Origin of the sequence: uncultured Sphingomonas sp. (assembly GCF_964237335.1) — a bacterium.
Lineage (GTDB): Bacteria > Pseudomonadota > Alphaproteobacteria > Sphingomonadales > Sphingomonadaceae > Sphingomonas.
The window spans coordinates 1-85,102 of the sequence record NZ_CAXSHM010000014.1 but is presented as its reverse complement, the minus strand read 5'-3'; the positions used below and the strand labels follow the sequence as shown (position 1 = coordinate 85,102).

Genomic DNA, 85,102 nt, shown 5'->3' with positions numbered 1-85,102 from the left:
GCTACCCTCGCCGTCTGACGTCCCGCCCACAACCGGGGGGGGTGAGTAATTACTCAGCGGACGCCGACCCGAAGACGTCGTCGGCAAGAACTTCTTCAACGACATCGCGCCGTGCGCGAAGGGGCAGGTGTTCTACAACCACTTCTTCAAGGCGGTCGGCGATGGTGAGGTCAACACCATGTTCGATTATCATTTCGACTATAAACTCACTCCCATGAACGTCCGCATCCATATGAAATCGGCCAAGGCGTCGCAGGGCATTTGGATTTTCATCAAGCGCGTCTGATCGCGAGCCATTGTTGCGGAGACGAGATATGAAGGACACGAAGATAGAAGGCGACATGGCCGACACCGACCTTTTCTCGCCCGAGGAGCTGGCGATGATGTCGATGGCGGACGGGATCATCGACGACGTGGTTGTCGTTCACGACCGTGACGAACTCCAGCAACAGTATAATGCGGTCTCCCGACTGATCGCGGAAGGCGGCGAGCGCGAACGCCAATTGCGCGCGATCGTTCACGATCTCACCTTTCTGGCCAACGCGAACCAACTGCAGCAGTCCTCGCTTCACGAGCAGACCCGGTCGCTTGCGCGTCTCGTGGTGTCCGCCAGTGAGCGGGAGCTCCAGCTCAAGCAGAGCCTGGACGATTTCCGCGCCTTGATCGGTCGTCGCGCCCGCAACGTGATGTGACCGGCCGTCCGACCACCTGCCCAGCACCCTGGAGATCCCCATGCCGAGCGTGATGCTGTACCAAGTTCCGGAACCGGTCGAGGCACCCGTTCCGCCGCCAGTTGCGCCTCCGCCTCCCGTCCAGGTCGAGCGCCTGCGCGAACTGGAAGAGCGGATCGCGCCCATGCACGTGCTGAAACGCACCGGCCAGCGCTCTTTCGCATTCAACGGTCAGATCCTGGGCACGGTCTGCGGTATCGACCAGGTGCTGCCCTATTGGTACGAGATCAACGTCTACCGCACCGTGCTTGGCACCTACATCTCCGATATCCGCCTGTTCGGAAAGGGTGCGGAGGCGACCGATCTTTTCCGCGTCACCGAGCATGACGCGATGGACGCGGTTCAGAACTATCTCGAACATTACGATCCGTCGTGCGACCTGCCGCCGGTCCGATATGATGCGACGTCCCAGTCGGCGGCGGCGCTGACGTTGCGCGCGATCGAGGTTCGGGCCGAGCTCCAGCGCATCGCCGATCATTATCATGTCACCGTCGGCGCGCTGCTCACCGCGCTTCCGGACTGACGGCGCTAGACGGGCCAGTCCGCCAGCTTGCCCATCGGGTCGCGTGGCAGCTCGTGCCCCAGCGTGAAGCGGCGCGGGCGTTCGACGTCGCGTAGCCGTTGTCCACACCAGCCGTCCACCTGGCCGAGCAGCGTATCGCCGCTGACGTCCGGCTTCGGGATGATGAACGCCTTGAGCCGGCCGCTCACCGGCTCTATCCTGACGGCGGCGTCGGCGACCCCAGCGTGCGCCAGCAGCGTCTCGCGGACCAGCGACGGGAAGACGTTGGTCCCGCCCACCTGCACCGCGCCGTCGAGCCGACCGTTCAGGTGGAAGCGCCGTGCGTCGATCCAGGCGCTTCGATCCATCAGCTCCTGCCGGACGGGTCCGTCCGCGCCATCGCGCACGACCGCATCGTCGCTCAGCCGCCGCCAGCGATCGAGCAGGACGAACGGATCGCCGGGGGCGGTGCGGAAGCCAATGCCTCCGATCTCGCTCGCGCCATAGATCTCGACCAGCCTGTCGAGCCCCTGCGCCGCCAACTGGCCGGCGAGCGCGGGCGGCATCGGCGCGGTGGAGCTTATCCCTGTCATGCCGGTGGGAAATGTAGGGCATGTCCGTGCGACGTGGCTCCACATCGTCGGCGTGGCGACGACCAGCGTGCCCGGCCCGGCGCGTCTCAGCAGCGCGACATTGTCGTGCGCCCGGAGCAGCTCGACGCCCAAATGGTCGGGCAACATCGCGGTGAACAGCGTCCCATAGATGTGATGGGAGGGCACGAGCGAAACGATCCGCCGGATCGGGCCCAGGATGTCGACCCAGCCTTCCATCTCGGCCGCGAGATCAGCGATCGGATGGGTGCATCGCTTGGCTGCCCCCGTCGATCCCGACGTCCGGAACGTCAGGTGGGTGCCACCCTTAGACAGCGACTCGGCCACCAGATCGCACCAGTCGCCCAGCCGCGGCAGGGTGAGCAGATGATCCTCCGCGCCATATTCGTGCAGGTGGAAGAACTCATTCAGCGCGGCGCTCGCGTCCAAGCGTTCGAGGCTGTCGAGATCAAGCCCCGCCTCGTCCAGGCTGGTCGACGCGTCCCAGCCCGACCTGCCCAGCATCGCCGACGAGCGCCCGCGCGACCGGCCCAGTTCGGCTGCCAGCAGATCGCTCACCAGCCGCACGATCGCGGCGCGAGAGAATGGCAGGCGCGAAGTGCGGTCGGTGAAGGTGCTCATGCCTCCGTTTTAACTCGGGAGGGTTAACGGCTTGTTGAATCGGACAACGCCGCCAACGGCCCGATCAGCTAGGGCCGCACGAACGCGCCGATGTGATCGTTCAGGAACTTGGCGTCGGCGGGATTGCTCGCGGCGCCTGCGGTATGGCCCCATAGCGAGGGGATCGGCAGCAACGTGACATGCGGGATGAACCCCGCTTCGAACCGCGCATCGTCGACGGGGAAGTACAGATCGGTCGCCGACGGCATGTAGAGGACCGGCACCTTGATCGACGCGAGCGCCTTCTTGACGTCGCCGCCGAAGCCGGGTGTGGTGCCGATGTCATGTCCTTCCCAGGTGCGCATCTGCAGGATCAGGTCGTTGGCGTCCGCGCCGGGGATGAAATCCTTGTACAGCCCGTCGAAGACGGTGCGGAACGTCGAGCCCGGCGGCGAGCCGGGCCGCCAGAGCTCCTCGCGCCACCAGCCTTGCGAGAACAACCAGCCCGCCCAGATCGCGCCGAACGTCTGCAGCCCTTTGCGCGGCGGCTCCTTGTAATCGCCGCCGTTGAAGACCGGGTCGCTCTGGATCGCGATGATCTGGCTTTCGAGCCGCACGATCCCGTGCGGCCATGTCTTGGCGGTGGCGGAGGTGACGACGATCCGGTCCATGAACGCGGGGTAGGTGACCGCCCATTGGAACGCCTGCTCCCCGCCCATCGAAAAGCCGATGATCGCGCGCAGGTGATGGACGCCCAGCGCCTCGCCCAGCAGGCGATGCACCGCGTCGACGTTGTCCCGGATGCTGGTCACGGGGAATCGCGGACCGTCGAACGGCGCGGGCGTGTTGCTCGGCGACGAGGATTTGCCGTTCCCGAACAACTCGGTCGCGACGAGGAAATACTTCGCGGGATCCAGCGCCTTGCCGGGCCCGATCAGCCATTCATAGCCGTGCGAATCGGCCATGTAATGCGACGGCAGGAGGATGGCGTTGTCCCGCGCGGCGTTCAGCGTGCCGTAGGTCGCGTACATGACCCTGGCCTCGGGCAGGACCGTTCCGTTCTCCAGCTTGAACTGCTTGATGAAGAAGGCGCGTCGATCGCCGTCCGCGGCAAACGCAGGCGTCGCGAGGGTGGATACTATCATGAACATCGCCATCAGAAATCGAAACATCGGCCCGCCCTCCCGTGTACGATCCGGCCATAGCCGGTAGCAAGCGCGTGCGCACCCGTCGAACGATGCCGGCAGTCCGTGGTAGAACCATGGCCCGAGTGTCGGTCGTCAGCCTGGTCACCCACCGCCCGCATCCCGGGCCTGACTTTGGAGCCGTGCTCCGCTATCGTGCGTCAGCAGGACGGAGCCCCGATGTCGCACCCAGGTCACACCATCCACGCGCACCAGCATCATATCGGCTGGAACAATGCGATCCCGCCGGTGATGACGGTCGCACCCGGCAGCCGCATCGCGATCGACTGTCCGGACTCGTCGGATGGACAACTCACCGCCGCCAGCTCCGTGACGGACGTCGAACGGCTGGATTTCGGCCGCATCAACCCGGTCGTCGGGCCGGTATTCGTCGACGGCGCCGAGCCGGGTGACGCCATCAAGGTCACGATCGGCGAGTTCCAGCCGTCCGGGTTCGGCTGGACCGCAAACATCCCGGGCTTCGGTCTGCTCGCCGACCAGTTCGCCGAGCCCGCGCTGAAGCTGTGGTCGTACGATCGCGCCGGCATGACGCCGGCCGCCTTCTCCACGATCGCGCGCGTCCCGCTCAAGCCGTTCGCCGGGACGATCGGCCTCGCGCCGGCCGAGCCGGGCCTCCACTCCGTCGTCCCGCCGCGCCGCGTGGGCGGCAACCTCGATATCCGCGATCTGACGACGGGCACGATCCTCTACCTACCGGTGGAGGTCGCAGGCGGGCTGTTCTCGATCGGCGACACGCACGCGGCGCAGGGTGACGGGGAGGTCTGCGGCACCGCCATCGAAAGCCCGATGGCGCTGGAGGTGACGCTCGACCTCGTGAAGGGTGCCGGGTTCGCGACGCCGCGCTTCACCACGCCGGGCCCGGTGACGCGCCACCTCGACGGCGCGGGGTACGAGGCGACCACCGGCATCGGCCCGGACCTTATGACGGCCGCCCGCGACGCGGTCGCGCGCATGATCGACCTGCTGGTCCGCGATCATGGGATGAGCGCGGTCGACGCCTACATGCTATGCTCGGTGTGCGGGGACCTGAGGATCAGCGAGATCGTCGACCTGCCCAATTGGGTCGTGTCCTTCTACCTTCCGCGGCTCGTGTTCGCCTGACCGCGGCTCTCCGATGAGCCATTGCGCACTGCGGCACGATCGCTAGCCTGCAGTGATGCCGATGGGGATGCGCAGCCGATGACGAGCGATGGATCGGCTGGCTTGACGCGGGCGCTTGGCCCGGTCGGCATCATGTTCCTGTCCTTCTCCGCGCTGTCTCCGGTCGTGTCCGTTTATCTGTTCGGCGCCGGGATCATCCGCCTGGCCGGCACGGGCGCGGTGCCGGCGCTGCTGATCGGCGGCGCGCTCGCGGCGATCGTCGGGCTCCTGTATGCCGAAGTCGGCGCGGCGTTCCCGGATGCGGGCGGCGTCTATCCCAGCTTCACCGCGATATTGGGCCCGCGTCTGTCCTACCCCTATGTCGTGATGATGCTGGTGTCGGCCCCGACGACGCTGGCGTTCAGCCTGCTGGGGTTCGCCGACTATGTCCGCGTGCTCGCCCCGGCGCTGCCGGAGGTGCCCGTCGCGCTTGCGTGCGTCGCCGCCGCCGCAGGGCTCGCGGTGCTCAGCATCCGGACGGGCGCGGCGATCACCGGGCTTTTCCTGGCCGTTGAGCTTGCGGCGTTAGCGGCGCTGACCGGGGTGGCGCTGTTTCATCCGGCGCGGTCGCTCGGTACGGCGGTCGCGCATCCGCTGATGCTGGCGGGCGGGACGCTCGCCCCCACGCCGCTGTCGATGATCGCACTCGCGACCGTCGCGTCGGTGTTCACCTGCGCGGGCGCGAATTGGGCGCTGTATTTCGCCGAGGAGATGACGGACGCCGAACGCCGGATCGGGCGGGTCATCACGATCATCAGCCCGCTCGCCGCGCTGCTGATCGCCGGGCCGCTGATCGTGGCGCTGCTCGCGGCGCCGGACCTGCGCGCGGTGCTGGCCGACGAGGCGCCAGTGGCCGCGGTGCTGCGCGAGACGGGCGGTCCGGTGGTGGCGGCGGTCGTCAGCGCGGGCGTGCTGCTGGCCGTCTTCAACGCGATTGTCGCGACGATCATGGGCTATGGCCGATTGTTCTACGCAACCGCGCGGGACGGACTGTGGCCGGCACCGGTCGCCCGCCGGCTGGCGCGGCTCGACCCGCGGTTCGGCTCGCCGGTGATCGCGACGCTGGCGCTGTGCGCCGCCGCCGCCGTGCTGATGGCGTTGGGCGAGCGGGTGCTGCTGGTGCTGTGTTCCAACCAGCTGATCCTGGAGTTCCTGCTTCTGGGGCTGGCGGTGCTCGTCGGGCGGCGGCGGGGCCGTACGGGCCTGCACCACCGCACATGGCTGCACCCGGCGATCCCGATCCTCGCGATCGTCGTCACGATCGGGCTGAGCGTGGCCGACTGGCTCGATCCCGACGCCGGACGGCCGAGCCTGCTTGTGCTGGGCGCGCTGATCCTGGTCAGCTTCGGATGGAAGGAGTTGCGGGCCCGAAGGCGCGTGCCGGCCTCAACTGGTCGACGCGACCTTGACGCCACGAACGAGGCGCCGGCACCTCACCAGACGTGAACCCGCCGGTCTGGCGCGAGGTATAGCGACTGGCCCGGCTTCACGCCGAACGCCGCATACCAGCCGTCGAGGTTCCGCACCGTCTGCACCCGCCACATCGCGGGCGCGTGGACGTCGGTCGCGATCTGCGCGCGCAGGCTCTTGTCGCGCATCTTCTCCCGCCAGCTCTGCGCGAAGGCGAGGAAGAAGCGCTGGTCGCCCGTCAGCCCGTCGATCACCGGCGCCGGACGGCCGCCGAGCGAGGCGTGGTAGGCCTCGTACGCCGCCGTCAGCCCGGCGGTATCGGCAATGTTCTCGCCTAACTCCTGGAGGCCCTTCAGGTGCAGGCCAGGCAGCGCCTCGTACGCGTCATATTGCGCGACGAGGGCGCGGCCGGCGGCATCGAAGTGCCGATGGTCGGCCGGCGTCCACCAATTGTGCAGCCGGCCAGTGGAGTCGAAGTCCGCGCCAAGATTGTCGAAGCTGTGACTGATCTCGTGGCCGATGATGGCGCCGATCGCGCCATAATCGGCGGCGGCGTCGAACCGCGGATTAAAATACGGCGTCTCCAGGATCGCGGCCGGGAAGTTGAGCGCGTTCTGGAGCGGCAGGTTGACCGCGTTGACCGTCTGCGGCGTCATCCACCATTCGTCGCGATCGACCGGCTGCCCGATCTTGGCGATCTGATGCCGGTATTCGAACAGCCGCGCGCGCTCGACGTTGCCGAGCGCATCGTCCGCCCGCACCCCGAGGCCGGCATAGTCGCGCCACCGGTCCGGATAGCCGACGCCGACGTGCAGCACGGCGAGCTTGCGCCGAGCTTCGGCGCGGGTCGCGGGGGCGAGCCAGTCGAGCCTGGCCAGCCGAGTATCGAACGCGGTGACGAGACCACGCACGATCGTCTGGATCTCGGCGCGCGACGAGGCGGGGAAGTAGCGGGCGGCGTAGATCCGCCCCACCGCGTCACCGAGGCCGTCGTTCACGGCGGAGATGGCGCGCCTGTCCCGGTCCTGCTGCTGCGGCACGCCACCCAGCGTCCGGCCGTAGAAGTCGAAATGCGCATCGTCGATCGCGCGGGGCAGCACGCCGGCAAGCTGGTTGATCCGGTGGAACGCCAGCCAGTCGCGCCAGGCCTGTAATGGCTCGCTGGCGGCAAGCGCCGACAGGCCGGTGATCGCGCCCGGCTGCCAGATCATGAAATCCTGCTGTCGAGGCAGGCCGGCGGCGGCCCAATAGGCGTCCCAGTCGAGGCCCGGTGCCTTTGCAGCGAAGTCCCCGCGCTTCCACGTGTTGTCGGCCTTGTGCGCGTCCTGGCTGTCCTCGATCGACGCGTGGGCGGCGGCGATCTTCATTTCCAGCGCCACGATCCGGTCCGCCCGCGCCTCGGCATCGCTCATGCCGGCGAGCGTGAGCAGCCGGGCGACATAGGTCCGGTAACTTGCCCGCAACTGCGCCATCTCGGGCTTGGCGGAGAGGTAATAGTCGCGATCCGGCAGGCCCAGGCCGCCCTGTATCAGATAGGGCACCGTCACCGTGGGTCGGTTGAGGCCCTGCGTGACGAACAGGCCGAACAGGTTCTCGGTATGGTAGTTCGAATCGTTGAGCGGATCGGTGTCCGCCCGCATCGTCGCGCCCAGCGCCGCCGACAGCGCGCGGCGGTCGGCGATCGCCGCGATCACCGCGAGCTCAGGCTGGAGCGGCGACAGGCCACGCGCCTCGATGCCGGCGACGTCGCGATAGGCGGCGTAATAGGCCGCGAGCTTGGGCCCGTCACCGCCTGCCTGCGCCGCGCCCTTGATGATCGCTGCGTTGCGCGCTTCCGCGACCTTGAAGACATCGTAGCCGACACCCGTCGAAGAGCGATCGGCGGGGATCACCGCCGTCGAGCGCCATGTCCCGTTGGCATGGCGATCGAAGTCGTCGCCCGGCGCGACGCTCGCGTCGATCGCGCTCTTGTCGACGCCCGACGATGGGCCGGCGTCCTGAGCGAGCGCGGTCGCCGCCACGCTGGCGAGCAGGGCGAGGAGGACAGGCTTCGGGGCAACACGCATCGGGATACCTTCACTGGGCTGTCAGCGGGTTCCTAGCCATCCTCCGGACGCCACGCCAGCAGGCGCCATGACCGGTCGCGTTGTGCCTTGGGCTGACCGGCCCGATCGCAACCCGATCGGCATCAACGATGACCGGCGTGTCCAGCCTGCCCGGCGCCTCCTCGCCCGCCGCTGAAATGAGGCATCCGCATCCCGCGGCCCGGCGTCATCGTGCCGCGCATCGGATGAAAATTGGTGCCGGGAGCGCCCGATCGGCTGAAATGCGCCGGGTCGCCGCGACGAAAGCGTCGATCGTGTTCGCCGTTCCGGTAATAGAAGCCGCCGTCATCGCCCCAATAACCGTCGTAGATCGGGCCGTAGCTGTCGTCGTAAAAACCCTCGTACGCATAGGGACCGGCACCGTAGCCGACACCATTGACGCCATAGTCGCCTGCGCAGGCGGACAGCGAAAAGGCGGCGAGCGTGGCGCACAGCGGGAACGAAAAGCGGTTCATGGAGCTGTTCCTGTCAGTTTAGGCTTCTTCATCCGGAAGCCGCGCCGTTCGTTTGAAGGGCTGGGGCAATCGTTATAACGCCGGTTCGATCGACCGATTGACAGCGCAGCCTCGGTGCCGCGGAGATTTCTTGAGCCAGAGCCATAAAATCACTTGGCGGGCTTCTTGAAACAGGCGGCGCCGTCATCCGCCGGCCTTACCGCTCCCCTAGCCAGCCGATTGAACGTTAGGAGCCTTGGGATCGCGCGGATTGATCCGTGTCTATGCAGGCCAAACTTACCGGGCGGTTCGTCGCGTAGCGACTTGTCAGCATATTCGTGTTTGTACGCTATGGGCGCTCGCCGCCATCTTCTTCGACCGGAGCCTCCGACATGCATTTTCGTCGTCATGCGCGCTTGATCCGCGTGCTGTTCGTGGGGGCACTGGTCTTGGCGCTCGTCATGGCGCTGGTGCCGCACCCGCCGGGCATGGCGGGGCTCAACGACAAGGTGCAACACTCGCTCGCCTTCGTCGTGCTGAGCGTGCTGGCGGCCGGCGGCTGGCCCGACGCTCGGCTGCCGCGGATCGGCGAGCGATTGTCGTTCGTCGGCGCGCTGATCGAGGTGCTCCAGTCAATCCCGGCGCTCCACCGCGATTGCGACATAATGGACTGGATCACCGATACGGCCGCGATCGCGGTCGCTTTGGGGATCGTGTGGCTGGCACGAGGGCGAGGGCCGCTTGGCCGCACGTCACCAGCTGTCGTTTCGCCGGCTTCCTTCGCGGTCGAGCGACATCAGGATGCCGATGCATAGCAGAACCGTCATCTGCGCCGACCCGCCGAAGCTGATGAGCGGCAGCGGCACGCCGACGACGGGCGCCAGCCCCATCACCATCGCCATGTTGATCGCGAAGTAGAAGAAGATTGTCGTCGCCAGCCCCGCCGCCGCCAGTCGCGCGAACCGCGTCTGCGCGCGTTGCCCGACGCGGATGCCCCAGCGGACGATCAGCATGAACCCGAGGATCAGCAGGCAGCCGCCGACGAACCCCCATTCCTCCATCATCGTCGCCAGCGCAAAGTCGGTATGCCTCTCCGGCAGATAGTCGAGATGGCTCTGCGAGCCGTTGAGGAACCCCTTGCCCCAGAAGCCGCCCGATCCGATCGCGATCTTCGACTGGGTAATGTGATAGCCCGCATGCCGCGGGTCGCTCTCGGGATTGAGGAAGATCAGGATGCGGTTGCGCTGATAATCGTGCAGCGCGAACTTGAACGCGAGCGTGCCGACGATCGGCATCGCGATCGCCGCCGCGCCGAACAGCCGCAGCGGCACGCCCGCTAGGAACATGATCGTCACCCCGCCCGCCGACACCATCAACGCCGTGCCCAGATCAGGCTGCAGCATGATGAGCGCCGCAGGGACGCCGATCAGCAGCCCGGCGGGCAGCAGCGACGCGAGGACGCGCGTGCGGCTGGGCGGCAGCATGTCGTAGAAGCGCGCAATCGCCAGTACGATCGCAGGCTTCATCAACTCCGACGGCTGGAGGTTGAAGAACCCCAGGCTGATCCACCGCTGGCTGCCGCCGCTGACCCTGCCGAGCGCCTCGACGACGACGAGCAGCACCACCAGCACGCCATAGGCCGGCAGCGCCCCGCTACGCCACGTCCGCTCGGGCACCCGCGACACGAAGGTGGCGGCGATCAGGAAGACGACGAAGCGGATGCCCTGCGACAAGGCCCAGGGATGCATCCGCCCACCCGCGGCCGAGTAGAGCACCACCAGCCCGAAACTGCCGATCGCCAGCGTCAGGCCCAGCACGCCCCAGGGCAGGCGGGCGATGCCGGCAGGCACGACGGAGGCACGTGCCATCTAGTGATCGTCCTCGGGCGAGCCGGTGGTGGAGGCCGGCCCTTGGCCGTTGGCGACCGCCGCGTCGGTCGCGGCCTGGCTTGCATTGGCGGCGGCGGTCGCGGCCTCCACCGCCGGCGCGTCGGTGGGCGCGGGCACGTTGGCTTCGGTCACCACCGCCTGCGCGGGCGGCGGTGCGGTCGCGGCGGCGCGATAGGCGTCTGCTTCCTTGGTCATGCGGGTCGCGATGTCACCGCCCCAGGTCGGCTCGATGGCGGCCAGCGTCTTCATCGCGCGATCGCGGTCGAACATATAGGTCATGATGTCGCGGCCGATCCCCGGCGTGTCGAGGTTGCGGATGAGATGCGCGCCATGCTCCAGCACGATCCCGGCGGCGTAGCGCGGGTTGTCCGCGGGCGCGAAGCAGACGAACAGCGCATGGTCCCGCAGCTTGAATGGCAGGGAGGCGTTCTTGAGCACGCCGTGACTGCGCTCCGCCATCGTGATGCGGCGCACCTGAGCGGAGCCAGTCTTGGCCGCCATGGTCACGCCAGGCACCTGCATCGCCGCCCAGCCCGCGGTGCCCGCGCCGCTCACAACCATCTGCATGCCTTGATGTACCACCGCGAGATGCTCGGCAGGATAGGGGAGCGGCGATGGGTCGTGATGAACGTGTGAGGCCAGCAGGCTGGGCTCCACCGCAAGGCCCGATGCGATCCGCGATGCCATGACCGCGAGCTGCAGCGGGTTGGCGAGCACATAGCCCTGGCCGATCGACGCGTTGAGCGAGTCCGCGACCGTCCAGCCGTCCTTGTATTTGCGCCGCTTCCAAGCGCTGTCGGGCACCGTGCCGTAACGCTGGGTGGACAAGGGCAGCGCGAACCTCTGCCCGAGCCCGACACTGCGTGCGACGGGCGCGATCCGATCGTAGCCGATGCGGCGCGCCATCTCGTAGAAATAGATGTCGCAGCTCTGCGCGATCGCGCGGCGCATGTTGACCGAGCCATGACCGCCCTTCTTGTAGCAATGGAAGGTGCCCGTTCCGACCTTCAGCGCGCCGGAACAATGGATGCTGGCCTCCGGATCGACGCCCGCGAGTTGCAGCGCGAGCGCGTTCATCGGCTTGACGGTCGAGCCGGGCGGATAAAGCCCCTGCGTCACCTTGTTCATCAGCGGAACATGGTCGTCATCCGACAGCATCTTCCACTCGAGGTGGCTGATCCCGTCGGAAAAGCTGTTGGGATCGTAGGCGGGCATCGATACCATCGCCAGGATCTCGCCGGTCCGGCAGTCCATCACCACCGCCGACCCGGAGTTGGTGCCGAGCCTGCGCGCCGTATAATCCTGCAGCCCCGCATCGATGGTCAGGCGTTGCGTCTCACCCGGCGTGCCCGAACGGGTGGCGAGCGTGCGCACGAGGCGGCCGTGCGCGGTCACCTCCACCCGCCGCGCGCCCGCGGTGCCGCGCAGTTCCGGCTCCAGCATCTTCTCCAGCCCGTCCTTGCCGAGCTTGAACCCGGGGGTGACGAGCAACTGGTCGTGCGTCTTGCGGAACTGTTCGGCATTGGCGGTGCCGACATAGCCCGTCAGGTGCGCGACCGCGGCACCGCCCGGATAGTTGCGCGCGAAGCCACGCGTCGGCGCGACGCCGGGCAGCTCCGGCAGCCGGACGTTGACCGCGGCGAACCGCTCCCAATCCAGCTTGTCCTTGACGGCGACCGGCTGGAACCCGGCCGCGCGCTTCAGGTCGGCGGCGATCCGCACCATGTCGTCATCGGTCAGCGCCAGCAGCCGGCGCAGCAGGTCGAGCACCCGGTCCGGCTCCTCGAGCAGGTCCGGGATCAGGTCGACGCGGAAATCGGTCCGGTTGTTGGCGATCGGCTGGCCATAACGATCGACGATCCAGCCGCGGCGCGGGGGCACCAGCGCGTTGTTGACCCGGTTGCTCTCGGACAATTTGTCGTAATGCTGGTTCTCGGCGATCGCGAGCCAGCCCATGCGCGTCGCGAGCCCTATCGCGACGGCGCCCTGTACGCCGCCCAGCACCAGCGCGCGGCGGCTGAAGGTGAAGCTTTGTTGCGCCTCTGTAACCAGCCGCGGCGGCCCGCCAGCGAAGGGCAGCTTCATGCCGGATGCCGCCGATGGTCGATCCAGCCGCACAGTCGTGCGGCAGCGGGGAAGAGGAGGACGGCGGCCACGATCTGCGCCGATAGCATGAGATCGACGCGCGCGCCGAGCGGCACCGCGATCAGCCGGCCCGCGACGATCACCGCCGCCGTCGCGAGCGCCGCGACGATCCAGTCCTGCCGGAACGAGCGGAAGATCGCCCGCGCGCCCACCGCCTCCGTCGCCAGCGCCGCCAGTGTCCACAGCATCACCGCGCTGCCCAATGGCTGGCCGCTGACCAGATCGTCGACGAAGCCGAGGACGGCCGGCGCCCAGATGCGCAGGCTGCCCGGCGCCAACAGCCTCCAGGCCAGCAGCATCAGCAGGCCGGCGGGCGGCAGCAGCGGGCCATAGCTGATCGTCGGCCAGACGGTGACGAGCGACCCCGCCACGACCGTTACCGGCGGCACCAGCCGGGCGCGCCCGGGCGCCAGGCCGGCAGAGAAAGGCTTGCGGGGCGCGAGCGTCATGGCTTGCCACGCCGCAGGACGGGAGGGACCGCGTTGCGTGCCGGAGGGGGTGGCGGCAGGAAGGCATGGCGGACGATCGCGACGTCCAGCGTATCGGGCTCGGCGAGCGGACGGCCGAGGCCACCGTCGCCGGAGCGACGAACGACCCGTGTCACCGGGACGCCGGGCGCATAGATGCCCCCGATGCCGGACGTGACGAACAGGTCGCCGGGCCGCACCTCGCCCGCCGCGGGGTTGACCGCGCGGATATCCACCAGCGCGTCGCCGCGTCCCGCGACGATGCCGGGCAGCCCGTCGCCCGCGCGCTGCACGGGGATCAGGCTCTCGGCGTCGATCAGCAGCAGCACCCGCGCGCTGTCCGGCCCCACCTCCACCACCCGGCCGACCAGCCCGTCCGGACCTTCGACCGGCTGTCCTTCGCGCACGCCCTGGAGGAAGCCCGCGTTGAGGAGGCCGAACCGACGCGTGCTGCCGGCGGTGGAACTGACCAGGCGCGCCGTCACCACCGCATCGGTCGCGCCGTCACGCAGCGCGAGCAGCCGCCGCAGCCGCGCGTTCTCGTGGCCGAGGACACGCGCACGGGTCAGCAGCCGTCCGGTCGTGACGAGCTCGGCCCGCATCCGCTCGTTCTCGCCGTGCAGCCGGAACCAGCCGCCGATCGCGTCGGGCACCGCCGCCAGCGCGCCGTTGGCGCTGCCCAGCGCGGTCGAGATCGGGACGGTCAGCTCCGCCGCGCCCGATCGCAGCGCCCGGAACGTGGGCGGATCGTATCGCGACATGACGAGCAGCGCCGCGCCGACGATCGCACCCGCGATCGCGACGACATAGCCGATGAATTGGGAAGTCTGCGCCCGCCGCGAGAAGCCCGGACGCCGGTCCGGCGACCGGGCCATTGCCTAATCCTTTCGGATCAACCGCTCATCAACACGCCGCGATACATCGGGTCCTCGAGCGCTCGCCCAGTGCCGAGCGCCACGCAGGTCAACGGATCCTCCGCAACCGACACGGGCAGGCCGGTCTCGTCGCGCAGCACCTCGTCCAGCCCTTCCAGAAGCGCGCCGCCGCCCGTCAGGACGATGCCTTGGTCGACGATGTCGGCGGCAAGCTCCGGCGCGGTGTTCTCCAAGGCCACGCGGACGCCCTCGACGATCGTCGCGACCGGTTCGGACAATGCCTCGGCGATCTGGCCCTGGTTGATCTGGATTTCCTTGGGCACGCCGTTCACGAGATCACGTCCCTTGACGTGGATGATGACGCCGATGCCGTCATGGGGCGGGCGCGCGATGCCGACCTCCTGCTTGATCCGCTCGGCGGTCGCCTCGCCGATCAGCAGATTGTGGTTGCGGCGGACATAGGAGACGATCGCCTCGTCCATCTTGTCGCCGCCCACGCGTACCGAGGTGGTGTAGGCGAGCCCGCGCAGCGACAGCACCGCGACCTCCGTCGTGCCGCCGCCGATGTCGACCACCATGCTGCCGATCGGCTCCGTCACCGGCATGTCCGCGCCAATCGCGGCCGCCATCGGCTCCTCGATCAGCCAGACCTGGCTCGCGCCCGCGTTGGAGGCGGCGTCCCGGATCGCGCGGCGCTCGACCTTCGTCGAGCCCGACGGCACGCAGATCACGATCTCCGGGAAGCGCCACGGCCGCGCCTTGCCGCCATGCACCTTGTGGATGAAGTGCTTGATCATCTGCTCAGCGACGTCGATGTCGGCGATCACACCGTCACGCAGCGGCCGGATCGCCTCGATGCTCCCGGGCGTCTTGCCCATCATCAGCTTGGCGTCCTCACCCACCGCCTTGACGCGCTTGACGCCATTGATCGTCTCCACCGCCACCACCGACGGCTCGTTGAGCACGATGCCGCGACCACGGACGTACACCACCGTGTTCGCGGTGCCGAGGTCGATCGCCATGTCGTGCGACATGAACTTGAACAAACGCGAGAAGATCATCGGGCCCCGTCCGTTGCGCCCCGGCCGGAAGAGGGGGGGCGTTGTTCTGCTTCACCCGCTGCCGTCGCCCGCCAGCCTAGCCGGTGTCGATGGTAGCGCTGGCGAGGGGTCGCGGGATGCCTTCGCTTGGGCTAGGGCAACCGACGTGTCAATACGCCGCCTCCCGGAGCATCTGGTCAACCGCATCGCCGCCGGTGAAGTGGTGGAAAGACCCGCCAGCGCGTTGAAGGAGCTGGTCGAGAACGCGATCGACGCGGGCGCCGGCCGGATCGGCGTCGTGCTCGCCGACGGCGGGCTCGCGCGCATCGAGGTCGCGGACGACGGCTGCGGGATGACGCCGGCCGACATGGCGTTGGCGCTGGAACGCCACGCTACGTCCAAGCTTCCGGATGAGGCGATCGAGGAAGTCGCCACCCTGGGCTTCCGCGGCGAGGCGCTGCCGTCGATCGCGTCGGTCGCCCGGCTGACGCTGGAGAGCCGCACGCCGGGCGCCGACGGCTGGCGGCGGGTGGTCGACAACGGCACGCTCGCCCAAGAGGGCCCGGCGGCGCTCCCGCCGGGCACGCGCGTCCTGGTGGAGGCGCTATTCGCCCGGGTGCCCGCGCGCCGCAAGTTCCTGCGCAGCCCGCGCGCCGAGTACGCCGCCTGCCTCGACGTCGTCCGGCGTCTGGCGATGGCGCGGCCGGACGTCGCGTTCGCGGTCGAGCATGACGGACGCCGCGTGCTGGGCGTGCCGGGTAACGAGGATCGGCCCGGACGGGTAGCGGCGCTGGTCGATCGCGCGCTCGCGGCTAATTCGGTGGTGGTGGAGGTCGTGCGCGAGGGGTGGTCGCTCGGCGGCGTCGCCGGGCTGCCGACCTTCCATCGCGGTGTTCCCGATCATCAATATCTATTCGTCAACGGCCGGCCGGTGAAGGACCGGCTGCTGCTGGGCGCGATCCGCGGCGCCTATGCCGAGATGATGCCGCAAGGCCGGCATGCGGTCGTCGCGCTGTTCCTCGACGTGCCGCCCGGCGAGGTGGACGTCAACGTCCATCCCGCCAAGACGGAGGTGCGGTTCCGCGAACCGGCGCTGGTGCGCGGGCTGGTCGTCTCGGGGCTGAGGCGCGCGATCGACGAGGCGGGACACCGCGTCGCCGATCGCGCGCCGGCGACGGCTGGGTGGACTTCCGAGCATGTCCGTCATCCCCGCGAAAGCGGGGACCCATCTCCCACAAACGGCGTGCTCGATCCGTCCGACGGGAGCTGGGCCCCCGCCTATGCGGGGGTGACAGGGAGCGTGCTGAGGGAGCGGCGCGCAACCTTCTTCGCTCCCCCACCGCAGGCCCGCGCCGAACCCGCCGACGCCGCCCCGCCTGCGACCGTCGACTTCCCGCTCGGCGTCGCGCGCGGGCAGGTGGCCCAGACCTATATCGTCGCCGAAAATACCGAAGGGCTGATCCTGGTCGATCAGCATGCCGCGCACGAGCGGCTGGTGCTCGAACGGCTACGCGCGGCGGCGGCCGGCGGCCGGGTCGCGGCACAGGCGCTGCTGCTGCCCGAGGTGGTCGAGCTGGACGAGCCGGCGTGCGACCGGCTGGAGGAGCGCGCGACCGAGCTTGCCGCCATGGGGCTGGAGATCGAGCGGTTCGGCGCGCGTGCGATGCTGGTCCGCGCGACGCCCGCGCCGCTCGGCACCGCGGAGGTCGCCCCGCTGCTTCAGGACCTGGCGGATGAGCTGGCCGCGTTCGACACCGCACTGACGCTGCCCGACAAGCTCGACCGGATCGCGGGCACCATCGCCTGCCACGGCTCCGTCCGCGCCGGCCGCGTATTGTCGGTCGCGGAGATGAACGCGCTGCTGCGCGAGATGGAGCGGACGCCGCACTCGGGCCAGTGCAACCACGGCCGCCCGACCTGGGTGAAGCTGGCGCTGGGCGACGTGGAGAAGCTGTTCGGGCGATGACCCGTCATCGCGTTGTTGCGAGCGTAGCGAAGCAATCCAGAGCGGCACGCGCGAACCCCGGGTTGCCGCGTCGCTGCGCTCCTCGCAACGACCGGCCCTACGCCGCAACCCCTACCTCCTCCGCCGCGCTAGTCCAACCCAGCGACGGGATCGCCACCGATCGCCGGCCGCGCAGGTCAGTCCGCATCGCGATGACGTGGCGCCCTTCCAGATACTCCATTAGCCGGCGCGCCCGCCGGGGCGACTGGGTGCCGTACACGCGCGCGATCTCCGCGTCGGACGGACAGGGCGCCTCCTCGCGCGCAGCGTGGGCGAGGAGCAGGAACACGCCGAGCATGTCTCCGGGCACATCGGCGGCGACACGAAGCGCCGCCTGCCAGCCCGGCTCGTCCATGTCGGTGGGGTAGAGCCCGGCACGGGCCGCGGCCAGCGCCCTGCCGAACGCCTCGGGGCCGAGCGGCGATTGGGTCAGGCCGCGCATCCGGCAGCGGGCGGCGAAGTCCTGCTGCAGTGCGCCGGGCGCGCGGTGGCCAAGCTCCTCGTCCTCGACGATGTCGCGCAGCACCGCGGTAATGATCGGGGCGGGATCGAGCGCGGCGGCCTCGAACAGGTCGGCGGCCGCCGTCGGTGGTGGCTCGGCCGTCTCCTCGTCCAGTCGGGCGAGCAACTGCTCGACAGGTTGACGCGTCGCGACTGGGCCCGACACCGCGACGGTCGTGTCGGACACCGCATCCGACAGGAACCGGTCACGGTCGCCCTGGCTGAACGCGGGCAGCGGACGGAGCGCGGGGCCGGCGCCACGGCTGCCGGTCTCCACCGCGCCGATCGTGACCAGCAGCGGCCGCCTAGCCAGCGCCGGGCCGAGCGCCAGGAACTGGCCGCGCGCGAGGTCGCGGATCTGCTCCGCCTGCCGCCGCTCCATGCCTAGCAGGTCGGCTGCGCGCGCCATGTCGATGTCGAGGAAGGTGCGTCCCATCAGGAAGTTGGACGCCTCCGCCGCCACGTTCTTGGCGAGCTTGGCCAGCCGCTGCGTCGCGATCACGCCGGCTAGGCCGCGCTTGCGCCCGCGGCACATCAGGTTGGTCATCGCGCCCAGCGACACCCGCCGCGCCTCCTCGCCCACGTCGCCGGCGGCGGCGGGCGCGAAGAGCTGCGCCTCGTCCACCACCACCAGCACCGGGTGCCAATGCTCGCGCGGCGCGTCGAACAGCCGGTTCAGGAACACGCCCGCACAGCGAAGCTGCGCGTAGACCTCAAGCTGTTCGAGGTTGAGGACGACCGACGCGCGCTGCGCCCGGACGCGCGCGGCGATGCTCGCGGCCTCGGCCTCGCTATAGTCGGCGGCGTCGATGACGAGGTGGCCGAAGCGCTCGGCAAGCGTGACGAAGTCGCCCTCGGGATCGATGACGACCTGCTGCACGCTACCTGCGCTCTGTTCGAGCAGCCGGCGCAGCAGATGCGATTTGCCCGATCCCGAATTGCCCTGCACCAGCAGCCGGCTGGCCAGCAGTTCCTCCAGGTCCATCGTCGCGGCCTTGCCGGATGTCGCGGTTCCCATGTCGATCGCGGTGGTCATGGAGCAGCCTTTGCCGAACGGGAGCGGGCAGGGGCAAGCGGGAAGTCTGCCGTCATCCCAGCGCAAGCTGGGATCGCTTCGAGTGAGAGTACCTCCTGACGCAGCGACCCCAGCGTTCGCTGGGGTGACGGCTTTGTGTGTCCGCCTGGACAAACGAAAAGGCCGCCCGGATCGCTCCGGACGGCCTTTACACAATTGGAAAACCCGGCTCAGCCCTGCGCCGGACCTGCATCCGCTTCGGCGGTCGCACCAGGCTCCGCGTTGGGATCATACGCCTCGACGAAACCCGCCTCGTCGCGCTCGTACATCGACGCCATGACGTCGACGCCCGATGCCTGCATCTCGGCCTCTTCGGGCGAGCGGGCGACGTTGACCTTGACGGTCACCGCCACCTCGGGGTGCAGCGACACTTTCACCTCGTACAGCCCGATCGCCTTGATCGGCTTGTCGAGCACGATCGCCGCCTTGGGCACCTTGTGGCCGTCGGCGACCAGCGCGTCGACCAGGTCGCGCACCGCGACCGAGCCGTAGAGCTGGCCGGTGTTCGACGCCTGGCGGATCAGCGTCACCGACGCGTCCTTGAAGGTCTTTGCCTCCGTCTCGGCCTCGCCGCGGCGGTTGGCATTGTCGCTTTCGATGCGGGCGCGGTTGGCCTCGAAGACCTTCCGGTTCGCCTCGTTGGCGCGCATCGCCTTCTTGTTGGGGAGGAGGAAGTTGCGGGCGAACCCGTCCTTCACCTTCACCACGTCGCCGATGGCGCCGAGCTTTTCGACGCGCTCAAGCAGAATGACGTCCATGTCTGCGGACTCCTTACTTAACGACGTAGGGCAGCAGGCCCAGATGGCGGGCGCGCTTGATCGCCTGCGCCAGCTCGCGCTGCTTCTTCGCGCTCACGCTGGTGATGCGCGAGGGAACGATCTTGCCGCGTTCGGACACGAAGCCCTGGAGCAACCGGACGTCCTTGTAATCGATCCGGGGCGCATCCTTGGCGCTGAACGGGCACGACTTGCGACGACGGAAAAACGGACGAGCCATTATGCGGCCTCCTCTTCGCGATCACGGCGGGGGGGGCGGTCGCCCCGGTCACCGCGCTCGCCACCACGATCACCCCGGTCGCCACGATCCCGATCGCCGCCACCGCGACCATCACGGTCGCGCTCGCCGCGACGTTCGCGGTCACGCTCCTGCTTGCGCATCATCACCGTCGGGCCGGCTTCCAGCTCGTCGACCTTGACGGTCATGAAGCGGATGATGTCCTCGTTGATCTGCGTTTGGCGCTCCAGCTCGGCGACCACGCCCGCGGGCGCGTCGATCTCGAGCATCACGTAATGCGCCTTGCGGTTCTTCGCGATGCGATACGCAAGCGAACGCAGGCCCCAGGTCTCGGTCTTCACGACCCTGCCCTTGTTGTCCTGGATGATCTTGGTGGCGGTTTCCGCCAGTGCGTCCACTTGCGCCTGTGCCAGATCCTGGCGCGCAAGGAACACGTGCTCGTACAGAGCCATGCCTTCTGTTCTCCTGCCGATCGCTGACGCCGCACCATGCGACGCCCCTCCGACTGTCGTTCGAATGAAACGGGCAGGCGACCATGCCGGCCGTCCGCCCGATGAGGCGGCTATGGCCGATCGACACCCGAAACGCAACCGTGGCGCGGGCACGCCGTTTCGCCTACCCCGCCGCCGACAGGCGATGAGGCCGGGCAAGAGGATGATCGATGCGCGCGTTCGTGTTTCCGGGGCAGGGTAGCCAGGCGGTCGGCATGGGCGTCGCCATCGCCGATGCGAGCGCCGCCGCGCGTGAGGTGTTTCAGGAGGTCGACGAGGCGCTCGGCCAGAACCTGTCGCGACTGATGGCGGATGGTCCGGCGGACGAGCTGACGCTGACGCAGAATGCGCAACCCGCGATCATGGCCAATGCGATCGCCACGCTCCGGATGCTTGAGAAGGACGGCGGCGTGCGGCTCGCGGCCAAGGCGGACTATGTCGCCGGCCACAGCCTGGGCGAATATACGGCATTGTGCGCGGCGGGCACGTTCGACCTGCCCACCACCGCGCGCCTCCTGCGGCTGCGGGGCCAAGCGATGCAGGCAGCGGTGCCGGTCGGCGAGGGGGCGATGGCGGCGCTGCTGGGCGTCGACCGCGACAGGGCGGAGACGATCGCGGGCGCAGCCGTCGATTCGATCCTGGCGGAGCGCGGACCCCCGCTCGTCTGCACCGTCGCGAACGACAATGATCCCGGCCAGGTCGTGATCTCCGGGCATCGCGCGGCGATCGAGCGCGCGGTGGCGCTGGCGAAGGAGATGGGCGCCAAGCGCGCGCTGCTGCTGCCCGTGTCCGCGCCGTTCCATTGCCCGCTGATGATCGACGCCGCCACCGCGATGGAGGCGGCGCTGCTCGACACCGATCTGTCCGCGCCGCTGGTGCCGCTGTTCTGCAACGTCGATGCGGTGGCGATCGCCGATCCCGGCGCGATCCGCGTCGCGCTGGTCGCGCAGGTGACCGGCATCGTCCGCTGGCGCGAGAGCGTGCTGGCGATGCAGGCGGCGGGCGTGACCCAAGTGGTGGAGTTCGGCGGCAAGGTGCTCGCCCCGATGGTGAAGCGGACGGCGCCCGATCTGGCGGCGATCAGCATCGTCTCGCCGGCGGAGGTCGAGGCGTTTGCCAAGACGCTGTGACGGGAGGATTGGTCCATGAATCGCGCAGCTCTTGCCATCGTTGCCGCACTGCCGGCTGGGGGAGCGGCACCGCCAACTACGGACCGGGTCGAGTTGCCGGTGCGTCTCGTCATGCTGTCCGACGGAACCCCGCGCTTCGGCGTGCCGATGCGGATCGCGGGGCGCGAGGTAGAGGCGGGGCTGGATACCGGATCGACCGGGCTGCGGGTGATGGCGCGCGCCTTGCCCGTGGACGCGCGGGCCGGGGGAGCCGCCGTCCACTACAGCTATGGGTCGGGCACGGTGTTGAACGGCCCGGAAGTCGAGGTGCCGGTCGCGTTCGGCGACGGAGCGCCGACCGCGGTTCGCATCCAGCGTGTCGAGCATCTGTCGTGCATCGCGAGCCGGTCCCACTGTCCAGCGTCCCGCAACGATGATCCGGCGACGTTCGGGATCCAGGGCAACGGCCTGCCCAACGAGGGGTTTGCCGCGATCCTGGGCGTCAACCTGCGCCCATCGCACCAGCCCAACGCGTTCGAGGCGACCGGCGTGGGGCGCTGGATCGTCGAACTGCCGGTACCGGGCCACACTGGAGCGGGCCGCATCATCCTCAACCCGACCGCAGCAGAGACCGTCGGCTATCGTGCCATGCGCTTCGACAGCGACGACAACTCGCTGCCCGGCTGCATCGGCGGCGAACGACCGGTCGGCACGATCTGCGGCCCGGCCACCATCGACTCAGGCGCGCCGGGCCTGCGTGTCGTTCAGGGGACGGGTCACGCGCCCGTGCCACCCGGAACCACCGCCACGATCCAGATCGGATCGGGCAAGTCGGCGGTGGCGTGGCAGGTCGCGACGGAACGGCGCGATCAGGGAAGCCACTTGAGCTTCGAGCAGCGTCCCGATGCCGCCTCTCCCCGCCTGTTCCTGGGGACCGCGCCTTACTACCGTTTCTCCATCCTCTTCGACGCCGACGCGCACACGATCGGCTTCAAGCCCCATTAGGACTTCAAGATGTTTGACCTTTCAGACATGACAGCGCTCGTAACCGGTGCGAGCGGGGGCATCGGTTCCGCGATATCGCGCGCGCTGGTGGGGCAGGGCGCGCGGCTCGCGATGTCCGGGTCCAATCCTGACAAGCTGGAGGCGTTCCGTGCGGAGATCCAAGCGGAGATGGGCGGCGATATGCAGGCGCTCGTCTGCGACCTATCCGATGCTTCGGCGGTGGACGCGCTGGTGCCTCGAGCCGTGGCGGCGCTGGGAGGGCGGCTCGACATCCTCGTCAACAACGCCGGCGTCACGCGCGACAATCTCGCAATGCGGATGAAGGACGAGGAGTGGGACACGGTCATCCGCGTGAACCTCGAAGCCGCCTTCCGCCTGATCCGCGCCGCCGCGCGCCCGATGATGAAGCAGCGGTTCGGGCGGATCGTGTCGATCACGTCGGTGGTGGGACAGACCGGCAATCCGGGCCAGGCCAACTACGCCGCCTCCAAGGCCGGACTCGTCGGCATGAGCAAGGCGCTGGCGCAGGAGCTCGCCAGCCGCGGGATCACCGTCAACTGCGTCGCTCCCGGCTTCATCCGCTCGGCGATGACCGACGGGCTGCCCGAGGCGCAGAAGGCGGCGCTCACGACGCGCATCCCGATCGGGGACCTCGGCACCGGGGAGGACATCGGCGCCGCCGTCGCTTATCTCGCCAGCCGCGAGGCCGGCTACGTCACCGGCCAGACGATCCACGTCAACGGCGGCATGGCGATGATTTGAGCGCGGGCGATGATCCCCAAGTGACGCTTGCCAGCCTTCGGAGGCCGTCCTAGGGGCCGTTTCAACCTCCATTCATCATAGGGAAAAGTCCATGAGCGAGACCGCCGACCGCGTGAAGAAGATCGTCGTCGAGCACCTCGGCGTCGAGGCCGACAAGGTGACGGAGGACGCGAGCTTCATCGACGATCTGGGCGCGGACAGCCTTGACATTGTCGAGCTGGTCATGGCGTTCGAGGAGGAGTTCGGCGTCGAGATCCCCGATGACGCCGCCGAGAAGATCACGACCGTCAAGGACGCGATCACCTATATCGACGAGCACAAGTCGTAAGGATGCCGCTGACCCGTGAGGGTCATCTGGTTCGACGGCTCTTCGTCCCGATCGGGTGGGCGGAGAGCCGTTTGCGTTATATCCGTCACCCCAGCGCACGCTGGGGTCTCGTCATGCCGGCGAGATGCCAGCCTGCGCTGGCATGACGGGATCGGAAGGGGAACACCATGCGTCGTGTCGTCATCACCGGGCTGGGGCTCGTCACGCCGCTGGGCGCGGATGTCGAGACGGCCTGGGCGAATCTGATCGCGTCCCGCTCAGGCGCAGGGCGGATCACGCATTTCGATGCCGCCGACCAGAAGTGCCAGATCGCGTGCGAGGTGAAACCCGCCGATCACCCCTGGGGTTTCGACCCCGACAAGCGCGTCGATCACAAGATCCAACGTCAGGTCGACCCCTTCATCATTTTCGGCATCGACGCCGCCGGCCAGGCGCTGGAGGACGCGGGCCTGACGCAAATGACCGAGGCGGAGCGGTTCCGCGCCGGCTGCTCGATCGGCTCGGGCATCGGTGGTCTGCCGGGGATCGAGAGCGAGTCGCTGGTCCTCGCCGAAAAGGGTCCTCGCCGGGTCTCGCCGCATTTCGTGCATGGGCGGCTCATCAACCTGACCTCGGGCCAGGTCTCGATCAAATACGGCCTGATGGGGCCGAACCACGCGGTCGTCACCGCCTGTTCGACCGGCGCGCACTCGATCGGCGACGCGGCGCGGATGATCGCGATGGACGATGCCGACGTGATGCTGGCCGGCGGCTCGGAAGGCACGATCTGCCCGATCGGCATCGCCGGCTTCGCCGCGGCGCGCGCGCTCAACACGAGCTTCAACGATCGGCCGGAACAGGCCAGCCGCCCCTATGACCGCGACCGCGACGGATTCGTCATGGGGGAGGGTGCCGGCGTCGTGGTCCTCGAGGAATATGAACGCGCCAAGGCGCGCGGCGCGACGATCTATTGCGAGGTGGTCGGCTATGGCCTGTCCGGTGACGCCTACCACGTCACGGCGCCGGAGCCCGAGGGATCGGGCGCCTATCGGTCGATGGAGATGGCATTGCGCAAATCGGGCCTGGCGCTGTCCGACATCGATTACATCAACGCGCACGGCACCTCTACCATGGCCGACATGATCGAGCTGGGCGCGGCCAAGCGGCTGTTCGGCGATGCGATCGGCGGCGTGTCGATCAGTTCGACCAAGTCGGCGACTGGCCATCTGCTGGGCGGTGCGGGCGCGGTGGAGAGCATCTTCTGCATCCTCGCGATGCGCGACGGGATCGTGCCACCGACGCTCAACCTCGACAATCCATCGGAGGGCGCGGAGGGCCTCGATCTGGTGCCTCACGTCGCCAAGCAGCGTCCGGTGAAGGCGGTGCTCAACAACAGCTTCGGCTTCGGCGGCACCAACGCGTCGTTGGTGATGCGGGCGCTGTAGCGATGGCGGGCGCAAGCGGTTCGATGCGGCGTGGGGCGCGGCTGGGCCTAGTCGTCGCGCTGGCGCTGGTCCTGCTCGTCTTCTGGGTGGTCCATGGCTGGGGCGGCCCCGGCCCGGCGCCGCGCAACCTGACGGTCGACATCCCGCAGGGTGCGACGCTGGCGGGCGCGGCGACCGAACTGGAAAAGGCGGGCGCGATCCGATCCGCCCGTCGCTTCCGCCTCTATGCCCGGGTGTTCGGCAGCAGCGAGCCGATCCGCGCGGGCGAATACCGGATTCCCGCGCACCTCAGCCAGTCGGATATCCTGAAGCTGCTGCAGGGCGGCCGCACGCTGCAGCGGTTCGTGACGATCCCTGAGGGCCTGCCCTCCGTGCTCGCGCAGCAGGTGCTGATGGCCTCGCCCGAACTGACCGGCAAGGTGGCGGTGCCGCCCGAGGGGAGCCTGCTGCCCGACAGCTACAGCTATTCGCGCGGCGAGCCGCGCGCGCAGATCGTGTCACGGATGCAGGCCGCGATGAGGCGCTACCTCGCCGCCGCCTGGGCGAAGCGCAAGCCGGGGATCGCGGTCACCACGCCGCGCCAGGCGCTGATCCTCGCCGCGATCGTCGAGAAGGAAACGGGCAAGCCCGCCGAGCGGCGGATGGTCGCGGCGGTCTATGGCAACCGGCTGAAGCAGGGCATGCCGCTCCAGGCGGACCCGACGTTCATCTATCCGATCACGCAAGGGAAGCCGCTCGGGCGACGGCCGCTGCTGTCGGAGGTCCATGCCAAGAACGCGTACAACACCTATGAGATGGTGGGCCTGCCCGCGGGGCCGATCTGCAACCCGGGCCGCGCCTCGATCGACGCGGTGCTCGATCCCGCGCCATCGACCGCGCTCTACTTCGTGGCCGACGGCACGGGCGGCCATGTCTTCGCCGACACGCTGGACCAGCACAACGCGAACGTGAAACGCTGGTACGCGATCCGCCACGCACGCGGCGAGATGTGAGCTAAGCGTAGCGCTGCGCGAACGCCGCGGCCGCGCCGAACAGCCCCGGCTCGGGATGGGTGATGAGCTTCACCGGCAGCGCCGCCATCATCTGCCGGAACCGGCCCTTGGCCGCGAAGCGTTCGGCGAAGCCCGACTGCGGCAGCCTGTCCTTCAGCCGGTAGCCGAGCCCGCCCGCGATCACGACCGCCTTCGCCCCGTGCGCGAGCGCCAGATCGCCAGCCACCGAGCCGAGCGCCAGGCAGAGCCGGTCGACCGCGGCGAGCGCCACGCCGTCGCCGTCGTCGAGCGCGGCCGACCAGATCTGCTTGTCCGTCAGTTCCGGCCCGGACCGGTTCTCCAGCGCCGCGAGCGTCGCATGGATCGCGACGATCGCCGGCCCCGCGCAGACCCGCTCGGCGGACACGCGGCCGAACACGTCGCGCAGCCGCGCGACCAGCGCATCCTCGATCGGGTCATGCGGCGCGAAATCGATGTGGCCGCCTTCGGTTTCCAGGACATGATAGCCGTCGCTCGCCCGGAACAGCTGCGCGACCCCAAGCCCCGTTCCGGGCCCGCAGATCGAGACGACGCCGCGATCGGGCAGCCGCGTGTCGGGGCCGCACAGATGCGTGAACTCGTCCGGTCCAGCCTGCGCCACGGCGTGGCCCACCGCGCCAAAGTCGTTGACGAGGACGTACTCGTCGACCAGCAGTTCCTCGCGGAGCAGCGCCGGGCGGATCACCCAGGGGCTGTTGGTCAGCTTGATGACCTCGCCGCCGACCGGCGACGCGACCGCGATCGCCGCTGATCGCGGCAACGTCCGGCCGAGCATCCGGCCGTACGCCTGCCAGGCCACTTCGAGGCTGGGGTAGTCCGCGGTGTTCAGGATGCGCTGCTCGTCCAGGGACGCCACGCGCCCACCCTCGACCTGCGCGATCGCCAAGCGGGCGTGCGTTCCCCCGATGTCGGCGGCGACGACCTCCATGTCCTTCTCCTGCCGGTCGCGTGAGCCGATGCACGATTACTGCGTCAGGGTGCCCAGTGCACGTCGACCGGCAGTTCGGTGTCGGCCAGCACCCGGCCGATCGGATAGCTCGACGATGGCCCCTGGTCGATCGCGCGTTCCAGCACCTCGCGCTTGTCCTGGCCGGTGATCGCGATCGTGACCGCGCGGGCGGAGACGATGGCGGCGCGGCTGAGCGTCACGCGCGGCACCGGTGCCTCGGCGGGCAGCGGGTCGGGCATCACGCCCAGCGCGCGCCGCTCGCGCGGGCCCGACAGCGCCTCGTCATAGTCCGGCCCGGGGAAGATCGAGGCGGTATGCCCGTCGCCACCCACGCCCAACAGGACGAGATCGAGCGGCCAGTGCAGATCCTTCAGCCGCGCATCGGCGGCGCGGCCGGCGGCGCGATAGTCCGCCGCCTTCTCGCTGATGAGCGGGATGACGCGTGCGCCCGTCGGGATGAACGCCTTGCCGAGCATCGTCACATTGGACAGCGGATCGCCGAGCGCGACGATCCGGTCGTCGCCGGGGATGATCGTCACCTTCTTCCAGTCGAGCTTCGCCTTGGCGAGCTTGTCATAGGCGGCGCGCGGCGTGTTGCCGCCGGCGAGCGCCAGCACCGCCGAGCCGCGCGCGTCGAGTGCGCTCTCGATCACGAACTGGATGTCGCCCGCGACCGCCTCGGCCATCTCGGCTGCGTCGTCATATTCCCACCATTCGATCTCGGTCATGTCTGCTCCATCAAAGGGTTGAGCGAGGCCGGATCTCGCCTCAAAAGGCCGTTCATGCTGAGCCTATCGAAGCACTGTACTTCCTGTCGGGAAAGGCAGCCCCCTTCGACTGCCTGCCTGCGGCAGTCGCTCAGGACAGGCTTCGACAAGCTCAGGGTGAACGGAAGAAGGATAGGCTCAATCGTCCTGCCAGGTCACACCATCGCGGTCCGTCAGCGCGACCGAGCCCGACGGTCCCCAGCTTCCCGACGGATAGCTCTTGGGATGTGTGCCGTTCGCCGCCCAGCCGGCGCGGATCGCGTCGATGAAGCGCCACTGTGCTTCCACCTCGTCGCGGCGGACGAACAGCGTCTGATCGCCCTCGATCAGGTCGAGCAGCAGCCGTTCGTAGGCGATCCGACGGCGCTCCTTGAACTGCTTGTCGAGGCTCAGGTCCAGCGGCACCTCGCGCAGGCGGACGCCATCGCGGTCGAGCCCGGGCTCCTTCGCCATCACCAGCAACTGGACATATTCCTCCGGTTGGAGGCGGATCACCATCACGTTGTTCTGGAGCTGCCCCCCGCGCGAGGCGAACATCGAATGCGGCACCGGCTTGAACTGGATCGCGATCTCCGACCGGCGCGTCGCCATCCGCTTGCCGGTCCGCAGGTAGAAGGGCACGCCCTGCCAGCGCCAGTTGTCGATATGCGCCTTCACCGCGACGAACGTCTCGGTGCCCGACGGCTTGCCGAGCTCGTCGAGGTAGCTCTTGACGAACTCCCCGCCCGTCGCGCCCGCGCCATACTGGCCGGTGACGGTACACTCCTGGACCGCCTCGGGCGTGATGAACCGCAGCGAGCGGAGCACCTTCACCTTCTCGTCGCGGATCGCGGTGCCGTCGTAATGCGTCGGCGGCTCCATCGCCACCAGCGCCAGGAGCTGGAGGATGTGGTTCTGCACCATGTCGCGCAGCGCGCCGGTGTCGTCGTAATAGCCCGCGCGGCTTTCCAGGCCGACCGTCTCGGCGATGGTGATCTGGACGTTGTCTATCCCTGCGGCGTTCCAGACCGGTTCGAACAGCACGTTGCCGAACCGCAGCGCCATGATGTTCTGGACCGTCTCCTTGCCGAGATAATGGTCGAACCGGAAAGTGCGCTCCTCAGGGAAGGCAGCGGCGACCGCGTCGTTGATCTCCTGGCTCGACGGCAGGTCATGGCCGAGCGGTTTCTCCAGCCCGACGCGCACCGTGTCGCCGGCGAGGCCTGCGGACTGGAGCCCGGTCACCACCGCCTCGAACAGCGACGGCGCGGTCGACAGGAACACCGCGAGCCCGCCCGACACGTCCCCGATCTTGTCGGCCAGCGCCTGGAAGCTGGTGTGGTCGCCCACGTCCAGCGGCACGTAGTTGATCCGGGCGAGGAAGGCGTCGAAGCTGCCCGCGTCCTTGCGATCGTCGGGCAGGAACTTGTCCAGCGAGCCGCGCGCGAAATCGCGGAAGCTCCCGTCGTCGTAATCGCTGCGCGACGTGCCGGTGATCGTCAGGCCCTGGGGAAGGAGCCCATCAACGTGCAGATTATATAGCGACGGCAGCAGCATCCGCTGCGACAGGTCGCCGCTGGCGCCGAACAACAGCATCTTGCCGACAGGCTGGCGTTGGGACTCGGCGGCCATGTGGTTCTCCAGAAGGCAGGTGATACGAAACGGGGCAGGGTCGTCCGGCCGGCGCTCAGCGCACCAGCCCGGCCATCGGGTCCAGGCCGGCCATGATATTGAGGTTCTGCGCGGCCGCACCCGCGGCGCCCTTGCCGAGATTGTCGAGCGTGGCGATCAGGCGGACCTGCCCGTCGATCGGGTCGGCGAAGGCGTGGAGCGTCATCCGATCGGTGCTCGCATCGTCCTCGATCCGGACATAGCTGACGTCGTCGGCGGACACGCGGATCAGCGAGGAACCGCCGAATGTCGCGTCCAACACGTCGCGGACATCCCCGGGCGACACGCCGGGGTTCAACCGCGACCAGGGCAGCGGCACCTCGATCACCATGCCGCGATAGATGTTGGCGACGGAGGGCAGGAAGATCGGCGCGACCGACAGCCCGGCACGCGCGGTCATCTCCGCGACGTGCTTGTGCCGCAGGCCAAGCGCATAGGCGCGATGCGCGGACGCGGCGCCGCCCTCGAACTCCGCGATCATCGCCTTGCCGCCGCCCGAATAACCCGACGTGCCGTGGACGACGAGCGGCCAGTCGGCGGGGATCAGCCTCGCGCGCACCAGCGGCGCGATTAGCGCGAGGAATCCGGTGGGATAGCAGCCGGGATTGGAGACCCGCATCGCGGCCGCGACGTCGAAGCCCAGTTCGGGGAAGCCGTACGTCCATCCCTCGGCCACGCGATGCGCGCTCGAGGCATCGATGATCCTGGTGCGCGGATTGTCGACCAGCGCCACCGCCTCGCGCGCCGCTTCGTCGGGCAGGCACAGGATGACGATGTCCGCATCGTTCAACGCCTCGCGACGGGCGGCAGCGTCCTTTCGGCGCGCTTCGGACAGGGCGATCAGGTGCAACTCGGCCCGCCCCGCCAGCCGCTCGCGGATCTCAAGCCCCGTGGTACCGGCGGCGCCGTCGATGAACACCCCGACGCTCACGCCTGCGGCTCCAGCGCATCCCGATCGACATAGCCGACCAGGCCCGCCGCGGTGGCGATCCCCCAAACGTGATCGGCCGAGAGTTCCAGCATGTCGAATTGATCGCCGGGTTCGAGGCGAGCCACCACGTCGCCGGGTCGCGATACCGTCACCGCGACCGCTCGGGTCGCCCGGCACGGGATCGCCGCCGCGAAATGCGATGCCAAGACCTTTCCGGCGAGGCGGATGTCCGCGAGGTCCGGGCGGATCGCGTTGGTGGCAGGGTCGAGGATGACGGCGGGGCCGGTAAGCGCGAACCCATCACGCGCCCGCACGCTCGAGATCGGCGTCCTGGGCATCGGGCTCGTCGGTTCCTGGCCGGTCGTCGGCGTCGTCATGCTCGGCGTCGCCGATGAATTGCCCGAACTCCTCAAGAAACACAGCCCCCTCGGACGTTCGAGCGACGAAGATGTTGCGCTTGTCGCTGTCGTCACGTTGGCGGCGCAGATAGCCGAGCGTGCCCAGCCTGTTCAAGGCGCGCGTCACTACCGGTTTCGAGACGTTGAGCACCCGGGCGAGTCCGCGCACCGTGTGCGGCCCGGGATTGAGATAAACCACCAGCAGCAAGGCCATCTGTCGGTTCGTCAGGTCTGGCTCGCCCGAGCGGACATAATCCACCAGAGTCGCCATCCAGCTTTTTAGCTCGGGTTCCGCCAGACTTGCCAACTCGGGCCTTCCCACGTCGCAGGGACGAAACTCGCTGTCCCGCCTCCTGAACGTTCGCGCATCCCACTGGTTTCCCGACAATGCCATTTGATGCGCCCGTCCGGCCAGCGGGGCAGGCGAGGGGTTCGGTTGATCGCGCGCGTACGCTGGCCTATGTCGCCGGTTGTCGTCCCCGGTCCGGAACCTTCATGTTCACCTTCCTGCTCATCGTCCATGCCGTAATTGCCGCCTCGTTGGTGACGGTGATCCTGATGCAGAAGTCGGAAGGTGGCGGCTTGGGCATGGGCGGAAGCCCGTCCGGGCTGATGAGCGCGCGTGGCGCCGCCGATTTCCTGACCCGCGCGACGTCGGTGCTGGCGGCGTTCTTCGTCGGCTTCTCGATCCTGCTGGCTGTCCTCGCCTCGAGCAGGCACTCGGTGGGTACGATCGATACCTCGCTGGCCAAGCGTCCCGCCGCGCAGCCGGCGACGACCCAGCCGCTGCCGGCCGAGCCGACCGCGCCTTTCTCGAAGGGCGCGAACATCTCGGCGCCGGCGGCGACCCCGCAGGACAACGGACAGGGCGTCCCGCTCGCCCACTGACGCTTCCGTTCGTCGCTTCCGCCGCGTTCCGTGTCGCGCGGGCGCTTGTCGTCACGCGTCCCGAAAGGCTAACCCACTCCTCCCATGACCCGGTTCATCTTCATCACCGGCGGCGTGGTCTCCTCGCTTGGCAAGGGACTCATGGCGGCGAGCCTTGCCGCGCTGCTCCAGGCGCGCGGCTATCGCGTCCGCATCCGCAAGTTCGACCCCTATCTCAACGTGGATCCGGGCACGATGAGCCCGTATCAGCACGGCGAGGTGTACGTGACCGACGACGGCGCGGAGACCGACCTCGATCTTGGCCATTACGAGCGGTTCACCGGCGTCGCCTCGCGCCAGTCGGACAACGTCACCTCCGGTCGCATCTACAAGACGATCATCGAACGCGAGCGGCGCGGCGACTATCTCGGCGCGACGGTTCAGGTGATCCCGCACGTGACGGACGCGATCAAGGCGTTCGCCAAGGCGGAGACCGAGGACCTGGATTTCGTACTGTGCGAGATCGGCGGGACGGTCGGAGACATCGAGTCGTTGCCGTTCATCGAGGCGATCCGGCAACTGCGCAACGAGCTGGGGCGCGGGCAAACGGTCAGCGTCCATGTGACGCTCGTCCCCTACATCACCGCTGCGGGCGAGCTGAAGACCAAGCCGACGCAGCATTCGGTGCGCGAGATCGCCTCGCTCGGCGTCGCGCCCGACGTGCTGGTCTGTCGCTGCGAGCACCCGTTGCCGCCCGCCGAACGCGCCAAGATCGCGCAGTTCTGCAACGTTCCCGCCAGCGCGGTCATCCCCGCGCTCGACGCCAAGAGCATCTACGCGGTCCCGCTGCAATATCACGCCGAAGGCCTGGACGAGGAGGTGCTGCGCGCGTTCGGGATCGAGCCCGGCGCGGCGCCGGACCTGACCCGCTGGACCGAGATCGTCGATCGGTTGACCAATCCCGAGGGCGAGGTGACGGTCGGCGTCGTCGGCAAATACGTCGGGCTCCAGGACGCGTACAAGTCGCTGGGCGAGGCGCTGGTCCATGGCGGGATCGCCAACCGCGTGAAGGTGACGATCGACTGGATCGACGCGGAACTGTTCGAGCGCGGCGACGCGGGCGAGATCGCCGCGCGACTGGAGCCGTGCCATGCAATCCTGGTGCCCGGGGCGTTCGGCGAGCGCGGCGCGGAGGGCAAGATCGCGTCGGTCCGCTTCGCCCGGACGCGCGAGATCCCCTATTTCGGCATCTGTTTCGGCATGCAGATGGCATGCGTCGAGGGCGCCCGTGATCTGGCCGGGATCGCCGGTGCCTCATCCACCGAGTTCGGGCCCACCGACGAGCCGGTCGTCGGCCTCATCACCGAATGGATGAGCCAGGGCGGGATCGAGCGGCGCGAGGCGGAAGGCGACATGGGCGGCACGATGCGGCTCGGCGCCTATGATGCGACGCTCGCCGGCAATTCGGTCGTCGCTTCCATCTACGGCGGCACGCACATCAGCGAACGGCATCGCCACCGCTATGAGGTCAACACCGGCTATCGCGAGGCGCTGGAGAAGGGCGGCCTCGTCTTTTCGGGCATGAGCCCGGACGGCATGCTGCCCGAGATCGTCGAGCGGCCGGATCACCCCTGGTTCGTCGGCGTCCAGTTCCATCCGGAACTGAAGAGCAAGCCGTTCGACCCGCACCCGCTGTTCGCGAGTTTCATCGCCGCGGCGGTGCGGCAGAGCCGGCTGGTTTAGCCGTCTGGTCTGGTAGGAGCGCGACATCGAGCGAAACCTGCGGGCCAATGCCGTCCACTGCGTTAGTCAGGCCTGTCAGCAGAACGATCATCGTTCCATCGGGCGCGTGTTTGCTAAAAATGGTCTCTGCGCGCCCGTGCGGGTCGGTATAGGCTTCAAAGCCTGTGGAACGGAGCAACGCTTCAGCGAAGCGAAAGGCCGCAGGTCCCTGAGTCGTATTTTCTAGAACAACGTGACAGCGACCCGAAGCATCGCCAGTGCCGACTAAGACGCTGCTAGGTTTGCGGATCGATCGATACCATTGCGGAACGGCCGGGTAACGACCTGCAAGCGCGTCCAATGGCAAAGGGGCAGGCTACAATAGCAATTGGCTGGCTCGGACCCGGGTTAGAGGGGTACCCCTCGCGACGCCGAAACACACCTTCGGTATCATGTTGAAAACTATTGTTGGCAAGTCGGGATCAGCATCGACCGTCTTCGGTGTGCCCGGTACAAGGGTGAACGCGGCAACCGCCGCTAAAAGGGGAAATGGCATCTCGGGCTCCAAAACGGCAGGAACCGCTTAGGCCACAAACGATCATCAGATTCTTAACACTCTAGGGTGGCAGGCGAGAAATCGATAAACAGGCGTCCGGTGTTTCCAGGACGCCTGTTCTTTGACTAACACTTACGCCTTAAGCCGCCTGCGCCTCTTCCGCCGGCGCGTTCTCGACGGCGGCCAGCGGCGTGCCCGTCTTGATCGCGATAGTCTTGGGCTTCATGGCTTCGGGCACTTCGCGGACCAGGTCGACCACCAGCAGCCCGTCGTTCAGCCGCGCGTCCGCCACGAACACGAAGTCGGCGAGCTCGAACCGCCTCTCGAAGCTGCGCGTCGCGATGCCGAGGTGCAGGAAGTTGACGCCCGCCGCGCCGCCCGTCTGCGCCTCGTCCTTCTTGCCGGACACGAGCAGCAGGTTCTGCTGCGCCACGATCTCGATCTCCTCGCGGGCGAAGCCGGCGACGGCGAGCGTGATGCGATAGCGGTCGTCCGCGACGCGCTCCAGATTGAAGGGCGGGTAGTTCTCGGTGCCGCTGCTGCGGGCGTTCGTCTCGAGCATGTCAAACAGCCGATCGAAGCCGACGGTGGAGCGGCGGTAGGGAGTGAGGTCCAGTCGCATATCAAATCCTCCTGTGAGCGAGTTGACGAGGACCGTCAGCCTCTCGGAAGACGATCCATATACACGGCCCTTCAAGGCGCCGCGCCGCACCCATTTGGTTCGCGCCGCAACATCATCAAGTCCCGGCCAAACATTTTTTGTTGGAAGCTGCGCTTGATCGCGGGCAACTAGCGACTGCTTTCAATTCCCTCCGATCGCGGGGACTTTCCACCGGCAATTTGGGGAACCCACGATGAGCATCTCGACCGCCCTCCTGTTGGCCGCCCAGGTCGCGACCACGCCGACGCCGGCCGATCAGACGAACGGACCTCCGTCACCCCCCATCGCGCCAGCTGGCCAGTCGACCGCGCCCGACGCGACCGCGGAGGCGGGGCGGCTCGGGCCGGCCGCCCCCGGCGGCGGCGACGTCGTGGTGACCGCGCGCCGGCGCGCCGAGTCGGCGCAGGCGGTGCCGATCGCGCTGTCGGTGATCGGCGGCAAGGCGCTCGCGGAGACGGGGACCTACAACGTCGACCGGCTCACCCAGCTTCAGCCTTCCCTGCAATTCTACTCCACCAATCCGCGCAACTCCGCCGCCAACATCCGCGGGCTCGGCGCGCCGTTCGGGCTTACCAACGACGGGATTGAGCAGGGCGTCGGCATCTATGTCGATCAGGTCTATTACAGCCGCATCGCCTCGGCGACGTTCGACTTCACCGACACAGAGCGGATCGAGATCCTGCGCGGGCCGCAGGGCACGCTTTACGGCAAGAACACCACGGCGGGCGCGATCAACATCACGACCCGCCCGCCGAGCTTCACGCCGGAGGCACGCGCCGAGTTCACCGGCGGCAACTACGGCTTCTTCCAGGGCAAGGCGTCGGTGTCCGGGCCGTTGGTGGACGACAAGCTCGCGATCCGCCTGTCCGCGTCGATCACCTCGCGGATCGGCACGATCTACAACGTCCGCCAGAACGATCACGAGAATGCGCAGGACAACCAGGGCCTCCGTGGCCAGTTGTTGTGGCGTGCGACGCCCCGCCTCGACCTGACGCTCTATGCCGACTTCAACCGTCAGGACCCCGATTGCTGCGTGCAATACTACGTCCGCACCGGCGCCACGCAGCGGCCGCTCAACCGGCAATATGCCGCGCTCGCCGCGGCGCAGGGCTATTCCGTCCCGTCGACGGACGCGTTCGATCGGCTGACCGACGTCGACACGCCGCTCCGCGCGCGCCAGAAGCTCGGCGGCACGTCGCTGGTCGCGAACTGGGACTTGGGGTTCGCCACGCTGACGTCGGTCACGGCGTGGCGGTTCTGGGACTGGGTCCCTTCCAACGATCGCGACTTCATCGGCCTGCCGGTCACCACCGTCTCGGCCAACGCATCGCAGCAGCGCCAGGTCAGCCAGGAGGTGCGGCTGGCATCGGACGGCACCCACGCGATCGATTATGTGGTTGGCGCGTTCTTCTTCCACCAGACGATCGACACCCAGGGGCTACAGGTCCAGGGCGCGGCCGCGAGCGCGTTCCTGCTCAACCCGACGAGCGCCGACGGCAAGAACCCCGCCGTCCTCAACGGGCTGACCGCGACGACTCCCAACGGCCTGCGCAACACGAGCGCGGCGCTGTTCGGCAAGCTGACGTGGCACACGACCGAGCGGCTGCAGATATCGCCGGGCTTACGGCTCAACTACGACCAGAAGAGCGGCTACTATAATTCGGTCGTGACGACCGGGACGGGAGCGATCCTGAACTGCTCGCTGGCGGCGCAGGCGGTGACGATCGTCAAGGACCAGTGCGGCGTGCTGTCGCCGCAGAATTATGATCCTCGCTTCCACAACTGGAATGTGTCAGGTGACCTGACGATTTCGTACCTGATCGCCCCCGACATCCATTATTACGCGACCTACGCGCGCAGCTACAAATCGGGCGGCATCAACCTGTCGGGCCTGCCGCTCGACGCGAACAACGCGCCGATCCTGTCGGCGGCGACCGTCAAGCCGGAAAAGGTCAACGATTTCGAGTTCGGCCTGAAGACGCAGCTGCTCGATCGTCGGATCACCGCCAACATCGCCGCCTTCTGGACCGACATCTCCGACTATCAGGCGACCGTCACCAACGGGCAGCTCGGCGTGCTGCGCGGCTATCTCGCCAATGCTGAGCGGGTGCGGACGCGCGGGATCGAGTTCGACAGCGCGTTCCGACCGTCGAGCCGGCTCAACTTCTACGGCAACGGCGCCTATACGGACGCGCGCTACATCCGCTTCCGCGATGCGCCATGCCCGCCGGAGCTTTCCGGGGGCACGGCCGCCGACGCGACCCATCCCGCGAGCCCGGCCGGCACGCCGGGCGGCTACAGCCCCGCAAGCTGCGACATCTCCGGCCAGGTGCTGCCCGGCGTGTCCAAATGGGCCTTCTCCTACGGTGCGGAATACGATCTGCCGGCGCGCGTCGCCGGGCTCGATGGGCAGGTGTATGTCGGCTACGACGGCAGCTACCGGTCGCATTTCTCGTCCAACCCGTCCGCCTCGGCCTATACCGACATCGCCGGCTATGCGCTGAGCAACTTCCGCCTCGGTTTCCGCTCGGGCGACCGGTGGAACGTGTTCGGCTGGGTGCGCAACGCGTTCAACCACGATTACTATGAGGTGCTGGCGTTGCAGTCGGGATCGACCGGCCTGGTGGTCGGCCAGCCCGGCGATCCGCGGACGTACGGGGGGACGGTGTCGCACGCGTTCTGAACATCCGGGATCATGATCAGGCCCCGACGTCGGCAAAGCCGACGTCGAACGGGTCGGCCTTGGCCGCCCGCCGGCCGGTTGGCGCGAAACGCTGAGCGTTTCGGCGGCGTCGCCGCCTTCGCGCCAACGGCAAACGCCCGGACCGTTGCCGATCCGGGCGCCTGCGTGACGATCGCTCGTCAGCCCCCATAGTGTCTTCCGGTCGCGCGTTGATCGCTGCGTCCCGGAAGTGTCCCCGAACCCTCGGCCGATGCCGGTGTCTCGATGATTTGGGCTAGCCAGTGGCGACGTTTTTGTCACGATCGATCGCGAGCCTCTTTGCGGATTGCCGTCACGCTGTGTCGCCAATGCAACACAGGTTGGGTTTTGACCCGCATTGCCACGTCGGCGGGCGCGCCGTAGAGCCGGCGCACTCCTCCGGCCGGCATTGCACCCTTCATGATCCTGTCCCGCTACGAACGGATGATCGCGCGTCGCTATCTGCTGCCGGGGCGGGGCGAGCGGTTCATCGTGCTCGTCGCCGGGTTCAGCCTCGGCGCCGTCATGCTGGGCGTCGCGGCGCTGGTGATCGTCATGAGCGTCATGAACGGCTTTCGCGCCGAGCTGTTCGACAAGATCGTCGGCCTCAATGGCCATGCGGTCATCCAGGGGATCGGCGGCCGGCTCGACGACTGGAAGCGGGTCGTGGCGGCCGCGAAGGCGACGCCGGGCGTGACGAGCGCGGTGCCGCTGATCGATCAGCCTCTCATGACAAGCTACGATGGCCGGGTGGAAGCAGTCCTGCTGCGCGGGATGCAAGTGGCCGACATCCGCAGCAACACGACGATCAACGGCAAGGTCATTACCGGTAGCATGGCGCAGTTGACGCCAGGCAGCGGCAACGTCGCGATCGGCGCTCGGCTCGCCGAGGCGCTCGGCGCCGACGTCGGCTCGCAAATCTCGCTCATCAGCCCGCAGGGGCAGACGACGCCGTTTGGCACCGTTCCGCGAATCGTCAGCTACCGCGTCGCCGCGATCTTCGAGATCGGCGTGTACGATTACGACAAGGCGTACGTCATCATGCCGATGGGCGATGCGCAGCAGCTGCTGATGCTCGGTGACTCGGTCGGCATGGTCGAGATCCAGACGCGTGACGCCGACAAGGTCGGCACCATCCTCGATCCGCTGCGCCGGCAGGTCGCGGGCGACGCGGTGATCTCCGACTGGCGGCAGATGAACGCGCAACTGTTCGAGGCGCTGGCGGTCGAGCGCGTTGCGATGTTCACGGTCCTGTGCATCATCATTTTGGTCGCTGCGTTCAATATCGCCTCGTCGCTCATCATGCTGGTGCGCGCCAAGACGCGCGACATCGCGATCCTGCGCACGATGGGCGCGACCCGAGGCGCGATGATCCGTATCTTTATGCTGGTCGGCACGACGATCGGCACGCTGGGCACCGCCGCGGGGCTGGTCCTCGGTTTCGTGTTCCTGTTCTTCCGACAAGGCGTGGTGGACGCCGTCCAGTTCGTGACCGGTCAGAACCTGTGGGACCCCTCGATCCGCTACCTGACCGAGCTGCCGAGCAAGACCGATCCCGTCGAGGTGACGGCGATCGTCGCGATGGCGTTGCTGATGAGCTTCCTCGCGACGCTCTATCCGGCGTTCAAGGCGGCGAGCACGGATCCCGTCCAGGTGCTGCGGTATGAGTAGCATTGTTGAGGCTGGGGCGGTCCTGTCCACCGCCGGCCTCGCGCGCAGCTTCGTCCAAGGCGGCGAGCGGATCGAGGTGCTGCGAGGGGTGGACCTGTCGGTCGCACCCGGCGAGATTGTCGCGCTGCTTGGCGCGTCCGGTTCGGGCAAATCGACATTGCTCCAGGCGGTGGGATTGCTGGAGGGCGGGTTCGAAGGCTCGATCCGCATCGCCGGGGTCGAGGCGGCGAAGCTCGACGCGCACGGCCGCACGCTCGTCCGGCGCGACCGATTGGGCTTCGTGTACCAGTTCCACCATCTGCTGCCCGACTTCACCGCCGTCGAGAACGTCGTCCTGCCGCAACTGGTGCGCGGCGCCGAGCGGGCCGAGGCGGACGCACGCGCCGCGTCGCTGCTGTCGACGCTGGGCCTCGGCCACCGGCTGACGCACCGCCCGTCGCAACTGTCGGGCGGCGAGCAGCAGCGCGTCGCGGTCGCCCGCGCGCTCGCCAACCGGCCGGCGCTGGTGCTGGCGGACGAGCCGACCGGCAACCTCGACGAACACACCGCCGACATCGTGCTGGCCGAGTTCCTGCGGCTGGTGCGCGGGGAGGGGTCGGCTGCGCTGGTCGCGACGCACAACGAGCGGCTGGCGGCGAAAATGGACCGCGTCGTGCGGCTGCACGAGGGGCGGTTGCGGGGGCAGGCGGGGTGAGCGCTTGGCGCAAGGTGCCGACTCTCGTCGGGCGCCACGTCACGCTGCGGCCACTACTCGCGACCGACCGCGACGCCCTGATCGCCGCAGCGTCTGGCGACGGGTTGTGGGACATCTTCTACGCCAGCGTCTCGCAGATGAAGGACGCCGACGGCTTCTTCGCCCGCGCGTTCGCCGAGCAGCGACAGGAACGGTCGGCGGTGTTCGCCGTCCTCGACGCCGTCGGCGCGGTGGTCGGCACGACGAAGTTCATGCGGATGGCGCCGGCGCATCGCCGGCTGGAGATCGGCGGCACCTTCTACGCCACTCGCGTGCAACGCACCGGCATCAATACCGAGGCGAAGCTGCTCCTGCTGACGCACGCGTTCGACGTGCTCGGCTGCCAATGCGTCCAGTTCCGCACCGACAGCCTCAACCGCCGCTCGCAGGCCGCGATCGAGCGGCTGGGGGCGACCCGCGACGGCGTGCTGCGCGGCCACCAGATCGTCGCCGGGCGCTTGCGCGACTCGGTCGTCTATTCAATTATCGACCGCGAGTGGCCCGCCGTTCGCGAGAACCTCAACTTCCTGCTGGCGAGGCACGCATGACCCCGATCACCGACTTCATCGTCCGCTCGCCCGACGGCAGTCCCGCGCCACTCGCCGTCTATGCGGGCCGCGTCCTGCTGATCGTAAACACCGCGTCGAAATGCGGGTTCACGCTGCAATATGAGGGGCTGGAGGCGCTGCACCGCGATTATGCGGATCGGGGCTTCGAGGTGCTGGGCTTCCCCTGCAACCAGTTCGGCGCGCAGGAGCCGGGCGACGCGGCCGAAATCGCCAGTTTCTGCTCGCTGACCTACGACGTGACCTTTCCGGTCTTCGCCAAGGTGGAGGTCAATGGGAGCGGCGCCGATCCGCTGTTCGATCGGCTGAAGACGGACGCGCCCGGCCTGCTCGGGCTCAAGTCGATCAAGTGGAACTTCACCAAATTCCTCGTCGACCGCCATGGCCTCGTCACGGCCCGCTACGCGCCGACGACCAAGCCGGAGGCGCTGCGGGCGGACATCGAAGCGCTGCTCTAAGCCGATAAGGCTGCGCTCTAAGCCGAGAAGGCCGGCGCGCCGACGCGGTGGAGCGATGCGGCGCGTATCTCACCGATACCGCCCAGCAACAGGCTGATGCCGAGCAATGTGCCGGGCAGCGTCAACGCTGAGAAGGGCATGGTCGTGATGATGACGACCGCCAGGATCACGTTGATGGCGCCCAATCCCAACAGAAGTCCGCGCCCGCGCGCCAGCCGCGAGCCCGCGATCAGCTCGACGATGCCGCGTGCGCCCAGCCAGATCGCGACCACCACCGTCAGCGTGACGGCGCCCGACAAGGGATAGAAGGCGAGATACAACCCGACGACGAGCGACAGGATGCCGAAGACGATCAGATACGTCTCGCGACCGTGCCCACGCCCCAGCGCGCCGGTCGAGATCATCGTGACGCCGATCGCCATCAGCAGCGTGGCGACGACCAGCGTCGCCGCATAGGTGGCCGGGAAAGGCCAGATCAGCGATGCGATGCCGAGCAGAACGGCAATGATGCCTGCCGCCATCAGCCAGCCCCAGCCTGCGCCCGCCGGCCTCGTCAGTCCATCGTCGATCGCCACGACTTTTCCCCTGCTCGTTATGTCCTGCCAACGGCCGCGTCCCGGTCAGGTTCCTGTCCCGTCGATCGCATCGCGCCTTTCGCAAACCGCCGTCCCGTCCCATAGAGGCCGCATGTCGCATTCCGGGTACGTGCCGCTTCGAGTCTTTTCCTGCTACACGATGCTGGACGGCGCCATCGAGCCGAAGGCGATCGCCGAGCAGGCGGCGAAGCTGGGCTTCCCCGCGACCGCGCTGACCGACCGCAACGGGCTGTACGCCGCGATGGCCTTTTCCGATGCGGCGAAGGCGGCGGGCGTCCAGCCGGTGATCGGCGCGATGCTGGCGGTGTGCCGACCCGATACGCCCGACGGCGTCACCGCGCCGATCGACTGGTTGGCGCTCTATGCGCAGGATGCGATCGGCTACGACAATCTGTGCGCGCTCGTCTCGGCGTCGCACCTGGATCGCCCGGTCGAGCTGGCCGCCCATGTGCCGCTGTCGGCGCTGGAGGGGCGCACCGACGGGCTGCTGGCGCTGACCGCTGGCGGCGAGGGTGCGCTCGCGCGGTTGTTCGCGGAAGACCAGCCCGCTCGGGCGGAGGCCTATGCCGACCGGCTGGAGGCGCTGTTCCCCGGCCGGCTGTACGTCGAGATCGCGCGCCGCAACGACGCCGTCGAGACGGCGGCGGAGGAGGCGCTGATCGGCCTCGCCTACGCCCGCGACCTGCCGCTGGTCGCGACCAATCCGTGCTGCTTCGCCGACCAGGGGTTCAGCCAGGCGCATGACGCCATGCTGTGCATCGCGCACTCGACGTACCTCGAGACGGAGGATCGGCTGCGCACCTGCCCCGAGGCGTGGATGAAGCCCGCCAAGGTGATGCAGCACCTGTTCGCCGACCTGCCCGAGGCGATCGCGAACACGCTGGTGGTGGCGCAGCGCTGCGCGGTGGCGGCGCCCACGCGCAAGCCGATCCTGCCGAGCCTGGCGGGCGATCCGGCGGCAGAGGCGGAGGCGCTGCGGGTGGACGCCAGGGCGGGCCTGGAAAAGCGGCTGCGGCGGATCGCAGAATTGAAGAGGCGGAGTGTCTCGACTTTGCTCGACACGAACGGCGGTGGGGAGGGCGCGAACACCCACCCACCGTTCGTCCCGAGCGAAGTCGAGGGACAGGCTCCGCACGCAGATCAGGACTGGACCCAGCCCTATCGTGATCGCCTGGAGTTCGAGCTCGACGTCATCATCCAGATGGGCTTCCCCGGCTATTTCCTGATCGTCGCGGACTTCATCAAATGGGCGAAGGACCACGATATCCCCGTCGGCCCCGGCCGCGGTTCCGGTGCGGGCAGCGTCGTCGCCTGGTCGCTGACGATCACCGACCTCGACCCGCTGGCGCTCGGGCTGTTGTTCGAGCGGTTCCTCAATCCTGAGCGCGTGTCGATGCCGGACTTCGACATCGACTTCTGCGAAACGCGGCGTGGCGAGGTGATCCGCTACGTCCAGGAGAAGTACGGCCGCGACCAGGTCGCGCAGATCATCACCTTTGGAAAGCTGAAGGCGCGCGCCGTGCTGAAGGACACCGGCCGCGTGCTGCAGATGAGCTATGGCCAGGTCGACCGGCTGGCGAAGCTCGTCCCCAATCACCCGACCGATCCCTGGACGCTGAAGCGCGCGATCGACGGCGTGTCGGAGCTGCACAAGGAGTACAGCAACGACAACGGCGTACGTCGGCTTCTTGACCTCGCCATGAAGCTGGAAGGCCTGCCGCGCCACTCGTCCACCCACGCCGCGGGCGTCGTGATCGGCGACCGGCCGCTGGCGCAGCTGGTGCCGCTGTTCCGCGATCCGCGCTCCGACATGCCCGTCACCCAGTTCGACATGAAATATGTCGAGGGCGCAGGCCTCGTGAAGTTCGACTTCCTGGGCCTCAAGACGTTGTCGGTGCTCAAGAAAGCGGTGACGATGCTCGCCAATCGCGGCATCGTCGTCGATCTCGATGCGCTGCCCTGGGACGACGCGAAGACGTACGAGCTCCTCCAGAGCGGTAATACGATCGGCGTGTTCCAGGTGGAGTCGGAGGGAATGCGGCGGACCTTGTCGGCCGTCCGCCCTACGGTGTTCGAGGACATCATCGCTTTGGGCGCTCTCTATCGCCCCGGCCCGATGGACAACATCCCGATGTTCGGCCGCCGTAAGCAGGGCGTCGAGCCGATCGAATATCCGCATCCCCTGCTGGAGACGATCCTCGCCGAGACGTACGGCATCTTCGTCTATCAGGAACAGGTGATGCAGGCCGCGCAGGTGCTGGCCGGCTTCTCGCTCGGCGGCGCCGATCTGCTGCGCCGCGCGATGGGCAAGAAGGTGAAGGCGGAAATGGACGCGCAGCGCGCGGGCTTCGTCGAGGGCTGCCTGATCGTCAACGGCATCAAGGCGGCGGAGGCGAACGCGCTGTTCGACTTGATCGACAAATTCGCCGGCTATGGCTTCAACAAGAGCCACGCCGCCGCCTATGCGTTGCTGACGTACCAGACCGCGTGGCTGAAGGCGCATCATCCACACGAGTTCTACGCCGCGTCGATGTGCTTCGACATGGACCAGACGGACAAGTTGGGGCTGTTCGTCGAGGATGCGCGCCGGCTTGGCGTCACCGTCCTCGGCCCGTGCATCAACGCGAGCGAGGCCACGTTCGACGTCGAGGTCACGACCGGCGAGGATGGCGAGGCGCTCGCGATCCGCTTCGCGCTGGCGGCGCTCAAGTCGGTAGGCGAGGGGGCGATGGAGCGGCTGGTCGCCGAACGCGCAGACCGGGGTCGGTTCGCCTCGCTCGACGATCTCGCCACCCGCGTCGATCCGCGGCTCATCAACAAGCGGCAGCTGGAGACGCTGGCAGCCGGCGGCGCGTTCGACGGCATTGATCCGAACCGTGCCGGCATCCACGCCGCCGCCGAGACCATCCTGGCCATCGCCGCCCGCACGCACGAGAGCCGGACAAGCGGGCAAGGCGGCCTGTTCGGCGCGGAAAGCCAGGCGGGCGACACGATCCGGTTACCGGCTACGCGCTGGAGCCTGCAGCAGCGGATGGAGGCGGAGAAGGAGGCGTTCGGCTTCTATTTCTCCGCCCACCCCGTCGATCGGCATCGGCATCTGGCGGCGATGCACGGCGCGCGGCCCTATGCGGCGCTTGGCGAGCTGACGATCCCGACCGACGGCAACCGCGCCGGCGCGACGATGGCGGCGTTGGTCGAGGACACCCGCTGGCGCACGTCGGCGCGCGGCAAGCGTTACCTGATGGCGACGATGTCGGACGCGAGCGGGCAATATATTGCGACCTGTTTCGATGACGCGGTGGCAAAGGACCTGGAGGAGGCGGCGAAGGTGGGTGGCTGCGGGCTGGTCACGGTGGAACTCGATCGTCGCCCGGGTGAGGAGACGCCGCGCGTGACGGTGCGCCGCATCCAGCCGTTCGAGGCGCTGGCCAACGCGGCGCGGTTCGTGATCGAGGTCGATGTGGCGGACCCGGCGGCGTTCGGTGCGCTGGCGCGCCTGCTCGCCGATCATCGCGGCGCGCGGGGCGAGGTGCGGGCGAAGGTGATCCTGTTGAGCGGCGAGGAGGCGACGGTGCTGCTCGGGCGCGACTTCCTGCTCGACGCTGAGCTCGCCGGCCATATCGAGGCGATCCCGGGGGTGAGCGCGGCACGGCTGCGGAACTCGGAGACGCGGCTGGCGCTGGTGGGATAGGCGGCACGGGTTGCAATGTTGGAGAAGTAGTGAAAGCGTCTGCCACCCGCTATTTCTCAGGTCTATGATCGACGATGAAGCACGCCGGACGGCGTGTGCCTGTTCGCGCTATTCGCCAGACAAATCTGGTGCGCGGCAAACAGCGTTTTGGTGTTACCTACTGTTACCTACTTTTCGCTCAGGCCTTCGTCAGCGGCCCAGAATGGTGCGGTAGAGGTCGAGATAGCGGTCCGCCATCCGCTCGACGGTGAACCGCTCCGCGACCCGAGCCCGGCACGCTGCCCGGTCGATCTCGCCGATCCGGCCGATCGCCGCCACCGCCTCGTCCACAGTGTTCACCAGGAAGCCAGTGACGCCGTCGTCGATCAGCTCGCGCATCGATCCGCGGTCGAACGCGATCACCGGCGTGCCGCACGCCATCGCCTCGACCACCGAGAGCCCGAACGGCTCGTCGAAGCCGATGAGGTGGAGGAGCGCCGCCGCCGATCCCAGCGTCCGCACGCGCCGCTCGCCGCCGACCGGGCCCAGATAGATCACCCGCTCGCCATCGATCGCGGGCGCGACCTCGCGATCGTGATAGCCCGCGTCCTGCACGATCCCGGCCATCACCAGCCGGCGTCCGGCCCCCCGCGCCGCCGCGATCGCCTCTGCGGCGCCCTTGTCGGGGTGGATGCGGCCGAAGAACAGCAGGTCGTCGCTGCCGACCGGATCGAACGCGAAGTCCGCCAGCGGGATGCCATGGTGGATCGTCGCGGCGTAGCGCAACGCGGGATGCCGGTCCGCGTCGCTGATCGCCACATAGTTCACGCGATCCTGGTAGGGCGCGTACATCGGCATGATCCGCTCGGAGGAGAAGCCGTGGATCGTCGTCACCATCGGCGTATCGACCAGCCCGGAAAAGGCGTGGGCGGGAAAATCCGCCTGGTTGTGGATCAGATCGAACTCGCCGGCGCGTTCAAAGAGGTGGGCGAGGTGGCGCATCTCCCACACCTTGGCGTCGATCGACGGGTCTTCCGAATAGGCGCGCGGCACCACGCCGGCGAGCGTGCCTGCCGTTTGGCTGTCGAGCGTCGCGAACAAGGTCACGTCCACGCCGCGCGCGACCAGCGCCTCGGTCAGCAGGCTGGTTACGAGCTCCCACGGGCCATAGGCGCGCGGCGGCGTGCGCCAGGCGATCGGGGCGAGCATCGCGATGCGCATCAGCGCGCCTGCCCGAAGACGATGCCCTGATCGGCCGTGAGCAAGCCCAGCTCGAACGGGCTCGGTGTCGCGGTGACCAGCGGCTCGAGATGCGCCGCCCAGCCAGGTAGCGCCAGCGGGCGAGGCTCGTCCGACAGGTTCAATGCCACCAGGATGCGATCGTCGTCCGCGCGGCGTTCGTACAACAGCACATCGTCCTCTCTCGACAGCAAGGTAAGCGTACCGAGCGTCAGCGCGGGTCGTTCGCGACGAAGCCGCAAGAGGCGACGCGTCAGGGACAGCAGGGAGGCGGGGTCCGCCGCCTCCGCGGCAACGTTCCGGATCGTCGCTTCGGCCGGCACCGGCAGCCAGGCCTCGCCGGTCGTGAAGCCCGCGCCTGCGCCGCCGTCCCACGCCATCGGCAGCCGCGCCTCGTCGCGGTTGAAGGCCGCGCCCGGCTCGCGCAAGGCCTGGGGATCGCGGATGCGGTCCGGCGGCACCGGCTCGCCCGCCACGCCGAGCTCATCGCCATAGTAGAGCGTCGGCGTCCCCCGCAGCGTCAGCAGCAGCATCTGCGCGATCCGCGCCTGCGCCACGCCGATGCGGCCCGCGAGGCGCGGCTGGTCGTGGTTGCCCAGCACCCAGTTCGGCCACGCTCCGTCCGGCAATGCGGCCTCATACTCGGAAATGATCGCGGCGACGTTGCGCGCCGTCCAGTCCGCACCGATCAGCCGGAAGTTGAACGGCAGGTGCACCTCCGGCGCATCAGCGCTGCCGTAATAGGTCATCAGCCGATCGTAAGGCAGGTAGATCTCGCCGATCAGCACCCGCTCGCGTCCGTCCCGCGCACCGGCCTCATCGGCGATCCGGCGCATTTCCGCTGCGATTTCATGAACTTCTGGCTGGTCGGTTGAGTAATGCTGCAACACCCGGTCGCGATCGCGGATCGCCGGGACCCAAGCGAGATTGGGCGGGTTGTCGGGAAAGTCGGCGTGTTTCACGAGGTGCCACAGCACGTCAATCCGGAACCCGTCGATGCCGCGCGCGAACCAGAAGCGCAGCACGTCCATCATCGCTGCCCGCACCGCGGGGTTGCGCCAGTTGAGGTCCGGCTGCTCCTTCAGGAACGCGTGAAGATAATATTGGTCGGTCGCGCCGTCCCACTCCCACGCCGAGCCACCGAAGTCGCTCGTCCAGTTGTTGGGGGGACCGCCGTCGGGAGCGGGATCGTGCCAGATGTACCAGTCCCGTTTGGGATCGGTGCGCGACGACCGGCTCGCCTTGAACCATGGGTGTTCGCTGGAGCTGTGGTTCGGGACCAGGTCGAGCAACACGCGCAGGCCACGCTCGTGCGCGGCGGCGACCAGCGCGTCGAGGTCGGCCAGCGTACCGAACATCGGATCGACGTCAATGTAATCGGCCACATCATAGCCGAAATCCGCCATCGGCGAGGGGAAGATCGGCGAGAGCCACAAGGCATCCACGCCAAGATCGGTCAGGTAATCCAGTCTCGACACGATCCCCGCCAAGTCGCCGATGCCGTCCCCATCGCTGTCCTGGAACGAGCGCGGATAGATCTGGTAGATGACGCCGGTCTGCCACCAGGGTTCGAGTACCGAGCCTGCTTCTCCAGACTCACGCACCATAGCGGGTCTTCAGCAACTGATAGCAGGCGCGCAGGCCATAGGCCTCGCCGCCCTTGGGTCGGCCGGGCTTGGCCGCTGGCCGCCAGGCGAACGTGTCGAGATGCGCCCACGGTGTGCCCTTGGGCACGAACCGCCGCAGGAACAGCGCCGCCGTCACCGCACCCGCAAACCCGCCGTCGGGCGCGTTGACGAGATCGGCGACATCGGACTTCAGCAGGTCGTCATATCCATCCCACAGCGGCAGCCGCCACAGCGGATCGCCTACCGCCTCGCCCGCCACGAGCAGGTCGGCGGCCAGCCGCTCGTCGTTGGCGAAGGTCGCCGGCAGATCGGGACCGAGCGCCACCCGCGCCGCGCCGGTGAGGGTTGCGAAGTCGAGGATCAGCACCGGCCGTTCCTCCCCGGCGCGGGTCAGCGCATCGGCGAGGACCAATCGCCCTTCCGCATCGGTGTTGGTGCTCTCGACGCTCAGCCCGAGCCGCGAGGGCAGCACGTCGCCGGGGCGGAAGGCATTGCCGGCGATCGCATTCTCCACCGCCGGGATCAGTAGGTGCAGCCGGACGGGCAGGCCCGCCGCCATGACGAGCCCGGCCAGCGCGAGCGCGTGCGCCGCGCCGCCCATGTCCTTCTTCATCAGCCGCATTCCCGCCGACGGCTTGATGTCGAGCCCGCCGCTGTCGAAGCAAACCCCCTTGCCGACGATCGCGATGCGGGGATGGGCGGGGTCGCCCCAGCTAAGCTCGATCATCCGCGGCTCGCGCCCGGCTGCCGCCGCCTGGCCGACGATGTGGACCATGGGGAAGCCATCGCGTAATGCGTCGCCGCGCGTGACGTCTATGGTCGCGCCGTGCCTCGTCGCGAGCGCCGCCACCTCGGCCTCCAGCTCAGCGGGCCCGAGATCGGCGGCGCCGGTGTCGACGAGGTCACGCACGGTCGCGGTCGCGTCCACCAGCCGGATCGTCTCGGCGCGGGCGGCTTCTTCCGGGACCAGCAGGACGCGCGGTTTCCGATCGTCGTCGCTCTTGCGATACCGGGTGAAGCGATGCTGCGCGAGCGCCCAGCCGAACGCCGCGGCGCCGGGATCGCCTCCGGTCAGTCGATACGTCCCGGCCGGCAGCGTTTCGGCCAGCTTCGCCAGCGACCATAGCCTGTCGTCCGGCGACGCGACGACGAGCGCCGACCAGTCCTCTGGCGTGTCGCCGGGGAGGATTGCTGTCGCGCCGGCCTTCCCAGTCATCCGGTGGGCCGCGAGCGAAGCGCAGACGGCAGGCGAGCAGGCTGCGGACCAGGCGTCCCAGTCGGCGGGGTCGACCAAGGTGATTTCCCGCGCGGCCTGTCCGGTATCGACGGCAAGCGTAGCGCTGGCGTCGATCATCTCAATTCGCCGGCATGACGAGAAATTGCTCGTACTTCCCGCCAGCGCCGGGCTCGGCATAGGTGACGATCGTCAACGTCCGGCCGGGAAAGGTGACCTTGTAGTTGCGGTTGACGAAGCCGCCGCGCAGCTTGGCGGGACCCGTCGGTTCGAACGCGGTCGGCGTGCCGAGCGGCCCGAGGCTGGCGCGGTAATCAGCGAGCGCCGTCGACGTGAAGTAGAAGTTGGAGTTCGCCGTCATCGTCGACCGATCCAGCGATCCGGCGCGCAAGGCGTCGAACACCGCGCGGGCGTGGACGGTGGCCGCGACGTCATCCAGCGCGCCGCCGGTGACGGACGCAGGGGCGGGCAACACGACCTTGTAGATGCTCGCGGCCATGCCTTTGTAGGCGTCCGAGAAATCGCCGTTGGTGAAGACGATCACCGCCGCCTTGTCGTCGGGATACACGATGTTCTGGGTCAGGAACCCGACCGCCTCGCCGCTATGCTCGACATAACGGCGCCCGTCGCGGTTGGTGCCGACGTCGACGCCCAGTCCATAGCCGGTGTCCTTGCCGTCGGTGAGTTTCACCGCCGTCTCCTGCGCCTGCCAGTCGGCGGGAGCGAGGACGGCGCGGTCGATCCGAGCGATGTCCCACTTCGCCAGATCGCTCGCGCTCATCGCCAACTCGCCGGCGGCGAACAGCCAGCCCCGCGCCGCCGGCCGCTCAACGCGGACGGGACCGAGCGCAAACCGTTGATACCCCTGCGGGAAGCCGGGACCCGTCGCCAGGTCCTGATCCACCGCGCGGATGCCGAGCGGCTGGAAAACGCGGCTCTGGAGGAACGCGAGCAGCGGCTCGCCCGCCACCTTCTCGACGATCAGGCCGGCGACGACATAGCCGGTGTTCGAATATTGCCACTGCGTGCCGGGCTGGAAGTCGAGCGGCTTCTTGCCCCAATGATCGACGATCGCCTGCGGCGTCGTCGGCGTCGCCATCGCGGCGAAGCTGTAATCCTGCGGCCAGTAATCCTGCAGCCCCGCGGTATGCGACAGCAACTGCCGGATCGTGATCCGGTCGCCCTCGGTGACGCCCGGAACATACTTGGCGACCGTGTCGTCGAGGCTCAGCTTGCCGTCGCGTTGAAGCAGCAGGACCGCGGCGGCGGTGAACTGCTTGGAGATGGAGGCGATCTGGTAGGGCAGCGACGGGGTCGCACGCGGGATCGTCTGCGACGCCTTGCCATAGGCGCGCGCGAACACCAGCCGGTCGCCGCGCACCACCGCAACGGACGCGGAGGGCACCCCCGTCTTGGCGAGCGAGGCGGCGACGATCGCGTCAATCTTGGCCGACTCGGCCGGGGTGATCGCCTGCGCCGCCAATGTAGCGGGGGCGAGAAGGGCGATCGGGACGACCCATCGACGGAGGCTTCGGAACGGTTGCATCCGGCCGATATGTCAGAAACCGGAGCAGCAGGACAGACGCAGCATGTGGGAAGGCTCAGCCACCCAACGTCTGGTCCTGCTGGCGGAACCAGGCGAGTGCGTCCTCGAAATGTTCGGGCGCATAGTCGGGCCAGAGCGCGTCGCACACGTAGATGTCGGCATAAACCGACTGGACCGGCAGGAACCCGCTCAGCCGCCGGCCGCCGCCCCAGCGGACGATGAGGTCCATGCGGGACACCGGCTGCGAGCGCAGCTCGCCCGTCTTGAGGCCGGCCAGATCCCAGTCCCATCCATAGTTCATGAGCAGGTTGACCTTCATCCCGTCGCCCTGCCGTTCGCGGAACGGGGCCAGCTCGGCCGGGAACTGGGTGGAGGTGTCGTCACCGACGACGAGCACCGCCGCGCCACGATCCGCGACCGCGGAGGCGAAATCAATGGATGCTTGCTTGAACGCCTCCGTCTGCACGGCCGGCCGCTTCACATTGTCCTTGGTGAAGCAATAGATCGAGATCTCCTCGACGCCGAGCCGCCGGCACTCGTCGTGCAGCCGCAACCCCGGCTCGATGCCATGGCGATAACCCTCCTGCTTGGCCATGCCGCGCTCGGCCGCCCAGCGCCGGTTGCCGTCCGGGATGAAGCCGACGTGACGCGGTATCCGGCGGTTGGCCATCATTGTCCCTTCTCGCCACGCCGGGCCCGATCCTCCCGCGAGACGTTACGCAAGGGGCACGCCGTAGAGATCATGGTCGTCCGCATCCTCGATCGTCACCGGCACGATGTCGCCGACCGACAGGTGAGCCGCGTTCCGCAAAAAGACCTGACCGTCGATCTCAGGCGCGTCGGCTTGGCTGCGGCCGGTGGCGCCTCCTTCCGGATCGCCGGCGTCTCCCACTTCGTCGATGATGACGGACAGCGTACGCCCGATCTTGCGCTGGAGCTTGGCCGCGCTGATCGCAGCGGTCTTCTCCATCACGCGGGCGTAGCGCTCCTCCTTCACCTCCTCCGGCACCGGATCGGGCAGCAAATTGGCGGGTGCGCCCGCAACCGGTTCGAACCGGAACGCGCCGACACGATCAAGCTGCGCCTCGTCCAGCCAGTCGAGCAGGTAGCGCACGTCGTCCTCGGTCTCGCCGGGAAAGCCGACCACGAAGGTCGAGCGGATCGCGATGTCGGGGCAGATCGATCGCCACGTGCGCAGCCGCTCCAGCACCTTGGCGTCATTGGCCGGCCGCTTCATCCGGCGCAGGACGGCGGGGGAGGCATGCTGGAACGGGATGTCCAGATACGGCAACACCAGGCCTTCCGCCATCAGCGGGATGACGTGATCGACGTGCGGATAGGGATAGACGTAATGGAGCCGCACCCATGGGGCGATCTGCCCGAGCTCGCGCGCGAGGTCCGTCATGTGCGCGCGGACCGCTCCGCCCGACTTGAGCGGATAGTCGGCATGACGCAGATCGAGGCCATAGGCGCTGGTATCCTGGCTGATGACCAGCAGCTCCTTCGTTCCCGCCGCGACCAGTTTCTCCGCCTCGCGCAGGATCGCGTCGGGCCGCCGGCTCGCAAGATCACCGCGGAGCGACGGGATGATGCAGAAGGAGCAGCGGTGATTGCAGCCTTCCGAGATCTTCAGATACGAATAGTGGCGCGGCGTGAGCTTGAGGTCGGTCAGCTCGACCGCGCCGCCGGGTACCAGATCGAGATAGGGCGAACGCGCCGCCGGAGCGGCCTCGTGGACCGCGGTGACGACCTGCTCATATTGGTGCGCGCCCGTGACCGCCAGCACGTCGGGGAAGCGCGATCGGATCGTCTCGGCCTCCGATCCCATGCAGCCGGTGACGATGACGCGGCCGTTCTCCGCCATCGCCTCGCCGATCGCCTCCAGGCTCTCCTCCTTGGCGCTGTCGAGGAAGCCGCAGGTGTTCACCAGCACCACGTCGGCGCCGGCATAGTCGGGCGACATGGCGTAACCGTCCGCCCGCAGCCGCGTGAGGATGCGCTCGCTGTCGACCAGGTTCTTCGGGCAGCCGAGCGAAACCATGCCGATGCGCGGCGGGGAAGGTAGGACAGTTGTCATTGAACGACCGCTCATAGGGCCAAGCGCCCGGTTCCGCCAGCGGCGCCCGGTTCCGCCAGCGGCACTCAGTCCGCTGCCGGCGCGTCTTCGGTTCGCGTCATGGTCAGCCGGCCGTTCTTCACCGCGAACGCGAGGCGGCCTTCGACCAGGTCGAGCGCGTCGCGGCCGAACTGGTCGTGGCGCCAGCCGTCCAGCATGCTGAGCCCGGTGCGCTGCCCGGCCGCGAGCAGGTCCAGCTCTTCCGAGCGGGCGAGCAGGCGGGACGCGACGTCGATCTCCTTGGCGCGGATCTTCAACAAAAGCTTTAGCAGGTCCGCTACCAGCGCGCCGTCCTTCCCGAGCCCGGGCTTGCGGTCCTCGCGCGGCGGCAGCTCGTCGGCGTCGAGCGGCGGCGCGGTCTCCAACGCCGCCATCAGCCGGCCGCCGATGTCATTGCTCGCCCAGTTCGCCGACAGACCGCGAACCTTGGCAAGGTCCGCCTGCCGTCGCGGCGGGTGGCCGGCGAGGTCGGCGAGCGTCTCGTCCTTGACGACGCGGCCGCGCGGGATGTCCTTGCCGCGCGCCTCCATCTCGCGCCAGCGGGCGAGTGCCTTCAGGCGGCCGAGCACGTCGGGCTTGCGGCTGGGCACGCGCACGCGCTTCCACGCCTCTTCGGGGTCGTTGGCGTAATTTTCGGGATCGCCCAGCCGCTCCATCTCCTGATCGAGCCATTGCCCGCGGCCAGTTTTGCGGAGGCGCTCGAGCATCTTGGGGAAAATCGCGGCCAGGTGCGTCACGTCGCCGATCGCATATTCGATCTGCCGCGCGTCGAGCGGCCGCCGCGCCCAGTCGGTGAAGCGGGCCCCCTTGTCGATCTGGATGCCGAGCCAGCTGTCGACGAGGTTCGAATAGCCGATCTGCTCGCCTTGCCCGAGCGCCATCGCCGCGACTTGCGTATCGAACAGCGGATGCGGCGTCTTGCCGGTCAGGTTGTAGACGATCTCGAGATCCTGGCCTCCGGCGTGGAAGACCTTCAGCACATCCTCGTTGTCGACCAGCAGGTCGAGCAGCGGCCTGAGGTCGAGGCCCGGCGCGAGCGGGTCGATCGCCGCGGCCTCGTGTCCGTCCGCCACCTGGATGAGGCAGAGCAGCGGCCAGAACGTGCTCTCGCGCATGAACTCGGTATCGACGGTGATGAAGTCCGCCTTGGCCCATCGGGCGCATAGGTCGGTGAGCGTGGCGGTGTCGGTGACGAGCGGGTGGATGTGCATGACCGTGGGCATAGCGGGGCGGGGGCGGGTTGACAAAGGAAGGGTGGGGAGGGACGTGCGCACCCATTCAATCACCGTCACCCCAGCGAATGCTGGGGTCTCCCGGTCGTGGGGTCGCCCCAGCCGCACGAGACCCCAGCGTTCGCTGGGGTGACGTAATCGTGAGCTACCGTCATGCACCCCTACCGCACCCACACCTGCGCCGCGCTCGACGCCGCGGCCGTCGGCACCGCCGTCCGCCTGTCCGGCTGGGTGCATCGCAAGCGCGACCATGGCGGCGTGCTATTCGTCGACCTGCGCGACCATTACGGCATCACCCAGATCGTCGCCGACGCGGACAGTCCGGCGTTGCCGACGTTGGATCAGGTGCGCGTCGAGTCGGTCATCACGATCGACGGCACGGTGAAGCGCCGATCGGAGGGCACGGTGAACCCGAACCTCGCGACCGGGGCGATCGAGGTGTTCGCCGATGCGGTCACCGTCTTGTCGGCCGCCGAGGAGCTGCCGATGCCGGTCGCAGGCGAGCAGGACTATCCCGAGGAGATTCGCCTCCGCTATCGCTTCCTCGACCTGCGCCGCGAGACGCTGCACGCCAACATCGTGCGCCGGACGAAGGTGATCGCCGACATGCGCCGCCGGATGGAAGCGGCGGGCTTCACCGAATATGCGACGCCGATCCTGACGGCCTCGTCGCCGGAGGGCGCGCGCGACTTCCTGGTGCCGAGCCGCATCCATCCCGGCACCTTCTACGCGCTGCCGCAGGCGCCGCAGCAGTATAAGCAGTTGCTGATGGTCGCAGGCTTCGACCGGTATTTCCAGATCGCGCCCTGCTTTCGCGACGAGGACCCACGCGCCGACCGTCTGCCGGGCGAGTTCTACCAGCTCGACCTCGAGATGAGCTTCGTCACGCAGGAGGAGGTCTGGGAGACGATGGAGCCGGTGATCGGCGGCGTGTTCCAGGCGTTCGCCGACGGCCGGACCGTGACGCCGAGCGGCCAGTTTCCCCGGATCGCGCATAGCGACGCGATGCTGCGCTACGGCTCCGACAAGCCCGATCTGCGCAATCCGCTGCTCATCACCGACGTCTCCAGCCACTTCGCGCGCTCGGGCTTCGGGCTGTTCGAGGCGATGGTCGGCCGCGGCGAGGTGGTCCGGGCGATCCCGGCGCCAAAGACGGCCGACAAGAGCCGCAAGTTCTTCGACGACATGAACAATTGGGCGCGCGGCGAGGGCTATGCGGGCCTCGGCTACGTCACGCGCAAGGGTGGCGAGTTCGGCGGCCCGATAGCCAAGAACCACGGCGCGGAAGGGATCGCCGCGCTCTATGCCGAGCTGGGGTTGGGCGATGACGATGGCTTGTTCTTCGCCGCGGGCAAGGAGGCGTCGGCCGCCAAGCTCGCCGGCCTCGCCCGCACCCGCGTCGCCGATCAGCTCGGGCTGATCGAGCAGGGCGCGTTGCGGCTGTGCTGGATCGTCGACTTCCCGTTCTACGAATATGACGAGGACGCGAAGAAGATCGAGTTCGCGCACAACCCCTTCTCGATGCCGCAGGGCGGGATGGCAGCGCTGGAGGGCGGCGATCCGCTGAGCATCAAGGCGTATCAATACGACCTCGTCTGCAACGGTTTCGAGATCGCATCGGGCTCGATCCGCAACCAGCACCCCGATCTGATGGTCAAGGCGTTTGAGCTGGTCGGTCTGTCCAGGGCGGACGTCGAGGAGCGGTTCGGCGGGCTATACCGCGCGTTCCAATATGGCGCGCCCCCGCACGGCGGCATGGCGGCAGGCGTCGACCGGATCGTCATGCTGCTGTGCGGCGCGCAGAACCTGCGCGAGGTGGCGCTGTTCCCGATGAACCAGCGTGCCGAGGACCTGTTGATGGGCGCGCCGAGCCCGGCGAGCGCCGCGCAGCTCCGCGAGCTCAGCCTGCGCACGGTCGCCGAGGCGAAGCCGGCACGGTCGGCGGGCGCGGACGTTACGCGGGCGGTGGCACCGAGCTCGGAGGGCTGAACCTTTCGCGAGCGGCGCGGGCCCCGTATTAAAAGTCCTGGCCGTGCCGCCTCAAGCGGGCGCGAACTCTCCGTGCGCGTTCATGACGTGCAGCACGCCATCCGCGATCGCGAAATTGGCGCCGTGGAGCGTGAGGCGTCCGTGGGCCACCCGATCGGCGACGAACGGGAAGGTCCGCAGATTGTCGAGGCTGACCCGTACCGTCTCCAGTTCCAGCGCGCGGATCGCCTCGGGTCCGTCGCCGTACCGCGCCGTCACCCGCTCGCGCGCGCCGTCGAGCAGACCGACCCATTTGTCGATGAAGCCACCTTCGCCGGGCGCAGCGCCGGCGAAGCTCTTCGCCAACGCCGCCTTGACGCCACCACAGGCGCCATGGCCCATCACGACGATCTCCGGCACCTCAAGTTGCGTCACCGCAAACTCCAGCGCGGCCGACACGCCATGATAGCCGCCGCCGGTCTCGAACGGGGGCACGAGATTGGCGACGTTGCGCACCACGAAGATCTCTCCCGGCGACACGTCGAAGATCTGCGCAGGGTCGACGCGGCTGTCGGAACAGGCGATCACCATCACCTTGGGCTCCTGGCCCGTGGCGAGCTTGTCCCAGCGATCATGCTGTTCGACATAGTCGCCTTGGCGGAACCGCCGGTAGCCGGCCACGAGATCGGTGAAGTCTGTCATCGCCGTGCCCATGCTCGTTTATCGGGCTCCGATGCAAGCTGCTGCGCATGACGCGTTCGTCATGTCGCCATGATCGTCTACCGGCAGAAGCGGACGAACCGCTTGTGCCGGGCGTTCCAGCCGCTATCTCGCAACCATGAACGAGATGACGCCGCTTGCCCAGGTGCCGCGCGCCCGCAAGCCCGACTGGATACGGGTGAAGGCGCCGACGTCGGTCGGTTTCGCCGAGACCAAGGCGCTGATGCGCCGCCTGAAGCTCGCCACCGTTTGCGAAGAGGCTGCTTGCCCGAACATCGGCGAGTGCTGGACCAGGAAGCACGCGACGGTCATGATCCTGGGCGACACCTGCACCCGGGCCTGCGCGTTCTGCAACGTCAAGACGGGCATGCCGCGCGCGGTCGATCCGCTCGAACCGCAGCACACGGCGGATGCCGCGGCGGAACTGGGGCTGGAGCATATCGTCATCACTTCGGTCGATCGCGACGACCTGCCGGACGGCGGTGCCTCGCAGTTCGTGAAGGTGATCGAGGCGTTGCGCCGTACGACGCCGAACACGACGATCGAGATCCTCACACCAGACTTCAGGAACAAGACGCAAGCCGCGGTGGAGTCGATCGTCATCGCTCGGCCCGACGTGTACAACCACAATCTCGAGACGGTGCCGCGCCTCTATCCGACGATCCGGCCGGGCGCTCGCTACTACGCATCGTTGCGCTTGCTGGATAGCGTGAAGCGGCACGACCCGTCGATCTTCACCAAGTCCGGCGTGATGATGGGGCTGGGGGAGCAACGGCTGGAGGTCCATCAGGTGATGGACGACATGCGGTCGGCAGACATCGATTTCCTGACAATGGGGCAATATCTGCAGCCGACGCCGCGCCATGCCAAGGTCGCCGACTTCGTGACGCCGCAAGCGTTCGACGCCTATGCCCAGATCGCGCGTGCCAAGGGTTTCTTGCTGGTCGCCTCGTCGCCGCTCACCCGATCAAGCTACCATGCCGGCGAGGACTTCGCCCGATTGCGCGCGGCGCGGACGGCCAAGCTGGCGCGCTGATGCCCGAGCATCGCGAGACGCGGAACCTGCCCTATTCGCCGGAGCAGATGTTCGACTTGGTCGCCGACGTGAGGCGCTATCCCGAGTTCCTGCCCTGGGTCACGGCGGCGCGCATCCGCTCGGACGATCCGGGAGCGATGGTCGCCGACATGGTCGTCGGCTTCAAGGGCCTGCGCGAGAGCTTCACCTCCAAGGTCGAGAAGCATCGGCCGGACCGCATCCACGTCGACTATGTCGATGGCCCGCTCAAGTTCCTGCGCAACGAGTGGCATTTCGTGGCGCGTGACGATGGCGGCTGCCGGATCGACTTCGTGGTGGCGTTCGCGTTCAAGAACCGGGTCTTCGAGGCGATCGCTGGCCAAGTGTTCGGCACCGCGCTGCGTCGGATGATCGGCGCGTTCGAGGATCGGGCGAAGGTGCTTTACGACGCGGGATCGGCACCCGGCGCGGGCATCAGCAGGTCGAGCGCGCACAGCGCCGCCTGAAGCCGGATGCCGCCGCGGCCAAGGTCGCCGAAATCGCGGCGATCGGCCATCACCTCCGCCGGATCGGCGCCGCGTTCGGCGCGCGCGAACACCACGGTGCCGACCGGCTTCTTGGCCGATCCGCCGCCGGGGCCTGCGACGCCGGTGATCGCCACCGCCACGTCCGCACCCGACCGGGCGAGCGCACCCTGCGCCATGCTCCAGGCGGTGGCGACCGAAACGGCGCCGAACGTGTCGAGCACGTCCTGGCTCACCTTGAGGAACGCCGCCTTCGCCTCGTTGGAGTAAGTGACGAACGCGCCCTCCACCACGTCCGACGAGCCGGGCACTTCCGTCAGCGCGGCCGCGACCAGCCCGCCGGTGCAGCTTTCGGCGGTGACGATCCGGCGCCCGGCGGCCCGGTTTGCCTCCACCACGCGCACGGCGGCGGCGACCAGCTGGGCCGGCAGGATGGTGTCGATCGGGGCGTCGGTCATCGCGGCTCCGGGCATAGCGGCAGGTCGGGCACGTCGATCGGCTTGCCGGGCGCCTTTTCCGACTTGAGATACTGCAGCGCCGTCACGACGACGCCCGCGGCGTTGCGGGGCGGCAGCGGAGCGAGCTCGGTCACGAACCGGTCGATCATCGCGCAATCGCCCGGGTTGATCCGTCCGACGAGCTGCGGGACCAGCAGGGTCACCAGAAGCGGCCTGGCATACTCCGATTGCAGCAACGTCTGGACCATCGGGTCGCTCAGCTTGACGATCGCCGTCTGTGCCTCTGGCCAGGCGCGCGTGGCGGCGGTGTCGAACCGGTCGATGAAGGCCCCGCGCGTCTGGCGGACGAGGCTCGCCGGCGGCAGCCGGTCGATGCAGATCGTACCGGTCTCGCGGATGATCTCGGGCATCGCCACGAGGACGATTGACTCCGCTTCGGGCGGGGTCAGGCAGGTCGGCACGGCCGAAGCGGGCGTGGCGGCGAGTGTCGCGAGCGCGACCAACGCCGATAGGGCCACACGAGGCATCATGCGGCGCCTGCGGAAAGGGGCAACTGAACGGTCGCGCATGCCTGCGCCGCGATGCCCTCACCGCGACCGGTGAAGCCCAGTCGCTCGGTCGTGGTCGCCTTGATGCTCACGCGGCTCTCGTCGAGGCCGAGCAACTGGGCGATCCGGGCGCGGATGACGGCGCGGTACGGGCCGATCTTGGGCTCCTCGCAGATCAGCGTCAGGTCGACGAAGGTGATCGCGCCGCCCTGCGCCTCGATGAGCTCGGCGGCGTGGCGCAGGAACCGGTCGGACGAGGCGCCCTTCCACTGCGGATCGCTGGGCGGAAAATGGGTGCCGATGTCGCCCGCCGCGATCGTCCCGAGCAGCGCGTCGGTGAGCGCGTGCAACCCGACATCGGCGTCCGAATGGCCGGACAGGCCACGATCGTGCGGGATCAGGACCCCGCCGAGCCACAGCTCTTCGCCCGCTTCGAGCCGATGGACGTCGAAGCCGATTGCGGAGCGTGTCTCCATGACTCGCGCCGATCGGGCGACGGCGGCGGCGAGGTCTTCCGGGTGGGTGATCTTCTCGAGCATCGTATCTCCGGCGACGATCGCCACCTCATGGCCTGAGTCGCGTACCATCTGCGCGTCGTCCGTCGCATCCTGACCAGCCGGCCACAAGCGGTGAGCGGCGACGATGACATCATAGACAAAGGCCTGTGGCGTCTGCACGCGGTACAGGCCGTCCCGATCGACGGTTTCGCCGAGTTGCCCGTCCCAGCGTACCAATGTGTCGGCAACGGGCAGGGCAGGGATCGCTCCCTGATAACGGTCCAGAACCGCGAGCAGCCGGTCGATGACTGCGGCCGGCAGGAACGGGCGCGCGGCATCGTGGATCAGCACCCGGGCCGGCGGATCGCCCGCCAGCGCGCGAAGGCCGTTCTCGACCGAGGCGCGGCGAGTCGTGCCTCCCGCGACGATCCGCACTTCACCTGGCGCAACGTCGCCGAGCGCCTGCCGCATCGCCTCCACCTGGTCGGCGCCGGTGACCACCACCACCTCGTTCACTGCCGGATGCGCCGCAAGCGCGCGGAAGGCGCGGGCAACGATCGGCTCGCCACCGACGGACAGGAACTGTTTCGGAACGGCACCGCCGATCCGGGCGCCGGTGCCGGCGGCCATCAGCAGCGCCACCGTATGGGGCGGGCTCATTGGCGGCGACCTAGACCAGAGCGGCGGCGACCGCCAGCCTTGCCCAGGAAGTGATAACCGCCTATTGCCCGTTTTTCAGGCACATCCATGCGCACCCTAGCTCCTCTCCAGATCGGGTCCGTCCGCATCGATACGCCCGTCGTGCTGGCGCCGATGACCGGCGTCACCGACCGGCCGTTCCGGACGCTCGTCCGCCGTTACGGCTCGGGCCTCAACGTCACCGAGATGATCGCCAGCCAGGCCGCGATCCGCGAGACGCGGCAGAGCCTGCAGAAATGGGCTTGGGACCCTGTCGAGGATCCCGTCTCGATGCAGCTCGTCGGTTGCACGCCGCACGAGATGGCGGAGGCGGCGAAGCTGTCGCAGGACCGGGGCGCCGCGATCGTCGACATCAACATGGGCTGCCCCGTCCGCAAGGTGACGAGCGGCGACGCGGGCTCGGCCCTGATGCGCGACCTGAAGCTCGCCGCCGCGATCGTGGACGCGACGGTGAAGGCGGTGTCCGTCCCTGTGACGCTGAAGATGCGGATGGGCTGGTGCCATGACAGCCTGAACGCGCCCGAACTCGCGCGCATCGCCGAGGATCTGGGCGTCAGGATGGTCACGGTCCACGGCCGCACCCGCAACCAGATGTACAAGGGCACCGCCGATTGGCGCTTCGTCGCGGACGTCAAGCAGGCGGTGTCGATCCCGGTGATCGTCAACGGCGACATCTGCTCGGCGGCCGACGCGGATGCGGCGCTCGACCAGTCGGGCGCGGACGGCGTGATGATCGGGCGTGGCGCCTATGGCAAGCCGTGGCTGCTCGCGCAGGTCATGCGCTGGCTGGAGACGGGTCGTGACGTGCCGGAGCCCGATCTCGACGAGCAATATCGCGTGATCGCCGAGCATTACGAGGCGATGCTCGACCATTACGGTATCCACACCGGCGTCGCGATGGCGCGCAAGCATATCGGCTGGTACACCCGCGGCCTGACCGGTTCTGCCGAGTTTCGCAACCGGGTGAACCAGGTTGGCGATCCCGCGGTGGTGCGCGCGATGTTGGCCGAATTCTACGCGCCATGGCGTCGGCGGGACGCAGCCTGACGCGGGCGGACGACAGGACGGCCCGTCCGCCTTCCGCTGCGGCGGCGTCGCCGCTCCAGGCCGACCTGTTCGCCGCGCTGCCCGTGCCGGTGCTACTGGTCGATCAGTCCGGCGGCATCCACCGCGTGAACGCCGCGGCCGAACAGCTTCTGAACCGATCGGACCGCAACCTTCGTGGGCGATGCCTCGCCACGTTGCTCCCCGACGTACCGGAGCGGCCAGAGGATTTCGCCGCATTCGACACCGTCGTCCGGACGCCGGACGGTCGAACCCTGCGCGTCGACGTCGCCGAAGCGACGTTGCCGGACCATCCGGGCTGGCGGCTCGTGACGCTGCACGCCGGCGGTACGCGCAGGCTGGACCGTGGGCCCGGATCGCGCGCGGCGGTCGGCGCGGCGGCGATGCTGGCGCACGAGATCCGCAATCCCCTGTCGGGCATCCGCGGCGCGGCGCAGTTGCTCGCCGCCGCCGAGCCGGCCGAAGACGAGCTGACCCGGCTCATCATCGACGAGGTGGACCGGATCGTCGGGCTGATCGACCGCATGGAGGACTTTACGGACACGCGCCCGCTGCCGCTGGCGGCGGAGAACATCTACCCGCTGATCGCCCATGTCATCCAGGTAGCGCGCGCCGGCTTCGCGGCAGGGGTCGCGATCGAGGAACGCTTCGACCCATCGCTGCCCGCCGCCTCCGCCAACCGCGACGCGCTGATCCAGGTTCTTCTGAACCTCATGAAGAACGCCGCCGAAGCTACGGAGGCGTTGACGGAGCGACGCATCGTGCTCGCGACCGCCTACCGCCATGGCGTCACCAGCGCCGCGCCCGGCTGCCGGCCGCAGCAGCTGCCGATCGAGATCGCGATACTAGACAACGGGCCCGGCGCGCCCGCCGACATCGCCGACCAGCTGTTCGCCCCATTCGTGTCCGGCCGGCCCGAGGGACGAGGCCTAGGCCTCGCGCTGGTCGACAAGCTGGTGCGCGACATGGGCGGGATCGTCCAATATGCGCGCGAGGGCAGCCCTGCGATGACGATGATGCGCGTCCTGTTGCCGAGGGCGACGTGACGGAGGCGCGGGCGTCTGGGCGCGTGCTGGTCCTCGACGACGACGGCGCGATCCGCACGGTGGTGCGCGAGGCGCTGCGCCGGGCCGGCCATCAGGTGACCGGCGTCGCGACCTTGCGCGAGCTCGACGCGGCGCTCGCCAGCAGCGAGCCCGACGTGCTGCTGACGGACGTCGTGCTGCCCGACGGCGATGGACTGGAGCGCGCGGCAGCGCTGGCGCTCAGCCATCCGCGTCTGCCGGTGATCGTCTTCTCGGCCCGCAACACGCTCGCGACCGCCGTGCGCGCGACGGAGGCCGGCGCGTTCGACTACCTGCCCAAGCCGTTCGATCTCGATGCGCTCATCCGATCGGTCGCCGCCGCGCTGGCGCGGGGTGGAGTGGCGGCGGCGGGCGACGTCGCGCCGGCGGAGGAGGGCCTGCCGCTGATCGGCCGCTCCCCGGCGATGCAGGACGTGTATCGCACGATCGCGCGGGTGGTCGCGACCGATCTGACCGTGCTCGTGTCGGGCGAGTCGGGCACGGGCAAGGAACTGGTCGCGCGCGCGATCCACGACCTGGGTCCGCGCGCGCCGGCACCGTTCGTGGCGCTCAACATGGCGGCGATCCCGCGCGAACTGATCGAAGCGGAGCTGTTCGGGCATGAGCGCGGCGCGTTCACCGGTGCGGGTCAGCGCGTGGCGGGGCGGTTCGAGCAGGCGGCGGGCGGCACGCTGTTCCTCGACGAGATCGGCGACATGCCGATGGACGCGCAGACCCGGCTGCTGCGGGTGCTCCAGTCGGGGGAGTTCACCTCCGTCGGCGGCGCACGGTCGCTGCGGGCCGACGTGCGCGTGCTGGCGGCGAGCAACCGCGACCTTGCGGGACAGGTCGCGACCGGCCAGTTCCGCGAGGACCTGTTCTATCGCCTCAACGTCGTGCCGATCGCGATGCCGCCGCTCCGCGAGCGGGCGGGCGACGTCGCATTGCTCGCGCGGCATTTCCTCGATCGCGCGGTCGAGCAGGGGCTGCCCCGCAAGACGCTCGATGCGGCGGCGGTGGCGGCACTCGACGCGCACGACTGGCCAGGCAATGTCCGCGAGCTGGAGAACCTGATGCGGCGGCTAGCGGTGCTGAGCCGGGATGAGCAGCTCGGCGCGCAGGACGTGATCGCGATGCTTGGCCGCCGCGAGCCCTCAGCGGATTCGCTGCCTACGGAAACGGCGGACACGGACATAGCGGCGGCAGTGCGAAGGCGCATCGATCGTCTCGCGCGTGAGCAGCCCCGCACATTAGACGACGGCACGCTGTACGAGCGGATCGTCGGCGAGGTGGAGCGCCCCCTGATCGAGGCCATGCTCGCACGGTTCAACGGCAACCAGCTCCGCGCCGCGCGCGCGCTCGGCATCAACCGCAACACGTTGCGCAAGCGGCTCGACACGCTCGGCATTGATGCGTCCTTTCGTCCGTCCGGCGGGCTGCAGCCATGACGCCAACTATGTGCTTTCACCGCAACACTAATGGTGTAGTATCGGCACGATGATCGCTGGCGCGCCGCCCGTTTCCGATCCCCGGCCGCCCCCGCGTCGTTTCACCGTCACGCCGCTCGTCGAGCTGGGCGTGCTGACGCTCGCGGCGGCGATCGCGATCACGAGCTATTTCGTCATCGCAGGCGAAGTTCGAGCCGAGCGCCTGATGTCGCAAGGACTCGTCGCGCTGCTGCTGGTCGCCAATCTGGTGCCGGGCGTCGCGCTGATCATCCTGCTTGGCCGTCGTATCGCGCGTCGGCGCGCGGCACGGTCGCCAGTCGGAGGCGAGGGGCAGCTGCACGTCCGGCTGGTGGCGCTGTTTTCGGTGATGGCGGCGGTGCCGATGCTGCTGGTTGCGATCGCGGCCTCGCTGCTGTTCCAGTACGGAATCGAGTTTTCTTCCTCCAGTCGCGCCCGTGCGATGGTTACGAACGCACGCGAACTGGTGCGCGAAACGTCGCAGCGCGAGATCGAGTCGGTCGTGGCGCAGGTAAACGCCATGAGCGGCGATGTCGCGGGCTACCTCAAGGCGGCGTCGGTAGAGAACGTCCAGTTGAAAAGGGCATTCGCACTCCAGACGTTCAAACGCGAACTGTCCGAAGCGATGATCATCACCGGTGACGGGCCGGACAAGCCCCTGCTCGTGCTCAATCCCTATGAGCGGTCGATGGACAACATCGTGTCTTCATCCATGCTCGCGCAATTCAGACATGGTGCCAAGGTGGTGATCGTGCAGAGCAGCGATCGCATCGGCGCCATCGTGCCGCTCGACTATGCAGGCGGCTCCTATCTCTATGCGGCACGGGTCTATGATCCGCAGCTTGCCGGCTTGCTTCGCCGCGGAGACGCGATACTTGCCGACTACCGCGCGTTGCAGTCTCGATCGCGCGCGCTCCAGCTCGAATTCAATGCCGCGCTGTTGCTTGTCTCTCTCCTCATCATCGGCGTCGCCGTGTGGATCGCGTTGACGGTTGCCGATCGCCTCGTGGCACCGGTCGGTGAACTCGTCGAGGCGGCGCGCCGGGTCGAGGGCGGCGATCTGACGGCGCGCGTCACGGCGCCCAAGGCACGGGACGAGGTCGGCACGCTCGCGGGGGCGTTCAACCAGATGACCGGCCGCCTGCAACAGCAGAACACGGCGCTAGTGACCGCCAACGATCAGATCGAGAGCCGGCGCGCGCTGATCGAGGCGGTGATGGGAGGCGTCTCCGCCGGCGTCGTCTCCGTCGCGCCGGACCGCACCGTCCGGATCATCAACCGGTCCGCCACGCAATTGCTTGATGTTGGCGAAGAAGGGGCTGTCGGTCGGCCGCTGGCCGAAGTATCGCCCGAGCTTGACCGGCTGCTCGATGGTGCGACGCGCGAGGCGGTGGTGCAGGTTCAAGCCGGCGCGGAGCTCCGGACGCTCGCCGTGCGGATCGCGCGCGCCGATGCCGGGCCGATCCTGACCTTCGACGACATGACGCAGCAGCTGCAGGATCAGCGCCGCGCCGCCTGGGCCGACGTCGCCCGCCGCATCGCGCACGAGATCAAGAACCCGCTGACCCCCATCCAGCTCGCGGCCGAACGCCTCCAGCGTCGCTATGGCCACACGGTCGAGGAGAGCGACACGACCTTCTCGCGCCTCACCGAGACGATCGTCCGCCAGGTGGGCGATCTGCGCCGCATGGTGGACGAGTTCTCGTCGTTCGCGCGGATGCCCAAGCCCGTGTTCCAGCTCGAGCCGCTGGTGGATGCCGCGCGGCAGACGATGTTCCTCCACGAGGTCGCGCATCCCGGCATCCGCTTCCGCCTGATCCACGACGATCCCGGCCCGTCGATGGTGTGCGATCGGCGGCAGATCGGCCAGGCCTTGACCAATCTCGTCAAGAATGCGGTCGAGGCGGTTGAGGCGACGGAGCGGGCGGACGGCACCATCACGATGACGATCGAGGAGACGACGGGCCGCGTCTCCGTCGAGATCGCTGACAATGGCGTCGGCCTGCCACCGGAGCGCGACCGCATCCTCGAACCCTATATGACCACGCGTGTCCGCGGCACCGGCCTCGGCCTCGCGATCGTCAAGAAGATCATCGAGGAACATGCGGGCACGATTGGCTTTTCCGATCGTCCAGGCGGAGGAACGATCGTGACGCTCGACTTCGACGCCAACATGCTTTCCGGCCTCGACACGGGCGCCGCCGACGCCCACGACATCCATCACGACGACGGCTCGGCACTCGCCGCGCTGACGCGAACCCGGACCTGAACCCATGGCGCTCGACATCCTCGTCGTCGACGACGAACTCGACATCCGCGAACTCGTCTCCGGTGTGCTGGAGGACGAGGGGTATGACACGCGTACCGCGGCGGACAGCGACGCGACGCTGGAAGCGATCGCTGAGCGGCGACCGAGCCTCGTCCTGCTCGACGTCTGGCTGCAAGGCTCGCGGCTCGACGGGCTGGAACTGCTCGACGAGATCAAGCGGCGCGATCCCTCGTTGCCGGTGCTCGTGATATCCGGCCATGGAAACCTAGATACGGCGGTTGCCGCCATCCGGCGTGGGGCCTCCGACTTCATCGAGAAGCCGTTCGAGGCTGAGCGGTTGCTGCTGCTGGTGGAGCGTGCGACCGAAACCGACCGGCTGCGGCAGGAGCTCGCCTCGCTTCGCGTGTCCGCTGGCCGCGACACCGACCTGACGGGCACGTCGGGCGCGATCAACGCGGTGCGCGCGACGCTGAAACGGGTCGCCTCCACCGGCAGCCGGGTGCTGGTGATGGGACCCGCCGGCGTCGGCAAGGAGGTGGCCGCGCGACTGCTCCACGGCTGGAGCCAACGCGCCAACGCGCCCTTCACCGTCGTCAGCGCAGCGCGGATGACGCCGGAGCGGGTGGAGGAGGAGCTGTTCGGATCGGAGGATGGCGGTGTAGCCCGGCCGGGTCTGCTGGAACAGGCGCATGGGGGCACGTTGTTCCTCGACGAGGTCGCGGACATGCCGGTCGCGACCCAGGCCCGGATCATGCGCGTACTGACGGAGCAGAGTTTCACGCGGGTCGGTGGAACGCGCGTGGTGAAAGTTGACGTGCGCGTCGTGTCCGCGACCTCGCGGGACCTGACCGCAGAGATCGCCGAGGGGCGGTTCCGCGAGGACTTGTACTACCGGCTCAACGTCGTGCCGGTCGCGGTGCCGGCCCTGGCGGACAGGCGCGAAGACATTCCGGCGCTCGTCGAGCACTACGTGGCCCATTATGCCGCCGAACGCCGGGTGCGTACGCCGGAGGTCGCGGCCGACGCCATGGTCGCGCTGCAGAGCTACGACTGGCCAGGCAACGTCCGCCAGCTCCGCAACGTGGTGGAGCGCACGATCATCCTGGCGCCCGGCGATCGGCTCGGCCGGATCGACCTCGATCTGCTTCCGGGCGACGTCCTGGGCACCGCGGCCGAGGGCGGCGGTCCGGCGACGGCGATCATGGGCTCACCGCTGCGCGAGGCGCGCGAGGCGTGGGAGCGCGACTATCTTCGCGTCCAGATCCGCCGGTTCTCGGGGAACATCAGCCGCACGGCGAGCTTCATCGGCATGGAGCGATCCGCGCTGCATCGCAAACTCAAGCTGCTCGGCATCAACGAGACGCGCGAGGACTGACGGGCGGTGGTCGTGATGACCTCCGCGCTGGATTTCACGAGCGCATGACACTATTTCCCATCCGCGGGCCCAAGCAGGGTCGCATCTGACGTCGGGACAACGACGCGACAGCGGGCAACAATCCGCCAACTCAAGGGCCCCGATGATGGCCGACAAGCAGACCTCTCTTCAGGACCTCTTCCTGAACGCGCTTCGCCGCAGCAAGACTCCGGTTACGATGTTCCTGGTCAAGGGCGTCAAGCTGCAGGGCATCGTCACCTGGTTCGACAATTTCTCGGTGCTGCTGCGCAGGGACGGCCAGTCCCAGCTGATCTACAAGCATGCGATCTCGACGATCATGCCGGCAGGCCAGATGGACACCGACGCGATCGTCGACTCCGCGGCGGAGGCGAACGCCAAGCATCGTGGCCTGCAGGAGATCTTCCTTGGCGCGGTCACCAAATCCGATGACAGCGTCACGATGTTCCTGGTCAACGGCGTCATGCTGCAGGGCTATGTCGCGGCCTATGACCTCTTCTGCATGCTTCTCCAGCGCGATGGGCTGTCGCAGCTCGTGTACAAGCATGCGGTGTCGACCATCCAGCCGGCACGGCCGTTGAGCCTGGCCGATGAGCAGAACGAGGCAGACGAGGCGTGACGTCCGCCCCAACCCAGGGCTTCGACCGCGACCGCGACGAGTTCACGCGCGGGGCGCGGGCCATCGTTGTGCTGCCCGACCAAGGTGGCGCGAACAGGGACAATGACGCGCGGCTTGCCGAGACCGCTGGTCTCGCTGAGGCGATCGGCGTGGAGGTGGTCGACCGAGTCGCGCTGCGCGTGCGCCAGCCGCGCGCGGCTACCTTGATCGGATCGGGTCAGGTCCAAGGTCTGGCGACCATCGTGCAACAGAATGAGGCAACGCTCGTCGTCGTGGATGCGGCGCTTTCCCCCATCCAGCAGCGCAATCTGGAGACGGGGGTGGGGGCCAAGGTCATCGACCGGACCGGCCTAATCCTCGAGATTTTTGGTGAGCGCGCAGCGACAGCCGAGGGCCGCTTGCAGGTCGAACTCGCGCATCTCGACTATCAGGCCGGTCGGCTCGTGCGCAGTTGGACCCATCTCGAGCGTCAGCGCGGCGGCTTCGGCTTCCTTGGCGGCCCGGGTGAGACGCAGATCGAGGCGGATCGGCGCCTGATCCGGGACCGGATGGCCAAGCTGCGCCGGGAACTGGATCAGGTGACACGGACGCGCGGGTTGCACCGCGACCGTCGGCAGCGGGCGCCATGGCCGGTGATCGCGCTCGTCGGCTATACCAATGCGGGCAAGTCGACGCTGTTCAACCGGCTGACCGGCGCCGATGTGATGGCCGAAGACCTGTTGTTCGCGACATTGGACCCGACGCTACGGCAGCTTTCGTTGCCCGGACTTGAAAAGGCGATCCTGTCGGACACCGTCGGCTTCGTTTCGGACCTGCCGACGCAATTGGTCGCGGCGTTCAAGGCGACGCTGGAGGAGGTCGTGTCGGCCGACCTGCTCGTCCATGTGCGCGACGTCGCCCATCCCGACAGTGAGGCGCAGCGAACCGATGTGGAGGCGGTGCTGGCGGAGATCGGCGTGTCGGAAACGACGCTGCGGATGGAGGCATGGAACAAGCTGGACCTGCTCGAGCCCGATCGTCACGACGCGCTGGTCGCGGAGGCGGGGCGGCGCGACGACGTCGTCGCGCTTTCGGCCCTGACGGGGGAAGGGGTCAACGTGCTCATGGAGGCGGTCGCCCTACGCTTGACGAGCGCGCATCGCCAGTACCGGATCACGCTGGCGGCAGGCGACGGGGCGGGGGCCGCATGGCTGCATGCCCATGGCGAGGTGCTGGGACAGGAGGCCACGGACGATCGGGTCGCATACGACGTCCGCCTTGCGAAGCGGGATCACGAACGGTTTCTTCAGCGAGGCGATCCGGAACGCGTCCTAAACCGCTGACTTTGCTGGGATGGGATCGCTGCCCAAGAACCGTTTTGCCTCGGCCCACAATTGCTCTTTAGCATCGAGCGAAAGACTCGCGAACGCGTCGCCGCTTCGGTCCTCCATCACACGGAAACGGGTCTCGAACTTGGCGCTGGCCTGTCGCAGCGCCGCCTCGGGGTCGACGCCCAGGTGACGCGCCCAGTTGACGACGGAAAACAAGACGTCGCCGACTTCTTCCACCAGCGTCTCCGGGGTCGCGTCGGCTACCTCCGCCAGTTCCTCGTCGATCTTCGCGCGTGGCCCGCTCGCATCGGGCCAATCGAAGCCAGTCCGCGCGGCGCGCCTCTGCAGCTTTTCCGCGCGTGTAAGGGCGGGCAGGCCGAGCGCCACGCCGGCGAGCGCGCTGCCATCGGGCCTGGTCGAGCGCTCGCTTGCCTTTATCGCTTCCCAGAAACCCGGCGCCGCGTCCGTGGTCGTTCCGAAGATGTGCGGATGACGTCGTTCCAGCTTGTCGCTGATCGCGTCCACGACGTCCGGGAAGGCGAACAAGCCAGCTTCCTCGGCGATGCGGCTATGGAAGACGACCTGGAGCAGGAGGTCGCCGAGTTCGTCCTTCAGGTCGCCAATGTCGCCGCGCTCGATCGCATCGGCGACCTCATAAGCCTCTTCGATCGTGTAGGGCGCGATGGAGGCGAAGTCCTGCGCACGGTCCCATTCGCACCCGTGTTGCGGATCGCGGAGGCGGGCCATGATCGTTAGGAGGCGCTCAACCATCATTACCGACTCCTGCGCAGTGATCCGATAATATATATTATGTAAACTTCGGATCGGGATGATGCGGTTGCAGGATCAGTGTGGATCCCTCCACCCGCCACGATTTCAGCCGCGACAGGAAGTTCATCCCCAGGACGTCGGTATCGCCGAACGCCGGCGACACGACGACGGCGAGGTCGTTCGCGCGGATATCGCCGAGCCGCAGCCGCGTCACGGTCGATGTCTGGGCAGCGATCGTGCCGTTCGCGGTGCGGATCAGCATCGGAAAACTCGGCCGTCTGACATCGAGGCCGGCCGCATCGGCGGTCCCCGTCGACAGCGCGGTGACGGTCGCGCCACTGTCGATCAGCAGCCGACGCGGTACGCCATCGAGCGTGACCTTGGCCCAGAAATGCCCGTCCGGGCTCATCCGGATGCGCACTTCCTTGCCAACGACGCTTTGATCCTCGAGGTGAAGAACCTTGGCGATCCGGCTGAGATACGGGTCAAACCGCTCGCGTTGCGCAAATAGAACCGCACCCAAGCCGAAGATCAGTGCCCAGGACGCGAGCGAGACCAACACGCGGACCAGCGGAACACGGCGCGCGATCAGCGCCGAGATCGGCAGGACGACAAGCAACGCGTAGATGAGAATATCGGTATGGGTGTTGCCGGTCAGCACGTGATTTCGAGTCCATCGAAGCCCGGCACGACCCCGATCGGAAGCGATGCCGCAAGCGACGCGTAGTCCATGGACTGGTCCATATGTACGAGCGCTGACCGGCGTGGGCGCAGTTCCTCGATCCAGCCGAGCACCGCATCGAGCGTCGGATGCGACGGGTGCGGCCGGCGGCGCAGCGCATCCACGACCCATATGTCGAGGCCGGTGTAGTTCATGCGCATCGCCGGCGTGAGGTCGTGGAAGTCGGTGGCGTAGCCGATCGCGACGCCATCCGCCTCGAACCTCAGGCCCGCCGAAGTGATGCGGCCGTGCGGCTGGTCGACGGCCGCGACGTCGATCCGCCCGATGCGCAACCGGTCCGGCAGTTCGCTGATCGCCACGACCGGCGGATAGCCCGTGAGGCCCCGGAAGACATACCCGAAGCGCTCCGTGACGACGTCCATCGTGCCGCGTCGGGCGTAGCCGGCGACCGGACGACCAAGCGCGTGGAAGACCTGGCGCAGATCGTCGATGCCATGGACGTGGTCGGCGTGATCGTGCGTCCAGATCACCGCGTCCACCGTCGCGAGATCGGCGGCGAGCAACTGTTCGCGCAGGTCGGGCGAGGTGTCGACCAGGATGCGCGTTCCCTCGTGCTCGACAACGATGGAAGCGCGGGTACGGCGGTTGCGCGGCTCGGACGGGTCGCAGTCGCCCCAGTCGTTGCCGATCCGCGGGACGCCCGACGAGGTGCCGGAACCGAGGATGCGGATCTTCACGCGAGTCCGGCCCCTGCCCGGGTCTTGGCGAATAACGAGTGGAAATTGCGCGCAGTCGTCTCCGCCAGCATCGCCGGATCCTCGCCACGCAGCCTGGCCAGGAACGCAACGGTATCGGCGACATAGGCCGGCTCACCCGGCCTGCCCCGGTTCGGCACCGGCGCAAGGAACGGCGCATCCGTCTCCACCAGTAGCCGATCGAGCGGCAGCCGTGCCGCCGTCACCTGCAGGTCCGTCGCGTTCTTGAAGGTCACGATGCCAGAAATGGATATATAAAGTCCTAACGCCAACGCGTTGTCGGCGAAAGCTCCACTGGCCGTGAAGCAGTGGATCACGCCCTGATAGGCGCCCATCTCCATCTCGTCGGCCATGATCGAGGCGGTGTCGTCCTCCGCGTCGCGGGTGTGGACGACGATCGGCAGGCCGGTCTTGCGCGCCGCGGCAATGTGCGCCCTGAAGCTACCGCGCTGGCGCTCCCGGCCTGAATGGTCATAGTGATAATCGAGCCCGCTCTCGCCGATCCCGACGACGCGCGGGTGAGCGGCGCGCGCGACCAGCCGTTCGGTGCCGACGTCGGGATGCTCGTCCGCCTCATGCGGGTGGATGCCGACCGTCGCCCACACATCCGGCTCGCGCTCGGCGGTGGCGATCACGGCGTCCCACTCGCGCTCATGGGTCGCGATGTTGAGCATGGCGGTCACGCCGCGCGCGCGCGCGTTGGCCAGCACCTCGGCCTGCCGCTCGAACACGCCCTCATAGTTCAGGTGGCAATGGCTGTCGGCGAGCATCAAGCGGCCTCCGCCGGCAGTTCGAGACGAGGAAAGACCGGGCTTGGTGGCGCGAGCCGGAAGCCGCTGTCCACCAGCGCGTCGTACCAGCCATCGTCATCGATCGCCGCGTGATCGCGCGCCGTCGCGCCGATCTGGTCCAGAACGCGCGCCGCGGCATCAGGCACGACCGGCAGGATGGTGATCGCCAGCATCCGGATCGCCCGCACCAGCGTGCGCAGCACCGCGTGCATCCGCTCGGGATCGGTCTTGCGCAGCGCCCAGGGCGCGGCGGTGTCGATATACTGGTTGCACGCGACGACGCCCCGCAGCCACATCTCGATCCCCTGGCTCAGCGCCAGATCACCGAACGCCGTCTTAAATCCTGCGCAGGCGACCGTCACCTCCTCGATCAGCGCGCCGTCGATCGCGTCCGCGCTCCCCCTGCCCGGCAGCTCGCCGCCGAGGTTCTTGGCGATGAACGACAGCGTGCGCTGCGCCAGATTGCCGAACGCGTTGGAGAGCTCCGCATTGGCGCGCGTGACGATCGCGTCGGGCGACCAGCTGCCGTCCTGACCGAAGCTCACCTCGCGCAGCAGGAAATAGCGGAGCGGATCGACGCCATATGCATCCGCCAGTTCGACCGGGTCAACGACGTTGCCGAGTGACTTGCTCATCTTCTCGCCGCGATGAAGCAGGAAGCCGTGTCCGAACACCGACTTGGGCAGCGGCAAGCCGGCCGAGAGCAGGAACGCAGGCCAATAGACCGCGTGGAAGCGGACGATGTCCTTGCCGATCAGGTGCAGGTCCGCGGGCCACCAGCGGCGGTACTCGTCCTGCTGCCCCGGATAGCCCGCGCCGGTCAGGTAATTGGTCAACGCGTCCACCCAGACGTACATGACATGCCCCGGACTGCCCGGCACCGGAACCCCCCAGTCGAAGCTGGTGCGCGACACCGACAGGTCCGTCAGCCCCCCCTCGACGAAGCGCATCACCTCGTTCCGCCGCGCGTCGGGGCGGATGAAGTCGGGCTCGGCGGCATAGAGGTCGAGCAGCGGTTGCTGATACTTCGACAGGCGGAAGAACCACGTTTCCTCGGCAGTCCAGTCGACGGGCGTACCCTGCGGCGACAGCTTTTCGCCCCCTTCCCCCGCGACGAGTTCGTCCTCCGCGTAGAACGCCTCGTCCCGGACCGAGTACCAGCCCTCGTACCGGTCGAGATACAGATCGCCCGCCGCCTCCATCGCGCGCCAGATCGCCTGGCTGGCGGCATGGTGTTCGGGCTCACTGGTGCGGATGAAGCGATTGTAGGAGATGTTCAGTCGATCATCCATCGCCCGGAAGAGCGCGGACATCTCGTCGGCGAGCTGGCCGGTCGGGATGCCCTGCGCGCGAGCGGCCTGCGTCATCTTGAGGCCGTGCTCGTCGGTCCCGGTCTGGAACCGCACGTCGCGCCCCGCCTGCCGCTGGAAACGCGCGATCGCGTCGGCGGCGATCGCCTCATACGCATGGCCGATATGAGGGCGGCCGTTGGGATAGCTGATCGCGGTCGTGATATAGAAGGGTTCGGCCATCGCGCAGCCCTAGACCAGCGCGCCCGGCCTCGCCAGCCGCGCGACCAGCCCGGCGAGCTCGAACACCGTGGGTTCGGCGACCATCGACAGCGGCCGCGCCGCGGAGGCGACCGTCCGCGCCGCCTCATACGCGTCGAGCGCGCCGCGCAGCGCCGGACCGGTGCGAGCGCGGGCGGCCTCGGCGATGAACGCCGGTGCGCGGTCAAGGAACGCCTCGTACCGCGGCTCCGCCCCACGTCCGCCGAGCTCGCGCGCGAGCTTCAGCCGAGCGGCGTTGGACGGGTCGCCATCCGCCGCGATACCCGCCAGCGAAGCGTCGAGGGCGGCAAGATCCAGCCCCGCATAGCCGAGCGCCCGCCCCGGCGACCCCTCGCCTGCCCGCACCAGCGAGGTGATCTCAGTCGTGCTCGCGTCGGGCAGCGCGTCCGTCAGCACGCCGGCCAGCACCGCCTCGTCAAGCGGATCGAACCGCAGCAGCCGGCATCGCGAGCGGATCGTCGGCAGCAGCCGACCCGGCTGATGGCTGACCAGCAGGAAGATCGTGCCCTGCGGCGGCTCCTCCAGCCCCTTCAGCAGCGCGTTGGCGCCTTCCTTGGCGAGGTCGTCGATCGCGTCGATCACCACCACCCGGCGCGGCGAGAGCGAGGGCGTTGTCGCGAACATCGGCAGCAGCGAGCGGACCTGATCGACGGTGATCGTGCGCGCCAGATCGGTGTCAGCCGATGGTCGCTCGCCGCCGCCCTTGTCCGGTTTGGGGAGCCGCGCGAGCATGCGCAGATCCGGGTGCGATCCTGCCTCCACCAGTGATCGCGTATGTCCGGGCGGCACGTCGAGCCCCGGCGGCAGCATCTCGCCCGCTCCCTCGGCCAGCAGCCGCAGCGCAACAGCCCTCGCGAACGTCGCCTTGCCGATCCCGCGCGGGCCGGCGAGGAGCCAGGCATGGTGCAGCGCGCCGCTCGCCATCGCCGCCTGGAACGCGGCACGGGGCCGCTGCTGTCCGGCGGGATCGGTCATGGCAGCCAGTCCGAGAGTTCGACGAGAAGTCGTTCCGTCACCGCGTCCGCGGACCCGCTCGCGTCGATGCGCCGCACTCGGCCGGGTTCGTGTTCGGCGATCGTCCGGAACCCCTGGACGACCCGCCCGTGGAAACCGGCGTCCTGCTGCGCGAACCGGTCTGCCGCGACGCCATCACGCCGCAGCGCGCGCTCGTGGCCGTGGTCCGCCGGCACGTCGAGGAATAACGTGCGGTCGGGCAGCAGTCCTTGCGATCCGAACCCGTGCAGCGCCAGGATCGCATCGTCGGCCACGCCCTCCGCTGCGCCCTGATAGGCGCGGGTGGAGTCGAGGAACCGGTCGCAGATCACCCACTGCCCGCGGTCGAGCGCCGGACGGATCAGCCGGTCGACATGATCGGCGCGCGCTGCGGCGAACAGCAAGGCCTCCGCGCGGGCGCCCCACCGGTCGATGCCACCTTGCAGTAGCAGCCCGCGGATCGCCTCCGCGCCCGCGCTGCCCCCGGGCTCGCGCGTCACCACCGCCTTGATCCCACGATGGCCCAGCGCGTCGGCGAGCGCGCGCGCCTGCGTCGACTTGCCGGCCCCCTCCCCGCCTTCCAGACTGATGAAGCGGGCCGTCACTGGCGCAGCCTCACCCCCCGAACAGTGACGTCATGCCCGCCCAGGCGCGCCCAAAGAAGCCCGCCGCCGCCACGTCCCGTTCGGCGACGAGCGGCAGCGTCTGCTCCGGCAGGCCGGGCGAGTCGATCACCAGATCGGCGACATGCTGCCCGGCCGCGATCGGCGCCTTGATCGGGCCGTCGTAGACGATCTTGGACTGCATCACCGGCACCGCGCCGGCGGGCAGCGTCACCTTCAGGTCCTGCGCCGCCGTCAGCCCGACATGGTTGCTGCCGCCGAGCTGCACCGCGGCATCGTCGACGTGACGTCCCTTCGCGACCAGCGTCTTCTGCTGCCACGCCCGAAAGCCCCAGTTCATGAACTTGACCGATTCGTCGATCCGCTGGTTGAAGCCGCTGAGGCCCGCCAGCACCATCACCAATCGTCGCCCGTTCTGCTCGGCCGAGCCGGTGAAGCCGAAGCCGGCCTCCTCGGTATGCCCGGTCTTGAGGCCGTCGGCGCCCGCCACACGGCCGAGCAGCGGATCGCGATTGTCCTGCTTGATCGCCGCGCCGCCCATCGTCTTGCCCCAGGTGAAATCGGGCCGCGAGTAGAATTGCTTGTAGAGCTTGGGGTATTGCTGGATCGTCGCGGTCGCGAGCTTGGCCAGATCGCGCGCGGTGACATAGGTGACGCCGGCGTCGGGCCAGCCGTTGGACGTGCCGAAGTTGCTTCCCGTCATGCCCAGCCGATCGCGCGCGGCGTTCATCTGCGTGACGAACGCAGGCTCTGTGCCCGAGATGCCTTCCGCCAGCACGACGCACGCGTCATTCCCCGACAAGGTGATGATCCCGTACAACAGATTGGCGACGCTCACCTTCTCGCCGGGCGACAGGAACATCGTCGAACCTGCGGCAGGACCATGCCATTGCTTCCACGTCTCCGGTCGCACGTCGATCATCTGATCGAGCTTCAATTGCCCTGACTGGACCAGCGAGAAAGCGACATAAACGGTCATCATCTTGGCGAGCGACGCCGGCGGCATCCGCTTGTCCGCATCCTTGGCGTACAGCACCGCGCCAGACGACAGGTCTTCCATGAAGGCGATCGGCGCGGGGGTGTCGAACGCCGGCGCGGCGGCCTGGCTCGGGATCGCGAGCAGCGCGGCGGCGACGGTAGGGAAGGTCAGCAGGCGAGACAGGTTGGTCATGGCGGGCACCCGTGGCGGATCAGGAGGAGAAATCAATGGGCGTCGACGACGGCGGCGTCGCCATAGCCACGCGCGACGGCGACGTCACGCGCGCGCGCCGCCTCCGTGGCGGAGGCGAAGGGGCCGAGTCGGACGCGATAGAAGCGACCGACCGGATCGACGGTGCCGCCGAGCGCCGCCGCCAAAGCTCGGGCACGCGGCTCGCTGGAAAAGGCGGCGACCTGAACCATCGTCGGGCCGTCCCGAAGCCGCTCGCGGCTCGCGCGCGGGAGCAGTCGCTGACCGACAGCCGAAGCGGGGTCGGAGACCAGCCGGACGCGGACGCGCGCGAGCGGCCGCCGATCGGTCCCCAACGCCTGCGCCGCACCGCGCGACAGGTCGATCAGCCGGGATCGATCGTGCGGCCCACGATCGTCGACGAGCACGAGCACCCGGCGTCCGGTCGCAAGATCGGTCACCTCCGCGGTCGAGCCGAGCGGAAGGGTCCGATGCGCGGCCGTCATGCCCGCGGGATCGAACGGCTGGCCCGATGCGGTGAGATGGCCGGCGGCCTCTTCCCCGTACCAGGTCGCATAGCCGGTCTCGTCATAGCGCCCGGCGGACGGTACGGCCGGGCGTGACCCGCCCGCGCATCCGGCCAGCACCGCCGTTGCCGCGATCACGCTAACGGCCGACCGCATCGGCCAGCAGCCCCACCGACAGCGCGTAGAAGTTGGAGCAGTTATAATCGAGGATGACGCGGTAGTTGCCGGTCAGCAGATACGCCGATTGGCCTGGTCCGTCGGGCTCGAACAGCGTTGCCAGCGTGCGGTCCGCCGGCCAGCCGGCGGTGGTCTGCGGCGCGATGCCGAGCGCGCGCCACTCCGCCATCGTCCGCCAGCCGCTGTGCCGCGCAAACACCCGCGGGCAGCGCGGCGAGACGAGGCGGTTGGCCACCTGACTCTCGTCGAAACCGGCCGGCACGGTAACGGCGAAGCCCCACGGTTGCCCTCGCCGCCAGCCGGCGTCGCGGAAATAATTGGCGATCGAGGCGAGCGTGTCCGCGGGGCTGGTCCAGATGTCCGCGCGCCCATCCCCGTCGCCATCGCGGGCGACGCGCAGGTAGATCGACGGCAGGAACTGCGGATTGCCGGTCGCGCCCGCCCAGCTTCCCTTCAGTTGCTCGCGCGGCACGCCGAGGTCGACCATCTTGAGCGCCGCCAGGAACTCGCCCGTGAACAGCTCGCGACGGCGACCGTCATAGGCAAGGCTCGACAGGCTGCGCAGCAGGTCGAAACTGCCGGTGTAGGCGCCGTAATTGGTCTCGTTTCCCCAGATCGACACCATGATCGACTCCGGCACCCCCGTTTCCGCCTCGATCCGGGCGAGACGCGCGCGCTGCGCCTGGTAGGTCGCCCGGCCGCGCGCGATCCGAGCGGCATCGACGTGCGCGCGGTAATAAGGCGCGAACTTAGGCGGCGGGGCATTGCTGTCATTGCCCGGCTGAGCGCGGTCGAGATCGACGACGCGGGGATTGAAGCTGAGCGTCGGCAACACCGCGTCCAGCGTCGAAGCACGGATGCCCATCGCCGCCGCCCGCGGCCGCAACCCGTCCAGAAACGCGGCGAACCCGGCGTCGCTCGCCTGCGCCACGGCGGGCGACCCCGCGAGCGGCAAGCAAGCGCCGCCGACCGCCGCGACCGCCGCCAACCCCCACCGTATCCAGCCCGACCCCATCATCGCCCGACTGTGGCACAGCAGCGACTCCGCCGAAACAGCCATCACGTCGCGCCATCGCATTCCACCGCTTGCGAACGACGCCGCATCGCGTCAGTACACCCGGGCCGGAGGGATGGCCGAGTGGTTTAAGGCAGCGGTCTTGAAAACCGCCGTGGGTTCACGCTCACCGTGGGTTCGAATCCCACTCCCTCCGCCACGTGTTCGGATCAGAGTGTTTCAGAAGAGCTCATTTTTCGGCATTTTGCACGAGTTGCCGACTTAACGTTTGTCTCACGGGCGCTCATAGACGCTCTATGCATAACGAAGCATCAGGGGGCACATCCGGGACACCGGTTTGCTCAAGTGGGGGCACCGTTTGCTGACCGATGTGGCATGCCGGAAAGCCAAGGCAGCGGACAAGCCCTACAAGCTCGGCGATGCGCAGGGCCTCTACCTGTACGTCATGCCGACGGGATCTCGATCCTGGCGCTGGAAATACCGATTCGCGGGCAAGGAGAAGCGGCTGGTGTTCGGCCGCTACCCGGAGATGACGCTCACGGAAGCGCGAGATGCGCGGACCGAGGCCGCGCGACTGCTCCGATCGGGCGTGGATCCCTCGATCGATCGACGTCAGCGTACCGCGGCGCAGGCGGCGAGGTCGGGCGCGACGTTCGAGCTCGTCGCGCGAGAGTGGCACGAAAGCCAGGGGCGCGTTTGGTCACCACGCTACTCGGCGCTGGTGCTCCGGAGCCTGGAGCAGGACGTGCTGCCTCGGATCGGGAAGCTGCCGATCGCGGAGATCACGACGCCGATGGTCTTGGAGGTTCTGCGCCCGATCGAGGCCCGCGGCGCCGGAGAGACTGCGCACCGGGTGCGGCAGCGGATCTCGGGCGTCTTCGCGCGCGCGATCGCGAGCGGTATAACGCAGGCCGATCCCTCGGCGATCGCCGTGAAGGCTCTGGCGGCGGTGTCGAAGGGCAAGTTTCCGGCGGTCCGGACGATCGAGGCCGCGCGCGACGTTTTGCAGAGGACGGAGGCGCAGCGGCAGCATCCGACCTCCCGCCTCGCTTCTCGCCTGCTGGCGCTGACCGCTGTCCGCTCGGGCGTGCTGCGATTGGCGACGCCGGCGGAGTTCGAGGACCTGGACGGGTCCAAACCCCAGTGGCGGATCCCGGCTTCGAAGATGAAGCTCGTGCGGGAGAGGAAGAACGACCCCTCGTTCGAGTTCATCGTGCCCTTGTCGGATCAGGCTGTCGACGTCGTGAAGGTGGCGCTGGAGTTCGTGGGCAAGAAGGCACCGCTGATCTTCCCCAGTCCGCGGGACATCTTAGTGCCGATCAGCGACAGCACGCTGAGCAAATCCTATCGCGAGGCGGGCTTCGCGGGCGTTCACGTCCCGCATGGCTGGCGGTCGGCGTTCTCGACGGTGATGAACGAGATCGCGGCCGAGGAGAACCGGGTCGGCGATCGCGCGATCGTCGACCTGATGCTGGCGCACGTACCCGCCGGCGTGGAGGCGGCGTACAATCGTGCCGCCTACATGCCCCGCCGGCGCGAGCTGGCGCAGGAATGGGCAGATCTGCTGATGCACGGGCAGCCACCCGCGTCGGCCTTGCTCACCGGTCCTCGGAGCAGCTGAACGGGGTCGGACGATGAGCGCCGCCTCGATCGGTGCCGTGCTCGGCCGGCGGAAAAGCCGCACCAACCCCGACTTCCCGACGGATCCGGTACGATCCCACAGCTGGGACGTGAACGATCCGCGCGCGCAACCCGGGCGCCGGATCGGCGATGGCTCGGCTGGCTTCGGCTGGGCGTTCACCGAGGCGCTGAGAAACCGCGCTCAGGCGCTGTACCAGGAGCATTACACGACGGACTATGATGGCGTGCATCCGATGCAGCGGACCTATGTGGACGTCCTGGAGGCGACGCTGGCGTTCCTGACCCACGCGACGGGAGAGCTGAACGTCGCATACACCGCGATCGCCGAGCGCGCCGTGGTCAGCGTCAGCGTCGCCAAGCGCGCGATCGCCGCGCTCGAGCACTGGGGCTTCCTCGGTCACGTGCGGCGAAGCGTGAAGGTAGAGGGCGCCGAGCGCATGGCCGCGCCACAGCGCAAGCAGGCGCCGAACGCCTATTTCTTCGACTGCCGCCGCCGGATGAGCGCGAAGCTCTGGGGAGCGTTCTGGAGCCGGGTGATCTTCAACCTGAAGAAGCTCGGCAACGGCGCGGCTCGGCGCGCGGCGGCGCTGAACCACGCCTTCAACGAAGTCGCCAAGCAAGCGCCACGCGCCAAGGGCGAGCTGGCCGAGATCTTCGCCCGCATGGAACGGGCGCGTTTCACCGACGACCCCGCTCCTCCCGGACCGAGCGCGAGTCCGCCATCTACCCACTACCCGGAGCTACAGGCTTAGATGATGAGGAATGGGGCCGCTTAGGCGGCCCCATGCGCAGTCTGTTTGGTCCCCCTCCAGTCCCTAACCACCACCGGTAGTCCTAATACGACTGTCGGACGTGGGCGGCTGCGCCGCCCCGGGCTGCCGAGGGGGGACGAGCACGGACCGTGCCACGCCGATCGCGGGCGTAGCGCCTGGTGCGGGCGTGCGCTGAACGGGTTGCGTTCAGGCGGTGTGTGATCCCACGGGCCCAGGCGCGATCAGCGCCCCCCAATCCTCCAGGATCTCGCGGCGCAGGTCGAGGTGATCGGCGCGGTTGTACGCCCGCTCGACCTTGCTCATCCCCGACGGCTTGTGGCCGAGCGTCATGTCGATCGCGGCGCGATCCTCGCGCCGGCGCAGGTTCATGACGGTGCTGAAGCTGGCGCGCCACCCGTGCGGCACGTGGCGGCCGGCGTAGGGCGTGCGGGCGTAAAGGGCGCCGATCGCGCCCTCCCCGATCGCGCCGCCGCGCCGGCCAGGGAAAACCAGCGCGTCGGCCGCGGGTGCGCCGCCGGCGATCGCGCGCGCGGCGCGCAGCACACCGGCCGCCGCGGTCGACAGCGGGACAACGTGATCGTTCGCCGCGTCACCCTTCTCGGCGACCCCGAGCTTCATGTTAGCCGCCGGCACGCGCCATAGCGGCTCGCAGCCGTTGAGGTCTTCGGCCTCGCCCCACCGCATCGCGCGCAGCGTGCCCATGCGAACGGCCGTCAGCGGCAGGAAGCGCGCGGCCAGCCGCAGGATCGGCGCCGAATCCAGCGCTGCCACCGTGTCGACTAGGCCGCGCAGCTCGTCGACGTCGACGAGCGCTGGCTGGCGGCCGCCGGCGACGCCCTTCGTCAGCGCTTCGCCGACGTCGGCGGGATTGGCCGCGGTCGTCCAGCCCTTGGCGCGGGCGTAGGAGTAGACCTTGCCGATGCGCTGGCGGAGCCGGCGCGCGGTCTCGATCGCGCCGCGCGCCTCCACTGCCTCCAACAGCGACAAGACGGCGGGTTGGTCGACGGCGTCGAGCGGGTGCGTGCCGATTTCCGGGAAAACGTCGCGCACCAGGCTGTCCAGCACGTTGGCCGCGTGTACCGGCGACCAGGCGCCCGCATGGTGCGAGTGCCAGTCGCGGGCTGCGATCTCGAAATTACCGGATTTCGAAATCTCGCACGTCCGGTCGCGAGGATCCTCGCCGCGGGCGAGCTGGGCGCGTGCCTGGTCGCGCCATGCGCGCGCCTGGTCGAGCGTCACCTCCGGCCACTGGCCGATCGTTAGGGTCTGCTCGCGACCGCCAGCGTCGCGGAACCGCATGCGGAAGCTCTTGCATCCGAGCGGAGTGACGTGGAGCACTAGGCCCTGCCCATCCGAGATCTTGTAGGCAGCCGGTTTCGGCCGCGCGCCGCGGACGGCTGCGTTGGTTAGCATCGGGACCTCTACATTGTAGTTGTAACGATTATCGGTTCCGCGCATCGCGCCGCCCATCGACCTAGGCTGGTCGAGGGAAGCGAGGCGTCATGATCAAGATTTTCACGATAGGTTATGAGGGGGCTTCACTGGCCGACTTCGTCGTTACGCTGACGTCTGTGGGCGTCGAAATCGTTGTGGACGTCCGCGACCTGCCTCAATCGCGGCGCCCGGGCTTTTCCAAAAAGCCACTCACGTTGGCCCTCGCGGAAGCGAATATCGCGTACCAGCACATGAAACAGCTCGGGGATCCGAAGCCGGGCCGAGATGCGGCTCGAGCCGGGCAGATGGATACATTCAGATCGATTTTCACGGCGCATATGGAACGGCCCGCGTCCCTCGAGCAGCTCCGGGAACTAGCTGCGTTGGTAGAGACGAAGTCCGCCGTCCTGCTTTGCTACGAGCGGAACCCGTGCGACTGTCACCGGAAGCTATTGTGCGATGGCCTTCATAAGCTAGGCTCCTTCCAAGTAGAGCATCTTGGCGTCAGGCCGCGAGCTCGCGGGGAGCGTATCGATGTCGTTGGAACCATCAGGCACGCTGGAGCACGTTGAGGACGAAGCCTTCGTCGTTGTGAAGGCGGCGCCTCGTGCAAGTCAGACACACGGCGTCACAGTCTGCTGCGCCGCGATAGACAGGAACGGCAAATGGGTTCGGCTGTACCCGGTCTCATTTCAGACGCTTGAGGAAAAACAGAAGTTCGCAAGGTGGGATCGACTTCGCTACCGATGGCGGAAGCCTCGTGTAACGGCCGACCGCCGAAGCGAGTCCCGTCGCGTCGATGCTCAATCCATCAGGATTGAGGGATCATTGCCGGAAAGACAGCGACACCCACTGATCAACCGCACCGCCGTGACGAGCTTGCAAGCAGAGGGCGCGGAGGGCCGGAGCCTAGCCCGACTGCGGGCTGAAATCCTCGACTTTCGTGTCGAGCGTAGGTCTGCAAGCGAGATCGCAAAGGAGCAGGCTGATAGGGCAAAGATACGCGCCCAAGTCGATATGTTTTCTACCGCGGACACAGTAGCAGCAGACGCGATACCGTTTGTCTTTAAGTATAAGTATCGGGACGATGACGGTGAGCACATCGGGACCTGTCAAGACTGGGAGACAGAAGCCACGTTTCTGCGTCGTAGGCGCGATCTCGGTTCCGAGAGGGCAGCATTGGACTGGATGCAGGAACGGTTTGGGGTCGAGTGGCCTGCCAAAGGGATCGTCCTCGCGATGGGGACGCACCGCTGGCATCCAGGCCAGTGGCTGATCAATGGAATTGTCCGGGTAGACGCAGATCCTCAAACCGACCTGTTTTGAGCTTCGTGGCGGGCACCTCCTCCGCCCCGGTCTCGAAAGTTGCCGAAAACTGATGTCGGGCTGCGCCAGATCGAACGAGATACCCGCTCTCGCGTCTGCGATGCCCGCGCGACTATGCTCGCAAGCGGACCAGCAGCTTCATTTCACGATGCTTTGGCCGCCGGCCTGAGGTGGAGCGTACTCATCTTCGAGTTAACCTCGATTATTTTGCTTCGGCGGCAACTCGTCAAGCGTGGCTGGGTTGCGTACCACTGACTAAGTGTTCGTCCTCTCGTTTTGGTAAGGAGGTGAGATGCGGCGATCAAGCAACCCGTCGAGCCATTGGGATCAGTACCCGGAAAGGCTTCGAAGCGGTCCGAGACGCTTGGTTGCGGTCGCTGTGTTGTTGAGCAGCACAGCTCACGGACAGAACCTCTGTCGGGTCGACAATCTATCGCGCTCTGGATGTCGGGTGCTGATACAGTGCCGGTTCGCGACCGAAACATTCTTAACTCTGACATTTCCAGGCCGTTCTCCGCTTGGAGCACGTGTGATCTGGAGCGATGGATTGCGCTGCGGCCTCGAGTTCTTGCACCCTCTCCACGTCGGGGTGCTCGACGATCTACTCCGCCTCTTTCAGCGTCCACCGGGTGAGCAGGCAAGAGAGTCGCGTGACCTTGCGAGTTGGCAACCCGATCAAGGTTGAAGGTCATGATCGAGTGCGGACGATCAAAGCGGAGGAACCCTCCGCCCCGGTCATGAGAAACCGCACAAAAGCGCGGGTTCGAGAGCGCGAGAACGGGCACGATACCCGTTCTCGCGCGGCAGATACCCGCAACCGGTCAGTCGAAGTTGCGCACGATCAGCTCGCCGACGCGTTGACCCGCACCACCTGAGGCGGTGCCGATCGTGTAGGTCGTCTCGACGTCGTCGATGCGGAAGCGGGCGAACACCTGGCGCGCGCCGGGCGTGGCGTTGATCGACAGCACGAACTTTCCGGCGATCGCCGCCAACTGCTCGGCCAGGCGCTCGAAGTCGGCTTGCTCGAACACGCCGGTGCCGTAGTCGTCCTCGCAGCCCCAGTAAGGCGGATCGAGGTAGAACAGCACGTCGGGCCCGTCATACCGCCGGATCAGCTCGCCATAGGGCAGCCGCTCCACCACCACGCCGGCGAGCCGCTCGTGGAGGTCCGACAGGATCGGCTCGAGCTTCGTCACGTCGAAGCGCCCGGGCGTCCGGCGATCGATGCCGAAGCTCCGGCCGTCGACCTTACCGCCGAACGCAAGGCGCTGCAGGTACAGGAACCGTGCCGCGCGGTTCAGATCGGTCAGCCTGTCGCCGGGCAGCGCCAGCAACCGCTGGAACTCCGCCCGACTGGTGATCCGCCAGCGCAGGTGGTCGATGAAGTAGGGATAGTTGTCAACGGCGGAGCAAAATCAGGCCAGCGGGGCGGAGTAAAAGCAGGCCAGTT

General features: G+C 68.1%; 80 protein-coding genes and 1 tRNA gene. 37 read left to right on the top strand and 44 right to left on the bottom strand.

All coding sequences use genetic code 11. The features are described 5' to 3' along the window. The first annotated feature begins 127 nt into the window (after nucleotides 1-127). From ACFE65_RS09090 to ACFE65_RS09080, 3 genes are read left to right on the top strand one after another with little or no spacing between them, the layout of a single operon-like run. Nucleotides 128-286 (top strand): hypothetical protein, encoded by a 159-nt coding sequence (locus ACFE65_RS09090; RefSeq protein WP_375382037.1) that lies wholly within the window; start codon nucleotides 128-130, stop codon nucleotides 284-286. Between the two features lie 28 nt (nucleotides 287-314). Further along, the gene (locus ACFE65_RS09085; RefSeq protein WP_375382036.1) at nucleotides 315-692 is read left to right on the top strand and encodes a hypothetical protein; all 378 of its coding nucleotides are present in this window, start codon (nucleotides 315-317) and stop codon (nucleotides 690-692) included. Nucleotides 693-732: 40 nt separating this feature from the next. Beyond that, nucleotides 733-1,254 (top strand): hypothetical protein, encoded by a 522-nt coding sequence (locus tag ACFE65_RS09080; RefSeq protein ID WP_375382035.1) that lies wholly within the window; start codon nucleotides 733-735, stop codon nucleotides 1,252-1,254. 5 nt (nucleotides 1,255-1,259) lie between these two features. Here ACFE65_RS09080 and pcl read toward each other — a convergent pair whose 3' ends face one another. Then, nucleotides 1,260-2,465, bottom strand: a complete 1,206-nt coding sequence (gene pcl / locus ACFE65_RS09075; RefSeq protein WP_375382034.1) for a 4-coumarate--CoA ligase — start codon at nucleotides 2,463-2,465, stop codon at nucleotides 1,260-1,262. A 68-nt stretch (nucleotides 2,466-2,533) separates the two neighbouring features. Continuing rightward, entirely contained in the window at nucleotides 2,534-3,616 is a 1,083-nt protein-coding gene (locus tag ACFE65_RS09070) for an alpha/beta fold hydrolase (RefSeq protein ID WP_375382033.1), read from the bottom strand. A 192-nt stretch (nucleotides 3,617-3,808) separates the two neighbouring features. Between ACFE65_RS09070 and ACFE65_RS09065 the strand changes: the two genes are divergently transcribed. Together ACFE65_RS09065 and ACFE65_RS09060 are read left to right on the top strand one after the other, a co-directional pair. After that, complete coding sequence (locus ACFE65_RS09065; RefSeq protein WP_375382032.1) at nucleotides 3,809-4,750, top strand: acetamidase/formamidase family protein; 942 nt, start codon at nucleotides 3,809-3,811, stop codon at nucleotides 4,748-4,750. A 102-nt stretch (nucleotides 4,751-4,852) separates the two neighbouring features. Next, nucleotides 4,853-6,235, top strand: a complete 1,383-nt coding sequence (locus tag ACFE65_RS09060; protein WP_375382031.1) for an APC family permease — start codon at nucleotides 4,853-4,855, stop codon at nucleotides 6,233-6,235. On the opposite strand, the gene ACFE65_RS09055 is transcribed toward ACFE65_RS09060, so the two are convergent. Further along, a complete protein-coding gene (locus tag ACFE65_RS09055) occupies nucleotides 6,223-8,265 on the bottom strand; it encodes a M13 family metallopeptidase (RefSeq protein WP_375382030.1) in 2,043 nt (680 codons plus the stop codon). The two genes, ACFE65_RS09060 and ACFE65_RS09055, sit on opposite strands and share 13 nt — an antisense overlap. A 122-nt stretch (nucleotides 8,266-8,387) precedes the next feature. Continuing rightward, nucleotides 8,388-8,759: a hypothetical protein gene (locus tag ACFE65_RS09050; RefSeq protein ID WP_375382029.1), complete on the bottom strand. Its 372-nt coding sequence runs from the start codon at nucleotides 8,757-8,759 to the stop codon at nucleotides 8,388-8,390. Between the two features lie 371 nt (nucleotides 8,760-9,130). Between ACFE65_RS09050 and ACFE65_RS09045 the strand changes: the two genes are divergently transcribed. Next, nucleotides 9,131-9,553 carry a hypothetical protein gene (locus ACFE65_RS09045; RefSeq protein WP_375382028.1) on the top strand — a complete coding sequence of 141 codons (423 nt, stop codon included), beginning with the start codon at nucleotides 9,131-9,133 and terminating at the stop codon, nucleotides 9,551-9,553. Here the strand turns inward: ACFE65_RS09045 and rodA are convergent. Genes rodA through ACFE65_RS09020 form a run of 5 tightly spaced genes read right to left on the bottom strand, consistent with a single transcriptional unit; the run spans nucleotide 9,491 to nucleotide 15,175 of the window. Further along, entirely contained in the window at nucleotides 9,491-10,606 is a 1,116-nt protein-coding gene (rodA, locus tag ACFE65_RS09040; RefSeq protein ID WP_375382027.1) for a rod shape-determining protein RodA, read from the bottom strand. The two genes, ACFE65_RS09045 and rodA, sit on opposite strands and share 63 nt — an antisense overlap. After that, nucleotides 10,607-12,712, bottom strand: coding sequence for a penicillin-binding protein 2 (gene mrdA / locus ACFE65_RS09035; RefSeq protein ID WP_375382026.1), 2,106 nt, complete (start codon nucleotides 12,710-12,712; stop codon nucleotides 10,607-10,609). After that, nucleotides 12,709-13,221, bottom strand: a complete 513-nt coding sequence (mreD, locus tag ACFE65_RS09030) for a rod shape-determining protein MreD (protein ID WP_375382025.1) — start codon at nucleotides 13,219-13,221, stop codon at nucleotides 12,709-12,711. Before mreD ends, mrdA begins: the two co-directional genes overlap by 4 nt. Next, the gene (gene mreC / locus ACFE65_RS09025; protein WP_375382024.1) at nucleotides 13,218-14,114 is read right to left on the bottom strand and encodes a rod shape-determining protein MreC; all 897 of its coding nucleotides are present in this window, start codon (nucleotides 14,112-14,114) and stop codon (nucleotides 13,218-13,220) included. Before mreC ends, mreD begins: the two co-directional genes overlap by 4 nt. A gap of 17 nt (nucleotides 14,115-14,131) precedes the next feature. Further along, nucleotides 14,132-15,175 carry a rod shape-determining protein gene (locus ACFE65_RS09020; RefSeq protein WP_375382023.1) on the bottom strand — a complete coding sequence of 348 codons (1,044 nt, stop codon included), beginning with the start codon at nucleotides 15,173-15,175 and terminating at the stop codon, nucleotides 14,132-14,134. A gap of 145 nt (nucleotides 15,176-15,320) precedes the next feature. Here ACFE65_RS09020 and mutL point away from each other — a divergent pair, with 145 nt between their 5' ends. Next, the gene (gene mutL / locus ACFE65_RS09015; RefSeq protein WP_375382022.1) at nucleotides 15,321-17,120 is read left to right on the top strand and encodes a DNA mismatch repair endonuclease MutL; all 1,800 of its coding nucleotides are present in this window, start codon (nucleotides 15,321-15,323) and stop codon (nucleotides 17,118-17,120) included. A 97-nt stretch (nucleotides 17,121-17,217) separates the two neighbouring features. Here mutL and ACFE65_RS09010 read toward each other — a convergent pair whose 3' ends face one another. The 4 genes from ACFE65_RS09010 to rpsF all read right to left on the bottom strand — a co-directional run bounded on the left by ACFE65_RS09010 (nucleotide 17,218) and on the right by rpsF (nucleotide 20,201). Next, nucleotides 17,218-18,696 carry an AAA family ATPase gene (locus ACFE65_RS09010; RefSeq protein WP_375382021.1) on the bottom strand — a complete coding sequence of 493 codons (1,479 nt, stop codon included), beginning with the start codon at nucleotides 18,694-18,696 and terminating at the stop codon, nucleotides 17,218-17,220. A 209-nt stretch (nucleotides 18,697-18,905) separates the two neighbouring features. Then, on the bottom strand, nucleotides 18,906-19,493 hold the full coding sequence (rplI, locus tag ACFE65_RS09005) for a 50S ribosomal protein L9 (RefSeq protein ID WP_375382020.1): 588 nt from the start codon (nucleotides 19,491-19,493) through the stop codon (nucleotides 18,906-18,908). A gap of 13 nt (nucleotides 19,494-19,506) precedes the next feature. After that, nucleotides 19,507-19,731, bottom strand: coding sequence for a 30S ribosomal protein S18 (rpsR, locus tag ACFE65_RS09000; RefSeq protein WP_007403456.1), 225 nt, complete (start codon nucleotides 19,729-19,731; stop codon nucleotides 19,507-19,509). Next, nucleotides 19,731-20,201, bottom strand: a complete 471-nt coding sequence (gene rpsF / locus ACFE65_RS08995; protein WP_375382019.1) for a 30S ribosomal protein S6 — start codon at nucleotides 20,199-20,201, stop codon at nucleotides 19,731-19,733. The genes rpsR and rpsF overlap by 1 nt, the downstream gene beginning before the upstream one ends. Before the next feature lie 209 nt (nucleotides 20,202-20,410). On the opposite strand from rpsF, the gene fabD reads away from it, so the two are divergent. The 6 genes from fabD (at nucleotide 20,411) to mltG (ending at nucleotide 25,860) form a co-directional block, all read left to right on the top strand. Then, a complete protein-coding gene (gene fabD, locus ACFE65_RS08990; RefSeq protein WP_375382018.1) occupies nucleotides 20,411-21,370 on the top strand; it encodes an ACP S-malonyltransferase in 960 nt (319 codons plus the stop codon). A 15-nt stretch (nucleotides 21,371-21,385) separates the two neighbouring features. Next, nucleotides 21,386-22,354 (top strand): hypothetical protein, encoded by a 969-nt coding sequence (locus tag ACFE65_RS08985; protein ID WP_375382017.1) that lies wholly within the window; start codon nucleotides 21,386-21,388, stop codon nucleotides 22,352-22,354. Nucleotides 22,355-22,363: 9 nt separating this feature from the next. Continuing rightward, nucleotides 22,364-23,116 (top strand): 3-oxoacyl-[acyl-carrier-protein] reductase, encoded by a 753-nt coding sequence (fabG, locus tag ACFE65_RS08980; RefSeq protein ID WP_375382016.1) that lies wholly within the window; start codon nucleotides 22,364-22,366, stop codon nucleotides 23,114-23,116. A gap of 91 nt (nucleotides 23,117-23,207) precedes the next feature. Then, entirely contained in the window at nucleotides 23,208-23,444 is a 237-nt protein-coding gene (locus ACFE65_RS08975; protein ID WP_055843503.1) for an acyl carrier protein, read from the top strand. Nucleotides 23,445-23,611: 167 nt separating this feature from the next. Next, nucleotides 23,612-24,868, top strand: coding sequence for a beta-ketoacyl-ACP synthase II (gene fabF / locus ACFE65_RS08970; RefSeq protein ID WP_375382015.1), 1,257 nt, complete (start codon nucleotides 23,612-23,614; stop codon nucleotides 24,866-24,868). 23 nt (nucleotides 24,869-24,891) lie between these two features. Further along, the gene (gene mltG, locus ACFE65_RS08965; protein ID WP_375382042.1) at nucleotides 24,892-25,860 is read left to right on the top strand and encodes an endolytic transglycosylase MltG; all 969 of its coding nucleotides are present in this window, start codon (nucleotides 24,892-24,894) and stop codon (nucleotides 25,858-25,860) included. A gap of 1 nt (nucleotide 25,861) precedes the next feature. Here the strand turns inward: mltG and ACFE65_RS08960 are convergent, their stop codons facing one another. The 6 genes from ACFE65_RS08960 to ACFE65_RS08935 form a co-directional block, all read right to left on the bottom strand. After that, nucleotides 25,862-26,827, bottom strand: coding sequence for a glucokinase (locus ACFE65_RS08960; RefSeq protein ID WP_375382014.1), 966 nt, complete (start codon nucleotides 26,825-26,827; stop codon nucleotides 25,862-25,864). Nucleotides 26,828-26,871: 44 nt separating this feature from the next. After that, a complete protein-coding gene (gene pgl, locus ACFE65_RS08955) occupies nucleotides 26,872-27,576 on the bottom strand; it encodes a 6-phosphogluconolactonase (protein WP_375382013.1) in 705 nt (234 codons plus the stop codon). A gap of 177 nt (nucleotides 27,577-27,753) precedes the next feature. Then, entirely contained in the window at nucleotides 27,754-29,226 is a 1,473-nt protein-coding gene (zwf, locus tag ACFE65_RS08950) for a glucose-6-phosphate dehydrogenase (protein WP_375382012.1), read from the bottom strand. Nucleotides 29,227-29,281: 55 nt separating this feature from the next. After that, the gene (gene argC, locus ACFE65_RS08945; protein WP_375382011.1) at nucleotides 29,282-30,196 is read right to left on the bottom strand and encodes an N-acetyl-gamma-glutamyl-phosphate reductase; all 915 of its coding nucleotides are present in this window, start codon (nucleotides 30,194-30,196) and stop codon (nucleotides 29,282-29,284) included. Beyond that, a complete protein-coding gene (locus ACFE65_RS08940; protein WP_375382010.1) occupies nucleotides 30,193-30,573 on the bottom strand; it encodes an SH3 domain-containing protein in 381 nt (126 codons plus the stop codon). Before ACFE65_RS08940 ends, argC begins: the two co-directional genes overlap by 4 nt. Beyond that, nucleotides 30,497-30,865 (bottom strand): MarR family transcriptional regulator, encoded by a 369-nt coding sequence (locus tag ACFE65_RS08935; RefSeq protein WP_375382009.1) that lies wholly within the window; start codon nucleotides 30,863-30,865, stop codon nucleotides 30,497-30,499. Before ACFE65_RS08935 ends, ACFE65_RS08940 begins: the two co-directional genes overlap by 77 nt. 224 nt (nucleotides 30,866-31,089) lie before the next feature. On the opposite strand from ACFE65_RS08935, the gene secG reads away from it, so the two are divergent. Both secG and ACFE65_RS08925 read left to right on the top strand, forming a co-directional pair. Further along, entirely contained in the window at nucleotides 31,090-31,482 is a 393-nt protein-coding gene (secG, locus tag ACFE65_RS08930; RefSeq protein ID WP_375382008.1) for a preprotein translocase subunit SecG, read from the top strand. Nucleotides 31,483-31,566: 84 nt separating this feature from the next. Continuing rightward, nucleotides 31,567-33,204, top strand: coding sequence for a CTP synthase (locus ACFE65_RS08925; RefSeq protein WP_375382007.1), 1,638 nt, complete (start codon nucleotides 31,567-31,569; stop codon nucleotides 33,202-33,204). A gap of 674 nt (nucleotides 33,205-33,878) precedes the next feature. Here ACFE65_RS08925 and ACFE65_RS08920 read toward each other — a convergent pair. Next, nucleotides 33,879-34,361, bottom strand: a complete 483-nt coding sequence (locus ACFE65_RS08920; protein WP_375382006.1) for an Hsp20 family protein — start codon at nucleotides 34,359-34,361, stop codon at nucleotides 33,879-33,881. Between the two features lie 232 nt (nucleotides 34,362-34,593). Here ACFE65_RS08920 and ACFE65_RS08915 point away from each other — a divergent pair, with 232 nt between their 5' ends. The 5 genes from ACFE65_RS08915 to ACFE65_RS08895 all read left to right on the top strand — a co-directional run bounded on the left by ACFE65_RS08915 (nucleotide 34,594) and on the right by ACFE65_RS08895 (nucleotide 40,529). Next, nucleotides 34,594-37,083: a TonB-dependent receptor domain-containing protein gene (locus tag ACFE65_RS08915; RefSeq protein WP_375382005.1), complete on the top strand. Its 2,490-nt coding sequence runs from the start codon at nucleotides 34,594-34,596 to the stop codon at nucleotides 37,081-37,083. Nucleotides 37,084-37,521: 438 nt separating this feature from the next. Then, nucleotides 37,522-38,772 (top strand): lipoprotein-releasing ABC transporter permease subunit, encoded by a 1,251-nt coding sequence (locus tag ACFE65_RS08910; RefSeq protein WP_375382004.1) that lies wholly within the window; start codon nucleotides 37,522-37,524, stop codon nucleotides 38,770-38,772. Continuing rightward, on the top strand, nucleotides 38,765-39,466 hold the full coding sequence (locus ACFE65_RS08905; protein ID WP_375382003.1) for an ABC transporter ATP-binding protein: 702 nt from the start codon (nucleotides 38,765-38,767) through the stop codon (nucleotides 39,464-39,466). Before ACFE65_RS08910 ends, ACFE65_RS08905 begins: the two co-directional genes overlap by 8 nt. 14 nt (nucleotides 39,467-39,480) lie before the next feature. After that, the gene (locus ACFE65_RS08900) at nucleotides 39,481-40,053 is read left to right on the top strand and encodes a GNAT family N-acetyltransferase (RefSeq protein WP_375382002.1); all 573 of its coding nucleotides are present in this window, start codon (nucleotides 39,481-39,483) and stop codon (nucleotides 40,051-40,053) included. Next, nucleotides 40,050-40,529 (top strand): glutathione peroxidase, encoded by a 480-nt coding sequence (locus ACFE65_RS08895; RefSeq protein WP_375382001.1) that lies wholly within the window; start codon nucleotides 40,050-40,052, stop codon nucleotides 40,527-40,529. The genes ACFE65_RS08900 and ACFE65_RS08895 overlap by 4 nt, the downstream gene beginning before the upstream one ends. 17 nt (nucleotides 40,530-40,546) lie before the next feature. On the opposite strand, the gene ACFE65_RS08890 is transcribed toward ACFE65_RS08895, so the two are convergent. After that, nucleotides 40,547-41,104: an HdeD family acid-resistance protein gene (locus ACFE65_RS08890; RefSeq protein ID WP_375382000.1), complete on the bottom strand. Its 558-nt coding sequence runs from the start codon at nucleotides 41,102-41,104 to the stop codon at nucleotides 40,547-40,549. A 112-nt stretch (nucleotides 41,105-41,216) separates the two neighbouring features. On the opposite strand from ACFE65_RS08890, the gene dnaE reads away from it, so the two are divergent. Continuing rightward, the gene (gene dnaE / locus ACFE65_RS08885; RefSeq protein WP_375381999.1) at nucleotides 41,217-44,816 is read left to right on the top strand and encodes a DNA polymerase III subunit alpha; all 3,600 of its coding nucleotides are present in this window, start codon (nucleotides 41,217-41,219) and stop codon (nucleotides 44,814-44,816) included. Between the two features lie 189 nt (nucleotides 44,817-45,005). On the opposite strand, the gene ACFE65_RS08880 is transcribed toward dnaE, so the two are convergent. The 7 genes from ACFE65_RS08880 to rnd form a co-directional block, all read right to left on the bottom strand. Next, nucleotides 45,006-46,016 carry a glycosyltransferase family 4 protein gene (locus ACFE65_RS08880; RefSeq protein WP_375381998.1) on the bottom strand — a complete coding sequence of 337 codons (1,011 nt, stop codon included), beginning with the start codon at nucleotides 46,014-46,016 and terminating at the stop codon, nucleotides 45,006-45,008. Next, complete coding sequence (locus ACFE65_RS08875) at nucleotides 46,016-47,641, bottom strand: alpha-amylase family glycosyl hydrolase (protein WP_375381997.1); 1,626 nt, start codon at nucleotides 47,639-47,641, stop codon at nucleotides 46,016-46,018. The genes ACFE65_RS08880 and ACFE65_RS08875 overlap by 1 nt, the downstream gene beginning before the upstream one ends. Continuing rightward, nucleotides 47,631-49,016, bottom strand: coding sequence for a M17 family metallopeptidase (locus ACFE65_RS08870; protein ID WP_375381996.1), 1,386 nt, complete (start codon nucleotides 49,014-49,016; stop codon nucleotides 47,631-47,633). The genes ACFE65_RS08875 and ACFE65_RS08870 overlap by 11 nt, the downstream gene beginning before the upstream one ends. Nucleotide 49,017: 1 nt before the next feature. Beyond that, nucleotides 49,018-50,442, bottom strand: a complete 1,425-nt coding sequence (locus ACFE65_RS08865; RefSeq protein ID WP_375381995.1) for a serine hydrolase domain-containing protein — start codon at nucleotides 50,440-50,442, stop codon at nucleotides 49,018-49,020. Between the two features lie 55 nt (nucleotides 50,443-50,497). Then, nucleotides 50,498-51,112, bottom strand: a complete 615-nt coding sequence (locus ACFE65_RS08860; protein WP_375381994.1) for an undecaprenyl diphosphate synthase family protein — start codon at nucleotides 51,110-51,112, stop codon at nucleotides 50,498-50,500. 45 nt (nucleotides 51,113-51,157) lie between these two features. Then, nucleotides 51,158-52,519, bottom strand: coding sequence for a 30S ribosomal protein S12 methylthiotransferase RimO (gene rimO / locus ACFE65_RS08855; RefSeq protein WP_375381993.1), 1,362 nt, complete (start codon nucleotides 52,517-52,519; stop codon nucleotides 51,158-51,160). Nucleotides 52,520-52,584: 65 nt separating this feature from the next. Beyond that, on the bottom strand, nucleotides 52,585-53,769 hold the full coding sequence (gene rnd / locus ACFE65_RS08850) for a ribonuclease D (protein ID WP_375381992.1): 1,185 nt from the start codon (nucleotides 53,767-53,769) through the stop codon (nucleotides 52,585-52,587). Nucleotides 53,770-53,943: 174 nt separating this feature from the next. On the opposite strand from rnd, the gene aspS reads away from it, so the two are divergent. Further along, nucleotides 53,944-55,779 (top strand): aspartate--tRNA ligase, encoded by a 1,836-nt coding sequence (gene aspS / locus ACFE65_RS08845; protein ID WP_375381991.1) that lies wholly within the window; start codon nucleotides 53,944-53,946, stop codon nucleotides 55,777-55,779. Between the two features lie 51 nt (nucleotides 55,780-55,830). On the opposite strand, the gene ACFE65_RS08840 is transcribed toward aspS, so the two are convergent. Further along, nucleotides 55,831-56,460, bottom strand: coding sequence for a carbonic anhydrase (locus tag ACFE65_RS08840; RefSeq protein ID WP_375381990.1), 630 nt, complete (start codon nucleotides 56,458-56,460; stop codon nucleotides 55,831-55,833). Between the two features lie 136 nt (nucleotides 56,461-56,596). On the opposite strand from ACFE65_RS08840, the gene lipA reads away from it, so the two are divergent. After that, nucleotides 56,597-57,514 carry a lipoyl synthase gene (gene lipA / locus ACFE65_RS08835; RefSeq protein WP_375381989.1) on the top strand — a complete coding sequence of 306 codons (918 nt, stop codon included), beginning with the start codon at nucleotides 56,597-56,599 and terminating at the stop codon, nucleotides 57,512-57,514. Next, nucleotides 57,514-57,999, top strand: coding sequence for a type II toxin-antitoxin system RatA family toxin (locus ACFE65_RS08830; protein ID WP_375381988.1), 486 nt, complete (start codon nucleotides 57,514-57,516; stop codon nucleotides 57,997-57,999). Before lipA ends, ACFE65_RS08830 begins: the two co-directional genes overlap by 1 nt. On the opposite strand, the gene ACFE65_RS08825 is transcribed toward ACFE65_RS08830, so the two are convergent. From ACFE65_RS08825 to ACFE65_RS08815, 3 genes are read right to left on the bottom strand one after another with little or no spacing between them, the layout of a single operon-like run. Then, nucleotides 57,936-58,475, bottom strand: a complete 540-nt coding sequence (locus ACFE65_RS08825; protein WP_375381987.1) for a CinA family protein — start codon at nucleotides 58,473-58,475, stop codon at nucleotides 57,936-57,938. The two genes, ACFE65_RS08830 and ACFE65_RS08825, sit on opposite strands and share 64 nt — an antisense overlap. Further along, the gene (locus ACFE65_RS08820; RefSeq protein ID WP_375381986.1) at nucleotides 58,472-59,002 is read right to left on the bottom strand and encodes a hypothetical protein; all 531 of its coding nucleotides are present in this window, start codon (nucleotides 59,000-59,002) and stop codon (nucleotides 58,472-58,474) included. The genes ACFE65_RS08825 and ACFE65_RS08820 overlap by 4 nt, the downstream gene beginning before the upstream one ends. Continuing rightward, the gene (locus ACFE65_RS08815) at nucleotides 59,002-60,180 is read right to left on the bottom strand and encodes a bifunctional 2-C-methyl-D-erythritol 4-phosphate cytidylyltransferase/2-C-methyl-D-erythritol 2,4-cyclodiphosphate synthase (RefSeq protein ID WP_375381985.1); all 1,179 of its coding nucleotides are present in this window, start codon (nucleotides 60,178-60,180) and stop codon (nucleotides 59,002-59,004) included. Before ACFE65_RS08815 ends, ACFE65_RS08820 begins: the two co-directional genes overlap by 1 nt. Before the next feature lie 87 nt (nucleotides 60,181-60,267). Between ACFE65_RS08815 and dusB the strand changes: the two genes are divergently transcribed. The 7 genes from dusB to hflX all read left to right on the top strand — a co-directional run bounded on the left by dusB (nucleotide 60,268) and on the right by hflX (nucleotide 69,417). Further along, nucleotides 60,268-61,266, top strand: a complete 999-nt coding sequence (gene dusB / locus ACFE65_RS08810) for a tRNA dihydrouridine synthase DusB (RefSeq protein ID WP_375381984.1) — start codon at nucleotides 60,268-60,270, stop codon at nucleotides 61,264-61,266. Beyond that, nucleotides 61,242-62,330, top strand: coding sequence for a nitrogen regulation protein NR(II) (locus tag ACFE65_RS08805; RefSeq protein ID WP_375381983.1), 1,089 nt, complete (start codon nucleotides 61,242-61,244; stop codon nucleotides 62,328-62,330). The genes dusB and ACFE65_RS08805 overlap by 25 nt, the downstream gene beginning before the upstream one ends. Further along, entirely contained in the window at nucleotides 62,327-63,796 is a 1,470-nt protein-coding gene (ntrC, locus tag ACFE65_RS08800) for a nitrogen regulation protein NR(I) (protein WP_375381982.1), read from the top strand. The genes ACFE65_RS08805 and ntrC overlap by 4 nt, the downstream gene beginning before the upstream one ends. 49 nt (nucleotides 63,797-63,845) lie before the next feature. Further along, entirely contained in the window at nucleotides 63,846-66,083 is a 2,238-nt protein-coding gene (locus tag ACFE65_RS08795; RefSeq protein WP_375381981.1) for an ATP-binding protein, read from the top strand. Nucleotides 66,084-66,087: 4 nt separating this feature from the next. Then, nucleotides 66,088-67,458: a sigma-54-dependent transcriptional regulator gene (locus ACFE65_RS08790; RefSeq protein WP_375381980.1), complete on the top strand. Its 1,371-nt coding sequence runs from the start codon at nucleotides 66,088-66,090 to the stop codon at nucleotides 67,456-67,458. Nucleotides 67,459-67,543: 85 nt separating this feature from the next. Continuing rightward, nucleotides 67,544-68,095, top strand: a complete 552-nt coding sequence (hfq, locus tag ACFE65_RS08785; RefSeq protein ID WP_375382041.1) for an RNA chaperone Hfq — start codon at nucleotides 67,544-67,546, stop codon at nucleotides 68,093-68,095. Then, the gene (gene hflX, locus ACFE65_RS08780; RefSeq protein ID WP_375381979.1) at nucleotides 68,092-69,417 is read left to right on the top strand and encodes a GTPase HflX; all 1,326 of its coding nucleotides are present in this window, start codon (nucleotides 68,092-68,094) and stop codon (nucleotides 69,415-69,417) included. The genes hfq and hflX overlap by 4 nt, the downstream gene beginning before the upstream one ends. Here the strand turns inward: hflX and mazG are convergent. The 10 genes from mazG to ACFE65_RS08730 are packed head-to-tail and all read right to left on the bottom strand — an operon-like array spanning nucleotide 69,406 to nucleotide 78,481. Beyond that, entirely contained in the window at nucleotides 69,406-70,176 is a 771-nt protein-coding gene (gene mazG / locus ACFE65_RS08775; protein WP_375382040.1) for a nucleoside triphosphate pyrophosphohydrolase, read from the bottom strand. The genes hflX and mazG overlap by 12 nt on opposite strands. A gap of 37 nt (nucleotides 70,177-70,213) precedes the next feature. Continuing rightward, nucleotides 70,214-70,837, bottom strand: coding sequence for a TIGR02281 family clan AA aspartic protease (locus tag ACFE65_RS08770; protein WP_375381978.1), 624 nt, complete (start codon nucleotides 70,835-70,837; stop codon nucleotides 70,214-70,216). Further along, nucleotides 70,831-71,595, bottom strand: a complete 765-nt coding sequence (locus ACFE65_RS08765; protein WP_375381977.1) for an MBL fold metallo-hydrolase — start codon at nucleotides 71,593-71,595, stop codon at nucleotides 70,831-70,833. Before ACFE65_RS08765 ends, ACFE65_RS08770 begins: the two co-directional genes overlap by 7 nt. Next, nucleotides 71,592-72,383: a TatD family hydrolase gene (locus ACFE65_RS08760; RefSeq protein WP_375381976.1), complete on the bottom strand. Its 792-nt coding sequence runs from the start codon at nucleotides 72,381-72,383 to the stop codon at nucleotides 71,592-71,594. Before ACFE65_RS08760 ends, ACFE65_RS08765 begins: the two co-directional genes overlap by 4 nt. Beyond that, nucleotides 72,383-73,936, bottom strand: coding sequence for a methionine--tRNA ligase (metG, locus tag ACFE65_RS08755; RefSeq protein WP_375381975.1), 1,554 nt, complete (start codon nucleotides 73,934-73,936; stop codon nucleotides 72,383-72,385). The genes ACFE65_RS08760 and metG overlap by 1 nt, the downstream gene beginning before the upstream one ends. Nucleotides 73,937-73,945: 9 nt before the next feature. Continuing rightward, nucleotides 73,946-74,950 (bottom strand): AAA family ATPase, encoded by a 1,005-nt coding sequence (locus ACFE65_RS08750; RefSeq protein WP_375381974.1) that lies wholly within the window; start codon nucleotides 74,948-74,950, stop codon nucleotides 73,946-73,948. Then, complete coding sequence (gene tmk / locus ACFE65_RS08745) at nucleotides 74,947-75,573, bottom strand: dTMP kinase (RefSeq protein ID WP_375381973.1); 627 nt, start codon at nucleotides 75,571-75,573, stop codon at nucleotides 74,947-74,949. The genes ACFE65_RS08750 and tmk overlap by 4 nt, the downstream gene beginning before the upstream one ends. A 10-nt stretch (nucleotides 75,574-75,583) precedes the next feature. Then, nucleotides 75,584-76,762 carry a D-alanyl-D-alanine carboxypeptidase family protein gene (locus ACFE65_RS08740; protein ID WP_375381972.1) on the bottom strand — a complete coding sequence of 393 codons (1,179 nt, stop codon included), beginning with the start codon at nucleotides 76,760-76,762 and terminating at the stop codon, nucleotides 75,584-75,586. 32 nt (nucleotides 76,763-76,794) lie between these two features. After that, a complete protein-coding gene (locus ACFE65_RS08735; protein ID WP_375381971.1) occupies nucleotides 76,795-77,424 on the bottom strand; it encodes a septal ring lytic transglycosylase RlpA family protein in 630 nt (209 codons plus the stop codon). Between the two features lies 1 nt (nucleotide 77,425). Further along, nucleotides 77,426-78,481: a lytic transglycosylase domain-containing protein gene (locus ACFE65_RS08730; protein WP_375382039.1), complete on the bottom strand. Its 1,056-nt coding sequence runs from the start codon at nucleotides 78,479-78,481 to the stop codon at nucleotides 77,426-77,428. 106 nt (nucleotides 78,482-78,587) lie between these two features. On the opposite strand from ACFE65_RS08730, the gene ACFE65_RS08725 reads away from it, so the two are divergent. From ACFE65_RS08725 to ACFE65_RS08715, 3 genes are all read left to right on the top strand, one after another. Further along, nucleotides 78,588-78,677, top strand: a tRNA-Ser gene (locus ACFE65_RS08725). 171 nt (nucleotides 78,678-78,848) lie between these two features. Then, the gene (locus ACFE65_RS08720; protein WP_375381970.1) at nucleotides 78,849-80,099 is read left to right on the top strand and encodes a tyrosine-type recombinase/integrase; all 1,251 of its coding nucleotides are present in this window, start codon (nucleotides 78,849-78,851) and stop codon (nucleotides 80,097-80,099) included. A 13-nt stretch (nucleotides 80,100-80,112) separates the two neighbouring features. After that, a complete protein-coding gene (locus ACFE65_RS08715; protein WP_375381969.1) occupies nucleotides 80,113-80,871 on the top strand; it encodes a hypothetical protein in 759 nt (252 codons plus the stop codon). A 207-nt stretch (nucleotides 80,872-81,078) separates the two neighbouring features. Here the strand turns inward: ACFE65_RS08715 and ACFE65_RS08710 are convergent, their stop codons facing one another. Then, on the bottom strand, nucleotides 81,079-82,305 hold the full coding sequence (locus ACFE65_RS08710; RefSeq protein ID WP_375382038.1) for a tyrosine-type recombinase/integrase: 1,227 nt from the start codon (nucleotides 82,303-82,305) through the stop codon (nucleotides 81,079-81,081). 89 nt (nucleotides 82,306-82,394) lie between these two features. Between ACFE65_RS08710 and ACFE65_RS08705 the strand changes: the two genes are divergently transcribed. From ACFE65_RS08705 to ACFE65_RS08695, 3 genes are all read left to right on the top strand, one after another. Then, nucleotides 82,395-82,898, top strand: coding sequence for a DUF488 family protein (locus ACFE65_RS08705; protein WP_375381968.1), 504 nt, complete (start codon nucleotides 82,395-82,397; stop codon nucleotides 82,896-82,898). Beyond that, nucleotides 82,861-83,652 carry a hypothetical protein gene (locus ACFE65_RS08700; protein ID WP_375381967.1) on the top strand — a complete coding sequence of 264 codons (792 nt, stop codon included), beginning with the start codon at nucleotides 82,861-82,863 and terminating at the stop codon, nucleotides 83,650-83,652. The genes ACFE65_RS08705 and ACFE65_RS08700 overlap by 38 nt, the downstream gene beginning before the upstream one ends. 292 nt (nucleotides 83,653-83,944) lie before the next feature. Beyond that, nucleotides 83,945-84,337, top strand: a complete 393-nt coding sequence (locus ACFE65_RS08695; protein ID WP_375381966.1) for a PilZ domain-containing protein — start codon at nucleotides 83,945-83,947, stop codon at nucleotides 84,335-84,337. A 136-nt stretch (nucleotides 84,338-84,473) separates the two neighbouring features. On the opposite strand, the gene ACFE65_RS08690 is transcribed toward ACFE65_RS08695, so the two are convergent. Further along, nucleotides 84,474-84,986 carry a DNA adenine methylase gene (locus ACFE65_RS08690; RefSeq protein WP_375381965.1) on the bottom strand — a complete coding sequence of 171 codons (513 nt, stop codon included), beginning with the start codon at nucleotides 84,984-84,986 and terminating at the stop codon, nucleotides 84,474-84,476. Nucleotides 84,987-85,102 lie beyond the last annotated feature (116 nt).

Coding starts and splice junctions, on each gene's coding strand:
- ACFE65_RS09085 (WP_375382036.1), top strand. CDS start 315: ATGAAGGACACGAAGATAGAAGGCGACATGGCCGACACCGACCTTTTC.
- ACFE65_RS09080 (WP_375382035.1), top strand. CDS start 733: ATGCCGAGCGTGATGCTGTACCAAGTTCCGGAACCGGTCGAGGCACCC.
- pcl (WP_375382034.1), bottom strand. CDS start 2,465: ATGAGCACCTTCACCGACCGCACTTCGCGCCTGCCATTCTCTCGCGCC.
- ACFE65_RS09070 (WP_375382033.1), bottom strand. CDS start 3,616: ATGTTTCGATTTCTGATGGCGATGTTCATGATAGTATCCACCCTCGCG.
- ACFE65_RS09065 (WP_375382032.1), top strand. CDS start 3,809: ATGTCGCACCCAGGTCACACCATCCACGCGCACCAGCATCATATCGGC.
- ACFE65_RS09055 (WP_375382030.1), bottom strand. CDS start 8,265: ATGCGTGTTGCCCCGAAGCCTGTCCTCCTCGCCCTGCTCGCCAGCGTG.
- ACFE65_RS09050 (WP_375382029.1), bottom strand. CDS start 8,759: ATGAACCGCTTTTCGTTCCCGCTGTGCGCCACGCTCGCCGCCTTTTCG.
- ACFE65_RS09045 (WP_375382028.1), top strand. CDS start 9,131: ATGCATTTTCGTCGTCATGCGCGCTTGATCCGCGTGCTGTTCGTGGGG.
- rodA (WP_375382027.1), bottom strand. CDS start 10,606: ATGGCACGTGCCTCCGTCGTGCCTGCCGGCATCGCCCGCCTGCCCTGG.
- mrdA (WP_375382026.1), bottom strand. CDS start 12,712: ATGAAGCTGCCCTTCGCTGGCGGGCCGCCGCGGCTGGTTACAGAGGCG.
- mreD (WP_375382025.1), bottom strand. CDS start 13,221: ATGACGCTCGCGCCCCGCAAGCCTTTCTCTGCCGGCCTGGCGCCCGGG.
- mreC (WP_375382024.1), bottom strand. CDS start 14,114: ATGGCCCGGTCGCCGGACCGGCGTCCGGGCTTCTCGCGGCGGGCGCAG.
- ACFE65_RS09020 (WP_375382023.1), bottom strand. CDS start 15,175: ATGATCTTCTCGCGTTTGTTCAAGTTCATGTCGCACGACATGGCGATC.
- ACFE65_RS09010 (WP_375382021.1), bottom strand. CDS start 18,696: ATGACCACCGCGATCGACATGGGAACCGCGACATCCGGCAAGGCCGCG.
- rplI (WP_375382020.1), bottom strand. CDS start 19,493: ATGGACGTCATTCTGCTTGAGCGCGTCGAAAAGCTCGGCGCCATCGGC.
- rpsR (WP_007403456.1), bottom strand. CDS start 19,731: ATGGCTCGTCCGTTTTTCCGTCGTCGCAAGTCGTGCCCGTTCAGCGCC.
- rpsF (WP_375382019.1), bottom strand. CDS start 20,201: ATGGCTCTGTACGAGCACGTGTTCCTTGCGCGCCAGGATCTGGCACAG.
- fabD (WP_375382018.1), top strand. CDS start 20,411: ATGCGCGCGTTCGTGTTTCCGGGGCAGGGTAGCCAGGCGGTCGGCATG.
- ACFE65_RS08985 (WP_375382017.1), top strand. CDS start 21,386: ATGAATCGCGCAGCTCTTGCCATCGTTGCCGCACTGCCGGCTGGGGGA.
- fabG (WP_375382016.1), top strand. CDS start 22,364: ATGTTTGACCTTTCAGACATGACAGCGCTCGTAACCGGTGCGAGCGGG.
- ACFE65_RS08975 (WP_055843503.1), top strand. CDS start 23,208: ATGAGCGAGACCGCCGACCGCGTGAAGAAGATCGTCGTCGAGCACCTC.
- fabF (WP_375382015.1), top strand. CDS start 23,612: ATGCGTCGTGTCGTCATCACCGGGCTGGGGCTCGTCACGCCGCTGGGC.
- mltG (WP_375382042.1), top strand. CDS start 24,892: ATGCGGCGTGGGGCGCGGCTGGGCCTAGTCGTCGCGCTGGCGCTGGTC.
- ACFE65_RS08960 (WP_375382014.1), bottom strand. CDS start 26,827: ATGGAGGTCGTCGCCGCCGACATCGGGGGAACGCACGCCCGCTTGGCG.
- pgl (WP_375382013.1), bottom strand. CDS start 27,576: ATGACCGAGATCGAATGGTGGGAATATGACGACGCAGCCGAGATGGCC.
- zwf (WP_375382012.1), bottom strand. CDS start 29,226: ATGGCCGCCGAGTCCCAACGCCAGCCTGTCGGCAAGATGCTGTTGTTC.
- ACFE65_RS08940 (WP_375382010.1), bottom strand. CDS start 30,573: ATGACGACGCCGACGACCGGCCAGGAACCGACGAGCCCGATGCCCAGG.
- ACFE65_RS08935 (WP_375382009.1), bottom strand. CDS start 30,865: ATGGCGACTCTGGTGGATTATGTCCGCTCGGGCGAGCCAGACCTGACG.
- secG (WP_375382008.1), top strand. CDS start 31,090: ATGTTCACCTTCCTGCTCATCGTCCATGCCGTAATTGCCGCCTCGTTG.
- ACFE65_RS08925 (WP_375382007.1), top strand. CDS start 31,567: ATGACCCGGTTCATCTTCATCACCGGCGGCGTGGTCTCCTCGCTTGGC.
- ACFE65_RS08920 (WP_375382006.1), bottom strand. CDS start 34,361: ATGCGACTGGACCTCACTCCCTACCGCCGCTCCACCGTCGGCTTCGAT.
- ACFE65_RS08915 (WP_375382005.1), top strand. CDS start 34,594: ATGAGCATCTCGACCGCCCTCCTGTTGGCCGCCCAGGTCGCGACCACG.
- ACFE65_RS08910 (WP_375382004.1), top strand. CDS start 37,522: ATGATCCTGTCCCGCTACGAACGGATGATCGCGCGTCGCTATCTGCTG.
- ACFE65_RS08905 (WP_375382003.1), top strand. CDS start 38,765: ATGAGTAGCATTGTTGAGGCTGGGGCGGTCCTGTCCACCGCCGGCCTC.
- ACFE65_RS08895 (WP_375382001.1), top strand. CDS start 40,050: ATGACCCCGATCACCGACTTCATCGTCCGCTCGCCCGACGGCAGTCCC.
- dnaE (WP_375381999.1), top strand. CDS start 41,217: ATGTCGCATTCCGGGTACGTGCCGCTTCGAGTCTTTTCCTGCTACACG.
- ACFE65_RS08880 (WP_375381998.1), bottom strand. CDS start 46,016: ATGCGCATCGCGATGCTCGCCCCGATCGCCTGGCGCACGCCGCCGCGC.
- ACFE65_RS08875 (WP_375381997.1), bottom strand. CDS start 47,641: ATGGTGCGTGAGTCTGGAGAAGCAGGCTCGGTACTCGAACCCTGGTGG.
- ACFE65_RS08870 (WP_375381996.1), bottom strand. CDS start 49,016: ATGATCGACGCCAGCGCTACGCTTGCCGTCGATACCGGACAGGCCGCG.
- ACFE65_RS08865 (WP_375381995.1), bottom strand. CDS start 50,442: ATGCAACCGTTCCGAAGCCTCCGTCGATGGGTCGTCCCGATCGCCCTT.
- ACFE65_RS08860 (WP_375381994.1), bottom strand. CDS start 51,112: ATGGCCAACCGCCGGATACCGCGTCACGTCGGCTTCATCCCGGACGGC.
- rimO (WP_375381993.1), bottom strand. CDS start 52,519: ATGACAACTGTCCTACCTTCCCCGCCGCGCATCGGCATGGTTTCGCTC.
- rnd (WP_375381992.1), bottom strand. CDS start 53,769: ATGCACATCCACCCGCTCGTCACCGACACCGCCACGCTCACCGACCTA.
- aspS (WP_375381991.1), top strand. CDS start 53,944: ATGCACCCCTACCGCACCCACACCTGCGCCGCGCTCGACGCCGCGGCC.
- ACFE65_RS08840 (WP_375381990.1), bottom strand. CDS start 56,460: ATGACAGACTTCACCGATCTCGTGGCCGGCTACCGGCGGTTCCGCCAA.
- lipA (WP_375381989.1), top strand. CDS start 56,597: ATGAACGAGATGACGCCGCTTGCCCAGGTGCCGCGCGCCCGCAAGCCC.
- ACFE65_RS08830 (WP_375381988.1), top strand. CDS start 57,514: ATGCCCGAGCATCGCGAGACGCGGAACCTGCCCTATTCGCCGGAGCAG.
- ACFE65_RS08825 (WP_375381987.1), bottom strand. CDS start 58,475: ATGACCGACGCCCCGATCGACACCATCCTGCCGGCCCAGCTGGTCGCC.
- ACFE65_RS08820 (WP_375381986.1), bottom strand. CDS start 59,002: ATGCCTCGTGTGGCCCTATCGGCGTTGGTCGCGCTCGCGACACTCGCC.
- ACFE65_RS08815 (WP_375381985.1), bottom strand. CDS start 60,180: ATGAGCCCGCCCCATACGGTGGCGCTGCTGATGGCCGCCGGCACCGGC.
- dusB (WP_375381984.1), top strand. CDS start 60,268: ATGCGCACCCTAGCTCCTCTCCAGATCGGGTCCGTCCGCATCGATACG.
- ACFE65_RS08805 (WP_375381983.1), top strand. CDS start 61,242: ATGGCGTCGGCGGGACGCAGCCTGACGCGGGCGGACGACAGGACGGCC.
- ACFE65_RS08795 (WP_375381981.1), top strand. CDS start 63,846: ATGATCGCTGGCGCGCCGCCCGTTTCCGATCCCCGGCCGCCCCCGCGT.
- ACFE65_RS08790 (WP_375381980.1), top strand. CDS start 66,088: ATGGCGCTCGACATCCTCGTCGTCGACGACGAACTCGACATCCGCGAA.
- mazG (WP_375382040.1), bottom strand. CDS start 70,176: ATGGTTGAGCGCCTCCTAACGATCATGGCCCGCCTCCGCGATCCGCAA.
- ACFE65_RS08760 (WP_375381976.1), bottom strand. CDS start 72,383: ATGCTCGCCGACAGCCATTGCCACCTGAACTATGAGGGCGTGTTCGAG.
- metG (WP_375381975.1), bottom strand. CDS start 73,936: ATGGCCGAACCCTTCTATATCACGACCGCGATCAGCTATCCCAACGGC.
- ACFE65_RS08750 (WP_375381974.1), bottom strand. CDS start 74,950: ATGACCGATCCCGCCGGACAGCAGCGGCCCCGTGCCGCGTTCCAGGCG.
- ACFE65_RS08740 (WP_375381972.1), bottom strand. CDS start 76,762: ATGACCAACCTGTCTCGCCTGCTGACCTTCCCTACCGTCGCCGCCGCG.
- ACFE65_RS08730 (WP_375382039.1), bottom strand. CDS start 78,481: ATGATGGGGTCGGGCTGGATACGGTGGGGGTTGGCGGCGGTCGCGGCG.
- ACFE65_RS08715 (WP_375381969.1), top strand. CDS start 80,113: ATGAGCGCCGCCTCGATCGGTGCCGTGCTCGGCCGGCGGAAAAGCCGC.
- ACFE65_RS08710 (WP_375382038.1), bottom strand. CDS start 82,305: ATGCTAACCAACGCAGCCGTCCGCGGCGCGCGGCCGAAACCGGCTGCC.
- ACFE65_RS08705 (WP_375381968.1), top strand. CDS start 82,395: ATGATCAAGATTTTCACGATAGGTTATGAGGGGGCTTCACTGGCCGAC.
- ACFE65_RS08700 (WP_375381967.1), top strand. CDS start 82,861: ATGTCGTTGGAACCATCAGGCACGCTGGAGCACGTTGAGGACGAAGCC.
- ACFE65_RS08695 (WP_375381966.1), top strand. CDS start 83,945: ATGCGGCGATCAAGCAACCCGTCGAGCCATTGGGATCAGTACCCGGAA.